Source organism: Pleomorphochaeta sp. DL1XJH-081 (assembly GCF_049310885.1).
In the GTDB taxonomy this organism is placed as follows: Bacteria; Spirochaetota; Spirochaetia; order Sphaerochaetales; family Sphaerochaetaceae; genus CAYZJV01.
The window spans coordinates 57,672-173,014 of the sequence record NZ_JBMDYO010000002.1 but is presented as its reverse complement, the minus strand read 5'-3'; the positions used below and the strand labels follow the sequence as shown (position 1 = coordinate 173,014).

At 45.4% G+C, this 115,343-nt stretch carries 106 protein-coding genes, 1 pseudogene and 1 riboswitch (1 of these 108 only partly in view); of the genes and pseudogenes, 78 read left to right on the top strand and 29 right to left on the bottom strand.

Going from position 1 to position 115,343, the window contains the following annotated elements; all coding sequences use genetic code 11:
• Positions 1–22: 22 nt before the first annotated feature.
• On the bottom strand, positions 23–1,300 hold the full coding sequence (locus ACODJP_RS05090) for an ATP-binding protein (protein WP_422479161.1): 1,278 nt from the start codon (positions 1,298–1,300) through the stop codon (positions 23–25).
• Between the two features lie 184 nt (positions 1,301–1,484).
• On the opposite strand from ACODJP_RS05090, the gene ACODJP_RS05085 reads away from it, so the two are divergent.
• The 7 genes from ACODJP_RS05085 to ACODJP_RS05055 all read left to right on the top strand — a co-directional run bounded on the left by ACODJP_RS05085 (position 1,485) and on the right by ACODJP_RS05055 (position 7,845).
• Complete coding sequence (locus ACODJP_RS05085) at positions 1,485–1,721, top strand: hypothetical protein (protein ID WP_422479159.1); 237 nt, start codon at positions 1,485–1,487, stop codon at positions 1,719–1,721.
• 140 nt (positions 1,722–1,861) lie between these two features.
• A complete protein-coding gene (locus tag ACODJP_RS05080; protein WP_422479157.1) occupies positions 1,862–3,370 on the top strand; it encodes a Fic family protein in 1,509 nt (502 codons plus the stop codon).
• Between the two features lie 383 nt (positions 3,371–3,753).
• A riboswitch (cobalamin riboswitch) is annotated at positions 3,754–3,923 on the top strand.
• A gap of 115 nt (positions 3,924–4,038) precedes the next feature.
• Positions 4,039–5,976, top strand: a complete 1,938-nt coding sequence (locus ACODJP_RS05075) for a TonB-dependent receptor plug domain-containing protein (protein ID WP_422479155.1) — start codon at positions 4,039–4,041, stop codon at positions 5,974–5,976.
• A 15-nt stretch (positions 5,977–5,991) separates the two neighbouring features.
• A complete protein-coding gene (locus ACODJP_RS05070) occupies positions 5,992–6,417 on the top strand; it encodes a MotA/TolQ/ExbB proton channel family protein (protein WP_422479153.1) in 426 nt (141 codons plus the stop codon).
• Positions 6,390–6,803, top strand: coding sequence for an ExbD/TolR family protein (locus tag ACODJP_RS05065; RefSeq protein WP_422479151.1), 414 nt, complete (start codon positions 6,390–6,392; stop codon positions 6,801–6,803). Before ACODJP_RS05070 ends, ACODJP_RS05065 begins: the two co-directional genes overlap by 28 nt.
• On the top strand, positions 6,800–7,150 hold the full coding sequence (locus ACODJP_RS05060) for a biopolymer transporter ExbD (RefSeq protein WP_422479149.1): 351 nt from the start codon (positions 6,800–6,802) through the stop codon (positions 7,148–7,150). Before ACODJP_RS05065 ends, ACODJP_RS05060 begins: the two co-directional genes overlap by 4 nt.
• Entirely contained in the window at positions 7,147–7,845 is a 699-nt protein-coding gene (locus ACODJP_RS05055) for a TonB family protein (RefSeq protein WP_422479147.1), read from the top strand. The genes ACODJP_RS05060 and ACODJP_RS05055 overlap by 4 nt, the downstream gene beginning before the upstream one ends.
• Before the next feature lie 181 nt (positions 7,846–8,026).
• On the opposite strand, the gene ACODJP_RS05050 is transcribed toward ACODJP_RS05055, so the two are convergent.
• The gene (locus tag ACODJP_RS05050) at positions 8,027–8,437 is read right to left on the bottom strand and encodes a DUF4143 domain-containing protein (RefSeq protein WP_422479754.1); all 411 of its coding nucleotides are present in this window, start codon (positions 8,435–8,437) and stop codon (positions 8,027–8,029) included.
• Positions 8,438–8,660: 223 nt separating this feature from the next.
• On the opposite strand from ACODJP_RS05050, the gene ACODJP_RS05045 reads away from it, so the two are divergent.
• Positions 8,661–9,809, top strand: a complete 1,149-nt coding sequence (locus ACODJP_RS05045; protein WP_422479145.1) for an aldo/keto reductase — start codon at positions 8,661–8,663, stop codon at positions 9,807–9,809.
• 121 nt (positions 9,810–9,930) lie between these two features.
• Here the strand turns inward: ACODJP_RS05045 and ACODJP_RS05040 are convergent, their stop codons facing one another.
• On the bottom strand, positions 9,931–11,328 hold the full coding sequence (locus tag ACODJP_RS05040) for an ATP-binding protein (RefSeq protein WP_422479143.1): 1,398 nt from the start codon (positions 11,326–11,328) through the stop codon (positions 9,931–9,933).
• A gap of 667 nt (positions 11,329–11,995) precedes the next feature.
• On the opposite strand from ACODJP_RS05040, the gene ACODJP_RS05035 reads away from it, so the two are divergent.
• The 17 genes and pseudogenes from ACODJP_RS05035 (at position 11,996) to ACODJP_RS04955 (ending at position 30,181) form a co-directional block, all read left to right on the top strand.
• The gene (locus ACODJP_RS05035; protein WP_422479141.1) at positions 11,996–12,361 is read left to right on the top strand and encodes a DUF2089 domain-containing protein; all 366 of its coding nucleotides are present in this window, start codon (positions 11,996–11,998) and stop codon (positions 12,359–12,361) included.
• Positions 12,361–12,633: a hypothetical protein gene (locus ACODJP_RS05030; protein ID WP_422479139.1), complete on the top strand. Its 273-nt coding sequence runs from the start codon at positions 12,361–12,363 to the stop codon at positions 12,631–12,633. The genes ACODJP_RS05035 and ACODJP_RS05030 overlap by 1 nt, the downstream gene beginning before the upstream one ends.
• A gap of 39 nt (positions 12,634–12,672) precedes the next feature.
• A complete protein-coding gene (locus ACODJP_RS05025) occupies positions 12,673–13,098 on the top strand; it encodes an SHOCT-like domain-containing protein (RefSeq protein ID WP_422479137.1) in 426 nt (141 codons plus the stop codon).
• 291 nt (positions 13,099–13,389) lie between these two features.
• Positions 13,390–14,505, top strand: a pseudogene (locus ACODJP_RS05020) (plasmid pRiA4b ORF-3 family protein).
• A gap of 411 nt (positions 14,506–14,916) precedes the next feature.
• A complete protein-coding gene (locus ACODJP_RS05015) occupies positions 14,917–15,672 on the top strand; it encodes a DeoR/GlpR family DNA-binding transcription regulator (protein ID WP_422479135.1) in 756 nt (251 codons plus the stop codon).
• Positions 15,669–16,595 (top strand): 1-phosphofructokinase, encoded by a 927-nt coding sequence (gene pfkB / locus ACODJP_RS05010; RefSeq protein WP_422479133.1) that lies wholly within the window; start codon positions 15,669–15,671, stop codon positions 16,593–16,595. Before ACODJP_RS05015 ends, pfkB begins: the two co-directional genes overlap by 4 nt.
• Before the next feature lie 117 nt (positions 16,596–16,712).
• On the top strand, positions 16,713–17,768 hold the full coding sequence (locus ACODJP_RS05005; protein WP_422479131.1) for an extracellular solute-binding protein: 1,056 nt from the start codon (positions 16,713–16,715) through the stop codon (positions 17,766–17,768).
• Between the two features lie 108 nt (positions 17,769–17,876).
• A complete protein-coding gene (locus ACODJP_RS05000) occupies positions 17,877–18,989 on the top strand; it encodes an ABC transporter ATP-binding protein (protein ID WP_422479129.1) in 1,113 nt (370 codons plus the stop codon).
• A gap of 9 nt (positions 18,990–18,998) precedes the next feature.
• Positions 18,999–20,669: an ABC transporter permease gene (locus ACODJP_RS04995; RefSeq protein WP_422479127.1), complete on the top strand. Its 1,671-nt coding sequence runs from the start codon at positions 18,999–19,001 to the stop codon at positions 20,667–20,669.
• A gap of 919 nt (positions 20,670–21,588) precedes the next feature.
• Positions 21,589–22,614, top strand: a complete 1,026-nt coding sequence (locus ACODJP_RS04990; protein ID WP_422479125.1) for a LacI family DNA-binding transcriptional regulator — start codon at positions 21,589–21,591, stop codon at positions 22,612–22,614.
• A gap of 82 nt (positions 22,615–22,696) precedes the next feature.
• A complete protein-coding gene (locus ACODJP_RS04985) occupies positions 22,697–24,061 on the top strand; it encodes an ABC transporter substrate-binding protein (protein ID WP_422479123.1) in 1,365 nt (454 codons plus the stop codon).
• Between the two features lie 84 nt (positions 24,062–24,145).
• Positions 24,146–25,036 (top strand): carbohydrate ABC transporter permease, encoded by an 891-nt coding sequence (locus ACODJP_RS04980; protein ID WP_422479121.1) that lies wholly within the window; start codon positions 24,146–24,148, stop codon positions 25,034–25,036.
• A gap of 10 nt (positions 25,037–25,046) precedes the next feature.
• Positions 25,047–25,913 (top strand): carbohydrate ABC transporter permease, encoded by an 867-nt coding sequence (locus tag ACODJP_RS04975; RefSeq protein ID WP_422479119.1) that lies wholly within the window; start codon positions 25,047–25,049, stop codon positions 25,911–25,913.
• Positions 25,910–27,448, top strand: a complete 1,539-nt coding sequence (locus ACODJP_RS04970; RefSeq protein WP_422479117.1) for a xylulokinase — start codon at positions 25,910–25,912, stop codon at positions 27,446–27,448. The genes ACODJP_RS04975 and ACODJP_RS04970 overlap by 4 nt, the downstream gene beginning before the upstream one ends.
• 22 nt (positions 27,449–27,470) lie before the next feature.
• A complete protein-coding gene (locus tag ACODJP_RS04965) occupies positions 27,471–28,478 on the top strand; it encodes a zinc-dependent alcohol dehydrogenase family protein (protein WP_422479115.1) in 1,008 nt (335 codons plus the stop codon).
• A 108-nt stretch (positions 28,479–28,586) separates the two neighbouring features.
• Complete coding sequence (locus ACODJP_RS04960) at positions 28,587–29,375, top strand: SDR family NAD(P)-dependent oxidoreductase (protein ID WP_422479113.1); 789 nt, start codon at positions 28,587–28,589, stop codon at positions 29,373–29,375.
• Positions 29,376–29,395: 20 nt separating this feature from the next.
• Positions 29,396–30,181 (top strand): SDR family NAD(P)-dependent oxidoreductase, encoded by a 786-nt coding sequence (locus ACODJP_RS04955; protein WP_422479111.1) that lies wholly within the window; start codon positions 29,396–29,398, stop codon positions 30,179–30,181.
• 254 nt (positions 30,182–30,435) lie between these two features.
• Here ACODJP_RS04955 and ACODJP_RS04950 read toward each other — a convergent pair whose 3' ends face one another.
• Complete coding sequence (locus ACODJP_RS04950) at positions 30,436–32,013, bottom strand: histidine kinase N-terminal 7TM domain-containing protein (protein ID WP_422479109.1); 1,578 nt, start codon at positions 32,011–32,013, stop codon at positions 30,436–30,438.
• A gap of 107 nt (positions 32,014–32,120) precedes the next feature.
• Positions 32,121–32,855, bottom strand: coding sequence for a phospholipase D-like domain-containing protein (locus ACODJP_RS04945; RefSeq protein ID WP_422479107.1), 735 nt, complete (start codon positions 32,853–32,855; stop codon positions 32,121–32,123).
• 404 nt (positions 32,856–33,259) lie between these two features.
• On the opposite strand from ACODJP_RS04945, the gene ACODJP_RS04940 reads away from it, so the two are divergent.
• The 5 genes from ACODJP_RS04940 (at position 33,260) to ACODJP_RS04920 (ending at position 37,512) form a co-directional block, all read left to right on the top strand.
• Complete coding sequence (locus ACODJP_RS04940) at positions 33,260–33,676, top strand: hypothetical protein (RefSeq protein ID WP_422479105.1); 417 nt, start codon at positions 33,260–33,262, stop codon at positions 33,674–33,676.
• Positions 33,677–34,490: 814 nt separating this feature from the next.
• Positions 34,491–35,393 carry a transposase gene (locus tag ACODJP_RS04935; RefSeq protein ID WP_422479103.1) on the top strand — a complete coding sequence of 301 codons (903 nt, stop codon included), beginning with the start codon at positions 34,491–34,493 and terminating at the stop codon, positions 35,391–35,393.
• Between the two features lie 68 nt (positions 35,394–35,461).
• The gene (locus ACODJP_RS04930) at positions 35,462–36,262 is read left to right on the top strand and encodes a hypothetical protein (protein ID WP_422479101.1); all 801 of its coding nucleotides are present in this window, start codon (positions 35,462–35,464) and stop codon (positions 36,260–36,262) included.
• A 114-nt stretch (positions 36,263–36,376) separates the two neighbouring features.
• On the top strand, positions 36,377–36,736 hold the full coding sequence (locus ACODJP_RS04925; RefSeq protein WP_422479099.1) for a VOC family protein: 360 nt from the start codon (positions 36,377–36,379) through the stop codon (positions 36,734–36,736).
• A gap of 20 nt (positions 36,737–36,756) precedes the next feature.
• On the top strand, positions 36,757–37,512 hold the full coding sequence (locus tag ACODJP_RS04920; RefSeq protein ID WP_422479097.1) for a glucosamine-6-phosphate deaminase: 756 nt from the start codon (positions 36,757–36,759) through the stop codon (positions 37,510–37,512).
• A gap of 91 nt (positions 37,513–37,603) precedes the next feature.
• Here ACODJP_RS04920 and ACODJP_RS04915 read toward each other — a convergent pair whose 3' ends face one another.
• Entirely contained in the window at positions 37,604–38,536 is a 933-nt protein-coding gene (locus ACODJP_RS04915) for a DMT family transporter (RefSeq protein WP_422479095.1), read from the bottom strand.
• 374 nt (positions 38,537–38,910) lie between these two features.
• Between ACODJP_RS04915 and mmsB the strand changes: the two genes are divergently transcribed.
• The 3 genes from mmsB to ACODJP_RS04900 all read left to right on the top strand — a co-directional run bounded on the left by mmsB (position 38,911) and on the right by ACODJP_RS04900 (position 42,789).
• Positions 38,911–40,074: a multiple monosaccharide ABC transporter permease gene (mmsB, locus tag ACODJP_RS04910; protein WP_422479093.1), complete on the top strand. Its 1,164-nt coding sequence runs from the start codon at positions 38,911–38,913 to the stop codon at positions 40,072–40,074.
• 49 nt (positions 40,075–40,123) lie between these two features.
• On the top strand, positions 40,124–41,191 hold the full coding sequence (locus ACODJP_RS04905; protein ID WP_422479091.1) for a substrate-binding domain-containing protein: 1,068 nt from the start codon (positions 40,124–40,126) through the stop codon (positions 41,189–41,191).
• Between the two features lie 80 nt (positions 41,192–41,271).
• On the top strand, positions 41,272–42,789 hold the full coding sequence (locus ACODJP_RS04900) for an ATP-binding cassette domain-containing protein (RefSeq protein WP_422479089.1): 1,518 nt from the start codon (positions 41,272–41,274) through the stop codon (positions 42,787–42,789).
• Between the two features lie 341 nt (positions 42,790–43,130).
• Here the strand turns inward: ACODJP_RS04900 and ACODJP_RS04895 are convergent, their stop codons facing one another.
• The 4 genes from ACODJP_RS04895 to ACODJP_RS04880 are packed head-to-tail and all read right to left on the bottom strand — an operon-like array spanning position 43,131 to position 46,964.
• Positions 43,131–44,462, bottom strand: a complete 1,332-nt coding sequence (locus ACODJP_RS04895; protein ID WP_422479087.1) for a hypothetical protein — start codon at positions 44,460–44,462, stop codon at positions 43,131–43,133.
• The gene (locus ACODJP_RS04890; protein ID WP_422479085.1) at positions 44,459–45,325 is read right to left on the bottom strand and encodes a hypothetical protein; all 867 of its coding nucleotides are present in this window, start codon (positions 45,323–45,325) and stop codon (positions 44,459–44,461) included. The genes ACODJP_RS04895 and ACODJP_RS04890 overlap by 4 nt, the downstream gene beginning before the upstream one ends.
• Positions 45,325–46,281, bottom strand: coding sequence for an ABC transporter ATP-binding protein (locus ACODJP_RS04885; protein ID WP_422479083.1), 957 nt, complete (start codon positions 46,279–46,281; stop codon positions 45,325–45,327). Before ACODJP_RS04885 ends, ACODJP_RS04890 begins: the two co-directional genes overlap by 1 nt.
• A complete protein-coding gene (locus ACODJP_RS04880) occupies positions 46,281–46,964 on the bottom strand; it encodes a hypothetical protein (RefSeq protein ID WP_422479081.1) in 684 nt (227 codons plus the stop codon). The genes ACODJP_RS04885 and ACODJP_RS04880 overlap by 1 nt, the downstream gene beginning before the upstream one ends.
• Positions 46,965–47,339: 375 nt before the next feature.
• Between ACODJP_RS04880 and ACODJP_RS04875 the strand changes: the two genes are divergently transcribed.
• Positions 47,340–48,575, top strand: coding sequence for a DegT/DnrJ/EryC1/StrS family aminotransferase (locus tag ACODJP_RS04875; protein WP_422479079.1), 1,236 nt, complete (start codon positions 47,340–47,342; stop codon positions 48,573–48,575).
• Between the two features lie 42 nt (positions 48,576–48,617).
• On the opposite strand, the gene ACODJP_RS04870 is transcribed toward ACODJP_RS04875, so the two are convergent.
• Positions 48,618–49,754: a hypothetical protein gene (locus ACODJP_RS04870; RefSeq protein ID WP_422479077.1), complete on the bottom strand. Its 1,137-nt coding sequence runs from the start codon at positions 49,752–49,754 to the stop codon at positions 48,618–48,620.
• Positions 49,720–50,952 carry an ROK family protein gene (locus ACODJP_RS04865; protein WP_422479075.1) on the bottom strand — a complete coding sequence of 411 codons (1,233 nt, stop codon included), beginning with the start codon at positions 50,950–50,952 and terminating at the stop codon, positions 49,720–49,722. Before ACODJP_RS04865 ends, ACODJP_RS04870 begins: the two co-directional genes overlap by 35 nt.
• 288 nt (positions 50,953–51,240) lie before the next feature.
• Here ACODJP_RS04865 and ACODJP_RS04860 point away from each other — a divergent pair, with 288 nt between their 5' ends.
• The 12 genes from ACODJP_RS04860 to ACODJP_RS04805 all read left to right on the top strand — a co-directional run bounded on the left by ACODJP_RS04860 (position 51,241) and on the right by ACODJP_RS04805 (position 64,205).
• Entirely contained in the window at positions 51,241–52,380 is a 1,140-nt protein-coding gene (locus tag ACODJP_RS04860; RefSeq protein ID WP_422479073.1) for a Gfo/Idh/MocA family protein, read from the top strand.
• Between the two features lie 28 nt (positions 52,381–52,408).
• Positions 52,409–53,443: a TIM barrel protein gene (locus tag ACODJP_RS04855; protein WP_422479071.1), complete on the top strand. Its 1,035-nt coding sequence runs from the start codon at positions 52,409–52,411 to the stop codon at positions 53,441–53,443.
• A 24-nt stretch (positions 53,444–53,467) separates the two neighbouring features.
• Entirely contained in the window at positions 53,468–54,205 is a 738-nt protein-coding gene (locus ACODJP_RS04850) for a PIG-L deacetylase family protein (RefSeq protein ID WP_422479069.1), read from the top strand.
• Positions 54,206–54,213: 8 nt separating this feature from the next.
• On the top strand, positions 54,214–55,596 hold the full coding sequence (locus ACODJP_RS04845; RefSeq protein ID WP_422479067.1) for a neutral/alkaline non-lysosomal ceramidase N-terminal domain-containing protein: 1,383 nt from the start codon (positions 54,214–54,216) through the stop codon (positions 55,594–55,596).
• 25 nt (positions 55,597–55,621) lie between these two features.
• A complete protein-coding gene (locus ACODJP_RS04840) occupies positions 55,622–56,326 on the top strand; it encodes a PIG-L deacetylase family protein (RefSeq protein WP_422479065.1) in 705 nt (234 codons plus the stop codon).
• 56 nt (positions 56,327–56,382) lie between these two features.
• Positions 56,383–57,660, top strand: a complete 1,278-nt coding sequence (locus ACODJP_RS04835; protein ID WP_422479063.1) for an ABC transporter substrate-binding protein — start codon at positions 56,383–56,385, stop codon at positions 57,658–57,660.
• 74 nt (positions 57,661–57,734) lie between these two features.
• Positions 57,735–58,625: a carbohydrate ABC transporter permease gene (locus ACODJP_RS04830; RefSeq protein ID WP_422479061.1), complete on the top strand. Its 891-nt coding sequence runs from the start codon at positions 57,735–57,737 to the stop codon at positions 58,623–58,625.
• A gap of 14 nt (positions 58,626–58,639) precedes the next feature.
• The gene (locus ACODJP_RS04825) at positions 58,640–59,485 is read left to right on the top strand and encodes a carbohydrate ABC transporter permease (RefSeq protein ID WP_422479059.1); all 846 of its coding nucleotides are present in this window, start codon (positions 58,640–58,642) and stop codon (positions 59,483–59,485) included.
• A 36-nt stretch (positions 59,486–59,521) separates the two neighbouring features.
• Positions 59,522–60,223, top strand: coding sequence for a PIG-L deacetylase family protein (locus ACODJP_RS04820; protein WP_422479057.1), 702 nt, complete (start codon positions 59,522–59,524; stop codon positions 60,221–60,223).
• Between the two features lie 594 nt (positions 60,224–60,817).
• The gene (locus ACODJP_RS04815) at positions 60,818–62,098 is read left to right on the top strand and encodes a DegT/DnrJ/EryC1/StrS family aminotransferase (protein ID WP_422479055.1); all 1,281 of its coding nucleotides are present in this window, start codon (positions 60,818–60,820) and stop codon (positions 62,096–62,098) included.
• A 13-nt stretch (positions 62,099–62,111) separates the two neighbouring features.
• Complete coding sequence (locus ACODJP_RS04810) at positions 62,112–62,936, top strand: TIM barrel protein (protein WP_422479053.1); 825 nt, start codon at positions 62,112–62,114, stop codon at positions 62,934–62,936.
• A 9-nt stretch (positions 62,937–62,945) separates the two neighbouring features.
• A complete protein-coding gene (locus tag ACODJP_RS04805) occupies positions 62,946–64,205 on the top strand; it encodes a DegT/DnrJ/EryC1/StrS family aminotransferase (RefSeq protein ID WP_422479051.1) in 1,260 nt (419 codons plus the stop codon).
• 178 nt (positions 64,206–64,383) lie between these two features.
• On the opposite strand, the gene ACODJP_RS04800 is transcribed toward ACODJP_RS04805, so the two are convergent.
• Positions 64,384–65,556: a Gfo/Idh/MocA family protein gene (locus ACODJP_RS04800; protein WP_422479049.1), complete on the bottom strand. Its 1,173-nt coding sequence runs from the start codon at positions 65,554–65,556 to the stop codon at positions 64,384–64,386.
• A 712-nt stretch (positions 65,557–66,268) separates the two neighbouring features.
• Between ACODJP_RS04800 and ACODJP_RS04795 the strand changes: the two genes are divergently transcribed.
• On the top strand, positions 66,269–66,787 hold the full coding sequence (locus ACODJP_RS04795) for a DUF1566 domain-containing protein (RefSeq protein ID WP_422479047.1): 519 nt from the start codon (positions 66,269–66,271) through the stop codon (positions 66,785–66,787).
• 152 nt (positions 66,788–66,939) lie between these two features.
• On the opposite strand, the gene ACODJP_RS04790 is transcribed toward ACODJP_RS04795, so the two are convergent.
• The gene (locus tag ACODJP_RS04790; protein WP_422479045.1) at positions 66,940–68,064 is read right to left on the bottom strand and encodes an NAD(P)/FAD-dependent oxidoreductase; all 1,125 of its coding nucleotides are present in this window, start codon (positions 68,062–68,064) and stop codon (positions 66,940–66,942) included.
• 199 nt (positions 68,065–68,263) lie between these two features.
• Here ACODJP_RS04790 and ACODJP_RS04785 point away from each other — a divergent pair, with 199 nt between their 5' ends.
• Positions 68,264–69,025 (top strand): glycosyltransferase family 2 protein, encoded by a 762-nt coding sequence (locus ACODJP_RS04785; RefSeq protein ID WP_422479043.1) that lies wholly within the window; start codon positions 68,264–68,266, stop codon positions 69,023–69,025.
• A gap of 6 nt (positions 69,026–69,031) precedes the next feature.
• Here the strand turns inward: ACODJP_RS04785 and ACODJP_RS04780 are convergent, their stop codons facing one another.
• Both ACODJP_RS04780 and ACODJP_RS04775 read right to left on the bottom strand, forming a co-directional pair.
• The gene (locus tag ACODJP_RS04780) at positions 69,032–69,727 is read right to left on the bottom strand and encodes an SAM-dependent methyltransferase (protein ID WP_422479041.1); all 696 of its coding nucleotides are present in this window, start codon (positions 69,725–69,727) and stop codon (positions 69,032–69,034) included.
• A gap of 260 nt (positions 69,728–69,987) precedes the next feature.
• On the bottom strand, positions 69,988–70,611 hold the full coding sequence (locus ACODJP_RS04775) for a hypothetical protein (protein ID WP_422479039.1): 624 nt from the start codon (positions 70,609–70,611) through the stop codon (positions 69,988–69,990).
• Between the two features lie 142 nt (positions 70,612–70,753).
• On the opposite strand from ACODJP_RS04775, the gene ACODJP_RS04770 reads away from it, so the two are divergent.
• A complete protein-coding gene (locus ACODJP_RS04770; RefSeq protein ID WP_422479037.1) occupies positions 70,754–70,894 on the top strand; it encodes a hypothetical protein in 141 nt (46 codons plus the stop codon).
• Between the two features lie 239 nt (positions 70,895–71,133).
• Here ACODJP_RS04770 and ACODJP_RS04765 read toward each other — a convergent pair whose 3' ends face one another.
• Positions 71,134–72,222, bottom strand: a complete 1,089-nt coding sequence (locus ACODJP_RS04765) for a LacI family DNA-binding transcriptional regulator (protein WP_422479035.1) — start codon at positions 72,220–72,222, stop codon at positions 71,134–71,136.
• 266 nt (positions 72,223–72,488) lie between these two features.
• Here ACODJP_RS04765 and ACODJP_RS04760 point away from each other — a divergent pair, with 266 nt between their 5' ends.
• The 4 genes from ACODJP_RS04760 to ACODJP_RS04745 all read left to right on the top strand — a co-directional run bounded on the left by ACODJP_RS04760 (position 72,489) and on the right by ACODJP_RS04745 (position 76,147).
• Complete coding sequence (locus ACODJP_RS04760; protein ID WP_422479033.1) at positions 72,489–73,502, top strand: C4-dicarboxylate TRAP transporter substrate-binding protein; 1,014 nt, start codon at positions 72,489–72,491, stop codon at positions 73,500–73,502.
• Positions 73,503–73,613: 111 nt separating this feature from the next.
• Positions 73,614–74,102 carry a TRAP transporter small permease gene (locus ACODJP_RS04755; RefSeq protein WP_422479031.1) on the top strand — a complete coding sequence of 163 codons (489 nt, stop codon included), beginning with the start codon at positions 73,614–73,616 and terminating at the stop codon, positions 74,100–74,102.
• Positions 74,102–75,394 carry a TRAP transporter large permease gene (locus ACODJP_RS04750; RefSeq protein ID WP_422479029.1) on the top strand — a complete coding sequence of 431 codons (1,293 nt, stop codon included), beginning with the start codon at positions 74,102–74,104 and terminating at the stop codon, positions 75,392–75,394. The genes ACODJP_RS04755 and ACODJP_RS04750 overlap by 1 nt, the downstream gene beginning before the upstream one ends.
• A 21-nt stretch (positions 75,395–75,415) precedes the next feature.
• Positions 75,416–76,147, top strand: coding sequence for a glycerophosphodiester phosphodiesterase (locus ACODJP_RS04745; RefSeq protein WP_422479027.1), 732 nt, complete (start codon positions 75,416–75,418; stop codon positions 76,145–76,147).
• 180 nt (positions 76,148–76,327) lie between these two features.
• Here ACODJP_RS04745 and ACODJP_RS04740 read toward each other — a convergent pair whose 3' ends face one another.
• A complete protein-coding gene (locus tag ACODJP_RS04740; protein WP_422479025.1) occupies positions 76,328–76,657 on the bottom strand; it encodes a ferredoxin-thioredoxin reductase catalytic domain-containing protein in 330 nt (109 codons plus the stop codon).
• A complete protein-coding gene (locus ACODJP_RS04735; RefSeq protein ID WP_422479023.1) occupies positions 76,650–76,988 on the bottom strand; it encodes a glutaredoxin family protein in 339 nt (112 codons plus the stop codon). The genes ACODJP_RS04740 and ACODJP_RS04735 overlap by 8 nt, the downstream gene beginning before the upstream one ends.
• A 147-nt stretch (positions 76,989–77,135) precedes the next feature.
• On the opposite strand from ACODJP_RS04735, the gene ACODJP_RS04730 reads away from it, so the two are divergent.
• Positions 77,136–78,239 (top strand): DNA-processing protein DprA, encoded by a 1,104-nt coding sequence (locus tag ACODJP_RS04730; RefSeq protein WP_422479021.1) that lies wholly within the window; start codon positions 77,136–77,138, stop codon positions 78,237–78,239.
• On the opposite strand, the gene ACODJP_RS04725 is transcribed toward ACODJP_RS04730, so the two are convergent.
• Positions 78,215–79,732 (bottom strand): glycerophosphodiester phosphodiesterase family protein, encoded by a 1,518-nt coding sequence (locus ACODJP_RS04725; RefSeq protein ID WP_422479019.1) that lies wholly within the window; start codon positions 79,730–79,732, stop codon positions 78,215–78,217. The genes ACODJP_RS04730 and ACODJP_RS04725 overlap by 25 nt on opposite strands.
• Before the next feature lie 200 nt (positions 79,733–79,932).
• On the opposite strand from ACODJP_RS04725, the gene tkt reads away from it, so the two are divergent.
• Positions 79,933–81,927, top strand: coding sequence for a transketolase (gene tkt, locus ACODJP_RS04720; protein ID WP_422479017.1), 1,995 nt, complete (start codon positions 79,933–79,935; stop codon positions 81,925–81,927).
• Between the two features lie 153 nt (positions 81,928–82,080).
• On the top strand, positions 82,081–82,854 hold the full coding sequence (locus ACODJP_RS04715) for a nitrilase-related carbon-nitrogen hydrolase (RefSeq protein WP_422479015.1): 774 nt from the start codon (positions 82,081–82,083) through the stop codon (positions 82,852–82,854).
• Between the two features lie 195 nt (positions 82,855–83,049).
• Here ACODJP_RS04715 and ACODJP_RS04710 read toward each other — a convergent pair whose 3' ends face one another.
• Entirely contained in the window at positions 83,050–84,285 is a 1,236-nt protein-coding gene (locus tag ACODJP_RS04710; RefSeq protein WP_422479013.1) for a dienelactone hydrolase family protein, read from the bottom strand.
• Between the two features lie 89 nt (positions 84,286–84,374).
• Here ACODJP_RS04710 and ACODJP_RS04705 point away from each other — a divergent pair, with 89 nt between their 5' ends.
• Positions 84,375–84,959, top strand: a complete 585-nt coding sequence (locus ACODJP_RS04705; protein ID WP_422479011.1) for a hypothetical protein — start codon at positions 84,375–84,377, stop codon at positions 84,957–84,959.
• A 19-nt stretch (positions 84,960–84,978) separates the two neighbouring features.
• Here the strand turns inward: ACODJP_RS04705 and ACODJP_RS04700 are convergent, their stop codons facing one another.
• Positions 84,979–85,203: a hypothetical protein gene (locus tag ACODJP_RS04700; RefSeq protein ID WP_422479009.1), complete on the bottom strand. Its 225-nt coding sequence runs from the start codon at positions 85,201–85,203 to the stop codon at positions 84,979–84,981.
• Between the two features lie 169 nt (positions 85,204–85,372).
• On the opposite strand from ACODJP_RS04700, the gene ACODJP_RS04695 reads away from it, so the two are divergent.
• On the top strand, positions 85,373–85,930 hold the full coding sequence (locus ACODJP_RS04695) for a DOMON domain-containing protein (RefSeq protein WP_422479007.1): 558 nt from the start codon (positions 85,373–85,375) through the stop codon (positions 85,928–85,930).
• A gap of 86 nt (positions 85,931–86,016) precedes the next feature.
• Here the strand turns inward: ACODJP_RS04695 and ACODJP_RS04690 are convergent, their stop codons facing one another.
• Both ACODJP_RS04690 and ACODJP_RS04685 read right to left on the bottom strand, forming a co-directional pair.
• Complete coding sequence (locus ACODJP_RS04690; protein WP_422479005.1) at positions 86,017–86,379, bottom strand: hypothetical protein; 363 nt, start codon at positions 86,377–86,379, stop codon at positions 86,017–86,019.
• Between the two features lie 256 nt (positions 86,380–86,635).
• Positions 86,636–87,544, bottom strand: a complete 909-nt coding sequence (locus ACODJP_RS04685) for a DMT family transporter (protein ID WP_422479003.1) — start codon at positions 87,542–87,544, stop codon at positions 86,636–86,638.
• Positions 87,545–87,632: 88 nt separating this feature from the next.
• Here ACODJP_RS04685 and ACODJP_RS04680 point away from each other — a divergent pair, with 88 nt between their 5' ends.
• Together ACODJP_RS04680 and ACODJP_RS04675 are read left to right on the top strand one after the other, a co-directional pair.
• Positions 87,633–88,064 carry an ACT domain-containing protein gene (locus tag ACODJP_RS04680; protein WP_422479001.1) on the top strand — a complete coding sequence of 144 codons (432 nt, stop codon included), beginning with the start codon at positions 87,633–87,635 and terminating at the stop codon, positions 88,062–88,064.
• Positions 88,065–88,066: 2 nt separating this feature from the next.
• Complete coding sequence (locus tag ACODJP_RS04675; RefSeq protein ID WP_422478999.1) at positions 88,067–89,548, top strand: alpha-amylase; 1,482 nt, start codon at positions 88,067–88,069, stop codon at positions 89,546–89,548.
• An 18-nt stretch (positions 89,549–89,566) separates the two neighbouring features.
• On the opposite strand, the gene thpR is transcribed toward ACODJP_RS04675, so the two are convergent.
• From thpR to ACODJP_RS04655, 4 genes are read right to left on the bottom strand one after another with little or no spacing between them, the layout of a single operon-like run.
• Positions 89,567–90,109 (bottom strand): RNA 2',3'-cyclic phosphodiesterase, encoded by a 543-nt coding sequence (thpR, locus tag ACODJP_RS04670; RefSeq protein WP_422478997.1) that lies wholly within the window; start codon positions 90,107–90,109, stop codon positions 89,567–89,569.
• A gap of 27 nt (positions 90,110–90,136) precedes the next feature.
• Positions 90,137–91,162, bottom strand: a complete 1,026-nt coding sequence (locus ACODJP_RS04665; protein WP_422478995.1) for a hydroxyacid dehydrogenase — start codon at positions 91,160–91,162, stop codon at positions 90,137–90,139.
• 35 nt (positions 91,163–91,197) lie between these two features.
• Positions 91,198–92,709, bottom strand: coding sequence for an FGGY-family carbohydrate kinase (locus ACODJP_RS04660; RefSeq protein WP_422478993.1), 1,512 nt, complete (start codon positions 92,707–92,709; stop codon positions 91,198–91,200).
• Position 92,710: 1 nt separating this feature from the next.
• Complete coding sequence (locus tag ACODJP_RS04655; RefSeq protein ID WP_422478991.1) at positions 92,711–93,901, bottom strand: M24 family metallopeptidase; 1,191 nt, start codon at positions 93,899–93,901, stop codon at positions 92,711–92,713.
• Between the two features lie 149 nt (positions 93,902–94,050).
• On the opposite strand from ACODJP_RS04655, the gene ACODJP_RS04650 reads away from it, so the two are divergent.
• The 6 genes from ACODJP_RS04650 to ACODJP_RS04625 all read left to right on the top strand — a co-directional run bounded on the left by ACODJP_RS04650 (position 94,051) and on the right by ACODJP_RS04625 (position 100,697).
• The gene (locus tag ACODJP_RS04650; protein ID WP_422478989.1) at positions 94,051–94,965 is read left to right on the top strand and encodes a substrate-binding domain-containing protein; all 915 of its coding nucleotides are present in this window, start codon (positions 94,051–94,053) and stop codon (positions 94,963–94,965) included.
• A 66-nt stretch (positions 94,966–95,031) separates the two neighbouring features.
• Positions 95,032–96,534: a sugar ABC transporter ATP-binding protein gene (locus tag ACODJP_RS04645; protein WP_422478987.1), complete on the top strand. Its 1,503-nt coding sequence runs from the start codon at positions 95,032–95,034 to the stop codon at positions 96,532–96,534.
• Positions 96,515–97,513: an ABC transporter permease gene (locus tag ACODJP_RS04640; RefSeq protein ID WP_422478986.1), complete on the top strand. Its 999-nt coding sequence runs from the start codon at positions 96,515–96,517 to the stop codon at positions 97,511–97,513. The genes ACODJP_RS04645 and ACODJP_RS04640 overlap by 20 nt, the downstream gene beginning before the upstream one ends.
• Positions 97,514–97,539: 26 nt before the next feature.
• Positions 97,540–98,751, top strand: coding sequence for a hypothetical protein (locus tag ACODJP_RS04635; protein ID WP_422478984.1), 1,212 nt, complete (start codon positions 97,540–97,542; stop codon positions 98,749–98,751).
• Positions 98,752–98,824: 73 nt separating this feature from the next.
• On the top strand, positions 98,825–99,826 hold the full coding sequence (locus ACODJP_RS04630) for a LacI family DNA-binding transcriptional regulator (protein WP_422478982.1): 1,002 nt from the start codon (positions 98,825–98,827) through the stop codon (positions 99,824–99,826).
• A gap of 1 nt (position 99,827) precedes the next feature.
• Positions 99,828–100,697, top strand: a complete 870-nt coding sequence (locus ACODJP_RS04625) for an L-ribulose-5-phosphate 3-epimerase (protein ID WP_422478980.1) — start codon at positions 99,828–99,830, stop codon at positions 100,695–100,697.
• Here the strand turns inward: ACODJP_RS04625 and ACODJP_RS04620 are convergent.
• Positions 100,694–101,149, bottom strand: coding sequence for a GyrI-like domain-containing protein (locus tag ACODJP_RS04620; protein ID WP_422478978.1), 456 nt, complete (start codon positions 101,147–101,149; stop codon positions 100,694–100,696). The genes ACODJP_RS04625 and ACODJP_RS04620 overlap by 4 nt on opposite strands.
• Before the next feature lie 229 nt (positions 101,150–101,378).
• On the opposite strand from ACODJP_RS04620, the gene ACODJP_RS04615 reads away from it, so the two are divergent.
• The 12 genes from ACODJP_RS04615 to ACODJP_RS04560 all read left to right on the top strand — a co-directional run.
• On the top strand, positions 101,379–102,776 hold the full coding sequence (locus ACODJP_RS04615; protein WP_422478976.1) for an L-fucose/L-arabinose isomerase family protein: 1,398 nt from the start codon (positions 101,379–101,381) through the stop codon (positions 102,774–102,776).
• Between the two features lie 141 nt (positions 102,777–102,917).
• Positions 102,918–103,850, top strand: a complete 933-nt coding sequence (locus ACODJP_RS04610) for a sugar ABC transporter substrate-binding protein (protein ID WP_422478974.1) — start codon at positions 102,918–102,920, stop codon at positions 103,848–103,850.
• 111 nt (positions 103,851–103,961) lie between these two features.
• Positions 103,962–104,915 (top strand): ABC transporter permease, encoded by a 954-nt coding sequence (locus ACODJP_RS04605; protein ID WP_422478972.1) that lies wholly within the window; start codon positions 103,962–103,964, stop codon positions 104,913–104,915.
• Positions 104,916–104,939: 24 nt separating this feature from the next.
• Positions 104,940–105,926 carry an ABC transporter permease gene (locus ACODJP_RS04600; protein ID WP_422478970.1) on the top strand — a complete coding sequence of 329 codons (987 nt, stop codon included), beginning with the start codon at positions 104,940–104,942 and terminating at the stop codon, positions 105,924–105,926.
• 11 nt (positions 105,927–105,937) lie between these two features.
• On the top strand, positions 105,938–107,452 hold the full coding sequence (locus ACODJP_RS04595; protein WP_422478968.1) for a sugar ABC transporter ATP-binding protein: 1,515 nt from the start codon (positions 105,938–105,940) through the stop codon (positions 107,450–107,452).
• Between the two features lie 12 nt (positions 107,453–107,464).
• On the top strand, positions 107,465–108,319 hold the full coding sequence (locus ACODJP_RS04590; RefSeq protein ID WP_422478966.1) for a glycyl-radical enzyme activating protein: 855 nt from the start codon (positions 107,465–107,467) through the stop codon (positions 108,317–108,319).
• A 16-nt stretch (positions 108,320–108,335) separates the two neighbouring features.
• Complete coding sequence (locus tag ACODJP_RS04585) at positions 108,336–110,408, top strand: pyruvate formate lyase family protein (RefSeq protein WP_422478964.1); 2,073 nt, start codon at positions 108,336–108,338, stop codon at positions 110,406–110,408.
• Between the two features lie 48 nt (positions 110,409–110,456).
• Positions 110,457–111,458, top strand: a complete 1,002-nt coding sequence (locus tag ACODJP_RS04580) for a LacI family DNA-binding transcriptional regulator (RefSeq protein ID WP_422478962.1) — start codon at positions 110,457–110,459, stop codon at positions 111,456–111,458.
• Between the two features lie 218 nt (positions 111,459–111,676).
• On the top strand, positions 111,677–112,612 hold the full coding sequence (locus ACODJP_RS04575) for a sugar ABC transporter substrate-binding protein (protein WP_422478960.1): 936 nt from the start codon (positions 111,677–111,679) through the stop codon (positions 112,610–112,612).
• Positions 112,613–112,705: 93 nt separating this feature from the next.
• The gene (locus ACODJP_RS04570) at positions 112,706–114,220 is read left to right on the top strand and encodes a sugar ABC transporter ATP-binding protein (RefSeq protein ID WP_422478958.1); all 1,515 of its coding nucleotides are present in this window, start codon (positions 112,706–112,708) and stop codon (positions 114,218–114,220) included.
• The gene (locus ACODJP_RS04565) at positions 114,217–115,188 is read left to right on the top strand and encodes an ABC transporter permease (RefSeq protein ID WP_422478956.1); all 972 of its coding nucleotides are present in this window, start codon (positions 114,217–114,219) and stop codon (positions 115,186–115,188) included. Before ACODJP_RS04570 ends, ACODJP_RS04565 begins: the two co-directional genes overlap by 4 nt.
• 10 nt (positions 115,189–115,198) lie before the next feature.
• On the top strand, positions 115,199–115,343 hold the 5' end (the start) of the coding sequence (locus tag ACODJP_RS04560; RefSeq protein WP_422478954.1) for a sensory rhodopsin transducer. It continues 230 nt past the right edge of the window; 145 of the gene's 375 nt are visible here — the first part of the coding sequence; it begins with the start codon at positions 115,199–115,201; the stop codon falls past the right edge of the window.

Here is a 115,343-nt window from a genome sequence, read left to right as displayed (position 1 = left end):
GGACTATCAGGAGTATATTGAATTAATCCCTCAAGCATCCGATTGGTACTACCAACACACCATCATCACGGCGATATGCGAATTCTGTACCTGTAAGTATCATAAGAAATGAGGGTTCTTTCATCTTCTTGGTATCTACCTTGGCCTTCAGCTCCAGCAGGTGATCGGCTGCTTCCTCAATCTGCTTTGCACCTAGCTTCACTTCGATCGGCGCCCACCTGCCATCGTTAAGACAGATTACGGTGTCCGATTCCAATCCACTTGCATCACGATAGTGGAAGACCTGCCCATCGATGGCTTCTGCGTAGACTCGCAGGTCCCTTGTGCATAGGGATTCAAAGAGAAATCCGAAATATTGGAAATCCTCTAGCAATCGGGAAGGAGTAAGCCGCATTAGTGCTGTCGCAATGGAAGGATCCACGAAATGCCGTTTGACAGAAGTCCTGACCGCCGTCTTGGAGCGCAGCACAGGGTTCCAAGCAGGAAGATTCTCCGTGACGAAGATTCGCTCCAATGCCGTCAGATACTGACTAATTGTTTTCTCTGAAACACTTGCATCGGCATCGCCTAGGGCAATATCGTCACGGATCGTCCTGATTGTGGCCATAGTCGCTATGTTTCTGGCATAGGAGCGCATCAGTGCCCGCACCCGTGCAGGATTCTTTTCCACGCCATCAACCCGGGAGATGTCAGCATTGATGACCGCTTCCACATAATCAATCGCATGGCGCATCGCGATATTCTCATCATCACCGATGGAAGCCGGCCATCCTCCCCGGACAATGGCAGAAGCTATGCTTTCTATGGATACATCTGAAAATCCCTCAGGATTGATCTTCCCATCAAACAACGATTTCAGCGAAACCATGCCGTTCGATTCCAAAGATTCGAACAGACTCATGGGACGCATCATCAGTCGTGAGATTCTCCCGGTCCCCGTATGTTGTACCGTATCATCCTGTGGTACCGCCGATCCTGTCAGAATGAACTGCCCTGGTTTTCCCCCTCTCTGATCAACCATGAAACGTACGGCATCCCATAATACGGGTGCGCTTTGCCACTCATCGAGTAATCGGGGGGTGTCTCCCTGTAATAGGAGGGAAGGTTTTGTATCAGCTGCCATGTGGTATGATGCAGACTTGTCAGGGTCCTGCATGAACAGCTGACTTCTTGATGCTCTCGTTGCAGTAGCCGTCTTCCCACACCATTTTGGACCTTCGACCAAAACAGCACCGTTGGAACGGAGTCTTTCCTGTAAGAGCCCGTCAGCAATACGCTTGAGATAGGTTTGTCGTTCCATGGGGGATTCCTCCTTTACTACGAATGTATAGTACTTCATGCTTCCGATAATATCAATGTTTTACTTCCGAAGATATAGTAATTATACTTCCGAAAATATTGCAAATGCACTTCTTACTGTGTAGCTGTCAATAAAAGTAGCCACGGTTGAGCCTCCCATAGTTCCAAAGTCTCATGATGATACTTTGGATGATACTTTGGGACTAAGGATACCCTCTCTGATAAACATGAATCCCGGTATCAACCAACGTAAGCATTCTCAGCAGCTTGAGGTCTTACTTCCCATTATGAAGCCTGCGATGTTCGCTATGGTGGAAAGGGGTGTGCTTGAACGCAAAGGGGGCAAGAGGGTGTGTATACTACGTTTTGAGCTTGAATGCCGCCAGGTAATCGAATTGGCAGGAATATACGTATTTTTGTAGGCAGTCTGCTCTATGTAAGCATCCTGCTTGCATATATAATGATAATTGCAAAAATATGCTGATAAATAATGATATTTGTTGACATGAACGAGGTTCATACCTATATTTGCACTATGATACTTTTTTTATGAGGCTTGTCCATGGGAATATACGTTTCTGATCTTCGACCGGCGGGATATGCATATCTTCTTGAAAAACTCGGAATCACAGGCATACCAAACTGGCACCGATCGATGGTTTCGACTACAGGAACACACTCTTCAAAGATACAGGACGGTTTTGTCGATGAAGTTTATCGACCTCAATACTGGCCCGGAGAAACGGTTGGTGACCATCTCGAGTTCGCTCTGAAATATGATGGGGTGAATCTTGCATTGCTGGCACGAATCTTTGAAAAGGTATCTTTCGAAGTACTCACCGAGTACATCATGTCCAAGCCGACCGGGAAATACGCCCGGAGGATCTGGTTTTTCTATGAGCTCTTGACAGAAAAGCATCTACCTGTCAGCGACATGACCACTGGCAACTATGTCAATGCGTTGGATAGCAAGGATTATTACACTCTCCACAGCGGAGAACGATCTCCCCGCCATCGTATAGTGAACAACCTTCTTGGTCCCCGGGCCTTTTGTCCTGTCGTCAGGAAGACCGACAAGCTCTTGGAATTGGACTCCACAGTCCTGAAAGAACGGTGTGAGGAAATCGTCACGGCCTATCCTCCACAGTTGCTTCGCCGGGCACTGAGTTACTTCTACAATAAAGAGACAAAATCCTCATTTGAGATTGAACATGCAAAAAGCAATGCTTCCCGCACAGAGAAGTTCATTGCATCCTTGGAACTTGCCGAACAAGAGGACTTTTGTGAAAAGGGCAGGCTTGTTGAACTGCAAAACCGTATTGTCGACCCGCGATTTGCCGATAGCGATTACCGGGTAAGTCAAAACTATGTTGGCCAGACAATGGCGTACCAAAAAGAGCTCATCCATTATATCTGCCCAAGACCTGAAGATCTGCCGGTTCTGATGGAGGGTTTGCTCACTTGTCATGACAGGATGAAAGTGGGTGGGGTTCCACCAGTCATCCACGCCGCGGTGATAGCCTATGGCTTTGTGTTCCTGCATCCGTTCGAGGATGGAAACGGACGAATCCATAGATTCCTCATCCATAATATCCTTTCCTTGCGGCAGATGGTACCTCGTGGACTCATGTTTCCCATATCAGCTGTCATGCTGAAGCATCCGGAAGATTATGATAGATCGTTGGAAGCTTTTTCTCGGCCCCTGCTACAGGTCATCGACTATCAGTTGGATGAAATGGGGATAATGACGGTAGAGGATGAAAGCGCACCCTGGTACTCCTATATGGATATGACAGCCCAGGCAGAAGCCTTGTCCGGATTTCTACGTAAAACAATCGAAGAAGAGCTTGTACAAGAACTCAACTTTCTTGCCAACTATGATGCAACCAAGAATGCGATTCAGGATATAATCGACATGCCCGACCGGCTGATCGATCTGTTCATACAGTTGTGCCTACAGGACAACGGCAACCTTTCTGCGAGAAAGAGGTCCTCCCATTTTGACTTCTTGAGCGATGAGGAGCTTGCTGCCATGGAACAGGCTGTCAAAGATTCTTATACACAGGTATAGATGTCTAGCATCCCAGACTATTTTTATGATTGGGAAACAGATGTCCTTCGTGGTTCAAAAACATCCGATAAACAGACTTGGATGAGTCAATGGGATATGTGCTGATCTGCTTATCGATCTATGATACCACACTCACCAGCTCGTGAAGAAAAAAGTTGAAGGCCTCAAGCGATCAGGTTTGGGGAACCGTCAAGATGTTAGTAGGTGTGCCCATTACCTCCTAAAGTTGCGAGGGCGGTATCTCCTGTTGTACACAAGTGGCGTTCACAACACAACTGTTACCCTTATATTCGGATTGGCTTTTCCGGAGAAGGACCCCTATCTGTAGACACATCCCTAGCTGGTTTTAAATCAATCGATGCTTGCGTTCTTCCCGCCAATCGGCTATGCTTTGCCTCGCTGGGTCTGGAAAAACGGAATGGGGTGTGATTCCCCAACGGTCCCGCCACTGTAATCGACGATGAATGCAGGTATACCATTGTCCAACGGATGAGAAGGTCTGCAGGAAGACGAGTCGTAAGTCAGGAGACGTTTCCAGATACATTATCTTCGTGGAGAAAGAGGCAGCATGAAACAGACATGTCATGACCGACTGTATACACTTAACATCAATCTCATTCCACCCTTGCACTTCATGAAGCCAGACACCACATCTCTGGAGGCACTTCATGAAGAAGTCGCACAGTTTACCCATCTCCCTCCTGACGGTCCTTTTGCTGGTGGTAGGCATTACACCGCTATTGGCACAAAGTTACACCGACTTGGGAACAGGAGCCGCATTGACGATCATCGAGGAATCGTTCGCCGAAGCGGAAACCAACACAGCTTCACGCGTGACAACCATCACACGTGAAGAAATCGCATCCTATCAAGCGGAAACGACAGCCCAACTCGTAGAGCGAGTGATCGGCACCACCTTCTCATCCTATGGAGCCCTTGGAGCCGCACAGAACGTGCAGATACGGGGAGCTACATCCGATAAGACATTGGTATTCCTCAACGGCGTACCATTGGGCTCAGCCCACGAAGGTTCGTATGACCTCTCTCGGATCCCAGTGAACATTATCGAGAGCATAGAGATTATTAAAAGTGGACCAGGGAACCTAGGAAGGACCAATGCCATAGGAGGGATGGTCAATATCATTACCAAATCCGGGACCTCGGATACCAGCGGGAAGCAAAGACCTTTGAACATTTCACTTGAGAACGGATCCTTCCTTCCACTTCCCTATGGGGACAGCGATTATCAGAATTGGCTTTCACTTGTCGATAGCCAGAAAGTTGACATCGAGTACTCCACTCGTCTTGGTAATATGGAAATGACTGCAACCACAGGGGGGCTACGGGCTTCCAATGCCTTCACCTATCCCGATGGGGACAGACGTGAGCAGCGCACCAATGCCCAAGTGATCTCTGCCCATGCAGGACTGTTCCTCGACGGCAGTGTTTCCGACCGAGTCCATCTAAAAGGTAACGCCCTAGCCAACTGGCAACGTGTCGGAGTCCCAGGAATGTTGAGTTGGCCAACTCCCGATGCACAACAAGAGGATTGGGAATTATCGGGAAATCAAACGGTTTCGATCGATACCCATCCAGAGAGTCCCATCGATACACACACCGTGGTGGCGAGTGCCGCATTTGCACGGACACACTACATTGATGAAGTATCGGCCACGGATGACACCCATGACAAACTTCGTCTCTTCTTCCAGTATCGACAAGATTGGCGGATGGATCAGCACCTCGCCTTGGAAACCGGTGTTGATGCTACAGTAGATTATGTCGACAGTACCAAAATCGGAGATGAGAGCCGTACGATTCCCTCTGTCTATGCCAATGGAGGTATCTATCTTGTAGAAGGGAAGATTTCGATCCACCCAAGTATACAACTCAAGTATGTGAGCGATACAGAAGCTTTCTCACCGAATGCCTCGATCGGCATGATCTACGCTCCTGATGGCATACACCGATTCCAGGCAACAGTCAGTTATGCTCAGCAGATTCCTACGTTCAGCCAACTCTACTGGCCACTCGAATGGGGATACCGCGGAAACCCCGATCTGAAAACAGAAAAAGGATTCAATGGCGATATCGGCTATACCTTGGAGACTAGTAAGGTACGGTATGAAGGAAGCCTTTTCGCACGGGATGTTAATGATGCGATCGTAGGCGATCCCGAAGACAATTACATTCCCCACAACATAGCACATGCGTTTTATCTCGGAACAGAACAGTCGGTAGTTTGGGATCCCTCGGAGAGCCTCTCTTTCTCGGTGAGTTACCAATACAACCGGAGTTTCGACCTATCGAATAACCAATCATTCTCCGATGACATTCCGGTATCGGCAGTACGGGAACATACACTCAAAACATCAGTGGGATTTACCCATGGCCCTTGGGATATCATCGTATTCGGTGAGTACCTAGGATCTTCCGAAGTAGCCGATGCTGTCGTACTCTTAGATTTGACAGCCACTTTAGCGATATCGGAAACAGTATCGACCTATGTAGCGATCGACAACCTGTTGGACAGCGCGTATCAGCTATATGACGGTTACCCCATGCCTGGAATGAAGATCAGAACCGGCGCTTCGCTACAGCTGTAATCAGGAGGACCGGCAATGGAGACACAACAGACACTGATGGACATGATACAACGGGGTGGGGTAGTGATGTGGCCACTGCTGATCCTCTTCGGAGCAGTATTGGTAGTGGCACTCGACGGAGCTCTGAACCTCTACCAGTGCAAACGAGGCGAAGGGATAGCTACCCAGCCCGCTGAATCGTTCGCCCTCTCACTGCTCGATTTCATTGCGACTACCGCCCCGGTTCTTGGCTTCCTCGGAACAGTTGCCGGAATGATCAGCGCATTCGGTGCAGTGGCAGAATCGACAACAGTCCAACTGCCGGTTGTAGCAGGGGGACTGTATGAAGCACTGTTTACCACGGCCTTCGGTTTGATTGTCTCACTGCTGGCAACACTGGTGAGTTTCCTTCTTGAATTCGCTATGGAGAGGATATGGGAAGAAAAAGACGCGAACAGGTAGGATACAGCAGCGATATCGCATTCTTGCTGATCATCTTCTTTTTAGTGATGGTCGGCTCGACTGCGAATCGCATGCTCGCCATCGATTCTTCAGACTCTCAGAATATTCGTGAAGATGGGACTAGTCTGTCTCACGTGGTCCACCTGGAGATTCTTTTAGACGGCACACTTCAGGTAGTTTCCACATCGGCGATCCTACCGTTGTCTACGATTGAACAAAAGGATGTCGTTTTACATGCCCATGCAAGGGTAGCATGGGGGCAAGTGGTCGATGCTTTGGATACCCTATCTACGTATGATGTAGGCTCCATTGGATTCGCCACCATGACAGGGGACTCTATCAGTGAATCATCTCCTGCCTCCTTAGAGAGAGAGGAGGAGCCATGAGACGCAAACGGAAAGTAGCCACAGCAGTTTTTACCGATGTTGCTTTCATTCTCCTTCTCTTCTTCCTCGTCTTCGCGATAACCAGCCAACGTACTCCTATACCAGTTGAATTACCGATAGCCCAGCATGCGCAAGAGGTTCAAAAAGCTGACCTACAGCTGTTCGTGGACAAGGATGGCACCTTATATAACCAAGAGCGAAAGATTGACTTGGACCAAATCGCCTATGCAGAGCGGATCTCGGTGTATGCCGATGAAGCAACCGAGTTTTCTCTGGTCCTCCCCATTTTACAAAGACTTGCAGAATTGGGAGTACCAATAGTGCAATGTGTGGTGGCTCTACCATGACCCGGGGGATGCGTATCGGTCTCATTACTGCGATAGTCACCCTCGGCATGTTCCTATTCCTGCGCATCCCCTTTGCTCTGTTGCCAACCGATAGCGTTGGAACACCAAGTAGAGAAGATTTACCAAGAGCAGCAACCATCACACTCGCACGAGCTCCAGAAGTCTCTCCTCAGTTGCTTACCGGGGTGGCAGAGGATCGTGAGGAGATGATTGCTGATACCATGATTGATGAAAGCCCATCTGAATCAACTAACTCTCCCCAACCAGATCGTCAAGCAGGGGACCATTTGAAAGCGATTGCCAGGGATACCTCGTTTGTCCCCGACATGGATATCGCTTCTGTAAAGGCCAGCTATAGGGAAAAACAGCTCGGAGAATCCCGACCCGTTCCACAGACCTATGTGTCGTTAGGCCAAGTGACCGAAGCTCCGCAGTTCGACCAACAGTTGCTCTCCAGTAGAATAGCGTATCCCCAGGGAGCAAAACGACAGGGTTTGGAGGCCAAAGTGGTATTAAGACTGTACATAGGAGAAGACGGTACTATCGACGATATAGTCGTGCAAGAGGATCCGGGGTTCGGTTTTGCTGCAGCTGCGATGGATGCATTTGCCGATTTGATGGCTAAACCGGCGAAGATCGATGAAAAACCAGTTGCAGTTACCATGTTCTTTCCGATCACTTTCTCTTTGCGGTGAGCTATGCCTTCGCTGTGTACCACTGAAGATTCTCTCCTACGGCAGTTTTTTCATCAATCGTCTACTTTGACCGACAAGATAGAGTGGCAAGGTACCTAGTGTATACGTATAATCGGATAGTGGCAGAGAAGATTTGATTCCCCAACGAAACGAGGGTAGCGGAACAATTACTATTGGTCCATTACCGAGTGAGTGCAGGGAACGTAAGGCGAGATACCCCGCCCCTTGGGGCGGCAGCGGAGGCGAAGCCTCCCGGGTCCAGGGCTTGCCCTGGGGGTGCGATACCATTCATTTCCTCGATTGCGGGTCTGTTCGTTGAAAACCGCAATGCTGTGTGCAGGTGTTTCGATTCCATATAAAGATGCAACGATTTCAAAGTGCCGGTCTTTCCCGACTTGACTTCAATGGGAAGTACTTTATTTCCCAACTGGATCAGGAAATCAACTTCAGCTTTTGATTGGGATTTTTCTCGTGTCCAATAGTAGAGCTCAGGATTCATATAATTCGGCTGATTATATAATAAGTGCTGTCCGATGAACTGTTCTGCCAATTCCCCTCTGTTTGAGAAGAGAAGATTATCATCTTGGGCAATATCACCTCAACACAGAATTGGTCCGTTTCCATGGACGTCACCCCTTGCCAAATTACAGACAATCGCTTTGCCTCTTTCTTGAACATCACCATCCTTTTTATCCTTTAAGCTTCATGATCTCTTGTAGGAAAAGGTACTGTAATCACTGAACAACCACAGTTGCGTTTGGACCGGTTCCCTTTTACACTAGAGGAACAACAAGATACATGATGGAGTCGATTATATGAATTATAGGATACTCGGACGTACGGGATTACAAGTTGGTGAAATAGGACTCGGTACGGAGCATGTGGTGCATGAAGAGCAGAGCATGGTGAACGATGTTACTGCCATGGCCATTGACCATGGTATGAACTATATAGACTTCTTTTGGCCACAGAGGGATTTTCGTACGAAGATGGGACTTGCTTTGCAAGGAAAGCGCGAGAACGTCGTTCTAGCTGGACACCTAGGGGTTATGGAAAAGGACGGGCAGTACAAACGTACCCGCGATGTGAAAGCCAGTGAGGAGAACTTCCATGATTTCCTACGCTGCTTCACTACCGACCATGTCGATGTCATGATGCTGCATTTCGTCGATGACATGACCGACCTCGATGAGGTCCTCAATGGGAAATTCATGCAATTGGCAGCCAGATTGCAAAAAGAGGGCAAAGCGCGATACCTTGGTATCAGCAGCCATGAACCCCTTGTTGCACAACGGGCAGTTGAGAGTGGTTTAATCGATGTAGTCATGTTTTCCATGAATCCCGCCTTCGATGTACTTGGCCACATACCCTCTGACGATGCCGAGCAGGAAGCCCATAAACGGATGCATGATCTGAGTAAGACCGATAACCGATCCGTCCTTGCCCAAAGAAAGGATTTCTATGCGTTATGTGAAAGGGAGAATATCGGACTGGTTGCCATGAAGGCATTCGCTGGCGGGTGGTTACTCTCATCTAGGAAACTGAAGTACCCACCGACATCGACCCAGTGCCTGTCCTTCCTTTTGGACCAGAAGGTCGTATCCACCGTAGTTCCCGGAACCAGGAATATCGGTGAACTGAAGGATGTTCTACGCTATTTCGAAGCCAGTGTTGAAGAACGGGATTTTACCAATATCATCAAGATGAACGATTGGGATCTCGGTGGCGCCTGCATGTATTGCAACCATTGCCTGCCCTGTCCGGTGCAGATCAATATCGGGGAGACGATCCGAATACTCGACCACGCTCTCGGTGGTATCACCGACGGAATACGGGATGCCTACCGAAAACTGGAAGTGAAGGCAGGTGCGTGCATCTCATGCGGAGCCTGTACGGAACGCTGTCCGTTCGGCGTAGACCCCATGCAGCGTATGTACGATGCCAAGGCTCTGTTTGGTATGTAAGTATACCGAGCAGCCGATAGGGCTGAGGGGTGAGAGGTTAGCTAGCGAAGCCTTCCCTTTCCCCAAAACCTCTTAAACCGTAGGCTCATTGGCATATCAGTATAGGTAATGGCCGATATCATCAATCACCAGAAAACAGGTCATTCAGTCCCACAAGTGTTGCTCCATCGTGAACTGCTTGGATTTTTACTTCTTCAGTGAACCCGGATTTACTGAAAAGGAAGTAGTAGCGATTCTCTGGTTTTGTGATGATTTCTGTGGCGTTGAAGAAATCACTATATTCGTCTATTCCTAGAAGCTTGTTACGGAACTTGCATTCACAGAAGATCGCGGACTGATGTTGTTTGTCGAGGGCAAGGATGTCTATGTCATCTTCTTTTCTGGTCTTTGGATTTGTTCCCCACCATCTTCCGATCGTGTGTGGGGTGAATGGAAGTTTCCGATTTTTCGCGAGGTGTTCGAGATATTCGGTGCATATCCTTTCGAACACCTGCCCCATATAGGTTGGTAGGTTCCTGTGTATCTCCTTGGCAGCATCTTCGTCTCCCAGCAGCTCATAATAGCTCTTGTTCGCGAATACGAAATGGTACCAGAATAGAAAGAAATTATCGGTGATCCGATAGATGCTTTTTTTGCTGGATTCCTTTTGGCCGGAAGGAGTCACCTTGTCTACAATTTTCATGTTCTTTAGTGTTTTGATATACTTGGAACACTTGGTTTGTTCTTCATGGATTTTCTGTGCAATATCATTCAGGCGGCTTGAACCTGTTGCGATTGCTTCTAGGATGCTGTTGTATACAGCCGGTTCCCGTAGTTCCATCTTCAATAGATTCTGCGGCTCATCCTTCAAAATAGATCCCATGCCAAGAATTTTTTTCGCTATGTTTTCTTCGATACTTGATTTGTCACTAAAAGTCTCCAGGTAGCTCGGGATCCCTCCAAGGATTCCGTAGCTTATGATTTTCTCGTCGTGGGTATACTCGGGAAAAAATGCGGCACTTTGCAGATAATCGAATCCAACTAGTTCCAAGTTGCTCGTGCTGCGTCCAAATAACGGGCTTTTTACTCCCATCACTTCATTTTCCATGAAGCTTACACTGGAGCCGCACAGTATCAATAGGAGGTTTTTATCTTTCCAATCATGATCTATGGCGTGTTGTAGGATGGATTTGATGGTTTGGTTCTCTTCTGCGATGAATGGGAATTCATCTATGATCAAGGTGGTTCTCTTATCCGACAATTGGGATGTCAGATAATTGATGGCTGCTTCCCAATCTGAGAATACACCGAAGTAAGTGCCGGAAAAATGCATTTGGAGGGCTTTGGAGAAATCGGATAGATTCAGGCTATCATTTTTTGCCTGGGCTGAATAGAATATCACTGGATGGTTCTTGGAGAACTCCTTGAGAAGTGATGTCTTGCCAATCCGTCTTCTCCCATACAGCACAAGATATTCGAACTTGTCCGACTCATACAGGCTTTCAAGTAATGCCAATTCCTTTTCTCTTCCGATAAACATGCCGTTCTCCTAATTGAAATATATACTTACGATTATTATACTCTCGAATATAAATAAATCAAGTAGTACCCTGGTGAAATGAAAGGTATCAAAATATCAAGGCAAGCCTTGATCTGGAAGTTTACACTTCCAAATTCGCCCCGGAGAGCTCAGTTTCGATACTTGCGTTTCCTACACTCGTTCGGCAAAGTATCCATGTATGGATACGCTGCCCTTACTTCGTTTGAAAATCGCCACGTCACCACGTTGGGCTGCACTATAGCCCCCTGCCGAGGGGTTTCCTGTGTTTCGCACATCCTCGTAGAACTGCATTCTAGAGGTGTTCTGAAATCCGGGCAGTCTCTTAAAAAGTGTCAGGGGAATGGGAGCTGTCGTGAAAAAAGTGTCCTAGAAATCCGGCACTGGAATTGAAAGTGTTGCTTACGTAAAGCAATCAATATGTATTGTGTTACTTCCCTGAAATATATAGTGTCATCCAAATCCACAGCACCTCAGACTACCAAGTCGGTCCAAGCGGGTAGTCTGGCTAGTTTTAGCCTTCTGTTTTGATGATTATTATATAAATTAAGAAAAAGAACGAAAAATATTAAAAAAATTAATAATCAATAAAAATTTAATTGACAAAAATGATAAGCATTATTATAGTGTGTGCGTAAGGGGAACGTATATGGAACACGGATGGCAAAAACTATTGGCTCTGACGGGTGGAAAGAAATTCTCCATCACACGAGTACACATACCTGAGGACGACATCACCATAGAGGGGGATTTTCAACTCCCTCCATTCGCTGGACTCAGCATGGAGGACCAGTTGTTCATTGCTGCCTTTATTAAGACCCACGGTTCGATCAAGCAGATGGAATCGATCTTCAATATCAGTTACCCGACGGTCAAGAATCGCCTTAACCAGATTGCTCGACAACTCGATATTGTTGATGTATCTATCCGAGTATCCAATCCGATTACCGATATTCTTGATCGGTTGGAACAGGGGGATATCAGCGTCGCTCAAGCCATAGAGGAGATCTCATAATGTTACCGATGTTGATGCGCTTTAGGATTCATGATGAGTCAAAGACGTTCGGTTTCTATTTACCTATGGTACTCATCTATCTTTTAGCACTCCCTGTTGTCGTGCTTGGGGCAATCGTTTTTGCAATCCTGCTTGCCGTGCCCGAAACTGCCAAGCAGGCAAGGGCATACCTTCGCTTGATCATGGCTTTGCCACAACTGCTCTCTGCGAGTATCGGTACGGAGATAGAGGTACAGTCGGAAACCAAGGATATAGTGATTCGGATTATCTAGGAATATACAAAACTTGTAATAGGAATTAGGAGTAGTCATATGAATGAAGAGAGAATGAGGATATTGAACATGCTAGCCGAAGGGAAGCTCAGTGCTGATGATGCTGAGAAGCTACTGCAGGCTTTGGATGGCAAGTCTAACGATGCCAACGCAACTGAAGGTAGTCGATCTATCGATGTCAAAGGAAAGTACCTGTATGTGCAAGTCGATCCCAAGGAGGGCAAATCTTCCGAGCGCGTATCGGTTAAAGTGCCTCTTGCCCTAGTTAAAGCTGGTTTGAATATTACCAAGTTGATACCGGCCGATGCGCAGGAGAAGATCCAATCTTCCATGCATGATAGTGGTATTCCCTTTAGCCTTAGCGATATTGATCCGCAGAACTTCCAGGAGATCATGGAGGCACTTGAACAGATGAGCATTGATGTGGATACCGATGAGTCGACGGTGAAGGTGTTTTGCCGTTAGTTACCCTGGTAAAAGTCCCACGTCACCACGTTGGGCTGCAAAATAGGGTGCTCCAGAGGTGATTTGTGTGTTTCGCTGTGTTTCGTAGTCCCACGTAGAGCTGTATGTGAGGGGTGTTTTGAAGGGGTAAGGCCGCATCGGTAGGCGCCGTCTTGCGGACAGTATGGGAGCAAGGAGAGAGGCGCCGAGTAGCCGATAGGGCTGAGGGGAAGGCCTTCCCCTGCATCACAAACTGCAGGGATTTCTTCTGATGACTCGTATGTTATACTTTCATCTATCAGGGGGAGCGATATGCAGATAGGGTGCACTAAGAAGTTATTGGACTATATTGGATGCAAGGCTACTGCTGCCGATGAGACTATCGATCCGGTCCTGAGGTGGAGTGCGAATCTTCTCACGATCGACCATCGTCGAGCTATTGTCGTTGCCAATGATTCTTCCCGTTATGGATTTGTGATTTATGGAATGAAGAAAAAGGATCTTAAGGATCTTGAGCGTCTTATCTTTGAAGGGGTGCGATCCTGCTTTGAGGCTGAACTCATGGATCCTGAAATTGTCGAACGTTATCTTTCGGATATCGGCTCGAGTGTTACCTACACAAAGACTGCAAGTCGTTCTCTTGTAGCCCATCTCAATCAGTTTTGTAATCGTGTCTATTGGGTTAGTGATGATCTTTCCACTGAATTCTTGCTGCAGCGTCACATACTTTTAGAGATCAATGATGATTTGGTTTCACGGAAAAATAATGCGGATCGGGACTATGAATCGGTCTATACGGTTTTTGGTGAGGATATGGCCAAGCGCTATGGTGGGCCTGTATATCGTTGTCGTGCCGCTCAGTTCGAGGTCGAGCTTCAGTTGGACGGTTTTCCCTGTCGGCGTACAATCATCGTACCTATGGATTATACTTTCTATCAGTTACACCGGGTATTGCAGCAGTTGTTTTGCTGGCGGGACTACCATTTGCACGATTTCTGGATAGAGCGACATCCCAACGGACGGCTCAAGTATACATTGATAGGGTCGGAACGTGAATTCGATTTGGAGGAGGAATTGGTTCGGGAGGATGTCTCGGTATTTCTCTCTGAAATATTCCCACAATATGACCATATCATCTACAACTACGATTTTGGGGACAATTAGACCCATCATATACGATTGTTGCGGATCATTGATGATTATGATCACAACCACGCTACCTGTATCGACTGGGAAGGGGAAGCTCCTCCTGAGGATTGCGGAGGTCCTGGTGGTTATGCCCGTTTACTCCAAATATTGGCTGATCAAGGTGATCCTGAGCACCGGGAGATGAAGTCTTGGTACGATTCGATGTACTGTCAGCCTTTCAATCTCATGTGGGTGAATCGGAGGTTGGAAGGATGTGCGCGACGTTTATCACCCTGGTGAAAACCCCACGTCACCACGTTGGGCTGCAAATTTGGGTGCTCCAGAGGTGATTAGTGTGTTTCGCTGTGTTTCGGAGTCCCACGTGGAGCTGCATCTGAAGGGTGTTTTAAAGGGGTAGGGCCGCATCGGTAGGCGCCGTCTTGCGGACAGTATGGGAGCAAGGGGAGAGGCGCCGAGTGGCCGATAGGACCGAGGGGAAGGCTTTCCCCTGAAATATCTCTATGAGTAGGGTGCTGAAGAGACAATACGTCTTATCATTACAATGGATGAATTCTAGAGAAACGAATTTTCATTATCGATTACTTAGATAGGTTGATTGAAAATACTTGAGTTTGACTGTTTTGTAATCAATTTTGAAGTTTTTTGATTATTTTGTTTGACATCGATTTTTGGTGGACGTATAATTTCTATATGCTGAGTGAAACAAGATACGCTAAGATTCTGTCAATCTTGAAGGATAATCAGAGTGCTACTGTCAAAGAGCTCGCAGAGATACTAGAAGCATCAGAGTCGACCATAAGACGAGACCTAAACACTCTACATAAAAGAAAAAAGCTCGAAAAAGTCTTTGGTGGTGCAGTAATTAATTCATCTACCTTCATCCATACCGAAGATAAGATTGAAGCCAAAAAAAAGAAAAATATCGATGAGAAGAATCTTATAGCTTCCTATGCTGCATCGTTGATAGAAGATGGCGACTGCGTATACATCGATGCTGGATCGACTACTGAACTCATAATCGATCATATTCAAGCAGACCAGGCCTTGTTTGTCACCAATTGTCCAGGTCATAACAGAAAATTATCTCTGCAAGGGTTCAATTGCATCCTCTTGGGAGGAGAACTCAGATTGCTTACTGATGCGCTTGTCGGATGCTATGCACTTGAGTCGTTACAAAGATTCAACTTCAATAAAGGTTTCTTCGGTACAAATGGTATTTCCATTGAATCGGGATTTACCACATCGTTTCCAACCGAGGCTTCCATCAAGAGTGCTGCGATCGAAAGGTGTAATAAAGCATTTGTCCTTGCGGACGCTTCAAAATTCGGCAGTATTGCGGCTATTACCTTCGCTGATATTTATTCGGTATCGATCATCACCAGACATTTGAAAGACAAACGCTATCTTGATCATGCTGATATTTTCCAAATTGAGGAAATGCCATGATCTACACCATCACCCTGAACCCGGCTTTGGACTACATCGTTCATGTTGATGATCTTCTGATCGGAAAGATCAACTGTAATGAATCCGAAGACTTGCGGGCAGGGGGGAAGGGAATCAATGTTTCTACCATGCTCCATACCCTAGGTATAAAGAATATAGCCATCGCAACAGTTGCAGGTGAGACTGGAAAATTTATCGAACGTATGGTCGAAGACCGAGGAGTGGAAACTCGGTTCATATATCTCAATGAGGGCTATACCAGGATTAATGTCAAAATCACTGCAAAAGAGAGTACAGCATTCAATGGCATAGGTCCTTCTATCGATACGACTATCATTTCAGAAATCATGGATAGGATTGGAACTCTTTCGCCATCCGATTATGTTGTTATCGCAGGAAGTCTTCCCAAAACTGCACCACGGACACTTTACAGCGAACTTGTAAGTACTCTGGAAGAACACGGTGTAGAGATAATCATCGACACCGCTGGACGGTTGTTGAAAGATCTCCTTGTCTACAACCCATTGTTGATCAAGCCTAATACAGAGGAACTTAGTGAATATTTCGGAAAGGTTGTCAATGATACTGAAGACATCATCCGATGTGCAAAACTGCTGCAAACAGCTGGAGCAAGGAATGTACTGGTATCCCAGGGAAGCGACGGATCGATCCTTCTTGATGAGAACAAACGGGTTTTTATCGGCAATAGTCCTGGAGGCCCTGTCGTGAATACTGTTGGTTGTGGTGATTCAATGGTTGCTGGTTTTATTGCAGGATATCTCCAACATAAGGATTCCCTTGAAGCTTATAAGTTCGCGATTGCCGCGAGTACAGCCAAAGCGGTTTGTGCAACCGAAATAAGCTCCCAGTTTGTGCAGGAGATGGCCAATCATGTCCTGATTACTGGTTTTGATGCGACTTGAGCAGATAGTACCAGAGTATCGTGCGCTCTGGGCGATAAAAATTGCAATACCTGGGGAAGGTAAATATAGAGGAAAAGGAGCGTACTTATGAAAAATTCAATAGTAAGGAGATTACCGATGAAAAAACTAGTATTTTTACTTGTCGTCCTTCTTTCGGTGTGTGCATTTGCATTCGCCGGCGGTGTAGAAGAAAAGGCTTCGGTGGCAGGCGAGCCTTCCGGGCAACTGGTCATTTACACATCTTACTCGAATGACCTCCAGCAAATTCTCATCGACACATTCAGGGATAAATATCCGAAGATCGATGTCCAACTGATCGAAGGTGGTGCTGGCGAGCTCAAGGCAAGAGTTAAGGCTGAGGCTGCAAATCCTCAGGGTGATGTAATTACCGGCATCACCTATTCGGACTTGAATGAAATGAAGCCCTATCTGCAACCCTATATCGCAGAGAATGATGCTGCATTGCCAGAAGATGCGCGAGGAGCGACAACGGATGGATATCTGACCTACCAGGTTGCCCAATGTGTAAACCTACTCGTAAACAGACAGCTTGCAAGTGATCTCGGAGTCGAGATCAAAGGTTACGATGATCTGCTCAATCCGAAACTGAAGGGTAAGATAATTTCTGCAAACCCCTCCAACTCGTCATCTGCCTGGGACCAACTCGTTACCATGCTTGTTGTGATGGGTGGACTCGGATCTGAAGAGAGCTGGGAATATGTAGAGAAGTTCACCCAGCAACTCGACGGGAAGATCAGCGGATCTTCTTCGGCAGTCTATAAGAACGTATTCAATGGGGAATATGTTGTCGGAGTTACCTATGAAGCTCCTTGTATCGAATACATCAAGGCTGGTCAAGGTGACAAGGTTGAACTCGTATACATGGAAGAGGGTACGACTGCTTCGTTCCACGGTAACGGGATCCTCAAAGACTGTTCGAACCTTGAGAATGCCAAGCTTTTCATGGACCATCTCATTGCGGATGAGACACAAAAGCATATGGAGAAGAATGGTACACACCGCCAGGCGAACCTGAATCTTCCTACAACCGTCGACTTCAGGATTCCGATGGATGAACTCAATCTCAAATATCGAGATGAACAGTACCTGTCGGAACATAGACCGGACATCGTAGCCCGTTGGGAAGCTATCTGGGCAAAATACAGTAAGTAGCTATGTCGAATCAGCATCCCTTGGCTTGCCTCGGGATGCTGGTCATTTGGTGTATCGTCACCTTCTTCTCGTGATTGAAGCTATGAGTACCATAACAGGAATGAAAAGATGAGCGTAAATATCCATATCAAACATGCTGTAAAAAGATTCGGCAAAAATACCATCATCCCCGACCTTAGTCTCGAAGTACAAGAGGGAGAGTTCTTCACTCTACTCGGACCTTCTGGCTGTGGGAAGACAACACTTCTCAGGATGATTGCCGGATTCAACACCATCGAAGGTGGGGATTTCCACTTTAATGATAGGAGAATCAATGATTTGGATCCTGCCAAGAGGAATATTGGCATGGTCTTCCAAAACTATGCAATCTTTCCTCATCTAACTGTAAGGAAGAATGTCGCATTCGGACTCAAGAATAAAAAATTTCCCAAGGAACAAATCGACGGACTTACTGAAGATTTCATGAAGTTGGTACATGTCGATGAATATGCTGACAGGATTCCCGAGCGTCTGTCTGGTGGCCAGCAACAGAGAGTCGCACTCGCTAGGGCTCTGGTGATCTCTCCCGATGTGCTACTTATGGATGAACCTCTTTCGAATCTCGATGCGAAACTCAGGGTTGAGATGAGGGGTGTGATCAAAAAGATCCATAGTGATGTAGGGATTACAACCATCTATGTCACACATGATCAGGAAGAGGCTATGGCCGTATCCGATAGGATCGCTGTGATGAATGCCGGTGTGATCCAACATATCGGGAAGCCGAAACATGTATATTTACGTCCAGCAAATGTATTCGTGGCAAATTTTATTGGAAGGACCAACATGCTTGAGGCGAGATTGGAGATGAAGGATGGCAAAGCCTTTCTCAGACTCGCAGATGGATTCGATATCCAAATGGACGGTATACGACCAGAATGTATGGAGACTCAGGATGTCCAGGTTTCGATAAGACCTGAAGAATTCGTCCTATATGAGGGAGAAGAGCCCGGATTGGATGGAACGGTGACAGACCATACCTTCCTTGGTTTGAACACGCACTACAATGTATTGCTTCCAACTGGAGATGAGGTCGAGATAATCCAGGAATCCTCGCTACAATCCAACATTGGGAAAGAGATGAAAGTTTCACTCCAAGTAAAGAGGGAGAAGATCAACATTTTCACAGCAGATGGTTCCGAGAACATCCTTCTCGGTGTAGAGAACGATAAGAAAGACTAAGAGGTGCATATGAATCAGCTAGGAAGAAAAAGAAGCCGGCTTGAGATATGGAACCTTATAGCCTATCTTATCGTTGCCTTATATCTAGTCTTTCTCATTTTCCCTCTCTTCAAGATTCTCCGCTCTTCTTTCGATCTGTCTGACGGGACAAGAGGTTTGGGTAATTTCGAACGGTTTTTCAGCGATCCCTACTATTTCAGAACATTGGTCAACAGCTTTGAAGTATCGATCGTAGTTACCATTTTCTCTCTTCTTCTCGGTGTCCCATTGGCATACTTCTACAACCTGTATGAAATGAAAGGAAAGCAATTTCTACAGATTGTCATTATCCTCAGCTCCATGTCAGCTCCGTTTATCGGTGCCTATGCATGGATACTCGTGCTCGGAAGAAATGGGGTGATAACGAGATTCCTAGAGAGTATATTCCAATTCACGATGCCGAATATCTACGGATTCAAAGGTATCGTGATTTCATTGACAACAAGGTTGTTCCCCATGGTATTCCTGTATACTTCCGGGGCACTTAAAAGTATCGACAATTCTCTCATAGAAGCCAGCCAGAACCTTGGAGTCAAAGGTGTAAAGATGTTCTTCAAGGTCATCGTGCCTCTTTGCATGCCCTCCCTCATGGCAGCCTCACTCATCGTTTTCATGAGGGCGATGGCAGACTTCGGTACTCCTCTCATGATCGGTGAAGGTTTCAGGACCTTCCCGGTTGAAATCTACAATGCATATGTGGGAGAGGTAGGGCAAAACTTCGGTTTCGCGGCAGCAATCAGTATCGTTGCGATCTTGATCACTGCATTGGTTTTTCTTGCGCAGAAGTGGGTAACCAGTAAATTCAGTTTCACTATAAATTCCATGCATTCCATCGAATCGAAGAAGGCGAAGCCTGGCTTCAATATCTTCATCCATGGATATGCATACATTCTGGTCGGCATTGCGATGTTGCCTCAAGTATATCTATGGTTCACTTCATTCAAGAATACCAGTTCAAGTGGGAATGTATTCCTTGATGGATACTCTTTGATGAGTTACAAGGAAGTAGCGAGAAGAGGGCTATTGAGAACACTCAAGAATACAACTATCATCGGATTCCTATCGGTTTTGATCATTCTGGTACTTGCAGTCTTCGTTTCTTATCTTGTTGTCCGAAGAAAGAGCGTCAAGAGTCAGGTTATCGATACCATGTCTATGATTCCGTATGTCTTGCCTGGATCTGTTGTAGGTATCGCTTTGATCTCTTCGTTCAATACAAAACCATTGGTCCTTACTGGTACGGTTGCGATCATTATCATTTCCATGGTCATAAGAAGGATTCCGTACACTATCCGTTCCTCGGTCGCGATTCTCGGGCAGATTCCCATCTCTATGGAAGAGGCTGCGATAAGTCTAGGAAGTAGTAAGATCAAGACGTTCTTTGGAATTACGGTTCCGATGATGGGAAATGGGATCATCTCTGGTGCCCTGCTTAGTTGGGTCACGATTATCACCGAGCTGTCGACTTCGATTATCCTCTATACGGTGAATAGCCAGACCCTGACTGTCTTCACCTATGTATTCGTTACCCGTGGTTCGGATGGGCAAGCTGCGGCTGTGGCAACGATTCTTTCCTTGTTCACGATTGTTTCGCTCACTGTTTTCATGCTGATTTCGAAGGATAAGGATGTTACGATGTAATTTAACCTGGTAAAATCGCCACTTCACCACGCTGGTCTGCACTATAGACCCCTCTAAAGGGGTTTCCTGTGTTTCGTGAGTTTCACCCCTCCTCGTTGAGGGGCATTCTGAGTACATTCCGAAGGGGTAGGGCCGCATCGGTAGGCGCCCTCTTGCGGACAGTATGGGAGCAAGGAGAGAGGCGCCGAGTAGCCGATAGGACCGAGGGGAGGGAGGTTAGCTAGCGAAACCTTCCCTTTCCCCTCAATTATGATGTGGGTTGGAAGCTGCTACTGCCTCGGATTTGAAGGGATTTTGGTAGAACCTTTGTTACTCATTCATGCATGACGGATTAATGGTTGTGATGTGCGAGCGTGCAGGGGGAGTAAGGACGTTGCTACCGAATAACCGATGGGTCCGAATTGGAGGTTTTCCCTCATTCATTCCTCCTCCAGTGATAGTGGTTGGGAATTATTGCTCTCCATGTGCCGGTGTTTCACTCTGCGAACACTTGCCTTTGCCTAACATGTGACGAACTCTCAGATAGGGGAATCCACCCCGCTTAAACTATCCAAATTTGCAGCTCTACGTGGGATTATGTTGATTTATGTTTTAAGCAGATGGTCTCTGAAGTGGCTTGTTTTTAAGGGTAACGTGGTGACGTGGGAATTTTCCCAGGGAAGCGTAACGTTGATTTATAAAGTCAGGTAAATGATATGCTGTTTATAATTTTTCTTCGCCACGTTTAAACGATTAACTTATATATAATGAAATTATAGCAGTAAAAAAATGCCATTGACAGTTATGTTAACCGTTTATTAATTATTGTATTAATAGGAATTGGTTAAAATTTAACCAAAAAAATTTCTTGACTGGGGCTTCTAGGGGGCCTAGGATGCTAGTGGGATGATAACCGATTAACCAAAAGGGGGTGTGTCTGGTGAAGTCGTCGATCAAGGAGGTTGCCCACCTAGCTGGGGTCTCTGTTGCGACAGTCTCATATGTTCTCAATGGAACCAAACACGTACGTCCAGAGACCGAAAAGCGAGTCATGGATGCTGTGAAGAAGCTCAACTACCAGATCAATCCCCTTGCTAGGAATTTTCGCAAAGGTGAATCCAAGCTTATCGGTTTTGTCGTATGCGATCTATCGAACTATTTTTTCCAGGATGTCGCCTTGGGGTTGGAAAAGCGTTTAGCTCGTTATGGTTACCGGCCGATCCTCATTGATTCCAAAGAGGATAAGAATATTGAGATGGAGAATGTGCGCAATCTTTTGGCGAGTAGTGTGGATGGGCTCATCATTGCCCCTACTACCGAAGATTGTTCGTATCTGAATCTCCTCTTGGCAAACCATAGCATCCCGGTCGCATTCGTTGATAGAAAGCCTACCGGCTATGACAGCGATTTGGTCCTTTCGGCCAATGTCGACGGTGCCTATGAGGCGGTCAAGTATCTCATAGCCAAGGGGCATAGGAAGATTGCATTTGTCGGTTCTCGTCTCGATTCGACGATGGATGAGCGGGCTGAAGGGTTTAGGAAGGCTTTGCGGGAGGCAGGTATTCCGGTGAATGCAAACTTCATTCGCTTCGGGGACAATTTATCGTTATCACCTAAGGAGTTGCGTCATGGGGCGATTTATCGCCATACGTTGGATCTGGTGACCAACCATGGGATAACCGCACTCTTGTCTGGAAACAATCTGGCTACAACTGGTGCTTTCAGTTGTCTGATGGAGATGAAGGTCAAGATTCCCCAAGAGTTGGCCTTTATCACGTTTGATGATTCATTCTGGCTTACGATGACCACACCAAGTCTCTCGGCGGTAGCACAGGATCCTGACAATATCGGGGAGATAGCCGGAAGGATGATTTACGAACGGTTGATGGCTGCTCGGAACAATGTCCAGCGACCGAACCAGATGGTTAGGGTGCAAACCCAGCTAATCATCCGAGGTTCTTGTTAATCGCTTACTGGAAAGAGAATTTTTGGAATTTGGAGGGAAAAACCAGCCCGTATGGGTTGGATAACGATAAGGAGGAATTTGTATGAAAAGGAACGCAATTGTTCTGGTCATGATTGTCGCATTGCTAATGACGACTGCCATGGCATTCGCTGGAGGAGCCCAGGAGGCTGCATCCGGACCGGTCACAGTCAATATTGCACTAGCGAACAATCCGATCTCACAGGCCATGGCCAAATTGGTACAGGAGGAGTACAAGGCTGAGGGTGTGACGGTCAATGTATCGGTGCTACCTGAGAACGACCTTCGCCAGAGACTGACCACAGAAGCATCTACTGGTGGAACCACCTATGATATCTTCTACATCGGTCCTTACGAAGCACAGACATGGGCAAAGAATGGTTGGCTCGAGAATTTGGAGCCCTACTTTGACAAGTTGTCTGCTGACAAGGCTTCATGGTATGACCGCAATGACCTGATTCAGGGTATGGTTGACTCACTCTCCCTCGATGGTGAGGCCTTTGGTCTTCCATTCTACGGAGAGAGCTCCTTTATCATGTACAACAAGGAATTGTTCGCTGCCAAGGGTCTTACCATGCCGATGGAACCGACATGGGACGAAATCTACGAATTGGCCAAGAAGATCCACGATCCCTCCAAGGGCATTGTTGGTATGACCATGCGTGGAGCACCTGGTTGGGGCATGAGTGGAGCACCATTTGTAACCATGGTAAACGCATTCGGTGGAAGATTCTACGATATGGATTGGAATGCTACAGTCGATACTCCGCAGCAGCGTGCCGCATGGCAGATGTACAAGAAGATTCTGCGCGAAGCAGGTCAAGCTGACATTCTTGCCTACACCTACAACGAATGTATCGCCCTTATGGCCAGCGGAAAGTGTGGTATCTACTACGATGCTACTTCGATCGCTCCTCCTCTCGAAGCTGACGACAGCAAGGTTCAGGGAAAGCTCGGTTATGTGATGGCTCCCCACCAGGTTCTCAACAAGAACACTGCATGGTTGTGGAACTGGTCAATGGGAATCAACCCGAAGTCCTCGGCTGCTAAGAAGCAGGCTGCTTTTGATTTCATGCTCTGGGCAACCAGCAAAGACTATATCAAGATGACTGTCGACATGGATCCTTCAGGTGCAAGTACACCTCCAGCTTCCCGTTCATCGACGTATGAGCTTGAAGTCTATGCTAAGGCTCCTTATGCAGAGATGACACTCAAGACTCTCGAGGGAATGGACTTCACCAATCCTACTAAGGATCCAGTTCCTTACGTTGGTTTGCAGTACATCGCTATTCCTGAGTTTGCTGATGCTGGTACCAAAATGACCGAGTATCTTGCAGACTATGTTGTCGACAAAATCAGCTTGGATGAAGCTATCGCAAAGACACAGGAAGTGTTCGAGCAAGTCGCCATTGACGGCAACTACAAGTAGTAGACGGAAGTTCCCGTAAGGGATCGAATCAGGCATCCGGAGCTCTCAAAAGGCTTCGGATGCCCATCCTAGTGGTAAGGCCTTATGAAAAAAAGAAAGACCGAATATCGATATCTCCTACCTGCTGTGGTGGTGGTCGCAGTGATGACGCAGGTGCCATTCCTTCTTACGATCATCTTCTCCACGCTGAGATGGAATCTCTCGCGGCCCGACCTTCCACGACAATTCAACGGCTTTGAGAATTACCTCTATTTTCTGAAGATCGAGTCTTTGGGAGATCTTCCCGAATTCTATAGTATCCTGTGGCAGACTATCCTGATCACGGGTGTGACGTTGGCTCTGTGTTCTGTGGTGGGTTTTTTGCTCGCGCTCCTGCTCGACCACGACATTCCTGGAGTGAACATAGCTCGGACGCTCATGTTGGGGCCGTTCTTCGTCATGTCCACGGCTAGTGGAGTCATCTGGAAGACTACGATTTTCAATACAACCTTCGGTTGGTATGGTGTTATTGCCAAAGCTCTCGGATTTACCCCGGTGGATTTGCTCAGTTACCATCCTATAGGGGTGATTATCGTTCTCTTCACCTGGCAGTGGATGCCATTTTTCATCCTTGTGCTCCTTGCAGGTCTGCAAGGGATTCCCCAGGATCTGGTCGATAGTATGAGGATCGATGGAGTGAATTGGTTTCAGGGGGTTTTCAAGATCAAGCTACCTCTGATTATGAACCATATGCGTGTTGCGGTGATGCTGGGTCTGGTATTCCTGATAAAGGAGTTCGGACTCATTCTGGTTACTACAGCTGGTGGTCCGGGTACCCGATCCTATACGCTGCCCTACAGCGTATACATGCAGGTATTCAGTGCCAACAATGTCGGAAGGGCTGGAGCTTTAGCAGCAATGACGGTACTGCTTACCCTCATTCTCGTAAACCTGTTGTACCGATCGATCGTCAAGCGCAGTGCGCAATACTCATAGGGGGATGAACATGGCAGAAAAACAGATCGACAATGTGATGCGCTCCATGCATCGAAAACGTTTGGGCAAGAAGCTGCTTTTGACTATCGTCATCTATGCAATAGCATTCCTCTATTTCTTTCCCATTCTCTATATGTTCCTCTCGGGGTTCAAGACAGAACAGCAGGCGGTGATGCCCTCTCTGTTGTTCACTCCCACGCTAAGCACCTATAAAAGGGTTTTAGGTGATCCCACCATGTACCAGTATTTGCGGAATTCACTGTTCCAAGTCATTGTGGGTACGGGTATAAGTATGCTCTTGGGTATTCCTGCAGCGTTCGCTTTGGTATTCGGGCATCTGAAACATCCCAATAGCAATGGCAAGTTCTACTTATGGTTTATTACCACTATTTTGTTGCCTCCGGTAGCAGTTCTGATTCCGCTATTCATCTGGTATCAGCAGCTGAATCTTATTAATACTCCTTGGGGCTTGATGATGGCCTATATCGGTTTTCATACGCCGATCGTTGTGTGGATGGTCCATTCATTCTTCAGCGATCTGCCGGCTGAGATCTTCGAAGCTGCTGAGCTCGATGGTTGTACCAAAATGCAGCAACTTACCAAGATTGCTGTGCCACTGGCTCGAACGGGTATTATCTCGGCAGCCTTGTTGGTTGCGGTATTCATCTGGAATGAGTTCTTCCTGGGTTTCAATCTGACAGGAAATCCGACAGCTACCTTACCGGTCTATATGTCCCGTTTCCGTGAGCAACAGGGTATGTTTGTTGCCCAGTTGTCGGCATCGTCGACCATAGCTGTACTTCCCGCTATCATTCTTGGTTGGATGACCCAAAAAGCTCTAGTTAAGGGGCTTACCATGGGAGCAGTCAAGGGATGAAATCGCTTCTTCTGGTGATTGATATTGGTACTACCAGTGTAAAAGCTGTCCTCTTTACTACTACGGGTACGTTGGTCCGTTCTTCTACGGCAGCGTACCGTACGCAGTACCCACAATCGGGGTGGGCACAGCAGGATCCCGAAAATTATTGGAAGGCGACTGTCGAGGCTGTTTCGACCTTAGTGAATGCCGGTGTGGATGCAACAGCTATCGAGGCTATTGGACTTTCGGGACACATGAATGGTTGTCTCTTGGTCGATTCCAGCGGTAAACCGACCTATCCCCATATTATTCATGCCGATTCCCGAAGTAGCCGTCAATGTTCCCATATCGATGAGATCTGGGGACAAAAGCAAATCTACGAGAGGACAGGAAACCGGATCGATGAGCATCTATCGTTACCGAAATTGCTGTGGATCCAGGAAAACCGTCCCGAAGCAGTCTCTTCGAGTGCTTACTTCATCAACGCAAAGGACTACATCCGCTTCAAACTGACCGGAATTCTAGGGACGACCGATTTCTCCGATTCCTCATTGACCGGGATTTTCAATCCTGTCGGACGAACCTGGGATTATGAGATCGCCGATTCGCTGGGATTGCAAAGGAACATTTTCTGTGATGTCCATACTTCGACTGAGGTAGCTGGTCCCCTTGTAGGTGAGGTTGCCAGACTCTTGGGTCTCCGTGAGGGAATTCCCATCTCCTACGGAGGAGGCGATGCGGCCTGTGCCACCCGCGGTGCAGGAGTCTCAACACCTGGACAAGGGTATGCGGCTCTTGGCAGTAGCGCATGGGTATCGACCCTCGCACAACAACCTCAATTCGACGATAAGATGCGGATGCAGCATTTTCTGGATTTGGAAGGAGAACTCTGTAATGTCTGCGGAACGGTCCAAAGTGCTTCCATTGCGTTGGATTGGATTCGTCATCTACTCAAGCGCCATGGATCAGGTAGGGAAGACCTCAATGTCATTGAAGGCCGACTCGAAAAACTGCCTGTGGGAAGTTCGGGCGTATTGTTTCTGCCCTATCTGATGGGAGAGCGCACTCCTCATTGGGATGCCCGAGCACGCGGTGCCTATATCGGGCTATCGTTATCGACCGATACTGACACGCTCATCCGTGCAACCTATGAAGGCGTTGCCTATGCTCTTGCCGACTGCATGGATGTCTATGATGATCTGGCTCTTCCAATCCGTCAATTCACGCTACTTGGTGGCGCTGCAAGAAGTACCTTCTGGCAACGTATGATAGCAGAGGTTCTTGGAAGACAAGTCTCTATCCATCCCTACCCGAGTCAGGCTACGGCCTTGGGAGCTGCCTATGCAGCCGGTGTATCAGTAGGTATGTGGAAGGATATCGGGGAAGCGATTGCAGTTTCGGCGGAGCGACAGGACACACAAGCGGAAATCGTCATCCCAGATCGGCAAAGGAGTGATCTGTACCGACAGATCCATGCGATCTATCGCCAACTTTATCCGGCGATGGATGCTATTCACCGTCAATTGGAACGTATACGAGATACCCATGTTTAAGGCATGGGAGGAGGTGTAGATTATGAGTACGGCAAAGAACATGCGAGCGTTGATCATTGAGAAACCGGGTACTGCGGTGGTCAAGGAGGTTCCCATTCCACAAGTGGGAGACCACGATGTCCTCATACGGGTGATGGCTTCGGGAATCTGCGGTACCGATATCCATATATACCGAGGTGAGTATTTAGGCTCTTATCCCGTCATACCGGGTCACGAATTCGCTGGAACGGTAGAGAAGGTCGGTTCCAAGGTGAGTCGTTTCAAGGTTGGCGACCGTGTTGCTATAGAGCCGAATATCAGCTGTGACAACTGCGAAAGCTGTCTCAACAATCGTCAGAATTTCTGCCTTAATTGGAATGGTGTCGGTGTGACGCTCCCCGGGGGGATGGCTGAATATGCTGTAGTTCCCGAGAAGGCCACTTTCTCGATAGGCGATCTTCCCTTCGAAGTCGGGGCCTTTGTCGAACCTCTCTCCTGTGTCCTCTATGGCGTAGAACGAACCAGGATCGAACTTGCCGACAAGGTACTCATCCTCGGTGCAGGTCCGATCGGGCTCTTGCTAGCCCAGAGCATCATGCTTCAGGGAGCTAAGGAGATTACCCAGGTTGACCGAAATACTAAGCGTCTTGAGAAAGCAAAGGCCAATGGTGCTGCGAGGGTCGAAAGTTCACTCGATGCGCTTCCTCTCGACTACTATGATGTGGTTGTCGATGCCTCTGGAGCAATTTTCCTTATGGAACAAACTATCCGTTTCGTCCGTAAGGGTGGTACCATACTGCTCTTTGGAGTTCCCCCAAAAGAGGCTAAGGTCAGTTTTCCCGCCTTCACCGTCTTCGAGAAGGGGCTCTACATTGTCAGTAGCTATACCTCGGTACGTAACAGTATCCAAGCTGTCGGTCTTCTAGAGACTGGACGGTTGGATGTTGCTCCTCTGATCTCCCATCGTCTGCCGCTTGAGCAGTTTACCCAAGGGATTGATTTCTTAGAGCAGGGGACCGATGATGTCATGAAAGTCTTGATCACACCCTAGGATGAGAATCAAGTCGTGTGCGTCGGTGTACCCGGTGACTGTGTGTACTGGACGCACTGGGGGTTCGATGTTGGTTTAAGAACAATGCTTGAAGAACAAGGAGGGACTATGGAAACTAAGAGATTCCAACACAAGAGCATCATGATCACCGGGGGTGCTGGTGATATCGGACTTGCCACTGCTATCCGTTTCGGAAAAGAGGGGGCCTCTGTTGCCCTTGTCGATGTGAAGGATATGGCCAAGGCTGCCGAGCAGGTAGCTGCGACTGGAGCTTTGGTGCGCACCTACCGATGCGATGTGACTGACTATGATGATGTTGAACGCACGGTCGAGAATATTGTAGCCGACTTCGGAAAGATCGATCTCTTGTTCAACAATGCTGGTATCCAAGGTGAGTTCAAGCAATTGCACCAGTATCCTGTAGATGATTTTGCCAAAGTAATCCAGGTAAATCTCATTGGTGCATTCCACGTACTGCGCTCAGTATCGGCGAGGATGGTGGAGCAAAAGGGTGGTGTTATTGTCAATACGGCGAGTATGGCTGGGGTCGATGGTCCGGTCAATATGGCTGCCTACGGAGCATCCAAGTTCGCCATGGTCGGTCTTACCCAGACCGCGGCGAAAGACCTTGCGCCTTTTGACATCCGGGTAAATTCCATTTCTCCCGGATTCATGGGACCTGGGTTCATGTGGGACCGTCAGGTTGATCTGCAGGCAGCTGTCGGTTCGCAGTACTACGATACCGATCGCAATGTCGTGGTAAAACAGATGATCGGGGCTGTTCCTCTGCGTCGCTATGGGAATATCGAGGAGATTCCCGGTACGGTCGTCTATCTTATGAGTGACGATTCCAGCTATGTTACCGGTGTGAATGTAAAACTATCTGGTGGTATTTAATCAACTTTGGGAGGTTTAGGATGAAAGATATGATGCAACGTTTCAGTTTGGAAGGTAGGACAGCCTTGGTCACCGGTGGTGCCCAGGGTATTGGAAAAGCATTTTGCGAGGCACTTGTGTCGGCAGGTGCAAAGGTGGCTGTGGTCGATCTCAATCTTCCTCTTGCCGAGGAGACTGCCCACGCATTGACCAAAGATGGTGGGGAGGCGATCGCCATTCGGACCGATGTCACCGATTTGGCTGATGTCCAGAAGATGGTGAAGCAGGTTGTCGACAAGTGGGGAATGCTCACTATTGGTGTTAATAATGCAGGGATGGGGATGTGGCGCGATGCGCTCACCATGGATTTTTCCGAGTGGCGTAAGATTCTCGCCCTCAATCTCGATGCTGTTTTCCTCTGTGCCCAAGCCGAAGCACAACATATGAAGCAGCATTCCTATGGGAAGATTATCAATACGGCTTCTATGTCTGCCCATATTTCCAACACGCCCCAGAATCAGTGTGCATACAATGCCTCCAAGGCCGGAGTCTTGCACCTTACCCGCAGTCTGGCGGCTGAATGGGCGCCGTTGCACATCAATGTGAACAGTATAAGTCCCGGATACACCAAGACCGATCTCGTGGACAAGCTCCTTGCTTCTCCTGAGGGGAAGTCGGTATTGCCACTCTGGCTGGAGCGTATTCCCATGGGTCGCATGGCGTCGGTCGAAGATCTCCAAGGAGCAGTCGTCTATCTTGCTTCCGAGGCGAGCGATTATATGACTGGCAGTGATATCCTGATCGATGGTGGATATTGCGCTTGGTAAAGTTACCCTGGGAAAATTGCCACGTCACCACGTAGACCTGCACGGGAAACCCTTCTAGAGGGGTTTCCTGTGTTTCGCTGTGTTTCGTAGTCCCACGTGAGTATGCAATTTTGGTAGTTTGTAGTGGGGTCCTCTCGTTACTATGTTTTGGAGTGGATTTGATAGTGGACGGAGCAGGGGAGAAGGCTGTTGGTTACTCTAGGTAGAGTGATGTGGCAATTTTTCAACGAAAGCTTGCTTGTATTCTCCCTGCTTTAGCGGGGTGTGAAAACCTTTACGCAGTTACGTCCTGCTTTCTTAGCTTCATAGAGGGCTGTGTCGGCCTGGTTCAGGCTAACTTCCCAGGTGTACTTGGCTGATGGAGTGTAGTTGCTGATGCCGAAACTGGCACTCATGCTCATATCCTCTTGCTCATGGTCGAACTTGGCCGATTCGATTTCCTGTCGGAGTCGATCTGCGATCTCATAAGCTTTTTCGGTAGATATGTTCCATAAAAGCATAACGAATTCTTCACCACCATAACGGGCACACAGGTCCTCTTTACTTGCATATGAGGCTATCATCTTGCCGATACGTTCAAGAACTGTATCTCCCGTCGTATGGCCATAGGTGTCGTTAATTGTCTTGAAATGGTCTAGGTCGAACATGATCAGACTGAATTGTCCTGAGGCCTTTTTCTTGAGCATGCGGGCTTTCTCGGAGGCAGATTTCATAAATTGGCGGTGATTCAGCAGGTTGGTTAGGCCATCGTAGGCTGCAAGGAATTCGAGTTCGGAGATATAGGTGTGGATTTCGGTTACATCGTGCATGAGGAACAGGGTGCCACGGGTGCGGCTACGTTTATCGGTTATGGTTGACCGGGAAATTGCATAACGGCGAATGTTTGATGTTGTGGGGACAGTGATTTCTGCCTCTTTAGAGGTGTTGATTTGTGAAAATATCTGGTCCAGTGCCGGATTCAATTGCTTAATCGGTGCTCCAATGTGGTGAGTTTGATCGTCACTTGGAGGGAAGAATATCCGTGCTTGTCTGTTGCTATCGATCAAATGGCCTTTGGAATCCAGAACGATCATGGCATCTCCCATGGCATTAATCACCATGCTTTGGGCGATGGTAGCGATATCAAAAAGGTTTAGATTCACCATTCCCCAGAATAGCAACAATCCGCTTAAGGCAAATGCGATCGGATTCAGATCCAATCCATGAGGGACAGCTTGTTTGAGGACTAACATGTAGCTTATGAAGGGTGGGATAGAGGAAAGGGTGAGCAACAGATACTGGCTACGATGGTCACTTTTTCGTGCTTTGATCAGGTTGTAAACCATGCGTAGGGTACCTGCAAGATACAATGCTACGATCATACCGTTCACAACCCAAAACCCTGGGGCACGATCTACATCGAGAAGAGAGATGGGAAGGTTTCGGTCGATACGTATGTCATGGTAAACGAATTGATGTCGGTCATTTGTCCAAACTAGTATATTCGCAAGGATGGGTATGGCATATAGGATGCGAAGTTTTTTCACTAGGGTCTGGTTGTAAGTGGGATTTTCGGGGTGATATGACCATGCGATCAATACCCAAAAGACTGGTATGAATAGTATTCCCACATATTCCATATTGAGGAAGAATGTTATTTCCTCAAGGTTAATGGCTGATATCTCGAACAGGTAGCTTGTCGCATATACCATGTTCGCTATCGCTAATCCCGATAGGAATTGTAGTGACTTGCAGCGGGATGCATCCCTCTTGTTGTACAGGTAGATCGCCAGCACGGTCGATATGAACGCCGCTGCGAATGTCGCTATCCTAAAGACTGTTATCCTGTCCATATGTATCGGTACTTTAGCCTTATAGGGGACGAAAGGTCAATAATTGGCAAAAGGATTGACCTTGGGAAAGGAAAAATTTGTTTGAAGATGTAGAGTATTTTATTAACCTAAATATCAGAATGCCTATAGCAACTGAAGCAGAGAGGTTTGCGAAAATTCACATCAGATTCTTCACCGCAAACGTGACAAAAGTTTTCTTCATAATCAAAATTATAAAATATCGACCATGTTTCGTAACAATCATCACATAAAGGTCGACTTGGTTCCAATGGGATTTCATCCCCGCAGCGTATACAAAATCCGTCTAAAGCAAACTTTATTGATTTTCTTTTAGTGCTTGAAGATTTATCTCTTTTTCTGGTTGTTTCTAAGTCACTAAAAAAGTGATTAATTCCACTCTGCCTAGGTATGAAATTGATATTTTTTGAAATTCGTATAAGTGATCGTATCTCAATAAATATCTTACTAAAAATTTCTGAATCTTCCTTCCTAAAAATTGAAATGCCCATTTCTCTGTTATTTCGCTCAGAAAAATCATATAAATTCATAGAAGATACTATCGCGAAGGATTCATTCATATAGCATTTCGAATGCAGGTGCTCATAATATTTGACAGTAATATTACCTAAACCTTCTAAGGCTTTCCTAGTATTCTCTTCAATATCTTTTTGCTTTCCGTAAATTATAACAATATCAACGTCCCTCTCTACTGCTTCTTCTAGCCATTCGATATATTCTTTTGATAATTTGATATAAGGAGAAATTAGAAAAATTCGAGTGTTTGCATTTTTGATGATGTCTTCTATGCCCGCTGCTATTTTTTTTGTTGTCAAAAACTCCACTAGATCTACTCCGAATTACATATTCCGTTTATAATATCATACTTCTTCGCTAGTATGCATAAATATTGTCAAAAATGATCGGCAATATTCTTTGATTGGTCATCATATGAGAATAGGATCTCCTATACTTTCTGTGTTTTTAACATTTCGTCGGAATATAATTACGAGGTTATTTGAAGGGGCAGGGCTGCATCGGCAGGCGCCGGCTTGCGTACAGTATGGGAGCAAGGGGGATAGGCGACGAGTAGCCGATAGGACCGAGGGGAAGACTTTCCCCTTGCAATATAAGAACTACATGCTTTAAGCATACTATGTGATATACTACGCAAAATATTACTTATAAAGGTTCCCAATCGGATTAATCCATCATATTATGAACTATCTATACAACAAAGAGGTTCCTTATGAAAAAGAATGTGGTTTTGGCGTTTCTATGCATTTTCTTACTCATTGGTTTGATCAGTTGCCGGGAAGCCAATGAATTTGAAGAGACTACCTTGACTGTGGTCAACGCAACTGATTCACCGATAAATGAGTTAGATTTTTGGGGATATTATATTGCTGATCCTCGTGGAGAAATTGTTGAACCTACGGTTTCAGAGGACGCTATTCTCCCTGGTGAAGAGAGGATGTTTGGATTACCACCAGTTTTGTCTGAGGGTTCATCCCTTAGAATTTCAGCATCTGATAACGTAATGTTAAACGCAACCGCGGACATTATTTACGAGGAGGGAGCGGAAGTGACTCTTATCTTAAACCCCGCTGATTCCGATAGAATAGAACCGTATTTCACCATTGAAGGTGGTACTTTCGTTAAATAATATCCATACGTATGTCAATTATCACAACAGCTCGTCCTACTTACGACGGGCTGTTGCTGTCATAGGATTGCTTCGACCGTTGTGTCTCTTCCTGCAAGCATGTCGGCAACTGTTGGTTCTACCAGAAGATCAGGTTGTAATGATCCGCCTGGATGATGGGGATCCATGGTAAAGAATTTCGTGGAGTAGGCTACTGGTATGCCACTATGGGGGATTGTGAAGCTTTTAACTTCGCCATAGTGATTTACACTGCCGCCACTTGGTGTACCGACTAGGCGTGCATTGGTACGGTTTTTTATGAGTTACCCTGGGGAAAACCCCACGTCACCACGTAGAGCTGCAAAATAAGACACTCCAGAAGGGGTTCATGTGTTTCACTGTGTTTCGTAGTCCCACGTGGACCTGCAATTCAGGGGTTATTTTAAGGAGTAGGGCTGCTTCGGTAGGCATCGGCTTGCGCACCGTATGGGAGCAAGGTGAAAGGCGTCGAGGTACCGATAGGGCTTGAAAGATAACACCATTATTGAAATGCTCAAAATCGCAGGGTTCCGTGGGATCTTGTTGTCTTTTCCTTACAGCCAATAGCCTCTGTAGTACCTAAAATTCAAGGGTAACGTGGTGAGGTGGATATTTCCCCAGGGTAATACATAACAGAAGTTATATAACAAAAAGTATATTATTATTTCATGTAGAAATTCCGGACAAGTGCAGAAAACGAAAGCTTGCTGGCATGTCTTTCATGTGAAGCAAATCACCTTTTGGGGAGGTGATAGTAATAAGGATAGATAAAGATGAGATTTAGGAGGTGAAGACCATGCCAAGACGGATAGGGTTGGACGAGATAGGTAGCATCCACCATATTACGCAGAGAGGAAACAATCGTAACCGCATTTTCTTGCATCCTCATGATAAGGAGTGCTTTATCAGGATACTTAAATCACATGTAGAAGGAATGGGTATTATCTTGCTACATTACGTGGTGATGGATAACCATTACCATCTGCTGGTGGAAGTAAGTTCTGTTGCACTCGATCGGTTCATGATGCGTTTAAATAGAGCGTATACCTGGTACTACAACAAACGATATCGTCGTACGGGGACTATCTATGAAGATCGGTACCATAACTTCGTGGTAAGAGGAATGTCTTATTATAAGGCAGTTGTTAGATACATCGTCCAAAATCCCGTTAAAGCAAATCTGGTCGAGAATCCGGGAAATTATCTCTGGGGTGCTCATGCGGCGATTTCACGAAACCTACCTACGTGTATAGCTAGAGAGAAAATGCTCTCTTATTTTTCAGACAATCCAGAAGAAGCGTTATCTCGTTATTTTTCCTGCTGTGAAAGTGACATCCACAAAGATGTAGGAGAAAATGAAGCCCTACAGGAAATCGGTGTAGATTCAGATGATGTGAGTCTGGTTATGGGAATCTTTCCTACGATTGATCAGCCAATCGATAATCCTGAGCATCTGTGGGACATCTTTCAATCGGTTATTGCCTCTTCGGATTGGGTGTTGAGAAAGGCGATGCGTTATGATCGGGTAGTCGACGCTTTGCTCATAGGAAAAACTGGTAACAAGATCAAGGTTATATTTAAACCTCTGAGGGACCAGTTTATCTTGCTTGCCAATTATGAAGGCCATTCTAATAGTGATATCGCTGCCTTCTTAGGGATTCATTACGAAACAGTCCGTCGTATTATTCGGAATTCCTAAACATTCTTCGATAGGGGTAACCTAAAGAGGCGATGGTTAGCATAGTGAATATCAGGTAGGGTTGTGCCATGATACTGGAAATTAAAGACGAAACCACCTGGGAACAGTACGATGATACATACAAATCATTCGCCGAACCTTCCATTGCCTATCCTCTGACCGATATCGATATTGAGAACTTTGATCCGTTCGGGTTTGCTCGAAAAAAGAGACGAAGACCACCACCTCCTTTCAGTATTGCCCAATTCAAGGAGTTGGTTTCGCATCTTCCGGTAGAACTAGAGAGCGTGGATACAGGAATCAACCGATGGAAACGCTACTTCAAAGAGCATGATAAGCTAGCCTCGATTTTTTCCAAGCAGAAAACGATAACAATTTCCAGAGCAGATATCTTTTCAGCTGCAAAGAGCGGCGATTTGGAGAAGGTTCTCTTTCTCACTGTTTTATGGGGTTATCCCGTGGGAATGCTCGGATCTTTCCATGAAAATATTTTCAAGAACAAGCACATGCTCATCAAATACTTGGAGGAGGCTGTAGCGAGTTCTACTCTTTCTTTTTGGGAAGATTATTGGTTTGCCGTCACACAGGTCAGTGGACTGGGAATATCGCTACTGTCAAAACTCCTCTATTTTTGCGGTGTCCATGTGGAAACCTTGCCTGCGCTCATCCTCGATAAACGAGTTATTGGTGCTATCAGCAGCAACAGGTTCAAGGAATTCGAGGAGTTCGGTTATATCTCGTACCCTAAGGCTATGTACCGCTATGTAGAATACTTGGAGGCGATCTGCGATATTGCAAAAAATTTGGATGTGGCGCCACCGCAAGTTGAGATGTTTTTGCGAGTCTTTGGGCAGCATGTGAAAGCTTAGTACGATTTTCCTGAACGGTTTTAACAACCAAATGGCACGTATCGGTAGATTTGGCTCCTACATCTTTTAGCGTTTTGTGCTACTATGAAGACAGTTTTTCGATTGGAGGTTCGGATGAAATATTGTTGGACAACTATCATGGTAACAGATTTGGAAAGGTCTATTGCCTTCTATCGGGATATTGTTGGATTGCCAGTCAATCGTCGGTTCTCTGCAGGCCCGGGAAGTGAAATCGTATTCCTCGGGGATGGTGAGACGGAAGTTGAATTGATAAAGCGTATTGGTCCAGCGTCATCGGTAGGAAATGCAATCTCTCTTGGATTCGCCGTAGAATCTCTAGATGATGCCATGACATTCGTAAAAGAGCATGGAATCGAGATTGAAAGTGGTCCTTTCCAACCGAACGATCATATAAAGTTTTTCTACGTACTCGATCCGGATGGTGTACGGGTGCAATTCTCACAGTCGTTCTGAGACATCCAAAAGGATATCGTGTGACCATTACCATTAGTAGTGATAAACGAACCAGTGGCGCCCTTGCCGCTAGAAAGGGTGCCTCGCTGATCAATGAAGCAATTGCGTATAAAGGCTTTGCAACAATAATCGTGGCAACTGGAGCTAGTCAATTCGATATGCTGGAATATTTAGTCCGAGAGGACATCGATTGGTCAAAGGTGGAAGCCTTCCATCTGGATGAGTACATCGGTATTTCTGTGTTCCACTCAGCGAGTTTTCGCAAGTACCTGAAAGAGCGGTTTGTCGATAAGGTAGGTACCCTGAAGCGATTCAATTACATCAAAGGCGATGCGCAGGATATTGAAGCTGAAATCAATCGTTTGTCTAAAATGATCCAAGGAAAACAGGTGGATGTGGCTTTCGTTGGAGTAGGGGAAAATGGACATCTTGCCTTTAACGATCCTCCAGCTGACTTTGAAAATGAGCAACCATACTTGCTGGTAGAATTGGATGACGCATGTAGGAGGCAACAGCTGGGAGAAGGATGGTTTTCCACGCTCGACGATGTGCCCAAACAGGCTGTCTCCATGGGTGTTAAGCAAATAATGAAGTCAAATCATATCATAAATACCGTCCCTGATAGGAGGAAAGCCAAAGCGGTTTCCTGTGCATTAATCGGGCCTGTCTCGGGCCTATGCCCAGCATCCATCCTACAACAGCATGAGAGTTGCCATTGGTACTTGGATAGGGCTAGCGCATCATTACTTCCTCAGGATTTTGTTATACCAACATAATGACCTCGCTCAGAGTTGATCTAGGTTGAGAGTTCCGGTACCACGTTCACTTTGAGTGAGAGAAAGGCAATTGTGCCAGTTTAGATATTTGTTATCCAACAGTGTTTTGTACGGTAGGTGTGATGCTTGGCTTGGTTGATCGTGTCTGGGCAAGGATGACACCTGTTAGGATGATCAGAGAACCAAGCATCTGTACAATGTTAAGTAGATCTTGGAAGATCAATGCGCTAAGTATTAACACTACCACCGGTGGCAGGTTGCCATAGACTGCAACCTGTGTGCTGCCGATCCTCTTTACCGAAAGATTCCACATGACATTGGCAAGCAGGAATGCGATCAGGCCAGAGTAGATGGTGGTAAGCCATGCGACTGGAGGAAGAGTCGTAAAGTCTAGAGCGCGCATCTCAGATAGATAGACCAACTCATACATGATTACCGATGTCGCCATAGCTAGACCGGTTACCTGTAGCGGAGGATAGCGACGCATGTAAGGGCGTAGGAAAGTGGTGTTTATTCCGTATCCCAATTCAGCAAGGACGACAAAGAGGATACCACGGATAGTAGTATCTTCGTGGCTACTCGATTCACCCGCTGCTATGGTGATGATAGCGAGCCCGACGATAGTCAGTAGGATGCCTGCGATAGCTTTCCAGGTGGGTTTCTCCAAACGGAATAAAAGAGATATGATAACAACCTGGATAGGCATGGTCGCCATGAGGATGCCACCTAATGGGGTACTGGTTTCATCGATTCCGATAGGAAAGAGGGTTTGGAATACTCCCAGACCGGCTATACCAACTGCCATGATGCCAACAAAATCTTTCTTGCTGAATCGAATCCGTCCTGGTAAAAAGAAAGCCAGGTAGATCATGAGGGGGAACGCGAAGAGCATGCGGATTCCACCGAACTGGCCGGCAGATACATGGTTAAATCCAATTTTCATAATGATATTGTTCGTTCCCCAACTGAAGGCAACCAGAGCCAAAATGAGGTGTGTACCTAAGGTGTGTCGTTCGTTATCCATTTGTGAATCCTAGCTCTCCTATAATGTATGTCACCTCATTCTATGGGTGAACAGTTTTAGTATCAAGTCAAGACTATCGTAGTCATCAGACATATCGGTACTTAAGTATACGCACAAAAATGCTTGAAAATCTGAATATTTGTACTGCAAAATGTGTTCAATAATATAATTATTCTCTTTCTGTAATATAACGGTAAGGTGGGAAAATAGTATAAATAAAATCAACAGATAATAATAAAAAAAAATTAATTGACAAGTGAACTAATCTAAACATAGAATAAAACATATAAAATATATTTAAGTGACAATATTAATGTGACCTGGCTTTTTCAGATTTATCTGGATTCTTTCAAATAACAAAAAGGGGATGCAATGTGAAACGGATAGCGAATATGTTCAGGGGAAACGTAAGACAATATGGAATGGTCATCGCTCTTGGCATGATTATCATTCTCTTTCAGATACTAACCAATGGTGTTCTGTTAAAGCCGCTTAATATTACCAACTTGGTATTGCAGAATGGATACATCCTGATCCTGGCAATCGGGATGTTGCCGGTAATAATTACTGGAAGAATTGATCTTTCAGTTGGTTCGATCGTAGCATTTACCGGCGCCATAGCAGCCATCATGATTGTCAATCTTGAAGCTCCATTCATAGTCACATTATTCGTGTGCTTGCTTATTGGCGCATTGATAGGCGCTTGGCAAGGCTTTTGGACTGCATTTATTGGTATTCCAGCCTTTATAACGACTTTAGCCGGTATGTTGATCTTCCGAGGGTTGACTATCGCTATTTTGGAAGGTCGTTCCATAGGTCCTTTCACTTCAACATTTCGTGCGATAAGTACGAATTTTATTCCAGATTATTTTGGTGGCGGAGCTCTGAATATCACTTCGCTGGTATTTGGTTTGGTTATTGGTATTGTTCTCATATGGAATAGTATCAGAACACGAAGGAATACGAGGAAATATGGATTCGAAGTAATACCGTTGTGGATGTTCATCGTCAAACAAGCTTTTTTCTTCTCTGGGGTAATGATCCTTGCCTATTTCTTTGCTGCTTACAATGGTATCCCATTTCTTTTCATACTGCTCGTCGTATTGATAGTTATATATGCATTTATTACTGGGAATACGGTCATCGGAAGACGAATATATGCAATCGGAGGAAATGAACCAGCCTCCAAACTCTCTGGAATCAATACAAAGATGATCATTTTCATAACCAACGTGAATATGGGTTTTCTTGCAGCGATCGCAGGTATCGTATTTGCCGCAAGATTGAATGCTGGAACACCCAAAGCAGGAAACTCCTTTGAGTTGGATGCTATCGCAGCCTGTTTTATTGGAGGTGCTTCCGTCACTGGTGGAACCGGTACTATCGCAGGGGCTCTATTGGGTACATTGATCATGGGTGTAATGAATAACGGTATGTCAATAGTAGGTATCTCGGTTGATATACAACAGGCTATCAAAGGTCTGGTAATTCTATTCGCGGTTGCCATCGATTTTATTTTAAAGAATAGACGGGGGTAGTCAACAAGAACAAAGAGGAATGATTGGAATACCAAAAGGAGGAAATGGTATGAAAAAAATGATTTTAGTGTTATTGGTGTTGCTTATGGCAATGGTAACAGTGAGTGCTGCGGGAGCTGAAGAGAAGGCTGATGACAGTTCTTTGGTTACATTTCTGATGCCGACGAAAGAACAGCCCATCTGGACTGCTCAAGGAGATGAATTGGTAGCAAGATTCGAAGCTGCAGGATTTCAGACCCGACTTGAATTCGCTGAAGATGTAGTTGAAAGACAAGTATCCCAGATTGATACGGCAGTACTGCTCGGTTCTGATTATATTGTCATTGCGGCTGTGGATTCTTATGCACTTTCTGATGCTGTCGAAAAGGCTCGAGCCGATGGAGTCAAGATTATTGCGAATGACCGTTTGATCATGAACACAGAGGCTGTGGATTTTTATGTAACCTTCGACCTGTACAAATTGGGACAGATACAAGGAACATATATTGAACAAACTCTTGGTTTGGATACGGGCGCAAAAGGACCGTTCAATTTGGAAATCATTGGAGGCAGTCCTGACGATCCAAATGCACAAATCTTCTATAATGGTGCCATGAGTGTACTTCAGAAATATCTTGACTCCGGATCTCTGGTAGTTCCGAGCGGTCAGGTGGATTTCAATGTAATTGCGACTCTTGCTTGGGACAGCTCAAAAGCACAAGCAAGAATGGACAATCTCTTGGGAGCTTACTACACTGATAAGAATGTTGATGCCGTTTTGGCAGCAGCCGACTGTGTGGCGCTTGGAGCAATATCTTCTTTGGCTTCAATGGGCTATGGTACACCGGAACGACCATTTCCCATAGTTACCGGTCAAGATTGTGAGCTTACAGCTATTAAATCCATTATCAATGGTCAGCAATCAATGACCATGTTCTTGGATGCACAAGAGCTTGCGGAGAGAGTTTATCAAGTTATCAGAGCCTATGAGCGTGGTGAGCAACCGAAGGTAGACAAGACATTCTACAATGATATGATTGATGTACCAACTGCTATGTATGAACCGTTCTTGGTAGACAAGGACAACTGGAGAATAGTCATAGATCGTGGCTTGTACGCTGAAGATGACATTCTGTAATCGTTATTAAAGACTACATTGCTGAGGTTTGTAAGTAAATTCAAACCTCAGCAATTGTGATAAGCATGGGGAGTACTCTTTTGGAAAACAACTATATACTTGAGATGCACAATATCACCAAATTGTTTCCCGGTGTCCGTGCACTTGATGATGTCTCATTGAAAGTAAGACAAGGCGAGATACACGCAATTGTCGGCGAGAATGGTGCAGGAAAATCTACGCTCATGAATGTACTAAGTGGGGTGTATCCCCATGGTACTTTCGAAGGGGAGATTGTCTTCCGCCAAAATAGTTATCAAGTGAAGAGTATAAAACAAAGCGAGGAAGCGGGGATTGGTATAATTCATCAGGAATTCACCTTGATTCCAAAACTCTCGATTGCGGAGAATATTTTTTTAGGAAACGAAACAGCAAATCATGGTGTCGTACATTGGAATGAGACGTTAGTGAAGGCAAAAGCTCTAGCGAAATCCGTTGGATTGGATGTTGATGTTTCTACCCCCGTTGAAGCAATAGGTGTTGGACAACGGCAGTTGATAGAAATTGCAAAAGCTTTATCAAAAAATATTACTGTTCTAATCTTGGATGAACCGACTGCAGCGTTGAATGAAATAGAAAGTAAGAATCTTTTGGAATTGCTCAGGAAATTCAAGAAGGATGGACTCACTTCCGTACTTATTTCCCATAAATTGAACGAAGTTCTCGCTGTCGCTGATTCAATAACAATTTTACGTGATGGAAAGACTGTCAGTTACAAAGATCTCCACAAACAACCGATTGGAGAGAAAGAGATCGTAAAAGATATGGTCGGTAGGGAATTGATAAATAGATATCCTAGTCGGAGCGATTATATCGGAGAGCAAATATTCAAAGTGGAAAATTGGAGTGTCGACCATCCGAATCAAGAGAGAAAGGTTTCTGACAATATCAATCTAACGATTCATGCCGGAGAAGTTGTTGGATTAGCGGGGCTTATGGGGGCCGGAAGAACTGAATTCGCGATGAGTCTGTTCGGTAAGAGTTATGGAAAAAACATTCAGGGTGAAGTGTTTCTCAAAGGAGAACCGATAGATGTAAGTACCGTCCCAAAAGCTATAAAGAATGGTATTGCTTACATCTCTGAAGATCGCAAGGGACTTGGTCTAGTTTTGATTGGTAGTGTGAAAGACAATATTACCATGGCCAACATGGCTTCGGTTTCAAATGGATTTGTCATCAACAAGAATGAAGAAGTTGTGGTAACAGAAAAGGCAGTGGATGAGTTTAGTATCAAATGCCCAACCATCCTACAAAAGGTTCTCAATCTCAGTGGTGGGAATCAGCAGAAAGTAGTTTTGGCCAAATGGCTTAATTGTGATTCCGATATCTATGTCATGGATGAACCTACTCGAGGAATTGACGTAGGGGCAAAGTATGACGTGTATACTATAATCAACGATCTTGCGGCAAGGGGTAAGGGCATTCTATTGATTTCTTCTGAGCTGCCAGAATTGCTGGGTATGTGTGACCGTATCTATGTAATGAACAATGGGAAGATCATGGATGTACTTCCAGCGAAGGAGACTGATCAAGAATCGATCATGCATATGTTGATCTGAATCATTACCGATACTTTGTTGTCAACTCTTTAAAAGCAAAAAGAGCATCTAGAGCTACGATATCGGTAGTCTCGAATTACTCGAGCCTCCAGATAGCCATGGTCTTCGATACTCATACTTTTGGCTCATCCCAAGTGGATGGGGTTTTATTCTTTTCTAAGGTTCAATTCAAGCTGGGAAAATACGTATAGGTGCCGATTTGTTCCATCATGAGTCTTCGTGGGGAGTTTGTTTTATCTGCTAAGCACATGCAGTCTGGGCAGATTTCTTTTTACGGCGGTATTCATGTATAACAGTCATTTCCCTAGTGAATCAGTTTGTAGATTTATGATGATTCGAGTTTATTGATACGTCTTTCGTCTTACCGAGAATACAAGAAGTAGGGCTAGAATCGGAAGGATAATCAGCACTACGGTAATGGTTTCGTTTTGGATACCGGAGATAATCCGAATGACGCGTCCGCTGGTGGCGATGGCTTTTGGATCTTCAAGTCCTAACAGAGAAAATTCTAACTCATGCATCATTGGGTTCAGGGGAATATGTAACGCGGATATGCTTGGAGTTTTTCCCACATGCTCTCCGGTTGGATCATAAGGTGCAATGGTATATCCGAGTGCAGTTGTCTTTGATTGTTCAACAATATATGGTTCTTCATAGATTTCTATCGCTTGGTTTTCTGACGTTACAGATATACCACTATCAGGTACTTGTTGAATCTTTACCCAACGATACAGGTTTGGATTGCCCGACTCCTGGTTATTAATCATTTTATTATACTGAAGATCTTTATATTCGGTTTGGAAAAATGGACGGACATAAAGGTCGGAAGTTCCATCTACATAGAGCACGGATGCCGGTGTCGTACTGTTCGTCGGTTGAGTCCATCGTACAGCTGGGAAGATTTCATATCCTATGGAATTCGTCCTTCTTCCCTTGATAGATATCAATTTCTTTTCAGATCCTTCCAGTATGTTCCCTGACGGAGTTTTCAGTTGAATTGTGTATTCTCCTTCGGGTAAATTGATTGGATAACCTTTTTGCAGCCGTATTGGGGGAACTGTATATTTCTTGGGTGGTTCTGGTTCTGAAGGTTGTTTGATATTCTCCATCTCCTGAAGTAAATGTTCATAGGGTTTCCCTTCTGCCTTAATCTGCAATATCTGATTGAAAAGTTCGGAAGTTCGTTGTTGATATGCGGTGTATGCCCGATTGTAATTCGAGACAGCTTCCTGATAAGCTAAGACTAGTTCAATATAATCATTCCATTCTTCTTCAGCCTCAGTGCCTGTTTTTATATGCCAATTGTTATCGTACGTACCTCGCATGTTATAGAATGTATAGTTAACAGTTTCGATGGGAATTATGTTTCCATTCTTGTCCGTTATCTCAAGTGTACCCTTATATGTGATATCAAGAATTGAATCGTCTACCAGCCATTGGTCGGTTATCGGCCAGAAATAGATGAAGTTTTTCTTTAGACTAGCGAAATTGTCAACATCCGCATGTATGAAGATGGTTGAGGAGTCTTGTTTTGCGAATGTCAGTGCATAATCTTTTCCACTGTAGGCAGCTATTGAATAAATAGTTTCTTCGATACGATTCGGAACTTCAGCAAAAACTGGACTGAATAGTATTAGTAAGATTGCAATAGAGAGGATCATAATTTTCTTCATGATTTGCTCTCCTTTTGTGCTTGGATCCATATGGAGATAAATCCAATGATAACAGTCAATCCAAAGAAGCATGTTGCACCACCAAGGATATGTATCCATGATGACAATTCAAAACCTGTTTGGATCATAGCCATGTAGAAGAAAGGAGATATCCATTGTACTGCCAGCGAAACAAATGAAGCGATTGTAGAGACCTGTTCAGCGACAATAGAGTATGTGACAAGCTGTACAGAAAGAAATATGATAAGTATAGCAAGCAACAAAGAGATAGAGCCGATACTTGAATCGGTAGAGACTGCGCTAAGCAACGTGTAAGCACATAACAAGAACGATACCAAGAAAAGGGTAATCATCGAGCCTACGAAAGCAGGACCTAGAAGTAGATTGTTGAATCTGGATACTAGATAGAAAACTACTATCAGATAGATACAATATATAGCGAGGGCTATTAAATTGATTAGAAATAATGAAAAAAGATATGAACGGGATTTCAATGGCCCGTATCGAAGCAATTCCAAGACACCTTGGTCCTTGTATTGATGATAGGTGATGATTGAAGATATCAAGATATAAAGTAACATAGGAACTACAGCACAATAGGCTGCGAATAGAAATGGTCCCTCAGCAAAGAGCTTATCGACCATAATTGTGCTGAACAATTGTTCCAAAGCTTGGGTTATGTTTGCGAATAGTGGAGTCTGGGATGGATTGAATCCTTGTGGGCCTATTGATTGGATGAATGATCGTATCGGTAAATATCCCAATAGTGTGCTAATTGTCATAGCGATATAATAAGACGGATTCAGAAAGGTCTCTTTTGCGTTTATCTTTGTAAGGATGGTGATATTTCGCAATTCACTCATTATTTGGCCTCTTCATGTGTGTTTGCCTGGATTGAGGTGATGGACAGGAAGGCTTCTTCAAGTGTCTTTACTTGTTCTTGGATGAGTAAGGGTGAGATTCCATTATCGTAGAGGAAGCTGGAAATCGCTTTTCTATAATCCCCTTCTTTTTCGACGGATACAACAATAGCTGAAGCATCTATTTTGGCGTCAAGAATAAAAGGTAATTCAAGGAACTTTCCGATGAGACCATCGGAAATACTGTCAATCTCAATACGAAAATTTTTTGTAGGGATAATTGAATCGATGATTTTATTCGTTGCATTTTCAGTAATCATTTTTCCTTGATGGATAATTCCTATGCGCGTACAGAATTTTTCAACTTCAGAGAGTAGATGCGATGAGACGATGATAGTTTTCCCCTTACGGTGCTGTTCGATAATCAAATCACGCATTTGGTGAATTCCAAAAGGATCCAAGCCGGAGATCGGTTCATCGAGTAATAGGATTTCCGGATCATGGATCAATGCTCTGGCAAAACTTAGTTTTTGCATCATCCCTCGAGAAAATTTGCATATTGGTTTGTTCTTATGGGCTCGAAGATCCAAATGATCGAGCATTGAATTGATTTTTTGAGTGCTAGCGGTAACATCGAACAGATTACCAAACAATTGTAGATACTCGACTGCTGTCATCCATTTCCACATACCCGAAGGATGTTTTTCAGGGACAACACCGATATTAGCTCTATAGGAGGGGTCTGTACCGTTTACAAGATTCCCATGATAGTAGATCTCTCCGGAATCTGGTTTTGTCAGACCGAGAATCATCCGTAGAGTAGTAGTCTTCCCGGCTCCATTGGGGCCGAGAAACCCATATATTTCTCCTTTATCGATAGTGAGGGACAATGCATCGACAGCTTGTTGAGTACCGAATCTTTTAGATAGCCCAGCGGTTTGTATCAAATGTGTGTCCATTATTGGCTCCTCGTGACATCCCACGAGATGTCCGCATAGTAGGATACTCTTGTACCAAGTGATTCCAAATATGACTTTGCTGTAGAGGTGTCCATCGATGGGATTTCTTTTGTAAGGGCATGGAATTCTTCATAATCTATTTCCAGTAGATTGGGAACGAGAATCAGGTATTCTATTACATAGGTTTTTCCCGAATCCTCAGGTAAGACATCAAATGGAATAAAGGACGTATACCTAAATTGGGTCTCGGGATACGCATCCCACTTCCAAGGAATATTTCCGCTATATAGGATCGGTTGCTTATCGAGGTTACCAATCGTTCTTGCTAAAAGTGGATCCCACTTCGAGATTTTTGCTCCAATCCATATATCGATAGTCGGGTGCAGTGATATGGCACGATTATCTTCCGTCACTGGTCGAATAGTTAGGGACCATCCATCTGCTTCTTCATTTTCAAAGACATAGAATCCATCAAGTCCTGGAATTGTCAATCCTTTGAGTGAGATGGGCTTTTCAATTCGATTTACACCGCGTTCCAATTTCAGTGGAATTGTGATTGTCTCATAGTTCGGTGCAGAAATGATAAGCTGCGTATCTCCCGGGCGTAAATCTGTAAATTGATAATTGATCAGTGAGTCGTCAGATTGGAAATATCCATGAAGCTCCTTATTTTGGATCTTCACAAGTAAATCCCAAATCCAACTTTTACTTACCGAATCTTGTACTTGAAAGAGTAAGGATGTTTTTGAGTTCCGAAATAAGAGCCCGGCAATCAAGATGATACAAAGTAAAACTATGATTGCGGTGGCTTTCCATACCTGTTGTTTCTTCACTACATACCACCTGCCATATCTTCCAAATTATCATATGGGGACTTTGCACCTGTCAAGTAAATACGACAGAAAATCTCATCTCCTATATAAAAAGATTATATATGTAAATGGAAGCTAAAACAAGAAAAAAAAACAACTATAAAAATAAAATATACATAAATGATGTTGACGTGCGCAATTGGTGGTGATAATGTGTATGATATGATTAAATAGAGGAGGAGACCTATGCCAGGGCCAGGGTTTTACTTTATCGGAGAAGAGGAAGAGCGAGAGGTTTTGGATGTAATTCGTTCAGGACATCTCAATCGCTATGGAAGTGAAGACGATCCTAAGTTTAAAAAGAAAGTCTACACACTGGAAAATGAAGTTGCGCGAAAATTCGGGGCAAAATATGGTTTGGCTGTCACATCAGGAACGTCTGCATTGATTGTTGCATTGCAAGCATTGCGTATTGGACCTGGGGATGAGGTGATTTGTCCTGGTTATACATTTATTGCATCGATGTCTTCAATTATCACTGTGGGTGCGGTTCCTGTGCTTGCGGAGATTGATGATAGCTTGACTCTGGATCCCAATGATGTCGAAAGGCATATCACTCCGAAGACGAAAGCGATAATGGCTGTACATATGCTAGGAAATCCTTGCGCAATGGATGAATTGGTTGCGATTGCAAATAAGCACAAGTTATTGCTTATAGAAGATACCGCACAGGCTTTTGGAGGTATGTATAAAGGTAAATATCTTGGTCTATTCGGTGATATCGGTACATATTCATTCAATGTATATAAAACTATCAATGCCGGTGATGGTGGCTTGGTGTTGATGAATGATGAGTCAGTGTTCAAGTCTGCATTTGCTATTCATGATCAAGGGCATATGCCGCTAAGAACCGGGCTAGAAGTGGGTAATCGATCCATAATCGGTCAAAATTTCCGGATGAATGAATTGACTGGTGCCGTATTGCTCGCACAATTTAAAAAACTCGATCAACTACTGGAGAGGTTGCATAGTATCAAGAAAGACTTCAAGAAGATACTCAAAGATGAACTACCAAAACTCCAGTTTAGAAAACTCAATGATGAAGCGGGGGAGTTGGCAACATTGTTGACCGTACTGTTGCCTTCAAAGGAAGCTGCTGATGCTGTCGCCAAGAAGCTTGGCACAAAGACCATTTCCCATTCAGGGTGGCATGTGTATAACAATATGGAGCAAATACTTGGGAAAAAGCAAGTAGCTGAAGGTCCTCCGTTTAGAAGTACTGAATTCCCCACAGATGTAGTCTATGAAAAAGGTATGCTACCGAAAACTGATGACATTCTAAATCGAGCGATAAATATTTCGATTGGTGTCGTTGATGCAGGTCTGGGTTCTGGTTTCGGGGTCAATCCTCTTAGTTCTAAGGAAGAAATCAGGGAAAAGGCTATGGAATTTGTCCGAGCAGCTTCTTTCTGCTGTAAGTAGTGATTCTTAGCTCGTACGGTAGTGTCAATCATTCCGTGCGGGCTATTTTATTGTCTTTGTGCTGGGTTGGTATGACAGCAGTTGATGAGCAATCATTTCCAGCTGCATGTAATTTCCTTCAAAGAACCATGTTTCCAGTGTGAGACTCGAGGTGTCTTCTTCTGATGATCCACCCATTGCATTCCCATGGCACTCGATTTCCCCAAATCTTTCTTTGGGATTACCACTATTGTATAAGTGGCATGCATATCCGTTTTCTCCTGGGGAGGTAAATGGTTCTTCGCAGTACTCTGACGAAGGCGATACACGGTAATTCCGGATAATGAGATACGGTGGATTTGTACCATCGGCATTATGTAGGTATCCCGCTCGTCCAGTTAGGGAAGTGCTGTGGATGCCTATCTTGAATAGCTTTTGTTCACAGTGATGCACGAGCATTGGAGATTTTTCAAATTCGATCAAGCTTGTTGGTTCGGGATGGTAATACCAGCCGATTTGTGGTTTGCCAAAGGTGGGTAGGATGGATATCCCGCCCTGTCTTACTTGCATAATGCTCCATGCTTCGCTCAGGCATGGGTCGGGAGATTCTATCCGCAATTGTATGGAGTGCTTGTACCCTGAGTACTGGATCCCCTTCATGAGAAGATCCCTCTGATATAGGTTACGCAAAGGATTTTTGGCGGGTTCGACTTTTCGTCCAACAGATATTTGTTGGTCTGGAGGAGAGTAGTGTAGTGCCTTGAGTTTCATTTTTGCTTCAAGGTTTATTAGCGAAGCCCGAGGTCTGGTTATGTGGTATTCGCCAGGATCCATTTCGGCAGGAAGCTTGTATGACAAAGTAGGATTGAAGCGATCGGTGATGCAATACTGGATTTCTGGAGCAACCCAAAGTCTTTCACCACCGATATTCCATTCCTTTCTTATTATAGCTTCTTTCCAAGATTCGCTGGTATTCCACCAAGAAGGCATCCATAGGACGCTTCTTTTGTTGATGCCTGAGAAGGGTCCAAGTATTCTTCCTCCTAATTCGACTATAAGGATTGTGGAATCCTGGGAAATAGGTAACTCCGCAAAAGATAGGTTTGCTTCCCGTAGCCTCTGTTTGGCTAGGTCTAAAGTAATATTTGAGGCGCCATCGAAGAATTCATTCACAATCCTGCCCCATGAAATTGTCTTCATTTGTCAATAGATCGTTCCAATATTGGGAAACCGCAAATAGGGCAGCTCCATAAGCTTCGTTCTTAGCAGAGTAGGGGGTAAACTCGACTTTGGTGTTTTCGAGTATGCTCGGTACTACTTTCCTATCCAAGGATAACATGATCGCATCCATGAGATGGTTTTTTAGGATTTCAAGAGTTCCTGTAATGAATAGTTTTTCAGGATTGAACAAGTTGATCAGGATGGTACAGGCATCGCCAATGAATTGTCCGATTTCAAAAAGTGTGGTCCGTGCAAGTTTGTCACCTTCATTTGCGGCTTGAAGGATCGCTTCAAGGGTGAGGGTACCTGTATTGGCGTAAGGCTGCAATAATGAGTGGACTCCCTCTGAAAGACGATCTTTGAAGACTCTGATAACACCAGAATCAGATGTAACGGTCTCTAGGCATCCAACATTTCCACAACTACAACGGTAGTTATTCTTGGAGTGGATTATGTGACCGATTTCTCCAGCCGTTCCATTGGCTCCACGATAAATTGACTTGTCGATGATAATGCCAGCGCCAACTCCTATTCCAAGGTAGAGGACTACAAAATTATTCAGGTCTTTTCCGTGTCCCTCAACTTTCTCATAATATGATATGATACGCGAGTTGTCTTCGACATAAACAGGAATATCCATGCGCTTGCAGATTTCCTTATTGATATCCAGATGATTGATTCCCGGAAGTTGTAAACCGGATAGCCAAACCCTTCTAGCCGTATCGATCATCCCGGGTAACGAGATGCCGATTGAAACGGCGGTTCCACCTTCTTTTTCAATATCTGCCTTGGCTTTTTTCAAAGGATCGATGATTTCTTCAAGTATCTTTGTAGGATCATGGCTAACCAATGCTTCCTCAGAAAATTCCAAGGCACTGTTTTTGACAATCTCCTTAGTGGCATCGGTTACGACAAGTGAGATGCCATGATTACTAATCGCAGCTCCGATTGTATACATCTGCTTCGGATCCATCTCATAGATGTAAGAAGGTCGACCACTCGATGAAAAAGCTTTCCCAGCTTTTCTGATAATTCTTTTTGATTCGAGTGTTTTTAGGACTTGCGATACTTTTTGGACGCTCATACCTGCATTTTTGCTTATCAAGTGGCGAGTTGGGCTGTCAAGCATCTGTATACTCTTTAAAATTTCAAGTTCACTACTATTTAGATTTGTCATCAATTTGCTCCAGGGATATTGGTGGGAGGTTAAACCTCTTACAGGTAATGCAATATGGTTCAATAATTGTCAAGGGATGTAGTAGGGGCAACCATATTCAAAACTTTCAACGTTTTTTCTCCTTGTTAAATATATAATATATTAAACACATCATAAAAATCCAGTAAAATATTTATTTTATATATAAATCAAACAAAAAGGTGTAAAATATTCATTGACCTCAGCATATAAGCGTTATAGAATGTTTTTTAGTCAGGTTATGAAATCTTATCTTGGAGGGCTGTATAAATGATACGTGTTGGTTTGATTGGCGCTGGTTATATTGGAAATGTACATTTAGAGCAACTTGTCCGTATTGGTGGTGTGCAGGTAACTAAAATCGTTGATAATACTATTGAGCTGGCGAAGAAAGCCGCAACAAAATATGGAATTGAATCCTATTCAAGCGACTGGAAAGATGTCGTGGATGATCCGACGATCGATGTCATTCATAATTGCACGCCAAACAAATATCACTTTGAGATAAATAAGCGAGCCCTTCTTGCTGGAAAACAAATTCTTTCAGAGAAGCCACTGGCCATGACGTTGGAAGAAGCCCAGGAGCTGTGGGAACTTTCGGTGAAGAAGAACGCGGTGACAGGAGTGGATTTTTGTTATCGATACTACCCTGTTGTTCAAGAAGCTGCAGCAAGAATAAGAAATGGAGATTTGGGAATCGTTAGGATGGTCCATGGAACATGGTTTCAGGATTGGTTATCGATGGAAACCGATTATAGCTGGAGATTGGAAAAAGCTGAAAATGGTGATTCAAATGTAATGGCGGATTTGGGAAGTCATTGGTTTGATCTTATCCAGTATCTTACTGGTCAACGGATTACTGAGGTGATCGGTGATTTCGCAACTTTGATACCCACTAGGAAAAAACCAAAATCACAAGTTTTGGCATTCCAGCACATAGAAGAGGTGGATAGCGAGGAATTTCGATGTGAGTTGGAGGAGTATGCGGCTGTCCATTTCCGCCTGGAGGGAAATATCCCTGGCAGTTTTACCACGAGTCAAGTATGTAATGGAAGGAAATCGGAAACTGCTTTTGAAATTTATGGAACCAATTGTTCATATGCTTGGAATCACAAGGATGCAACTCGATTGTGGATTGGACATAGATTCAAGGCCAACGAAGAACTGATCGAAAACGCTAACTTGATGTATCCCGAGGCAGCGCAATATGCTGTGTTACCCGCAGGACACCCACTCGGGTACCATGATGCAGTCAAACATTTATTTGAAGATTTTTATTCAGCGATTGAGAATGGAGCAGGAGCTGAAGATACGATGCAGCGGCCTACTTTCTTTACTGGTTATGAAGAGATGAGAATCTTGGCAGCTGTTCTCAAGAGTGTAAGAAACAGAAGTTGGGAAACAATTTGAATCAAAATAACAAAAAGAGGAGTCAAGTATGTCAAAGTTTCGTTTTTCTGTAGGACCATGGAATGTACATGAAGGAGAAGATGCTTTTGGGCCAGCCGTCCGCAAATCCATTCCTTTCGAGGATAAAGTAAAGAAGTTCAAAGAGATTGGCATCAGCGCAGTCCAATTCCATGACGATGACGCTGTGCCCGATATGAACAATCTTTCTGAAGATCAGATCAAATCTCGGGCTAAAGATGTCAAGAGCCTTTTGGACGAGTACGGACTTGAAGCAGAATTCGTTGCACCTCGTCTATGGATGGATCCTCATACTTCTGATGGTGGATTTACCTCCAATAGTAAAGAAGATCGGGATTTCGCATTCTGGAGAGCTCAGCGTTCGGTAGATATAGCAAGGACTCTTGGATGTGACAGAATTGTATTATGGCTGGCTCGGGAAGGAACTCTTTGCCAAGAGAGCAAAGATCCTGTAGTTGGAATGGAGCGATTGGTTGCCGGAATTGATTCGATTTTGAATTACGATCCTACCATTAGGGTTTTGATCGAGCCTAAACCCAATGAGCCGATCGATAGAAGTTTTTGCCCGACGATTGGACATGTTATCGCTCTAGCTCGACTGACTGCCGCACCGGACCGTGTAGGAGGTTTGATTGAGAGTGCCCATGCTATCTTGGCTGGGCTTGATCCAGCGGTAGAAATGGGTTTTGCTTTGGCAAATAAAAAGCTCTGGGGTGTGCACCTGAATGACCAGAATGGTATGCGGTATGATCAGGATAAGAGTTTTGGAGCAGAAAATCTTCGTCAGGCATTCAACCAAGTTATGGTCCTTAAAAACCATGGGTATGGACACAATGGCGAATATATCGGGCTTGATGTCAAGACTATGAGAACGCAGAAAATTGAGGTTTGCTACAAGCATATAGAAAATAGTATGGCCGTATTCAAACTCCTCGAGAAGAAGGTCGAGACTTTCGATATCGCAAAACGTGATAAGTTGATCAAAGCTAGGGATTACGAAGCGCTTGATTATTACACGATTAGCCACTTGCTGGGTGTGGAATAGTTCGGGTACTTTGGAGGTGTTTGTATGAATGTGTTGTTTTTTGGGGCCCATCCGGATGATATTGAGTCCTTTTGCGGTGGTACTGCCCTGAGGTATGCACAGATGGGGGCAAAACTATATTTCTGCGTGGCTACAAATGGAAATGTTGGATCAACATCCCTTTCCAAAGAAGAAATTGCCAAGGTGAGGAAACGAGAAGCCCAAAGTGCTGCCGATTTTATTGGAGCCGAGTTGATCTGGCTTGGTTTTGACGATGAGTTTTTGATTGATTCCGTTGAGACCCGACATGCATTCATAAATGCCATGAGAATCGCAGATCCTGATGTTGTAATCAGTCCTTGCCGGACTGATTACAACCCCGATCATTCTATAACCGGTTATATCGTGGACGAGTGTCTGCATATGGCTGGAGTTCCAAATATCAAAACTGAAGCACCTCCGACAAAAAAAGCCATTCCACACTTGTATTTCATGGATACTCCCGCAGGGGTTGGTTTTGAACCGGAGCTATATGTAGAAATAACACATGTTTTTGAGAAGAAAGTTAAACTTCTTGGATATCATGAGAGTCAGAATACATGGATGAAGACTCTGTTCAACTATGAAATGGACGCGTTCCTTGAGATTCCTGCACGGTACAGAGGCCTTCAAGTCGGTGTTCCCATGGCAGAAGGTTTTAGACCTTCTTACCGATGGGGGCGAAATTTCTCGAGGCACTACCTACCGGATTGTCTTACGGGTGCGGGTTTGGAGAAATCTTAGGAGATAATATGATGCGCATGGGAATCGCCTGGCGAGATATCACACCTCAATCTCCAATGATGATGATGGGATATGGAGATCGGGACCATGCATCAGAAGGGATACATGATCAATTACGAGCATACGCTTTGTATGTAGATCCACAAGACTCAGCTCCTTTTTATTGGGTTAGTGCGGATTTGTGTCTATTTGGTCCGGATTGTGCTGTGGCTATAAAGCAAGCAATTTCCAGACAATTGGGAATCAGTGAAACAAATATTATCTTGCAAGGGACACATACTCATTCTGGGCCGGATGCGTACGCATTACATCTAGCGACGGATAAGAAAGAACGTTTTTATTATCATTACTTGCTTTCTCAAATCATCGAAGCCATACAAGAATCGATAAGAAACCAGAAACCGGGGAAATTGGTAATACGCCAAGGAACTGGCAGTATTGGTGTGAACAGAAGAGGACTGGAAAAGCCTGTCGATGATCGGATGTTCTTGTGTACCTTGGAAGATGAATACCGTAAATCATTTGGCGCTCTTCTTTATTATTCCTGTCATCTTACTTCACTCGGAGTTGATAATTATCTATTGAGTTCAGATTGGATTGGTCCAGTTCGTGATTGGTTTGAGAATTCCCAATCAATGCCCTTGATGTATATACAGGGAGCGGAAGGGAATGTCGATCCATGGACTCGTGGAGTGCTTGATATGTCTGACCCCAATCAAGCTTTGGGCGTATCTTTTGAAACTATGGAACAGATTTCCGCACGTTTTTCACGGGATCTTTCAACTGTTCTTGTGAAAGAAACGAATGGTGAATTGGAATCCATTAAAATGGCAAGGACTCAAGTCAAGGTTCCACTGAAATACGGTAAAATGACCGATGATGAATTTGAGGCGAGAATATCAACGATGAAATACAATTTCGCCCAGTTTCTTGGTATTGATGTCGATGATGTGCCAGAGGATCAAAGTATAAACGAACTGGTTAAGAAACATTGTGTGAAAAACAATATCTGTGCGGAATTGACTGAGAAATATGTAGCTGAACAATTTTCATATACGCAATTTCTCTGGGCCTATCGAAAAAATCGATCGTATATTGACATCAAATCAGGTTCCATTTCAATACCTATGGCTGTCATGGACGCAGGAAAGATCGCTTGGATCGCAATACCTGTTGAACCATTAATGGATGTGAATCTTGCAATCAAAAGAAGTGTGAAGGGCAAGACTTTACTTCTTTGCGGTCTATCTGATGGATATTTCGGATATTTGCCCCACGAGGAAAATTTTTACGAGGCTGATGCTGATTCATTATATGAGACAGTCAGCACAATATTCGCTCCCTCAGCTTCGGATGTTATCGTAAATAAAGCCTTGGAGTTGATCGGGTAATTTTAAAGCACGGGAGGATAATAAGATGAATATTTTAGCTTTTGGTTCGCATCCTGATGATGTGGAATTTCTCTGTGGTGGTACATTACTGAAGTATAGGAAAAAAGGTCATAGCATATTTATTGCTCTGACTACCAGTGGGAATATCGGGTCCAATGTCATCAATGGAAGGGATGTGATTGCCAAGACACGTGAAGAAGAGCAATTACAGGCAGCTAAATTCTATGATGCACAAGTTAGATTTCTTAGATACAACGATGAAGGGCTTGTCGATAGTGAACAATTGAGAAGGGATATTATCAATGCGATTCGATGGGCTTCTCCCGATGTCATTTTTACGAATCCGCCTTGTGATCTCAGCACTGACCATAACGTGACTGGTACAGTCGTCGGTCGGGTCATGCTTTCATTGGTGGGCAAGAACATACCCGCAGATGAACCTCCGATGAAGAGATTCCCCTCTCTTTTCTATTGGGATACGAGTGCAGGGGTCAACTTTGTCCCGGAAGTATATGTTGATATAACAGAGGAATATGATCAAAAGGTGAAAGCCCTACTATGTCACAAGAGCCAAATATCATGGATGAGCGAATATGAGGATCAAAGCTTTGTCGATTCGTGCCGGATTATGAGTGAATTTCGTGGATTGCAGGCCGGATATACATACGCAGAAGCATTCTCAGCATTTAGATTGCACGGGGTCATGCCCGATTTTTCATTGTTACCGTAACAAAATAAGAGGTTATTCGGACAGAATGGTCCGTAAAAATATCAAAGGAGGATATTATGAGTAGGAAAAAATGGCTACTGGTATTGCTGTTGCTTCTTATGGTGTCTATGGTCTTCGCTGCTGGGCGAACAGAGACCACGACAAAGAAGAAGATCGTGCATTATCACTGGACCGAGACATCGTACGATGTTATCAACAATAAAGCTGTACAGATGTTTCAAGAAAAGCATCCGGATGTTGAGATCGACTTGTTGTTGCTCGCTGACGGAGACCGTGCCAACCAAATTCGCATAGCATTAGCTTCAGAAGGTGATATCGATTCTTTCGCACTATCGAACATGGAATCTGCTGAATTCCATGAAGCTGGACAAATGCAGAAGATCGATCCTGCTGGATTTGGGAAAAATACTGTCGATGAAGTAGTTGACATGTGGGAACCTAATTCTATCGAAATTTCAGGTGGTTATTGGAATGGAGATTATTATGGAATTCCATTCGAATTGTCTAACTATGTCGGTTGGATCAACACAAAATTCATGAAAGAGGCAGGACTTGATCCAGTGAACGATATTCCTGAAACATGGGATGATTTCTTCAGTGTCGCGAAGAAAATGACTGTTGATCAAGGAGGAGTGCGGGTCCGGAATGGATTTGCAACAAACTCCAAAGTTGCCGCATTCCCATTCCTCATCATGTCAGCTCTTGCTGCCCAACAAGGGTTTGATTGGTTGACGGAAGAAGGATTCAAAGCAAGTATAAATGATCCAAAGATTTCCAACGTCATCTTGACTATGACAGATATGGTTACCAAATATGATATTTGGGATCCAGGATTGTTTGATGACGAAAGAGAAGGTTTTGGTACTGGTAAGACAGCAACCTTCTTGACCGGTGGATCTTGGTATTGGGGTGTTTTGGATAACTGGGGAACTCCGCGTGAAGATGTGACTCCTATGGCTTATCCAAGATATGCAGATGGTTTGGACTATGGTGGTATCGGTTATGGGTACTGTCTCTATGTTTCACAGCTAGCTGATGATCCCGTCTTGACATGGGAGTGGATTGACACCATGGCAAGCCAGCCAAATGAATTCATCAAGCTTGGTTATAACCAACCACGAAAAACGCTTGATAAATCTTTAGCAGTAGCGTCGATCCCAGACTATGACATTTTCAGTGCTGAAATGGCCAAGGCTTCACCAATTCTGATGTCTACGAAGATGGCTGAATTACAGGATGCTGTATGGGCTTCTGCAACGAGAGTTATCTTCCAAGGAATGGACATCAACAAGACAGTTGAGCAGTTGCGAACCGATGTCAACAGGATTCTCTAGTATCGTTCTATTTGGGCATTCCTATTTCGGAATGCCCAATCTATTTTTGATAAAAGAATTTTGAGTAGGGACTTATGTCTAAGAAAAATAAATATTCTACAGTAAATTTGGGATGGCACGGTTATGTCTTCATACTTCCAACATTGATCTTTTTTTCGATTTTCCTTATTTATCCGATGATCAATGCTTTTTGGTTGTCGATGCATAGTTGGAACTTGCTTTCTCCAAAAGTTTTTGTTGCTTTGGATAACTTCAAGGTATTGTTGCAGGACTCCAGGTTTCAAAATTCGTTTTTTACGACTTTGCATTTCAGTATAATCAGTGTTGCTTCTATCAATTTGCTTGCATTCATATTTGCATTGATGCTCTCAAGTAATCTATTGAGATTTGAGCATAAAGGCCCCCTGCAATCATGCATTTTCTTGCCAGTCGTTTTATCAGTAGTCGCGGTCGGTATTGTATGGAAATATATGTATCAATCCACAGGATTGATGTCTGTTCTTAGCGCCAAGTTTTTAGGTTCACCATTGCCATGGCTTACGGCCACACAAGTTGCTCCTTATAGTCTCATCATCATATATGTATGGAAATCAGTTGGCTATTATATGGTTATGTATATCGCTGGACTACTGGATATTCCAACCGAACTATATGAAGCAGCTACCATTGATGGTGCGAATTTCTGGCATAAACTTTTTTATGTGACTATCCCGTCATTAAGAAATACTTTTGCGCTCGCGATTGTCTCCTGTATGATTTTTACGTTCGGCTCATTCCCGCTTCAATTCGTAGTAACCGGAGGTGGCCCAAGTCGCTCTACAGAAGTGATGGCTTTACTTATTTATATGGAAGCTTTTCGTTTTAACAAATATGGTTATTCGGCAGCAATATCTGTGATCTTTTTCCTTATGTTGATGTTGTTTTCATTCTTTCAACTACGGATGTTCAAGTCTGGAAAAGTATAAGAGGAATTTTAGTTATGCAAATTGGTTATCGTTCCAGAAGAAGAATCGCAAGAATCGTACTCTATATAATCATGCTTTCAATAGGGTTTGTTTTTATTTTCCCTTTTATTATGATGGTTCTATCATCATTCAAGTTCAATAAGGATGTGTTGGCTGTTCCTGTCAAAATTTTTCCAGTTGCATGGAATTGGGGTAGTTATAAAAGCGCTTTCACATATGCTGATTATGATTTTGCACTCTATTTTATCAATAGTTTCATCGTAGTAATCTTCGCTGTTGGTATTTGTATTATTCTCTCTGCTACAGCTGGTTACGGCTTTGCTAAGTATAAATTTAGAGGGAATGGTATACTTTTCGCTGTTGTCTTATCTACTATCATGATTCCTTTCGAAGCGATCTTGGTCCCTTTGTTTCTATTGGTACGGTCCATGAGCCTGCAAAATACATATGCAGGACTCATTATTCCTCAAGCTTTAACTGCTTTCGGTGTTTTCATGATGCGACAATTCTTCTATTCCATGCCCGATGAACTCATAGAGTCCGCCCGGATGGATGGTGCTAACGAATACGTAGTGTTTATGAGGATTTCTTTTCCAATTGCCCGTACAGCAGTCTTGGCGTTGATAATATTCCATGCCCAATTCGTATGGAACATGCTTGTCTGGCCATTGATCGTGATCTCAAAACCAGATATGAGAACTCTTCCTCAAGCAATTGCGCTATTCTCTGGAGTTTATTATACGCCATATCCAGAACAATTGGCGATCAGCGTAGTCGCCTGTCTGCCTCTGTTGATCCTCTACCTCTTCCTTTCAAAGTACTTTGTGCAAGGAATTGCGATGACGGGTCTAAAAGGGTAGTGCTGAGAAGAAATTATGAAATAATTGGAGGTTTTTATGCGTGTGATGGCATTTTCGCCACATCCGGATGATGAAATTAGTTGTGCAGGCACTTTGGCAAAATATGTCGCTAACGGGGATGAAGTTGCTATTGTCTTTGTGACAAACGGGGAAGTAGGTTCCGCAACTATGGATAGGAAGCAGACTGCAGCCACGAGAAAAGAGGAAGCCCGTGCTTCTGCTGCGGTAATCGGAGCGAAATTTTTCTGGATGGGGTTGCAGGATGAGTTTCTCTATACCGGAGAAAAGGTCCGCTTGCAGATTCTCGAAGTCATTCGTGAGTTTGACCCCGATATTATTATTTGCCCGGATAAAGAGAATGATTATCATCCAGATCACATCAGTACTGGTCAACTCGTTTGGGATGTTCGAGTCATGACTACGGTTCCCAATATCCCGACAGCATCACCTCCTTGTACAAAGATTCCGAGAATCTACTATATGGATACGGTAATTGGGATTAATTTTATTCCGGAATTATATGTTGATGTTTCTCAATACTGGGAAATGAAGGCAAGGATGTTGGCTTGTCACAAGAGTCAGCAAGGATGGATGAAGGACCAATATGATGTGACGCACGAGGAGTTCGTGAAGATACATACCATGTTTCGAGGCTTTCAAGCAGGTTGCCGTTATGCTGAAGCTTTTAGAATCCCAAAATTCTTTCCGGAAAGACTCGAATCGGACGGATTACTCTAGGTGTTTGGATGTTAATTGATACGATAGAGTTATTCTTTGGTAAACATCCTTTTAAATTGCCTTGGAGAACGGCATACGGTTCTTACTCACATATTCGGATAATCCAAGGGTAATCCTATCGTAAAATCTGTCACCTGGATGGTCTATAGGTCACTTGAATTCTCGTAGCCGGAAATTCAATCGCATAGGCTTTTGAGGGAGATGATTCGAAATCGATGATGCATTCCATTAGATGAATTTTTACGTCACTGGTCCATATAAGGCATATATCGAAGGGCAGAAATCTTGGTGGCTATTGTGGCGGATTTCATGTAAAGGGAGATTCGGAATGTGAGTACATCATAGTGCGATATTACCCAAAAATGTTCCGTAATGAATATTCTATATGGGGGAAGAGGTTTTCTTAAAATCCTTCTTTATCCACCAAGGTGCAATGATTACTAATATATAAAATATATTTAAATTGGCTTAAAAGTTGAAGAAATATATTTTAAATATTGTTTTATATACTTAAATGTTGACAATATTGCACCGTGTGCTATTATTTAAGTCGTTAGTATGTTGAAAATGAAAATATTTTATGGAGGGGTTGTCATGGAAGATAAATTGGCACTGAACGGAGGTCCAAAAACCAAGATTTCGGCTGCATATCCGATGTATCCAGGAGGATTGGAGATAGGGGAAGAGGAGCGGAAAGAAGTCCTGGAGGTCCTGGACAACAAATATCTTTTTCGTTATTACGGTCCAGAAGGTGTTCCTTCAAAGGTCGCCCAATTGGAGAAGGATTTCGCCAAGAAAGTCAATTCTCCCTACGCTTTGGCTGTAACGAATTGTACTGGTGCTCTCATAACTTCCTTGATTGCTTGTGGTATCGGCCCTGGCCATGAGGTTCTTGTTCCTGGCTACACATTCTTTGCTTCCTGTGCTGCGATTGTCGCTGCGAAAGCTATTCCAGTTATTGTTGAGGTTGATGAGACTTTGACCATGGATCCTATCGACATTGAAAAGAAGATTACTCCGCAAACAAAAGCAATGGTGGTCGTCCACATGCGCGGAGTCCCCTGTGACATGGACAAGATAATGGCTTTGGCGAAAAAACACAACTTACGAGTGATCGAAGACGTTGCCCAGGCTGCCGGAGGGACCTACAAAGGTAAATATCTTGGTACGTTCGGAGATTGCGGGTGCTTCTCTTTCCAATACCATAAAACTATCACAGCAGGAGAAGGCGGAATGATTGTTACAGCCGATCCGCGATTATTGGATAGATGTAAGGGATATCATGATACAGCAGCTTGCTGGCGGCCAGATAGGTTTGCCGAACAGCGATATGAAGGTGAGTTGTTTGCTGGGACAAACTATCGGATGAGCGAACTTACTGGAGCGGTGATGTTGGCGCAACTCCGAAAATTGGACCGGTTGTTGGGATCAATGAGAGAGAATCAAAAGCGCATCATCAACCAAATTAAAGACACCAAAGGTATTAAGGTCCGACCTGTGCATGATGTCAAAGGTGATACGGGAATTTGCATCATGTTCTATTTGGATGACAAATCTCTGGTTCAACCATTTACTGAAGCCCTTTCTGCCGAAGGAGTTCCTGCGGCTGGTGTCTATAACTCTGGATTGCCTGATTGGCATATCTATGCCCACTGGTCGCATATCATCGAGAAAAAAACTCCAACATCTGAAGGTTGCCCGTGGACGTGTCCATACCACAAGGGACCTGAAGTTGAATACTCGGTCGATATGAATCCGAATACTTTGGAATATTTGTCTCGAGTCGTGCATCTAGATGTTCCTCCACAAATGAGTGAAGAAGATTGCGATTTGACCGCCCAGGCGATAAGAAAGGTAGCCAAAGCATTATTATAGGAAGGTGGTGCTCATGAGAGATATCGGTGTATGTATAGAGCCGTTCTATCAGGGAATGGCATTTGGACAAAAGCTTGAAAAAATCAAAGCTTTAGGATTCACTAGCTACGAATTCTGGTTTCATGACAAGATTTTTACGGGAGATACTCTCATCGATGAGATGAAGGATTTCTCTAAAATTGCAGAATTGAATGCGTCATTGGGATTGAGAACGAATGATTTTGTGCTCAATCATCCTGATGGTGGCATTATTGCAGCGTTGATAAATCGTAATGAAAAACAGAAAATTCTCGATAAATTGAAATACATGATTGATCTAGCCCATCAAATTGGATGTAAAAAATTTATTAGTGGAAGTGGAAATAAAATTACGGGCCTTTCGCAAAAGAATGCTATTGATGCTATGATCGATGCATTGGGGGATATAGGAGAGGTTTGTCAAAAACATGGGATGGAGATAATTCTCGAGCCATTCAATTCCCGTGTGGACCATCCCGATTACTTTCTAGACAATCCGCAAGTAGCAGTAGATGTGGTCAAAGCTGTAGGTAACGATCATGTGAAAATTCTGTATGATATCTATCATATGCAGATTATGTATGGAAATATTTTAGATTTTGTTCGTTCAAAACTTACATACATCGGACATTTCCATATCGCGGGAGTTCCTGGAAGGCACGAACCAATCCATAATGAACTCAATTATCCCTTTATTCTGGATTCTATCGATGCGATGGGATATCAGGGTAGTTATGGTTTGGAATATTGGCCTACCATGGATAGTGATGAATCATTAAAGAAAACAATGGAACATTTGGCACAAGGAATCAAACGATAAGGAGGACGTATGCTCGCTATACGAGGTGGCGTTCCAATTCGTGATACAAATAAAAATCCTTGGCCCGAATGGCCTGTTTGGAACCATGATGACCATACCCGATTATCCAGTATCCTTGATTCCGGTGTGTGGTCATATAGTGGGCCGGCTGAAAGTAAATGTCTCGAACTTTTACAGGATTATTTTGATGGCGCCATGCCTGTATTGGTTGCCAACGGTACAGTTTCTTTGCAACTTGCATTGGAAGCATTGGATATAGGGTATGGCGATGAAGTGATTGTTCCAGGTTTGACTTGGCAAGCCACTGCATCCGCAGTTGTTGATGTCAATGCGATACCCATACTGGTGGATGTTGATCCAGAGACTTGGTGTATCGACTTACATGCCTGTGAGAAAGCGATAACCAAAAACACCAAGGCGATCATTCCTGTGCATCTGTATGGGTGTATCGCCGATATGGATGCTTTGCGGACCCTGGCAAAGAAGCACCACCTTTATCTGATTGAAGATGCATCTCATATGCACGGGGCGATGTGGAAAAATCAGAAGGTGGGAACAATTGGTGATATCGGTAGTTTTAGCCTTCAGATGTCGAAGATACTAACTTGTGGAGAGGGAGGCATACTTCTCACCAAGAACCACAACTATTGGGACCGACTTGAAGCATTACGTAATTGCGGACGGAAAAGACAAAACCAGATAACGGATGCTACCGGTGGCTTATATGGTGAAGAGGGTAACTTCGTTCATTCTGGTAATTACCGAATTACTGAGTTCCAGGCAGGGCTTCTGGTAGGACAAATGACGAGACTTGATAATCAAAATGCTGTCAGGGAGAAAAATGCCCTCCACTTGGATAGTCTCCTCGAAACCTGTGATGGTTTGCAACCCATGCGAAGGGATGCTAGGGAGGTTAGGCGATCTTTCTTCAATTATGCGTTCAGATACGATAGTAAAGTGACAGGGATATCCACATCCATCTTCCGACAGGCTCTATCCGCAGAATTGGGAATGCCGTTCGAAGCTAGTTACCAACCATTGAATGACTGCTCCCTATATCGTCCGCTTACTAAAAAGCGGCACATGTTATCACTGGAATACATCAAGAAATTAAATCCACTCAGGTTCGAACTTCCTGTATGTAAAGATGTTTATAGTCATTCTTCAGTAGTATTTCATCATAAGTTTCTATTGGGAAGCATTGAAGATATGGACTTGATCTTTCAAGCATGTGAGAAAATCCTCGATCACAAGAATGAGCTGGACTAAACCAGTTCTTTCCCATACAAGGCTTTCAAACAAAAGGAAGGACTCCACGCTCCTTTGGGAATCAAAGGAGGTGAAGCCTCCTAATGTGCTTACTCGTACAAACTCAATTTCGGTATTTTTTTTTAAGGTATGACCGGGCAAGAATGGGCTGCATTTCCATAATGTTTCTATCAGAGCATTAGAATTTGATCCATGTAGAATCTTTATCGGAACTCTCTACACATGCGTTGATGAACTTGACCCCATCCACTCCCATATCTCCTGTGGGAAAGTCTAGATCCTCGGGTGTGAGTTTCTCACCATTCTTTTGTTTCATGAGAGCTGTGATATAGGTTTTGTAGATGTTCGCGAAGGCTTCGAAATACCCTTCGGGGTGGCCGCTCGGAATCCGTGAATAGCTTTGGGCGTGCGATGCGAATGCATCCCGACCTCGTGACAAGCGCATAGTCGGTTTGTCCAGATAACTCACGGTAAGATAATTCGGATCCTCTTGTGACCACTGGATGGTTCCCTTGGAGCCGAAGATCCTGATCCGGAGTGCATTGTCGAAGCCGATGGCTATCTGGCTTGCCCAGTAAAGACCTTTTGCTCCGCCCTCATACTCGACCATGATTGTGCTATTATCGTCTAGTTTGCGTCCTTCCACGATCTTATCCAAGCGTGCTGCAAGTTTCTTAATCCGCAGTCCGGTTATGTAGGAGACCAGGTTCTCGACATGGCTTCCTATATCGCCTGTACAATTGGTCTTGCCCGATTGGGAAGGATCCAAGCGCCAAGCCGCTTGCTTGTTTTCGTCGGATTCCGTAGCCGTAGCCAACCACTCTTGAGGGTACTCGGCATTGACAAAACGGATTTCACCGATATCGCCAGAGGCAACCAGCTCTCTTGCGTGTTTGACCGCGGGGTATCCTGTATAGGTATAGGTGACTGCTAAAAGAAGGTTTTTCCTTTTTGCCAATGCGGTAAGTTCGGCGGCTTCTTCCGTATTGAATGTGAATGGTTTGTCACACACTACGGCGATTCCATGGGAGAGGAGGGCTTTTACTGCACCATAGTGTGTTGCATTCGGTGTAACCACTACGGCAAAGTCGATGCAATCTTCCCGCTGGGATTCCTTTTTGGCCATCTCATCGTAGCTAGCATAGAGGCGATCTTCGGCGATTCCCAATGCTCTGCCGGTCTCTAGTGTTTTCTCTTTGTCACGGGAAAAACACCCTGCGGCTATGGATGCGAGTCCGTCTAGGTTGATTGCTTTGCGGTGGACGTCTCCGATAAAGGCTCCGGGGCCACCCCCCACCATGCCGTAGGTGAGTTTTCGTTGTTTATTGTCGTTTTTTAATCCTTCTATCATGTTTTGTCTCCTGATAATTATCCAATACTTTTTTCAAAACAGTCGTCAGTTCCATGGTATGGTACGTTTGGCGAGGAATCAAGCGAAAATAAAATCGAACCTGGTACCAAATATCAGTAATGGTACCAAGGGGATTTGGATGATGCTGTAAAAATATATCTAAAAAAATCTTCAAAATATATAAAATATGTAAATAAATTAACAGATGTGTCTTCTGTATCGTGTGATTCTCGTTGGTTTATGTGCCGCATGCCCTAATATTTAATGCATCTTCACATTATCAATCATGGCTTTTATTGCGTAATCATATACTGGATACTTCCTATGTAAGCTGATTTCCTTCGCTCCATGGTGCATTGGCACGATGAGCTCTGTACGCCCTATTGCTGGAAGTATGCATGGTAATGGGCTGTGTTCCGATACCTTTCTACCATGATTCACAGTTCCTTAATTGATATTTTCTTTATAGTAAATATTTTTCTTGATGCTACATTATTCCTGCCCTATTATAGGGATAGTCTTATACAATCACTAGGTTTTACCCCTTTTTATGGAGGTGGGAGTGGTGGTACGGAAATTTTCATGGTATACGATCGTCATGATACTGTTGGGGGCATTGTTATTAACAATGACTTCTTGTTCTGGTGAATTAGATGGATTACTGGGAAGTTCCGAATTCTCGGTCGGTGATATCGGACCCGCTGGAGGGTACGTGTTCTATGATAAGGGAAGATTTGATGACGGATGGCGCTATTTGGAGGCCGCCCCTGCTGGATGGTTCAAAGGACTTCATTATCCTTCTGATCCCATGTTTATATTTGGATATTATCGTTTCGGTGATGTGAGTTCCGACTTGGTAGTAGGAACAGAAACAGGTATAGGAAAGGGGAAGTCGAACACAGAAAAACTTTTGTCTTGGGTTTTGTTTTGGAATGAAGTATACATATATCCTACTGGAGACAATTTGAAGACCAAGCAATTTGCGGCGAGAATGTGTGCTGATTATGTTGGAGGTGGATATGATGATTGGTTTCTTCCGAGTAAAGATGAACTTAACCAAATGAGAGAAAAACTCTATGTAAATAATCTTGGTGGATTTTCAGATTGGCCATATTGGAGTTCATCAGAGTATGACGAAAACAAAGCATGGGCTCAATACTTTTTAAATGGGAATCAGGGAGGTATTGACCGGGACTTCCGTTACAGTTTAAGACCTATCCGAGCTTTCTGATAGCCTACCAGTTTTTACCATTTCAGCTATCTACTTCTAACCTAATTGTTTGATAGTGACAGGCTTTCTGATTCACTACTTCTCTTTGGAGTCTCGTGCGATCCAGGCATGGGCATTCCTGCAATTTCAATCATGAAAGAAACCTTCGTTTCTCAGGACGGTAACGATAGCTTTTTTCGTCCCTTCATATAGGACGGGAGAATTCGGGAGAAATTCTGGTTTTTCTCCAATACAATCTCTTCACAGAGGTATGTGAGGAAATGCGGATGGCTGAATCCCTTCTTGACCAGGAAATCTTTGATATTCTTGTCTGCCATAAGCTTGCTCAGCAATCGAGCAGATTGACATATACCTGTGAGCTCCTTCAACTCCTTTCGATATATTCTCTCCGTGAATCCTGCTCCGACCTTGCTCCCGATAATCCGACCTGCCAGTAGCGCAGGATAGATACCTTCGCCCAAGACACTATCGACAAGCCCTGTAGCATCCCCAACAAGGAATATATTCTTTGAGGCAAGTTTTTTGGCAGGTCGCCCATTTGGAATGATCGCTCCCTCCACATGTGGCTCATCCACGCCCAGTTGGGCAAAGAGTTGCTTTGCCGCATCCATTACTCTACCACCATCCTTTTTCGTGCCTCCAACACCTACGGAGGCGTACCGATCGGCATGAGCGAAACACCATCCGTATCCCTCGTCAATCAGATCCATATACAGATGGAAACCTTGCGGGAGTGAAGATGGAATGGGCAGGGAGTAATTCTTACCGATACATAATCCATCAGAGCGTCGGGCGTCTCTGTTTAAATATTTCCTCACCATGCTATTGGCACCGTCGGCTCCTATGAGCACGTTGAAACGAAGCGTGCTGCCATTGTCGAGGAGGATTGTGGTGTCGTCGGCGATACGGTTTGCCCGGACTCCCTCGATTACGGATCCTCCCATTTCCTTGAATTTCTTATAGAGAAGGTAGTCAAATTCAAACCGGTTTACCAAAAAGGCACTCTGGGTGAGTTGCAGTTGCAGTTCTTTTCCCTGGTAATGGATGAATACGTCTGAAGATGGGAAGAATACCGAGGTATCCGTACAATCAAGTCCCAATTCTGCAATTTCCCGGATGGCTGGATATGTAAGAAACCCTCCACAGAGTTTCTTGCGAGGGAACACTGCTTTCTCGATGATCAGGACATTGAGATCTCGCTTTCGGAAGTGAATGCCAGCAGTTAGTCCTGCTATGCCTGCGCCAATTATCACAATATCGAATTTCTGCGTATCCATCACATTATTCTCCCTGTTGCTGTCAAGAAGGGATCTTCTTCCACATGCCCTTGGGAGACTATACCATGAGTATATTCTACGGGGAATAATTCTTTCTGCCTCTGGTGATGATTTTAAAGCAGAACCCTGCTTGTATGGTGTGTCCATATGTTCACGGCACTTGTTTTCCCTCCGATGGTTTTTTTGTATCTTTTCACATATGGATACCAATGATACCAAACCAAGATTTTCCATAATCATTACCGTCGGGGAAGATACCAGCAGTCTCGAAGGGGCTGTGCGTTCCTGCCTAGATCAGGATTTTACCGATTTCGAGATCATCATTGTCGATACCGGAGAACGTTTGGGGACTGTGCCGCTTGATATGACCTGGGACGATTCTCGCATTCATGTTATTTCTGCTCCGGGAGCGCTCTCCAGTGAGGCTCGAAATATTGCTTTAGAGCGGGGACGAGGTGACTATGTGCTCTTTCTCGACCAAAGCGATGAGATCCAACAGATGTGGCTTGCTAAAGCGGCAGAAAGGTTATCCCTCTCAAAAGCCGACGCTATCCAATGCGCTACCGTCTATGAGAAGGATGGCCTTACCGGAGGTGTGCACTTGCCCAATGATGCGCTCTTGGGCTTCCATCAACGACTCTTATTCGAACATACCATCCCCACAGCATCCATGATCGTCAGACGTGAGATATGTGGACGGTTCCCTTCCGACAAGAATTTCTGCGGTGATTGGCAGTTTTGGATCGAGACCCTGCGCGGTCGCTCAGTGGACGTCCTTCCCGAATACTATGGCCATATTGCCCAACTCCAGATCGATGAGGCGAAGAAGAGCCAAATTGGATACCAGAGGGAAAAGCTGCAGATCATGAAGCACTATTATCCTCAGTTGCGGTTTTCAATCCGCAAGCTCAGGCAATGGTTGAGAATCCGCTCTGCACAAAAGAAACTGGAGAAAAACTGACTTCGTTCAAGCCTTTTTCCGATATATCAATCCAATGGTATCGAAGTATTTTCCATTCTCCACACGTATCATGTCGATATCATGCTTGGCATAAGGGTTGTCGCAGGATAACCACTCGTCCCATGCCTGTTTATGGCATGTATGGCTGAATGTCTTTACTTTTTCCATCTGTTCGGACTTTGTCCAAAGGTCTTCCCACCACTGTAGGGCATAGAAATCGATATCCTCATCTCCCCAGAACGTAGTAAGTTCTTGCGGGAGCATCGCTTGGGTCAAGCCTTTTTGCAGGCCTGGCATCGATACTGCCAATATTCCCCCGCTCTTGAGCAGGGGGGCGATATGGTCATCGAGGAATTTCGCATCCGTTCCGAAATACTGGTAGGAGTCTACGCTTACCACGGCATCGAAGTACCCTTGTGCGTAGGGGAGGGTGTGTGCTTCTGCGTGGATGGGGATGATGCGATTTTCAAGTTTTTGACTCTTGATTCGCTCAAGGTTTTCGGTTGCCTCTATCCACAAGTCGGTAGCAAACACCGTCGCGCCTTCGTACTGCTCTGCCAAGAAGATCGATGTGAGTCCGGTCCCACAACCAAGGTCGAGTATCCTGGCCTTGGCTGGGAGGTCGATTGTCCCGGTAAGTTCTTCGATGATCCGTAGGGCGCTCGGCCCCATCAAGTTTTGTCTTACGAATTCGTTATCCATCTTTTCCTACTTTCCAGGTTTTATCTCCCTGGACCTGGTTGCCTGCATCCAAAGAGTTTGGGACGCAGGCGGCCTTTTTCATTTCCCAACGAAACGAGGGTAGCCAAACAATTATTGGTAATCCTCTACCGATTGAGAACAGGGAACGTAAGGTGGGACACTGTGCCCGTTGAGCGGTGACCCCTTCCATTGTAGTCTGAATTTTAGAAAACGCAATCTGTTTCCATGGGGATCGGTACTGTCTGTCGGTATGGATACGTTCAGTCTACAAAGACTTTTACCGCGACCGAGTTGTACACGCCGCTCAACTTCTGTGCCCCGATATCTTCAATCGCCTCGTTTGGCACATAGCGGTATCCGTGCAGACCGACTATTGAGAGGGTTCCGCATAGGGTTATCTCGAATCCTGTGCCAACAGAGGCATAGAATGAATTGCCCATGAATACCGGTTCGGCATTGTCTCCATTGTTTGGTTCGCTCATATGGGCTACGCTCATATGCCCCACTTCAAGATGCGCCATTGGGTTGATCCAACTATCCCTAAACAGTCGTACGTCCATCTCTGCGCCCACGGTGAAGTTGAACGATGAGGGTGTAGCGGTGATCTGCAAATCCAGGTCGGAGGAGGGGAAGTCGCTCAGTGCCTGAACCATTGCGAATGCACCTACGGTTGTTCGTTCGGATACTTCGCTTCCGAGAGATATTCCGACAAAGGGAGCCTCTTCGCCAGTTATTTCGCTGGTTCCATGGCTGAATCCGAAATAACTGTCCCGGTGTTGGTGTGTTCTGTCATCATAGTCATCGGCATATAAGAATGCCATGCTGCTTATGATGAGCACGATTGCAGCGATGAGACGGTTGGTGAGCTTCTTTTTCTGTTTCATTGTGATCCTCTATCTTATAGGTTTCGATGCACAAGCATCCTCATTTAAACATGCACGTTCCGTGCCAATTCTAATGTTTTCATGTTGAATTGAAAAACCAATGTGCATTATTGTGGTTTTCACTCTGAAGGAGCTTGGCAATATGACAAGATCCGGTCATTCTTGCCATCGACAGAAGGGGAGGATGGTAATTCTTACCATCTCCCTGGGAAAAAAGCCACTTCGCCACGTACAGATTGCAATAGAGGTACTGCGAATGAGGGCTGCGTTGCTGACAAAGTAACTTGTTCCCACGTACCCCTGCAAATCCAGACGTTCGCAAGGGGGTGGGGTGGGATTGTTTGCTTATGATTCATGGGTGCGTCGGTTTTTTTTACCGTCACAAAACCCCATGGTTTTTACGAAACCGACGATCACAGGTAGCCGTAGCCCGACCACCCCCGCAAAACAGGTCCTAAATGCATGCCGACGTGGAAACGCGAAACACACGAAACACACAAAACTGCGCTACAGTGGTCTGGATTACAGGGTAACGTGGTGAGGTGGCATTTTTCCCAGGGTACCAGAACTGCCTCTGACGATCAGTCGACTCTGATACTCGACACGGGTAACCGGCGCATCGTCGGATTCGAGCACGAGCGGCCGCTGGTGGTCGATCTTGTTCTTAATCAAACGGACCGCACTCTTACCACGCTGGATAATCGAATGTTCTACCGTAGTCAGACCGACACCGGAGAAGTGAGATGGGTAGATATTGTCGAAACCGCAGACACTGTAGTCCTCGGGGATACGGTGCCCCGCATCCTTGATAGCATCGATCACCCCATAGGCGACCATATCATTTATTGCCACGATTGCCGTAACCTGCGGTTTCTCGCTCAAACATTTCTTTGCCAGCTTGTAGCCCGTTCGATGCTCGATATCCACCGTATGTAACTCGGTGAGTGCAGAGATCTCCTCAGTGAAGAGACAGAGCCGTTTGCTGTCAGGAGCATGTTTGAGCGCCTCCTTGAGCCCCTCAAACCGTCTCACTCGCGCACTATGCTGAGAATTCAGACTCGTGGTGATATAGGCGATATTGCGATGGCCTAACTCGATCAGATGGCGACCGACCAACAGACCGGCATTGAAATTATTGACATCGACCGTATCGATCCCCAATTCATTCTGCTTATCGCCTACGGCTACCACTGGAATTGCTTTGTTCAGCTCTCTCACCAGATCCGGTTGCTGGGGAATCATGGCGAAAACGACACCAGCAACAAGAGGGTCCTTGGCGAATTCACAGATCCATTTCTCCTCATCGGTATCCCAGTAGGTCGTAACCAAGAGAGTCCGCAGACCACAGGCCTTGGCCTCCTGCTCCATTCCCTGGATGATCGTGGCATAGTATGGATTGATGACAGAGGGGCAGACAAGGACAATCACCTTCCCGGCCTCTTTATTACGTTTGGTCTCATACCCAAGCGTTCGTGCGATATTGTAGACAGTATCGACCGTCTCTGGTGAAAAGCGTGTCAGACTCTTTCCCGCTAAAATCATCGATACACTAGCTGTCGATAATCCAGCCTGCTCAGCGATATCCCGTAAGGTGACTCTCTTCTTCTCCATATGCAACCCCCTGTTCGGCTCTCTCTTTTTCTGCCTAACTTAAAGTTAAGCATTGTTAAGCAGATAATGCAACAAATATTATAAGAAAAGTCTAAGACTTCGCTTGTCAGTTGAAAATAATGGGCACTATTACGGTTAAAAAATTTGACAACTACCCATTTGTGGCTTACAATGAAAAAAAATTGGCATTGCGGGTAGTGAAAAACTGTTGAAAAATTGCTGAAAAGTTACCGTCGCAAACGCTGAAACACAAACAGGAGGACAGAATGAAGAAGTTGTTGTTTGCTCTCGTCATTCTCACTATGGTATTGGCACCGGTCATGGCCGGAGGAACTAACGAGGCCGCATCCGGGGACGATTACAAATTGGAGCTCAAAATGAGCCATGTGTTCGCTCCAAACGAACAACTGACCAAATCCCTGCAGATGGTCATAGACAAGATCGCAGAACGTACCGATGGTGCGATCGAGATCCAGCACTATCCCCAGGGTCAGTTGGCAACCTATAAGGATGGAGTTGAGCAGGTTGCACGCGGAGCACAGTTCATCTCCGTTGAGGATCCTTCCTATCTTGGCGACTACGTCCCCGATTTCAATGCACTGGTAGGACCCATGCTCTACAAGTCTTTCGACGAATACGAGTACATGATCCAGACCGAATTGGTGAAGGGCATGCTTGAGGAACTCGAAGAGGAGCACCGGATCAAGGTTCTCGCTTTGGATTATATCTTCGGTTTCCGTAATATGAAGACAAACAAGGTTATCACCACTCCTGCAGACCTCAAGGGTATGAAGATCCGAGTTCCCGGAAGCCAGCTCTTCATCGATACCCTTACTGCGATGGGTGCTACAGCAACACCATTGGCGTTCGGAGAGACCCTTAGTGCAGTACAGCAGGGTGTTGTCGATGGTCTTGAAGGAACCATGGACGCCTATGGATCCAACGGTAGTGCCGAAGTCGCCAAGAACATGGCTCTTACCCGCCACTTCCTCGGAACTTGTGGTGTTTATATCAACGCTGACCTGTTCGAGAGCATTCCTGCCGAATACCAGGCTATCATCCAGGAAGAGTTCACCGCAGGTGCCAAGCACATGATTGGCGAAATCACCAACAACTATGACAAGACACAGAAGATGTTGGAAGAGAAGGGCAACAAGTTCAATGAAGTCGACTACGAAGCATTCGCAGCGACTGTCGGTCCTGTCTACGAGAATATGAAGGGAGTCACACCCGGAATTCTCGCCAAGTTGCAATCTGAATTGGCCAATATGCCTAAGTAAGCACATCGATTCTTTTACAGGCCGACTGGTAGTGCAGGATTGCATTGGAGCCTTTCGGCCTGTATTGTGTGTAGGTGATAATCCGTATTGAGTCTAGGGAGGTAGGTGTCGATGGGTAGGACCCTTAAGAAATTCATGATCAATTTCGAAGAAATCTTCGCGAGTCTATTCATTGTGACCACCACAACGCTGGTCATGCTCAATGTTGTGTTGCGTTATTTCTTCAAGACCGGAATCTATTGGTCCGAAGAGGTCGCAACCGGCTGTTTCGTATGGAGTGTATTCCTTGGAGCTGCCGCAGGATACAAACGCAAAGCCCATGTCGGGGTAGACATGTTGGTAAGTCTTGCGAATGACAAGATCAAGGAGCTGGTCACGGTTATCGTCGATATCATCCTCTTGGTCATAAACGGCTATATCACCTACATAGCAGTAATCTATCTGAGATTGTCGTATACCAAACCTACGCCGGTATTAGGCATTTCCTCAGCAACCATAAGCTCTTCCATCCTTGTCAGCTTTTCCCTCATGAGCATCTATTCGATCCTCTTCCTGGTGCGGGATATCCGCCATCCTGAACGTTCCCAGGAGGTGTTGTGATGCTAGCATATCTACCGATCATCATGGTCTTTGTCCTCTATTTCTCGAGCATCCCGATCGCATTCGCTCTGTTCGGTTCGTCCCTCTTCTATTTCGCGGTCATCGATACGAGTAGTCCGGTCGATTTGATCTTACAGAAATTCGTCACCAGTACCCAATCGTTCCCTTTGTTGGCAATCCCATTCTTTGTGATGGCAGGTTCCATCATGAATTATGCTGGTATCAGCAAGAAGCTCATGCAATTCGCCGATGTGATCACCGGCCATATGGCAGGTGGGCTTGCCCAGGTCAATGTCCTGCTCAGTATGCTCATGGGAGGTGTTTCGGGTTCTGCCAATGCCGATGCAGCCATGCAGAGCAAGATGTTGGTTCCAGAGATGGAGAAGCGCGGCTACGACAAAGCCTTCTCCACCGCAATCACCGCTGCCTCTTCGGCTGTGACACCCGTTATTCCACCAGGAATCAACCTGATCATCTACGCCCTCATAGCCAATGCCTCGGTCGGTCGGATGTTCGCAGCCGGTTATATTCCCGGTCTGCTCATGACGGTTTCCCTCATGGTGACCGTTGCGATCATCAGCAAGAGACGTGGGTACGAGCCAACCAGGACCCATAAGGCAGGTGCAAAAGAGATAGCCCGTCAGACCTTCGATTCCATATGGGCACTATTGTTTCCCTTCGGCATCATCCTTGGATTGCGGGTTGGCATATTCACCCCATCCGAGGCAGGGGCTGTGGCGGTCTTCTACTGCATTGTGGTAGGTAAGTTCATCTACAAAGAGCTACGGAAAGAGCATATCATACCGGTACTCAAGGAGACCATATACGGTACGAGCTCTGTCGTATTGATTATCGTAGCGGCATCGGTCTTCGGTTATTATATGAACTGGGAGCGGATTCCACAGGCTATCACCAATGGACTGTTGGGTATCACCCAGAACAAGATCCTCATGCTCATGATTATCAATGTTCTCCTCTTGGTGATCGGCATGTTCTTGGAGGGCGGGGCTGCTATGATCATTCTCGCTCCCCTCTTGGTCCCCGTAGTCACCAGTTTGGGTGTCGATGTGGTCCATTTCGGTTTGATAGTAATCGTGAATATCATGATTGGTGGGTTGACGCCGCCTTTCGGTTCGATGATGTTCACCTGCTGTTCCATTACAAATTGCAAATTGCAGAATTTCGTGAAGGAGGTGATCCCGTTCATCGTAGCACTCGTCGTGTCGTTGCTCTTGGTGACCTACGTCCCTATCATCTCACTGATTCTGCCCAACATATTATACGGGGCATAGGCCTTGGTAGGGGGACCGGATATGGACACTATGAAAGTTTACGCACATCGGGGTTTCAGTGGACGGTACCCTGAGAATACGATGGTCGCCTTCGAAAAGGCTGCCGAGGCTGGTTGTGATGGCATCGAGTTGGATGTCCAACTTACCCGCGATGGGCAGTTGGTGGTAATCCACGATGAAACGGTCGATCGCACGACCGATGGCTCCGGTTTGGTGAGTGCCTATTCGATGGCAGAGCTGGGAAAGCTGAATGCTTCCAGCCCTTTGCCAGCTTATACGGCTATTACCCGTATTCCCTCCTTCGAAGAATATTGTGCCTGGGCTGCATCCACAGCTGGTGTAGTTACCAATGTGGAATTGAAGAGTTCGGTTATCTATTATCCCGATCTGGAGCGAAAGGCGCTCGATATGGTCATCCGCTACGGACTTGAAGGGCGGGTGTTCTTCTCGTCGTTCAACCATTTGTCGATCCTTGAGATCAAGCGTATGGCTCCCCACATTCCATGTGGTGCCCTGGTTGAACAGCAGGGTCTCAAGTATGCCGGTTACTACTGTGAGAAGTTTGGGTTCGATTATTTCCATCCCGGAAGACCTTCGGTCACGAAAGAGTCGGTCGCCGAGTGCCATGCCCATGGTATAGCGGTGAATGTATGGACGGTGAATACTGTCGATGATTACCGGATGATGGAGGCCATTGGAGTCGACGGCGTGTTCACCAATTACCCTGGGAAAAACTCCACCTCACCACGTTAACCTGCATTCTAGACCCCTCCCAATGGGATTCCTGTGTTTCGCTGTGTTTCGCTGTCCCACGTAGGCATGTATTTTTGGCCTATTCCAAGGGGGGGTGAGCACACGGAAATAGGAGCCCTGCAAAGACTCCCGTTTTCTAGGTGCAAGTAAAAGTGGCTATTTTCCTGATCCCGATAGATTTTAGGGGAAGAGGTTTTCCGGCCTTCGTTCGGGTATGCTCGTAGGTTCGTTCTTTGAGAAGTCGTATTCGCCATCGAAAAAAAGCGAACAGAAACAGTGTCCATACTCATCGATATCGGCTTGTGCATAGACGCAAGGACAGACAATGTCCTTATCCTTTTCCCGATCATCCCACGAAAGTCGACAGGGACATTGCAGATAGCCGAGTCGATCGTAATTAGCCTCTAGTCCTTCGACCAACATGGAGAGGAAATCCTGATCCTTGTTCAAAACCCATCTCCGACGGGAAGCGACATTCTCCACAAATTGGGACGCATTCATACTACTCATCGACCAACTCCTTCACCCATGAGGGCTTGATGAAACCGGTGAGGAAATCGTCATCCCCAAGACAGAGGAATGGAAATGAGATCGATACGCGATATTTTGCCTTCACGAAATTACGGATGGTGTCCTGCTGTTCCTTGGGGAGCTTGTCCATATGAACATAGCTGTAGGCAAATCCGTTGTCATCGAGAAAAGCCAAGGCTCTTCTACAGAAACCGCAGGTGCTCAACGCGAATACGGTCAATGGTTTTTTCGGTGGATTACCGGCGACCTCGGTGAAGGGAATTCCCTCCAGACTTGGTACGGCACTAGTTTTCCGTTTGATACCCAGCATGACGTAACCTCCCTGATAGTTGTTGGGAAACCGTTTATGACACTATGGCCAATTGGGAAGGCTTTGTCCAGCCACACCCTGGTTTTGACCATAAGTGAAGTGGTTCTCACTTGGTTGCGGTAATAGAGGCAAGGAGGTGCATACATCATGTCGTTGTATCTAACGGTTGGCTATCCCAAGGCCGAGCTGTCATCTTGTGATTCGGAGAGTAATTTGAAGTACTGGCTCTGGTTGCAAGGTCTGAAACATCTATCTTCACACAAAAAACGGGAGCTCTTGCAAGCGTATGGGAGTCCAGAGAAGATTTTCCAATTATCGCCAGAGCAGATGGGTATCGCTGCTGCCACATTATCGGAGGGGTATGGCAGGGGTTTTGATGCACTTCGCCAGAAACAACTGGTCCGCTCCGAGTGGATGGTCCAGGAATGTCTTGCTCAGGATATCGGGATACTGACTTGGTCAGACTATCGATATCGTTCTATGGTAAGAGGATATTCTCTTGCTCCATTGTTGTTATTCTACCGGGGAACTTTGGCAAATCCCATCCGTCCTGTGGTGAACCTAGTTGCCGATCCCCTAGAGCAGGAGCAGGCAATCTCTCAGATTCCACGGGTATGCTCATATTATAGAGAGCGGGGGTATGTGATCGCAACAGGTCTGACTTTCGGCTGTGGTTCACGCATGATCGAGAAGGTTATCGAACATGCCGACACCCTTATGACCTTCTGTAGTGGTGGACTGGACCGGTGTTATCCACTGGATAGTTACCGCGTACTCGAGCGTATTGTAGAAAAGGGTGCCCTGGTAAGTGCCCATGCCTTGAAGGTGGTTCCCTCTACGCAGCGCAATCTCGAGCGTGATCGCCTGTTGGGCAATTGGTGCGATGAAACGGTAGTTCTTGGTCGTCCGGATTCAATCAAGGCAAGCAGATCCATTCGATATGCATTCGAGGTAGGAAGGGGCGTCTATAAGGCAGAGGATTTGGAAAGGATAGATCAGAATTCGGCGGTTGCCGAGACTTCGCTGACAATAGGCAGCGCTCCAATCGGGAGTGACGATGCCGCCTTGGGTTCTTTCCTGTACGAGTTGTTGCGGCATGTGCCTATGACTACGAGCGATGTGGCCGATTCATTGCACATAGAAGAGGGGCATGCTTTAAGATTGCTTATGGATATGGAGTTGTGCGGTTCGATAGAAGGATTTTCCGATGGTCGATGGCAGGTCCGTCAGTCAGCTTCCACCGGGATGTAATCTTCCCTGATTGTAGGTCCGTGCTCTATAGTGGGCATACCGAGCGGGAATTGTTTTCTTGTCTTGGGAATGTAGCCGAATATCGTGTCATGAAAGTTCCAAAACATCACAGGAATATCGAATTGTTCGGCAAGTTCTTCGATCTCCTGCTGACGGTCGTATTTAGAGGAAAGGATAGTGAAAAAGTCTGCCTCCTTCAGATGATCATCAATCTCCTCATCAACCAATGGGAGCAAATGGTCACTGAGATAGAGCATACTCTTGACGGTATCCAATTGGAGACCGACCGGTCTTCCCGTAATACGCTTCATAAGGGGGAGCATGTCATGGCTCACTACATAGAACACCACGCGTTGGGGATAGGTGAAGGTAGCATCTATGATCGACAGAAATCGGTAGGCGTCGTCTTCGGTCCAATCGGTATCTTTGATCTCTAAAAGCCAGTATGTGGAGGGGTTGGCATTGGAGATCTTGGCCAACTCAGCCAGATCCAGTACTTTCTCACCGGAGAAGCGTGGATCGAACCATGTGCCCATATCCAAAGATTTGATCTGTGTTCCCGTCAATTCCGATACCTTCGCAAATCCGTGTTCGTATCGGGCGAGAGATGAGTCGTGTACAAGGACAAAGTTTCCATCGGCTGTTTGCCTTATATCGGTCTCTATACCCACATACTGTGGTTGAGAGAGGGCCCAGTCGAATGCTGGGATCGAGTTCTCAGGAGCATTCAGTAGTGATCCCCTATGGGCTATGAGCATATCCCACTGTTCATCGTAAAGAGAATGTGCCGGGTAATCTTTTCTGGAGATCCCTGCACCTACGGAGATCGATAGTGAACCATCGAAGTCCCATTCCAGTGAGGTGCCTACACTCCACGAATTTTCGGTGCGAAACGTCATGGTAGCCCCCATATTCTCTGAAGATGCGTATACGGAGAGAGCCCATTGTTCGAAGGATGCGCCTGCGTACCCTTGTAGCGTGTGTTCGTAGGGCTGCCATGCAAATCCACCAGAGAGTACTCCATGACGCCAGCCCCAGGTCGCGAACAATCCCTCTTGGGAAAAATCCTTGGACGAAAAGAGATTGTAGCGGTAACCGAGCGAAAGTATTGCCAATGGGGTGCTTATGCGGTAGGCATCCATATAACCCACCTGGTTGGTGCTTCCCAAAGAGACGAAGAGGGGAAAGAAGTAGGGACTCCCCGTATACAGTGAGGCCTCCTCCCTTGAGGCATGAAGAATGAGGGGGAAGTCTCCATTGAACAGAGAAAAGCCCCAGTCCAACCGGTCACTGGAGCTTTGCGGTGTACCTTGTGGTGACAACTTGGTGGTAAAAGTTGCCATCATATAGCGTTCCTGCAAGAGCAGTCCGAACGTAGTGCTGTATGCACCGAAGACCGATACGCTGATGGTTAGTAGGAGAACGAGGATGGTGAAGATTCTAGCTGATCGACTGGTTCTCATGGCGACGGGTCCCTTTACAGGATCTTTCATACTCCTTGGAGTTGAAGATTGCCACAATAGGGAGCTTTATGCAATCGAGATAGCTGAGCGTACATGAACAAGGAGAACTAAGAAAAGTTTAGATGAGGAAGGTGCAGATAACTCGGTTTGCCGTTCTAGCGAGTTGTTGACCTTTGGAGGCCTTGGAGATACACTTTGATTCATACCAATTATTGAATGGGAGACTATACATGGAAAATAGGACTATGGCGAATGCTCTGCGAATCCTGAGTATGGATGGTGTGCAGAAAGCGAACTCGGGTCACCCCGGGGCTCCAATGGGAATGGCCGATATCGCGCACGTCGTCTGGCGCAAGAATATGCGTCACAACCCCAAGAATCCACAGTGGGCGAATAGGGATCGGTTTGTTCTCTCGAATGGACATGGATCGATGCTTATCTATTCACTGTTGCATCTTAGTGGTTACGACCTTCCTTTGGAGGAGCTCAAGCGATTCAGACAGCTTCATTCAAAGACTGCCGGACACCCTGAATACAAATTAACCGTGGGTGTAGAGACCACTACAGGTCCTCTTGGGCAGGGGTTCACCAATGCTGTAGGTATGGCTACCGCTGAGAAGATTCTCGCTTCACAGTTCAACAAGCCCAATTTTCCCATTGTGGACCACTATACGTACACCTTCCTTGGTGATGGTTGTATGATGGAGGGTATCTCCCACGAAGCGGCCTCTCTTGCCGGTACCTGGAAACTCGGCAAGTTGATCGCCTTCTATGATGATAATGGTATCTCGATCGATGGTGAGGTGGAAAACTGGTTCACCGACGATACAGCGAAGCGTTTCGAAGCCTATGGTTGGCACGTTGTACGTGATGTCGATGGTCATGATGCCGATGCAGTACAGAAAGCCTTGGATGCAGCAAAGAAGGTTACTGATAAACCATCATTGCTCTGTTGTAAGACTAAGATAGGTTTTGGTTCTCCTAACAAGGAGGGCAAGGAATCTTGTCACGGTGCTCCTCTTGGAGGTGATGAAGTAGTTCTTACCCGTGAGTCCTTGGGTTGGAAATATGAAGAGCCTTTCTTTGTTCCCGAGGATATCTATCAGGCATGGGATTGCTCTACTGATGGTGCTACTTACGAGAAGCAGTGGAATGAGCTTTTTGCCTCCTACAAGAATGCTTATCCTGCAGAGGCTGCAGAGTTCGAAAGACGTCTTACCGGTAAGGTTCCCGCCGATTGGGAGTCGAAGTTCGATGCCTTCATCGCTCAGTGGCAGAAAGAAGGTGTGAAGGTAGCTTCGAGAAAGGCAAGCCAGATGGTTCTCGACCAACTGGGACCGGATCTTCCCGAATTACTTGGCGGTTCTGCCGACCTTGCTCCTTCGAATCTGACCATGTGGAAGGGTTCCAAAGCTATTTCCGGCGATGATGCCAGCGGTAACTATCTCCATTATGGTGTACGTGAGTTCGGTATGTCGGCGATCATGAATGGTATGGCTCTCCATGGAGGCTTCCTCCCTTACGGTGGTACGTTCCTTATCTTCATGGAATATGCTCGGAATGCGGTCCGTATGGCCTCTCTCATGGGTTTGCATGTGGTTTTCGTCTATACCCACGACTCGATCGGTCTGGGAGAAGACGGTCCTACCCACCAGCCGGTGGAACAGCCTGCCATGTTGCGTCTGACTCCGAATATGGAAGCTTGGAGACCTGCCGATGCTGTCGAGACTGCAGTTGCATGGAAGCGTGCGGTTAAGCGCTCTGACGGCCCTGTCGCTCTTCTGCTCAGCCGACAAAACCTTGTTCCCCAGGATCGCACAGCTGATCAGCTAAAGGCGATCGAAAAGGGTGCCTATGTCCTTTGGGAGAGTGCTAGTAAGCCTGAGGTTCTTTTGATCGGTACCGGTAGCGAAGTCGATCTTGCAGTACAGGCTGGTAAGCGTTTGGCTGCCGATGGCACTGCCGTACGGGTCGTATCAATGCCCTCATGTGAGATGTTTGAAAAGCAATCGGATGATTATCGCGAATCGGTCCTCCCTTCTGGTGTGACCAAGCGTGTCGCTGTAGAGGCTGCAATGGCCGATTACTGGTACAAGTATGTTGGCTTGCAGGGTAAGATTATTGGCATGCGCTCGTTTGGTGAATCCGCACCTGCAGATCAGTTGTACGATCTGTTCGGAATCACCGCAGATGCTGTCTACGAGGCTGCCAAGTCTTTGCTTTAGTCTCGAACGTTGTGTAATATTGGGGGGAGGGTTTGTCGTAACCTTCCCCTTTTTATCGGTTTTGAGGTTTTCATGGCGATTTGATATATGTTATAACAAAACAGTGCCTTGTAGGAGCTACAGGAGCATAATCTGGAGAAAAGGAGGTCTGCAATGCGTATCGCTTTGGTCTCGATGGACCAGAAATGGGAAGACAAGGTCGCCAACCGTCTCCAATGTACGCAATTCATCGAACGTGCGAAAGACGACCGTGCGGATCTCGTGGTGTTCCCTGAGATGACTCTCACCGGTTTTTCCATGGATGTGGAAAAGATCGGAGAGCCGGTAGGAGAGTCGGAGTCGTTGGCATGGTATCGCCAGATGGCTCGAGATGCAAACATAGCTATCGTTGCCGGGTATGTCCAGATCAACGATGATGGGCGAGGAAAGAACCGCTCTGTCTTCATTGCTCCCGATGGTTCCATCCTGTGTGATTATGCGAAGATACATCCATTCAGCCATTCCCGTGAGGATATGTACTATACTGCTGGTGATAGCATGGAAAGTTGTACGTATATGGGTGCAAAAGTAGGGTTGGCTATCTGCTACGATCTTCGTTTTGGTGAGCTCTACCAACGGCTGGGTGATCTGAGCGATCTGATCATTACCATAGCCAATTGGCCCTCTGCCCGGACGATGCACTGGAAGGTACTCCTGCAGGCAAGGGCGATCGAGAACCAGGTCTTTATGATTGGTGTGAATCGAACGGGAAGTGCCCCCGGTGGTCTCTATTATGAAAAGAGTTCAGCTGTCTTCTCACCCTTCGGGGAGCCGCTCATTCCCATTATCTCTAATGGAGTCTATGAGATGTACGAGATCGATCTTGCCGAAGTATCAATGGTAAGGGATGCCTTACCGGTAAGGAAGGACCGCCACCCTTTCAAGTAGCATTGTTGCCTGTATGCAGTCGAGAGGGGAGCAACGCATCGCCCGGAGCCGACCGGCATACCGTAGGGACGCCGGGAACAAGGCTCCGAAAAGGCGATAGAGGCGAGGGGAGAGTCTTCTCCCCACCTATAATGAACAATAATTCTAACGGACCGTCACTGTAACGGTCTCTTCCCGAGACCAACTGCCATTGTACTACAAGAAATTGTCGAAATAGGTGAACACCTGCTCCTGCATTGGAACATCAAAACGATGTCCTCCCGGGTAGTGTGTCATGGTAAAATTGTCAGGGTATCCCATTTTTGCGTAAGTCTTTTCCAATATTCGCTGACCCCTTTTCACTTCATCGAATGAGAAGAGAGGATCGTCGGTAGCATTGATCACCAGTGCCGGTTTCGGCGCATGCATCGCCAGGATATCGGCAAATTCCATATGCTGGGAAAGGTAGGGGATATAGAGCATCCAAGTGTGATCTACTGCCGTCTTCTGAATCAGATCCCGCCAAGTTGTCATGAAACCTATCGTGGCACTACATTGAATAGCTTCGGTACTACCTGCAAGATAATCACTGCGTAATCCACCAAGGCTCAAACCGCAACATCCAAGACGCATTGGATCGACTCCCGGGAGACTCCCAAGGACAGATAGTGCCGCACGGTCTTCTGCCAAGGTTAGACCCGGCCATGTATACCCAGCGGTAAAGATTACCTTTGCGATAGTAGATTCCAATTCTCGTGCGAAGGCGTTGTAGCGATCGATGTACTGTATCGTATCGAAGGTGTCTCCCATGGCTTCCAGAATCCTGCTCGAACGCGATGCATCGGTATCACCCGGTTCGGGTTCGTGGATTTCCTCGGGGTGGCTGAGCATCTGGTCGACCACCCGTCCGGGGACATCCGAAAATAGGATACGCCGACTTTCGAAGGGGAAGATGTCATGGACCAAAACAGCATACCCACGTTTTGCCAATTCGTTTGCCCATGGGCGACCACCATAATAGTCCTCCTGGTAGGAGAGGATACTCTCGTGAGTTTGAGCATCGGTTTGAACAATCTTACTCTTACCATGGAATTTGTTGTTTCCGTGATCGTGGAGGGCTAGGATCCCAGGTAGGTTTTCCTGAACTCCTGAGGGACGAAGATAGAGCGCCTCGGTAGCACGACCAAATGGAAGTTGCCACTGTAACAGAGAGATATCGAGTCCATCATACTGTTTTTCCCAGAGTATCTTCGGTGCTGGCTGGGGATACTGGGGAGAGCACACTAATTTATCAAATAGTGAACGAGCTTCAATCTTCCAAGAGTCCGCATCACTTGCACTGAAACGTACGTTCAAGAATGAGAGATCACCAGAGATTTCGCCTGCGTGGGTGCGAGACAGAAAATCGCTATATAGTCCGAGTAATGGACTCTTACCGGTTTGCTTGTCCACATGATCCTCCTTGGTCGGTATTCTTTTTGTAGGTACTACCTTACGATAAGAATATTGACGTGGGCATACCCAACCCCATATTATTACATATGTTTGGAAAAACCCATCAAAACATGCTTCGCATGTATCGCGTGAATCCGGAGAACCACCGTGTGGTGATCGATATAGCCTTGGATCGGTATCTGGATTACTTCCACGAGTGGGACAATTCGGTCTTCCGCAAGCGTGATCTGCACCCGGAACTTGCCGAATTTTTGGACCTCTGTTCAGAGGAGATCCCGCTACGTAAAAAATTGGAACTGAGCTTTTGGATCAAGAATCGCAAGGAGGAGGATATCGAGAAAGAGAATGTATTGATGGCTAGCTACCGGAACTACTACGAATCCCAGCTCCATATGGTGGGAAGGAACCTCAATCGTCACTTCAAATTCGCCCTTGTCCTCTTTTTGATCGCCATTGGATTTATTGCCCTCTACTTTGTGGTAAGCAAATTTGAAGAGGGGCATTTGCTATCGAAGATCATGGTGGAAGGTGTGCTCATCGGTGCCTGGGTCTTCACGTGGGAATCGTTCCATATGCTCTTTTTCGAGACCTTGGAACCCATGAAACGACGCAGAGAACTCAAGCGATTCTTGGATGCCAAGATCGGTTTTCGTTTCGATCGAAAGAGTTGACTATCACAGAAGACAATACCTACACATAGACTGCAATAGCCAACAGTCCATGCAGGGTAGCAACAATGAGGGTCGTGTACGCTAGTCGGAAATGGACTTTCGGTTTTATCCTGACAATCTTTCTTCGGGTAAGGATCATCACCATGGCAGTTGCCACCATGAGGAGATAACTGAGGATTCCCAGATAACCAATTACGGGAAAACCACCTATCATGGTGTACGCCAAATCCTGTAAGAATCCCATCGGAACCTCCCTCATGTGCCTTTTGTTTGCATTATACTGGCCAATTACGATAACTCAAGTGTTTTATCGCATATTCACTAGTCGCTCCATTATATATTCATTAATATAACGGTAAGGATACTAGTCATGGTAGAGGTCGGCAAGAAGGACCCTGCCGAAGGAGGATTTCATGCGTAAGCTTTCCCATACATGGTTTTTTATATTACTGGTACTGCTACTTGTACCATCTGTGGCATTCGCCGGAGGTGACAAGGAGGAGACTGTAGTAACACAGTCGGGAGATCGTTCGGTTCAGGTAGCCGAGAATTGGGGTTTTTCCTGGCGTTTTCTGGAGGATGAGATCGAATTCACCGTCAGTGCTCCCACCACTGGATGGGTAGGTATAGGATTCAATCCTAGTAGGATGATGAAGGATGCCGACTATATCCTCGCCTATGTGGATGGAGGACAGTTGTACGCAACTGATGAATATGGAACCGGTAATACCAAGCATGAAGCTGACGATACCATTGGAGGCCAGCAGAATGTCCGCGCAATTGAAGGTTCCGAATCGGATGGCACAACCCGTGTGGTATTTGCCGTTCCTCTCGACTCGGGAGACCAGTATGACAAGGTCTTTACCCAAGGAGAGACCTATACGGTATTGCTCGCTTACGGTGCTGACAATGCAGATAACTTCACCGGAATGCATAGGGGAAGAGAATCTGTTGAAGTAGTACTCGACTGACCGTTTGACTACCTAGAATATGCAAGAGGCGGGCAGGGGATTTGTATTCCCTTGACCGCCTCATCTCTGTTAGCGTTTGATTACCGTCAAGCTTCCCGCGGTACCCTGATACCCAGCACACTCTCCACGTGTTGCCACTTGCTGGTATCACTGGTAAGCAGTTCCTGGAATATCCTGTTCATCTGCTGACGCTTATGCATATCGTAGATATCGTGCTTGTACTCAACCTCGAGGATCTTGCCAGTCAATAGCCACTCAAGCGATACATTAAGTCGAAGGGCTAGCTTGGCAGCATCGAGAGCCTTAGGAATCCTATTGCAGCTACGCTGCACCTTCACCAAGTGATAGTTCAATTGTGCATCTTCAACAACTTGCTTGAGGGTTGTGTATTTGGGTCGAACCAAATCCACACGCTTCCAAAAGAAATATCCTTCATCAATATCAGTCATAGTACAATCTTACAACAATTATAGTATTTTGTACACGTAAAGTTGTTACCAAATACTAAAAAGTCCCCTAAGATTTATAATTAAAGCGTATGATAAAATAGTCCAGAAAATATATGCTTAACTTATTAAAATTAATCAAGAGAAGAAATTAATAATGTATATCATGAGGTTAACGTTCATTAACCTTACCTCTTTTAGTAAAACATGTAGGATACAAAATTGATTTCTACTTGTGCATCTTTTTTGTTGGAAAGAATTAGGCAACCACCCGATTGTTTCGTTTTCTGGCTTGGTACAACGAGTTGGCAGTAATGGAAATCATGACGATAGCGGCACCAACAATAAAATCGATAGTCGGTGCCTCACCAAGAATTATCCATACATAGGTGATACCCAGTACCGTTTCCAAGGAGTTTATCAGTGCCGATTCTGCTGCAGGAATATAGCGCGTTCCCGTGCTTATCATCGTCTGGCTGAAGGGAATTGCAAAAAGTCCAAGGATAAGCAGTGGCAGCAACGATTCGGTAGGAATGGCTACCTGGCCTCCGGTTACAACCAGTGAGATCAGCGCTCCGACATAGCCGCCAATCATACTCACCGCTACACGGCTCATAGCTTGGTGACGACGAAGGAATGCTAAATTTATTCCCAGCAAAGTAGGTGTGGAGATAGCGAACAGCATACCAGTTGGCGAAGCTCCTCCGAAACCATTGCGGTACATGTAGAAAATTCCTCCGAACGCTCCCAAGGTTGCAAGAAGCGTCACGAACGAGGGTTTTTGTCTATAGGCGACCAGTGAGAACGCAGCAGCGAATAGTGGAGCTAAGCCGAGCAGAACCAGTGTATTAGCAGCCCCTGCCGTTTGCACCCCCAAGGTAAAGCCGAGTCCACTGAGACCCCATAGGATTCCTGATGTCCACATGGTTCGCCCACCACTAGCTAGCATGGCTTTGGCTGACTTGCGGTTCTTGCCGAAAAAGACGATGGTGAGCGAAATTCCGGTGAACAGCGCACGCCAGAAGGAGGCTTGGAAGCCTCCTACACCCGATAGACGGATCAGAAGGGCATCGAAACTGAGTACGATCACGCCTATGGTTGCGATGGTAAGACCTTTGAAATAGGTCGCTCGTTCCGAATGTGCGTGCTCTTGCGGATGCGTACTCACGGTGGATCTCCTCATGGTTGTTTCGTTACACGATACAGGAGAGTCTTACAATTGGCAATATCGAATTCTGGTGATATGATCTTGCTCCATGGAAAGCAAAGAACGCACATCTTCTGCGAAAGAAGATCTTCACACGATACTTGCATCCTTGGAGCCGGTCCTAGATGCCCAATCCTATGTATTCTCTCTGCTTGGAGAATCCGATGATATTGCTGCGATGGTGCAGTCTATTCATGTGTGGGCGACTGTCCGTGAATACGAAGGTGTGACGTGTATTCTTGCCAAAGAAGAGGCCGATCGCAAGGGTTGGAGCTACCAAGGAGTATGGCGTCGGATCACCTGTATGGTCCATTCGAGTCTGGAGGCTGTTGGCTTGACTGCAATGCTCTCCAGTACGCTAGCAAGGCATGGAATCAGCGCTAACATTGTGGCTGCTTTTTACCACGACCATGTATTCGTTCCGGACGAGCGAGCGGATGAGGCGATGCAGTTGTTGCTTGATATACAAAAGGGAGTGTGACTATGGACGAGAAGCGGGGTGTCTTGCTGCAATATTTCCATTGGTATACAGAAGCCGATGGTAGCCTCTGGACTCGTCTTGCCAAAGAAGCGAAACGATTGGCTGAATCCGGCTTTACCGCAGTATGGCTTCCCCCTGCCTATAAAGGCGCAGCGGGGGGATACGATACCGGCTATGGGGTCTACGATCTCTATGATTTGGGTGAATTTGACCAGAAGGGATCGATCCGTACTAAGTACGGGACTAAAGATGAGTATGTGCAGGCAATTGAGGTTGCCCATACGGTAGGGCTGCAAATCTATGCCGATATCGTGCTGAACCATCGCATGGGAGCCGATGCTAAAGAGGTGGTGAAGGCTACTGCGTATCCCCGAAATGACCGCAATACTCCAAAAGGAGCTCTTGAAGAGATAGAGGCTTATACCCGATTCACGTTCGATAAAAGAGCAGGCCGTTACTCCGATTTTACCTGGAGTTGGCACCATTTCGATGCAGTGGACCACAATGCCCGTAATCCAGAGGACAACGATACTATCTTCGTTTTCGAAGGAAAACAATTCGACGACTATGTCTCCGGTGAGTTCGGCAACTACGATTATCTTATGGGGGCCGATCTCGATTTTGGATCACAGGATGTTACTGATGAACTGGCAAGATGGGGTAGGTGGTATCTGGATACCACTGGAGTAGATGGATTTCGCATCGATGCTGTCAAGCATATCCCCTCCTGGTTCTTTCCCCCATGGTTAACGGATATCGATAGTCATGCAGAACATACGATGTTCTTCGTTGCTGAATACTGGGACCCCGACGTGGATGCCCTCTCTGCGTATACCGGGCATACGGAGGGGAAGATGTCCCTTTTCGATGTTCCTCTTCACTTCAAGTTCCATCAGGCAGGAATAGAGCATTGCGATTTCGACCTCTCGACCATCTTCGAGGGAACCTATGTAGAGCGCGATCCGAACCATGCGGTCACCTTCGTAGCAAACCACGACTCACAAGCTCTTCAAGCTCTCGAATCGGTGGTAGAAAGTTGGTTCAAACCTCTCGCCTATGCACTGATCCTTCTACGGAGAGAGGGCTACCCCTGCGTCTTCATAGCAGACTATGAGGGAGCTACGTATAGAGATAGGGGTAACGATGGCAACGAGTATACCATTGAAATGCCATCATTCAAGAAGGACATCGACACAATGCTCAACTACCGGAAAACCCATACGTTCGGTGAACAATACGACTATTTCGACCACAGTAATACCATAGGGTGGTCCTTTTGTGGCGATAGTGGACATCCCGATACGATGGCAGTGATTATGTCCAATGGAGAAGCGGGTGAGAAACGGATGGCAACCGGGAAACCCAATTCGGTGTTTATCGATATGCTGGTTAACTGCGATGGTGAAGTGACTACCGATGCCGACGGGTTTGCCGTATTCAGATGCTGCGCCGAATCGGTATCCCTATGGGCAACCTCCCATTGAACAGATAGTCGATGCTGATCACTTTTTCGGCAAATCCTTCCCATATATCTCGATATAGGTAAGCCGTCCATCAATCCTTGTAGACTCCATCAGACTTACCCGCTTGGCCATTGTCTGTATTGCCTTGATTGGACCTGCAAGTAGATTGCGGTCTTCACTTCGCTTTAGTCGCGTTTCTCGGGCGAGGGTTATGTGGGCAGTAAAACGGCGACTTTCGACTGGAAATCCTGCCGACCGCAGTTTTACCGCAACAGTGTGTTGCAATGCTTCCAATACGGGATTCTTGGCTACCCCCACCCACCAGATATCACTGCCATTGCGGGAGAAGAATCCTACATGATCGAGTTCAAGCTGGAAGGCAGGGATCTCAAGCGCATCGATGATTTCTTTGAAGACAGCGACATCCTCAATGGGACGCTCCCCTATAAATGCCAACGTGAGATGGAGATTGTCCCTATGGCTGAAGTTGCCGCGCCTAGCCTTTTCCTTGATCGCTTTCTGCTGCCCCGCCAAACGGTCAATAGTCAGTGTATTGAAATTGATGGCTATGAATAGTCTCATACACCTTTGCCTCGTAAGGCCAGCCAATCATTTCACCGGTTTGCTGGCCAAACGTTGTACGATCTCCGGTTGCGCTGCTTGCATACGAACGGGTGCCAGGTTCTTCATGATCAATTCTAGATCATCGACTAACATTTCCCCAATCAGATGGAACGCCTGGGGTATACCGCCGGCACGATGAGCAGATAGGATCACATCATCTACAGTACGGATGCGATGATTTTTATCACAGGGTTCGGTGGGGAATACGTCGGTAGCTGCCTTGAATTTTCCCTTGGCAACCTGATCGGTAAACTCATCGAAATCGACAATTGCTGCCCGGCTCATCAACATGACGTTGGCATTCGGACGGATCATGTCAAACTCACGTTTGCCAAGGAAACCCTGGTTCTCGTTGGTTACTCCGGCAAGTATGAATATGAAGTCATTCGTAGACAACACATCATCGAGCGATGCCGGTATGCATCTATGTTCTTTTATGACACTTTCAGGCAGCCATGGATCGTATACTTTGACAGAACATCCGAACGGTTCGAGCAATGGTCTGAGACTTCTCCCGAGTAGCCCGAAACCAATCAGACCTACCGATGCTCCAGTAAGTAATTGAGCCTTACGGTTCCCCTCTAGGACATATCGCTCGTTTCCTTGTCGGAAGCGCATATGCTCCCATGTGATGCCACGTGCCAGATCGATCGCCATGCCGAGGGCCATTTCAGCAACCGGTCTTGCATACACGGCACCGCAGTTGAGTACCCGGATATTCCGACGGAAACACTCAGCATAGTCGATGTTCTGGTAGAAATTTCCTTCGACGTTGAATATGACTCGTAGGTTGGGAGCCTTGTCCAGACGTTCTTTGGGCATGGGACTTTGGCCGATGACGGCAACCGCTTGCGGAAGCAATGCATCGAATCGATCGGGATCCATGTGTTCCTCTTCCGGTGATTCTACACGTGCAATCCTTGACAGCCGTTCCCATGTCTCCTTGGTAAAAATCCTCTCCATCGTTTGTGGGAAAGGATCTGCGATGATCACATGCTTGGTGTTTTCCATATGTTCCTCCATCGGCAGCGCCGATTATATTCTTGTCAGAAGAGCCTCCATTGGCCTTCGAGTGATTTTGCAACTGATTCATACAGGGCGAACTTATCACAATATGTATTCTGGTGACGGCTATCCGGTTCATATGTCTTTCCTACGTGGACCATATGCTGGGCAGCCTCACGCAGATCCTTGTAGGTTCCTCCGGCTACTGCACCAGCCATGGCACAACCGAGCGCTCCTAATTCGCCTGTATCGATGGTCTGTACCGGAAGGCCGAACACATCACAGAAGATCTGTGTCCAAAGGTCGGAAGCCACGACTCCTCCTGCAAGACGAATGGCTTCGGTCTTCTCCCGGTTTGCCAACAATCTATTCAGGTGGACCTTGTGTCCGAATGCGATCCCTTCAAGTACCGCCCGGATCATATGTGCTCTTGTGTGATGGCTATCTATGCCAATAAGCGAGGCCTTCGCCTGAGCATCATAGTTGGATCCGTATAGGTAGGGGAGGAATATGATGTTCTGATCTGTCGGTCCTACACCTGCTGCCAGTTCGTCGCAATAGGCATAAGGGTGTTTACCTGCTTTGGCTGCAGCTTGTCGCTCTTCGGCAAGGAATGTGTCGACGAACCAGGCATGGTTGCTAGCAGATGTTGGTGAGCTTTCTTCAATAAGATAGTAATCATCCATACAGTAGAGAGAGTTCATCATTACACTCCGACCAAGTACCGGCTTTGTGCTGATATACTCATTAATACTCCATGTCCCGGCAATAACAGCGATATTCCTCTCATCGGTAATATCCATGGCGATTGCACAGGCATCGATATCGAACATGCCTCCCGCAACGGGAGTCCCTTTTGGGATGCCAGTTAACTCAGAAGCGGCCTTTGTGACTGTTCCACACAACTCTGCAGATCCCACAAGCGGGGGTAATGCATCCGAGAGGTGTCGGATTCCGAAATCGGCCAAAAGATCGTCATCAAAGCTCTTTGTGGCACAATTGAGCAGATTGCTTCCCGAATAATCGGTGATTTCGGCACTCGCGGTTCCAGTGAGACGGAAGCGGATGTAATCTTTCACCTCGAAAATCCATTTTACCTTGTCCAGTCGTCCGTCTTCATGATCCATAATCCAATTAAGCAGAGAGACGGGCTGGCATGCTAGGATGCTCTGATACGTCTTCTTGAAGACTTTGTCTGCAGTTCCATCCTGAGCCCACTTCTGTGGATACTCCCAGGCACGAGTGTCGGTGGATATGATACCATTGCCACACGGTTTGTCATCCTTTCCCCATAGGTAGAGTCCTTTACCATGTCCGGTACAGGCTACGGCGCCAATCTGCTCTGGCTTGATTCCGCTTTTTGCTATGGTTTTCGCAATCACCGAGGCGGTCACCTGCCATAACTCTTCCATATCTCGTTCAGTAAATCCTGCTTGCAATGTGATCATCCGCACGCCAGCGGAGGCTTGCGCGATCTGCTTGCCCGTCTCATCGAATAACGCAGCCTTGCTTACGGTTCCGCCGTTATCTACCCCAAGAAAGTATTTTTTCATGCTACTGGTCTCCATTTGTGATGATCGTCGGAAGTCTGAGTTTCCCATTATTCCATATCACTTCATCATAATATTGTTTTTGTTTGGGGTCATTCGCACACCAGGTGAACTCATCCAAGATGAGTGGTGATCCTTCGACCTGCACAATGCCTTGCAGTTCGAATTTCAGAAATTCGAGTATATCGACAGGATTGACCGAAAACTGTGTAAGGGGAAGAATTGGCCGATTGCCGTCTGGTCCAATGACGAAATCGCGGTTACCTAATGGACTCAGGGGGCCTCCAGCGTGATGTAGGTAGGCAGACTGTTCGAACCCCGGTAGTCCGTGTTTGTTTGCCGTCTCTGCGAATAGTGGTCCTAAGGATCTATGAAGATCTTTTTCGATTGCTCCACTACGGAATTGGTCTGCATAGGCTAGCGTAGCCTTCTGAAGAGCACTATGAACCTGCTGCTCCCTATCCGTTGGGGCACTTCCAATTTTCACGAGTTGTGTAGCTGAGTGGAATATATCGAAATACCGGGCGCCTATGGCAATCTTAATTATTGCTCCTTCTTGTACGACCGAATCGTCTTCAATGACTGGGTGAAGATGCTTTTTCATTGACGAGAGTCCGAGCATGACAAGGTTCAATTCGATATGTCGTTCGTGGTAGGCCTGGTAGACAAGAGTTCGCAATTCCCATCCAGTCATACCGGCACGAATAGACTTAGCGATCGATAGAAGTGCCTGACGTGATTCGCAAACCAACCATGAAAGCTTATCCATCTGGTTGCCTTCAAGCCCTTGTGCAAGGGGAGATACGACTGCCCGTTCGATCTCAGTATAATTTTCCCACTTCGGAGAGATGAGACTCTGATCTGAGAAGTCACATGATGAACCACCGTATGAGGCTTGGATTCCACAATCATTCCATGGTCCTGCTTCAATAATATCCTCTACACGGGCTGATTCCCATGGGTCACTGAAGAATTCGATCGATACCGGAGTACTCTTTGTATGCACGACAGCCTGGACGGTCGTTGAGGCATTCGCGTTGATATCTACGACTTGATGTCGTTTGCCGGTAAGCCAACGCATGGCACCCTCCGAGCAGAGGTACATCGCAGTACCGCGATACTTTTCTACCACTTTTCCCAAGTGTTCAATCTTGGCGCAAAATTCTACCTTTGTAATCGATGGGGGGCGGTTCATGGCTATCTCCTTCCTTCTCAACGTTAGGGCGGAAATCGGGATCTGTCAAGAAAAATGGAGACGAAATCGTTTGCGCAAACGATTTCATGCTTGACAACACGAAAAATTGTGGTAGGCTTTCAGTACATCAATAAAAGGAGAGGTGTAGTATGAAAAAAATTATTGTGCTTTTAATGGTTCTGGTTCTTCTCGGATCCTCGCTCTTTGCAGCAGGTCAAACCGAGGCTGCCGACGATGGCAAAATCACCATCGGTATGACAGTTCCCGGCTTGCAGTTCCCGTTCTTCGTAACCATGTTCGATGAGGCTGTGGCTTATGCTGAGGAACTCGGTATTGAGCTGATCACCCACGATGCACAGAACCAGTCATCGGTTCAGATGGCAGCGGTTGAAAACTTCATTGCCCAGAAGGTCGATGGAATTTTGATCTCCCCGCTGACAACCGATTCTCTCGTTCCCGCTATCGAGGCAGCAGTTGCCGCTGGTATCCCTGTCGCTACAGTCGATAGGAAAGCCAATACTGACAAGGTCATTGTCCATGTCGGTGCCGACAACGTAGAAGGTGGACGCGCAGCGGCCCGTTTCATCATTGAGGAGTTGGGCAACAAGGGTACGGTCATCCAGTTGGAAGGAACCCCGGGAGCTTCCGCAGCACTCGATCGTAAGGCCGGTTTTGACGAAGTAATCAACAAGTCGAATGTCAAGGTTCTCGTAAGCCAGGAAGCTGACTTTAACCGCGCGAAAGCCCAGACCGTTATGGAAAACCTTATGCAGGTCTATGCTAACTTCGACGCAGTTTTCGGAGCAAACGATGAGATGATCATTGGTGCTGTAGAAGCTATGCAGGCTGCAGGAATCGATCCTGCCTCCAAGGTCACCATTGGATTCGATGCAACAACCGATGCTTTCTCCTACATGGAAGAAGGCAAGCTCGATGCAACAATCGACCAGTTCCCCGGCCGTCAGGCAAGTAGAGCTCTCGATGTCTTGGTCGAGTACATCAAGACCGGTACAAAGCCTGCCAACGCAGTCGAGTACATCAATCCCCTTCCGGTCACCGAATAATTTTCGCCGATCGCATCCATGGAGCTGGGAAACCAGCTCCATGGACTATTGAATGAGGAGACCTCCATGGAACCACTACTGAAAATGACAGGCATCTCCAAATCGTTTCCGGGTGTACGTGCCCTTTCCGATGTAAGCTTCGATCTCATGAAAGGGGAGTTGCACGCACTGGTAGGGGAGAACGGCGCCGGTAAATCGACGTTGATGAAAATCCTTTCCGGGCTCTATAAAGCCGATGAAGGGGATCTTTATCTGCGGGGAGAAAAAATAACGAATACCGGGCTCAATGAGATGATCCATCATGGTATCGGTGTCATCTACCAGGAATTGAATCTTATTCCCTATCTTTCTGTTTCGGAGAATATTTTTCTCGGACGTGAACCGAGGACTGCTTTCGGCACCATAGACTGGCCTAAGATGCATGCTATGACGAAGGAAGTCCTGGCGCCCTTTAAGCTCAATATCAAACCACAACAGAAGGTAAAGGCGCTTGGAGCGGCTTATCAGCAGATTATTGAAATCGCAAAGGCATTGTCACTCAAGGCGGAGATCCTAGTTATGGATGAACCGACTGCCGCCCTTACCGGTAATGAAGTCGATCGCTTGTTCGATACGATAAAGGAACTGAAAGAGCAGGGTGTCTCAATTATCTATATTTCTCATCGCCTTGAAGAGGTTCACCTTTTGGCAGACCGTATCACGATCCTTCGTGACGGACAGCGTGTCATCACCAAGAACCGTGGAGATATGGACAATGATGAAATGATCAAATACATGGTCGGACGTGTATTGGAAGAACAGTATCCACAATATGACAGTCAACCAGGAGATGTCGTGTTGGAGGTAAAGAATCTTACGAAGCATGGCATATGTGAACAGGTATCGTTTCAGGCAAGGGCAGGGGAGATCCTGGGTTTTGTAGGATTGGTCGGTGCAGGACGCACCGAGATTATGCAAACGATCTACGGGTACCGGAAGAAGGATTCCGGGGAAATCCTTTTGGACGGTAAGCCGGTAACAATTAAAAATTGTCAGGACGCCGTGCTCAAGGGAATTGGTCTGATCCCCGAAGAACGTAAACAACAAGGTTTGGTACTTGGCATGTCGGTGTTCGACAATGCAGCATTGAGTGTGCTCGACCTCTATTCGACCTTAGGAGTCCTCCATCGGAAAAAGATAACCGAAGAGGTCAATACGATGATCGATGGCATGAATATCAAGACCCCGTCGGTTCGTCAGCTCGTGGTCAATCTATCGGGTGGAAACCAGCAGAAGGTGGTCTTGGCGAAATGGTTTATCAGACATTGTAAGGTCTATATCTTCGATGAGCCGACCAGAGGAATCGACGTCGGTGCGAAAGTAGAGATTTATCGTCTCATGCAGAACCTCGCAAAACGGGGTGCCGCTGTTATCATGATCTCATCGGAATTGCCCGAAGTCATGAATATTAGCGATAAGATTGCTGTCGTGTTCGAAGGTAAAGTCGTCAAGCAGTTCAATAAAGGTGAGTTGAATGAAGAGCAGGTGATGGAATACTCTCTCGGCCTGCATGAGAAACGCATGGCATGAGTGCAGGAGAAAAGGAGCATTGGGAATAATTATGGGAAATAAAATTGATTACAAGCAATTGTTGAAGAACAACGGCATACTCATCGTCTTCTTTCTGATCATTGTAGGATTGTCCATCTTGTCGCCCTACTTCATGACGATGAACAATATCCTGAACATTATCCGTCAGACATCGATTTATGGGATTATTGCTGTAGGTATGACGTTCGTTATTCTTACCGGAGGCATAGACCTTTCGGTAGGTTCCATCCTTGCCTTGTCTGGGGCTGTAGCTGCCGGGTTGATGAAAAACCAGGAGGTGGCTCCATTGGTCGCAGCATTGGCTGCCATCCTAGTCGGAGCGGGAATTGGATTGATAAATGGGCTTTTGGTGACCATGGGGAAAATCGCTCCATTCGTAGTGACTCTCGGTATGGTGACAATCGCGCGTGGTCTTACGCTGATCTATACTAAGGGATATCCTATTAGTGGGTTTGGTGAGGGATTCAGGCAGCTTGGTGGTGGCTATTTCCTCGGGATTCCTATACCGGTAATCGTGTTCATTGTAATGGTAGCGTTGGCTTGGTTTATCCTAAATCATACTCGATTGGGACGCTATACCTATGCCATCGGAGGCAATGAAGAGACGGTTAAGCTTTCCGGTATCAATGTAAAGTTCTACAAATCCATGGTCTATGTGATTGTAGGAATCATGTCCAGTCTGAGTGCCCTGATTTTAACTGCACGGTTGAATTCCGCCGAAGCTGTTGCTGGTCAAGGATACGAGTTAGACGTTATCGCTGCAGTTGTCATTGGTGGAACGAGTCTCTCTGGTGGACGAGGAAGTATCATCGGTACTCTTATCGGTGCACTTTTAATCGGCACGATAAATAATGGTATGAATCTTCTGGGCATTTCACCCTATTTCCAACAGGTGGTGAAGGGCGCATTAATAATCGGTGCGGTCATCTTAGACCGTATGCGCGATGAAACGAATTAAAAAATTCAATAATAATGGAGTTGAATATGAATAAGAATCTAATTCACGCAGCTTTCGAACAGGGCAAAGGTATCTTTCGATTGGCTCCCAACTGGGTTCCACGCTCATTCTGTGTACCCGGTAGACGGATAAAACTGCATCCGGACGACTATTATGCGTTGGGAATGAATCGTGGAGGAATTGACGAGCGTTGGTTCAGCTCCACCACTCCAGCGGACAATGGTCCCCTTACCGGCGAATTCGAGGGATTGAGCTTCTGTGTCTATGAGGACAAAGGAGAGACAAAGCAATTCCTTCTTAGAGATGCTGTCGATGAGCTAAAGGGTGCTTTGATTGGCGAGCGATTGTGGAATACCTATGGCAAGTGGCCTATGTTCTCCAAATTCTTCGACAATAAGGGTCCTTTGCCTCACCATATCCACCATAGAGACGAACATGCCTCGAAGATCGGTATGATGGGCAAGCCTGAGGCTTACTATTTTCCTCCCCAGTTGAATAATCATGGAGGAGATTTCCCCTATACGTTCTTCGGTTTGCAACCTGGTGTCACCAAGGAGCAGGTCAAGGAGACTTTGATGGCGTTCACCAAGGGTGATAACAAGATCACTGACCTCTCCACAGCCTATCGTCTCGTACCTGGTACTGGTTGGGATGTTCCTCCTGGTGTTCTCCATGCTCCGGGAAGTCTCTGCACCTACGAACCGCAGATGGCCTCCGATGTATTTGCCATGTACCAGTCCTTGGTTAACGATGCTGTTATAGAAGAGGATCTCTTGTGGAAGAATACCCCAAAGGACAAAGTCGGAGACTTCGACTACCTCGTAGATGTCATCGATTGGGAATTGAACGTCGATCCTCTCTTCGCGGAACATCATTTCATGGCTCCTAAACCTGTTCATCCTGTTGAAGAAATGCACGCAATGGGTTATGAAGAGAACTGGGTAGTCTATCGCTCGGCTGCTTTCAGTGCTAAGGAGCTTACCGTTTATCCAGGTTCCTCGGTCACCATTACCGACAACGCCGCTTATGGTATGTATGTCGTGCAGGGACATGGTACTTTCGGAACTTGGGATATTGAAAGTCCGGCATTGATTCGGTTCGGTCAATTGACCTACGATGAGTATTTTGTCAGTGAGGATGCTGCGAAGGCTGGCGTACGGATTGTTAATCCTTCGAAGTCTGATCCCATTGTCATACTCAAGCACTTCGGCGCAGGCAATCCGGATCTTAAACTGTAATGACAATTGGTCTTTCACGTGGGGAATGGGGTGTTATCTCCATCCTCATGAAGACCAAGGGTAGGTATTGTACATGACGTCACTTAAGGATGTTGCCGCTCTGGCTGGTGTTTCTCCTTCAACAGTATCACGGGTAATCAACGGTACGATGTACGTAACCGATGAGACCAGGAAGCGGGTTGAAGAGGCTATCGCTTCGGTAAATTACCGTCCGAATCTGCTGGCACAGGGACTACGTCTTAAGGCGACACGAAATATTGGGCTACTGGTTCCCGAAATTGCCCATCCATCGTTCAACCTCGTGATCAAATATATTGAGGAGAGCGCCTTCAAACGAGGGTTGAATCTCCTCATCTTCAATACTCACAACAATTATGGTCGCGAGGCCTTTGCCATGGATATGTTGCTTCGGCAAAGGATCAATGGAATTATCTTCTCCCGTGTTTCGGATGAGAGTCATGTGATTAATATGTCCCGATCGTCCAACACTCCTATGGTTGTTATTGACCGTTCATTGCACAATGAGAATATTCCCAATGTCATCTTGGACAATTATGAGGCAGGTGTCATTGCTGCTGAGCATCTGGTGGCATGCGGTTGCAAGAAATTTGCTACTATTACTGGTTCCTTTAAGATTGGACTCTCCCGTGAGCGATACCAGGGGTTCTGCGATACGTTGGAGAAGCACGGTCTTAGTTTGGATCGACGTCTGGTACATGAAGGAGATTTCGATTTTGAGAATGGGGTGCGGGGTGTCCAGCAGTTTTTGAAAGAGGGATTGGAATTTGATGCTTTGTGGGGACAAAACGATATGATAGCAGCTGGAGCTATATCTACACTGTTCCGTCATGGGATACGTGTCCCTGAGGATGTATCAGTAATGGGTATGGATGATGTGCAGTTCGCCCATATGTATTATCCTTCAATCTCTACCATAGCTCAGCCGTACAAAGAGATGTGTGAGAAGGCTGTAGAATTCATCGACAAGTTGACTACAGGCGAGGATATCGATCAATTCCATATGTCCTATGCACCGAAACTAATCATACGTGAATCTACAAGACAGGAGTTATGACGTGCACATTGCCGACTTGCGTTTGGGTATTTATGAGAAGGCTTTACCACACGACCTAAATTGGTCAGAGAGGCTCTCTTTAGCCAAAGATTTGGGATTCCAGTTTGTAGAAATCTCGGTTGATGAGACCGATGAACGTCTTTCGCGTCTTTCCTGGACTGCGCAACAACGATTACAGTTGGTGCGCGCAATCTCCGAAACCGGTATACAGGTACCGAGTATGTGTCTCAGTGGGCACCGTCGATATCCTCTGGGAAGCAAGGATCCAGTCGTCCGTGGGAAGGCTCTCCAGCTCATGGAGCAGGCAATCCTCTTTGCTGTAGATGTAGGAATCAGAGTAATTCAAGTCGCCGCTTACGATGAATACTACGCTCCTTCGGATGCTGAAACGGACGCACTGTTTCGCCAATCTTTTGCTCTGTGCGAACAGATGGCGAGAAAGTATCAGGTTATGTTGTCCTTCGAGATCATGGATACCCCATATTTCAATTCAATCGATACATTCATGGCGATGAAACGGGAATTCTCCTCCTGTTGGACGAGCGTCTATCCCGATGTGGGTAATCTCTCGGCTTGGGGCAATGATTTGGCTCAACAGCTACAGAGGGGTATTGATTGGATAACTGCTATCCATCTCAAGGATACGATTGCAGTACGTGATGATAAACCGGGAGTGTTTAAGGAGATTCCTTTCGGAGAGGGGTGTGTCGATTTCCAGCTCGTTTTCAAGACATTGGACACCTTAGATTACCGTGGTCCTTTCCTTATTGAGATGTGGACTGGAAAGGAAACGTATCCCGAGCAAGCGATCCGTGATGCACGATCTTTCATCCTTGAACACATGCTAAGTAGTGGTTTTCTGAAGAATTAGACGAGAAATGCTACTTGGGTAACCAATTCGGATTCTGGTACCTCGGCCGGATCATTCAGGTAAAACTCATAAACAATTCCAGTTGGATTGATTCCGTGTTCTTTCATCCACTGTGTTGCGGCTGTATAGCCATGGCCCATCTCTTTGTATGGACCTTTGTGCGTGAAGTGGACCCACTTGCCAGGGGGGATTTGCTCTGCATTGATGTCCCCATAGCCAGGATACTCGACATCGCAAGCGAATCCCATCTCTACATCGAGGTTATGCATATCCATGTTGTAATAGGCTACGTACGGTTTACCCGGTTCCTTGACACCCAGCTCTTTCAGGTAGGAAGCGATGGTTTCATAGGCTGCCTTGATTTCCAGGGGAAGGTGTTCCGCAGTTACCGTTTTCCGTATGGACAATGCCGGTAAAGAATCCCTTTCGACCAGTTCAATCTTGTATTCCATATTCTGCTCCTCCTACGTAATTGTACCATGGCACGGAGTGCAGTCAATTATTAGTTTAACAGTGGAAAAAAACTTAAAAATTTACATAATAGATAATTATATGTAAAGTGAAAGTATTGGATAAAATTTTCTTGACATATGGAGAAAGTAGTGTGATAGTTACATTAACGATAATGTAATAAGATTTGGTACATACCTAGATCGAAGGTAATGTGCGGGAGGTTGCTCCATGAGTGATAGATTGCGGCTTGCAGTTTTTTTCGGAAATCGAGGTTTTTTTCCAGGTGAAGTTGTTGCTTCAGCACGCAAAGAGATGAGTCTGGCGATTGAGAAGGCGGGATTCACTCCTTTGCTAATGGACGCATCACTCACTAGATTTGGAGCTATAGAGACTATTGAGGAAGCCAAAAAATTCGCTTTATTCTTGCAAGACGAGAAACCTGATGGAATCGTAATTTGTCTTCCAAACTTTGGGGATGAGAGTGCAGCAGCAATAGCCTGCCAAGATGCAGGAGTTCCTATTCTAATCCAAGCATATCCTGATGTTGTAGGGGAGATGGATTTTGCCCACAGAAGGGATGCTTTCTGTGGAAAGCTTTCGATAATGGATGTTTTTAGACAATATCAGATACCTTTCACTATTGATATTCCACATGTGGTGCATCCTTTAGATGCGCGCTTCATCCAACAATTGAAGGATTTTGGAGGTGTCTGTAGAGTAGTAAATGGGATGAAAAGGTGTACCCTAGGTGCCATTGGAGCAAGAACAAGTGCTTTCAAAACAGTGCGTTATGACGAAATTGCTTTACAGAAATATGGTATTACAGTTGAGACCATAGATATGAGTGACGTTCTTTTCCGTGTAGAAAAGATTACAGATAATTCAGCGATAGAGCAGGAGATCAAGGCCATAAAGAATTTTACTGATTGTTCTAATGTGCCTGAACAGTCTTTGGAAAAGATGGCTCGATTACGATTAGTGATAGATCAATATAGGTCAGAATTAAATCTTGATATGATGGCTATCCGTTGCTGGAATGAGCTGGAAGTCCTATACGGGTGTGCTCCTTGCGCAGTTGTTGGCATGTTTGGAGATATGGGGATTCCTGTGGCATGCGAAGTCGACGTTTGTAATGCAATCATGATGTATGCATTGAGATTAGCGACAGACACCCCTTCCACACTACTTGATTGGAATAATAATTCGAGTGAAGATCCAGATTCTTGCATCTTGTTCCATTGTGGACCCGTCCCTAGCCAAATGCTTACTGATAAAGGGAAGATGGTCGAACATCCCATGTTTGCAAAGAGCTATGGACCTGGTTGTGGATGGGGTCCTGTCGAAGGAAGATTGAAACCAGGACAGTTTACCTTTGGAAGTAGCAAGACTGAAGATGGCGAATTCGTGACATATTTCGGCAGTGGAGAAATGCTCGATGAAGAGATTGAGAAGGCATACTTCGGTGCGTGTGGGATTGTCACCATAGAGAATCTCCAACAAAAGCTGGTAGCAATCGGCCGAAATGGATTCAGACATCATGTGGCTATCTCCTATGGGAATGTTGCTCATGTACTGAAAGAGGCATTTGAGACCTATCTAGGATATACAATCGTTAATCTTGATTGAACATTTGGTATCTGCTAGATAGGGTAGTTATGACGAGGTTTGTTTGTTTTCTAACATTAACGATAATGTAATTAAACCATCCGGTTTAATCATAGAGAAGCACCCTGGGATTTTTTTTCTGGGGATGTAAAGGAGGAAATGATGAGAAAAATCATCACTGTCACATTGGTTCTGGTAATGAGCTTCTGTCTATTTGCCCAAGGTGGATCCGAAACTGCGGATCGTCCTGAGATTGCATTTAGCTTGAAGACAATCACAAACGATGCTTTCCAGAAAGCAATTGCCGACTCCGTCGAAGCGGCTGCAGAAGCTGCAGGAGCAAAATTCACTTTGGTCACCGCTGGACAGCAGACTGCAGTCTCGACTCAAGTGAGTCAGGTGGAAGACCTGATTGCGAAGGGTGTCGATGGTATTGTGCTCTCACCTATGGATTCGAAGGCAGTCATCCCTGTGTTGAAGAAAGCCAAGGAAGCAGGTATTCCCGTAGTTCTCGTAGACCAGACTATCGAAGCCGGTAATGAAGATCTCTATATCAGTTATATTGGAACAGATAACTTCAATGCTGGTAAGGTCGCGGGAGAAACCATGGCTGAAGTTCTCGGAGGAAAAGGAAATGTCTTGATTGTCCGGGGAGCAAATGGTAGTTCAGCTGGTGACGATCGTGTTGATGGTTTCAAAGCTGGTATCGAAGGGACAAGCATGGTCGTGGTCGGTGAACAACCAGGAAACTGGGCGAATGACAGAGCCATGCAGGTTACTGAAAACATGCTGCAGGGTAATAGTGACATCCAAGGATTATTCACAGCAAGTGATGTCATGCTCAATGGAATACTTACCGCTCTTGATAATGCAGGAAAGAAGAACGTGACTATCCTTTCGGTTGATGGTTCCGATGATGTCAAGGAAATGATCAAGGATGGAGAGGTCTATGGTTCCATGGCACAGTTCCCGGATGTGATGGGTTCAAAGGCAATCGAATTGCTCATGGGTTCTATCGAAGGAACTCTTGACATGGCATCGGTACCCAAATACATCGACAGCGGTACAATTTGTATCACTAAAGATCAACTTTAATTCCCTTGTAGGGTATTTATCCTAAACGTTAGGTCAGCCGGAAATTCGTGCCGACAGATGAGCCCAAACCGGCTGACCATGACAAATCTTGCTTTTTTGGAGAGAACCTGTATGAAACCCGTGAAAATCGGAAAGAAACATATCGTCTATGGTCTCATTGTACTGGCTTTTATTGTTATAAGTTCCTTTATCCCTGGGTTTCTATCTATCCGGAACATCATGAACATAATACGCCAGAGTTCGATTATCGCTATCTGTGCATGCGGAATGACAATGGTGATCATTATCAAAGGAATCGATTTGTCGGTTACCGGTGTTCTGAGTTTTTGTGCCATGGTCAACGGATTGCTGCTCATGCAAGGATGGCCTATTCCTCTCGCAATGCTAGCGGGACTTCTCGCTGGAACTACATTGGGAGTTTTCAATGGGTTCATGGTAGATAAGTTGGGAATTCCTGCCTTCATCACCACCCTTGTCGTAGGTAATGTCGGTGGGGGATTGGCTCTACTTCTCAACAGTGGTAGGTCGATCGGAGGGTTCCCGGATGCCTATGTATTCATGGGAAATGGTACGATCCTTGGAATCCCTGTTTCGAACTATATCATGGCGTTCTTTGTGATCGCGACTACAATCATAATGGCTAAGACCCGTCTTGGGATCTACATCTATGCGATGGGAGGCAATGAGACGGTTGTGAAGCAACAAGGTATAAGCACAACCGCAATCAATTTTTTTGTCTATGGTTTCTCTGGGTTCTGTATTGCAATGGCTGGAATTCTCTTGTCGGGACAGTTGGACACAGTCCATCCCACACAAGGAGAACCTTACCAATTGGACGCTATCGCTGCATGCGTAATTGGGGGAGTCAGTATGCTCGGAGGAGAAGGCAAAGTCTATCTTTCTCTCGTAGGAGCTCTCATTATCGGTGTACAGAGAAATATGCTGAATTTGTTGGGAATCCATCCATTCTATCAGAATATTTTTGTGGGTATCATTATCATTGCCATAGTTGCAGTGAATATCTATAAAAAGAATCGGACAATAGAATTAAGCAAAGTTTTTTAGACCAGAAGCAAAAGGACCATAGATATGAGCACTGTTGAAAAAAGTATAGCAGAAAATTCATTTAACGTTGTAGACAGCTTGAGGAAGTTCATCAAGACAAAAGGTAGTGTAGTTATCTTCCTAATATTATGGGTGTTGGCATCTTTATTCGTCGACAACTTTTTCTCCTTAGATAATATGCTGTTGATTGTCAAACAAGCCGCAATACCTACTATTGCATGTCTTGGAATCACTGTAGTGCTCATGACAGGCGGGATTGATCTCTCCCTTGGTTATACTTTGGGGCTATGTTCAATCTCAGTAGGCCTGTTTATCAAGTCAATGGGATTACCAATTTGGTTATCGATCGTGCTGACTCTTTGCATAGGTCTTGCTGTTGGTTTGTTTAATGGGGTATTGGTTCAATATGTCCGGGTTCCTGCTTTCATAACAACACTTGGAAGTGGATACATTATTTTTGGACTCGCACAGATCATAAGCAGTGGCTCAGATATCAATAGATTGCCTGATTCCTTCAGATGTATAGGAGTGACTGAGCTCGGAGGACTCAACACAACAGTTCTTATATCGTTCATTATTTGTCTGATTATGTATTACGTACTCCATCACTCAACATTTGGGCGAGCTCTGAGTGCTTTTGGTTACAATCATCAAGCAGCACGTATGAGTGGAATAAAAACCGAACGGATCAATGTTATGGTCTATATGATCAGTAGCTTCCTTGTTGCGATAGCAGCCATATTGTTGACTATTCGAGTCAACTGTGCCCAGCCGACGATGGGTGGAGGTGTCTATACCTTTGAGGTTATTACTGGAGCAATTATCGGTGGAGCGAGTCTTTTTGGTGGCGTAGGTACAGTGATTGGAAGTGTCTTCGGTATTCTTATTGTGAAGGTAATTGAGAATTGCATCAACTTGCTGAATGTATCTTATTATACCTACCAAGCATTCCAGGGAATCGTAATTCTGCTGGCAATCATCTTCGAGAATGTGAAGAACAGAAAGCTATAGTGGAGGGACGTATGAAGAAAAAGATTCTGGAAATGCAATCGATCACCAAATTTATATTTGATGCGTTTGGGCAGCCTGTCCGTGGTAGTAATGTACGAATACTCGACTCTGTGGATTTTGATGTCAACGAGGCTGAAGTGCATGTCTTGATAGGCGAAAATGGTGCGGGGAAATCGACACTCATGAAAATTTTGGGCGGTATTATTCCTCCAGATAACGGTACGATGAAATTGGACGGACAAGATGTCCATTTCTCTGGGCCTCGTGAGTCACTTCATCATGGTATTGGATTCATTCACCAAGAGCTGAATCTATGTCTCAATCTCGATGTTGCGGAAAATATTTTTCTCGGTAGAGAGAAAGGGGGGAGACTGTTCATAAACAAACCTGAGATGTATGAAAAGAGTAGCGAGATGCTTAAAAGATTAGGTTTTGACATTGATCCCCATACATTGGTACGAGATCTATCTACCGCACAACAGCAAATAGTTGAGATTGTAAAAGTCCTTTCCTACGAATGTCGGATCATCATAATGGATGAACCGACTGCCAGTTTAACTTCCAATGAAATCGACAAGTTGTTTGAAATCATAAGAGATCTGCAAAAACGAGGAATCAGTATCATTTACATCTCACACCGTTTTGAGGAATTGAAAGAAATCGGTGATCGTATCACAGTCCTTAGGGACGGGAAATATATTGGTACAATAGATATTGCAGACTTTAATTATGACAATATCATAAAAATGATGGTGGGTAGAAAACTGGGTGCAATGTTCCAAAGTTCCCATATACCCACCAATGAACCGATTCTCCAGATAGAGAATCTTAAAATAGCAGCACACACAGATCCCATAGATCTCCATGTAAATCGAGGCGAGGTGGTCGGATTGAGCGGTCTGGTAGGCTCTGGCAGGACCGAATTGGCAAAGTCGATTTTTGGAAGTCGAACATACTACGGTGGAAAAATCATATATGACGATGAGATTATCGAAAATGAGCATCCTTCGCGGCTTATTTCAAAAGGACTTGTATATCTTTCTGAAGATCGGAAACTTGAAGGATTGGTGTTGGAGATGTCCATCGCCAGTAATGTTACTTTAGCGTCACTTCCCCGTATGTACCCCAAGACAAGAATCAGTAAGACTAAGGAACGTCAGGTGACGGCAAGGAGTGTCAAAAGTTTGAATATTGTTTCGAACTCTCTTGATCAGCTTTGTAATACCCTTAGTGGGGGGAATCAACAGAAAGTAGTATTGGCAAAGTGGTTACTTACAGAACCAAAGGTCCTCATTCTCGATGAGCCAACTAGAGGTATTGATGTAAATGCAAAGAGTGAGATTTACCGGATTATCGATAGGCTGGCAAGTGAAGGAGTCGGAATTCTTATGATTAGTTCCGAATTGCCGGAGATTATTGGAATGAGTGATCGTGTCTATGTGATGCGAAATGGTGCAATTTCTGCTGAAATAACCGATAGAAGAGATTTTACTCAAGAAAAATTATTGTCTTTTACTCTAGGTTGAGAAGGAGCTTCTATGCGGGGTTTGCTGTTTGATATCAAAGAGATGGCAGTTTACGATGGACCTGGTATCCGCACAACGGTTTTCCTGAAAGGTTGTCCTCTTCGTTGCTCATGGTGCCATAACCCTGAAGGTATCTCTCCCCATCCGCAGCTAATGGTAAGTAAAGCTTCGTGTATCGATTGTGGAGCTTGTATTGAAATATGTCCCACTGATGCTGTTCCTTCATCGTGTATTGCTTGTGGTGCCTGTATAGATGTATGTCCATTACATATAAGAAAGATTGCAGGAGAGTGGTGGGAATCTAGTGATCTTGCGAAGGAATTGTTGAAGAATCGTTCGATTCTTGAGAGTAATGGCGGTGGTATAACCTTTTCTGGAGGTGAACCTCTTCTGCAATCTGAATTTGTCTTGGAAGTAGTAGCTCAGTTGGAAGGCTTGCACTGTGCGATAGAAACGAGTGGTTTTGCTTCCGAATCCATATTCAGGAAAGTCGTTGACGAAATGGATTATGTCATCATGGATATCAAAGTAGTTGATACAACCCTGCATACAATGTATTGTGGACAGGAAAATGAAATCATTTTAAAAAATCTGGAGTATCTTAAATGTGCTCAAGTTCCTTTCAGAATTAGGATCCCTGTGATTCCAGGAGTAAACGATAGTTCAGAGAATTTTAACGCAACAGCGGATCTATTGGAAAATGTAGAACATCTGGAGAAGGTTGAATTGTTGCCATACCAAAAGACCGCGGGTGCGAAGTATGAGATGTTATCAAGACCTTATGAACCTGGTTTTAATGTTGAAAAGAAACCTCATATGGATATTGAAATTTTTTTGGCGAGGGGAATTCCTTGCTCGATAGCTTGATTGAAAGGTGGTGGATATGAACGAATATATTGCGGATTTGAGAAAATTTTTTATAACTGACAAAACCCATCACAAATTACGACAATCTGGTGATCCCTCATCGAATTTCACCTTATCCATCAAAAATAAGGATCTATCGGACACCGTTAGAGCATATCACCGTTTTAAATGGATGCTCGAAAATGAGAAGCCAATTGTTTTTCCAAAAGAAAAGATAGCAATTATCAGAACGCTGAAAGCAGTTCCTGAAATATTTACGGAGAACGAATGGTCAGATATCAAGAAATCACACAGAATCCATGAACAAGGAAAAGTCTGTAATATCAATCCAAATTATATGTCTCTGATAAATATGGGGACAGATGCAAAACGTGCGGAGATCGTTCGTTCGATCGGAGAACATGAAAAAATCGGAGATATTGAGGGAGTAAAATATCTGAGGATCCTTGAAAAAGTTTTGGATACTCTGGACGCTTTTGCAGATCGTTATAAGCAAGAGGCTGAGAGGGTTGGAAATGGTATTGTTGCCGATTCATTTTCAATAATTCCTCGAAAAAAACCACAAACTTTTCTCCAGGCTTTGCAGTTTTTCAGACTCATCCATTTCGGGTTATGGGCAAGTTTCAATTATCACAACACAATTGGTCGATTTGATCAGTATATGTACCCATACTATGAGGAGGATGTCAAAACGGGGTTGTTGAATGAAGAAACTTCGTTGGAATTGTTGCAAGAGTTTTTCATCTCTTTCAACAAGGATAGTGATCTATATCCCGGTATGCAACAAGGTGATAATGGACAAAGCATCATGCTTGGAGGTGTCGATGTAGACGGAAATGATGTATTCAATCCACTGTCAAAGTTATGTATGCAGGCAAGTCTTGAATTGAAACTGATTGATCCTAAAATTAATCTTCGAGTACATAAGAAGACTCCTTTATCACTTTACGAATTGGGAACCCAGATGACCAAACAAGGGTTGGGATTTCCCCAATATTCCAATGATGATGTGGTGATCAAGGCGCTCGAACGGTGGGGATATGACCATGAAGATGCCGTCAACTATGTGGTTGCAGCCTGTTGGGAGTTCATAATTCCAAATGTAGCGATGGATATTGTGAATATTGATGCGTTGTCATTTCTCCATAGTGTTACGGAATCTCTGCCATCTCTTTTCAGTTGTGATACTTTTGAGGACTTCTTGGAACAAGTAAGAATAAAATTATTTGCACAAGCCTCGCAGATTTGTGCAAATACCAACGGTATCTACATGGAGCCAGCGCCACTAATGTCAATATTGATGGATGGGTGTATTGAAAGAGCGAAGGATATACGTGACGGCTCAAAGTATAATAACTATGGTGTGCATGGGACGGGGTTATCCTCTGCCGCCGATTCTCTTGCTGCGATTAAAAAATATGTTTTTGAAGATAAGAAAATCGATAAGGCTGATCTCTTACATGCTCTGGATGCAGATTTCAAAGGATATGAGAAAATGTTGTCTATGCTGAGATACGAATCCCCTAAGATGGGTAATGATGACGATTATGTTGATAGTCTTGCATCTATCCTGTTGGATTGGTTTGCAGACGCCATGGAGGGGCACCGAAATGATCGCGGTGGTATCTTCAGATCTGGTACCGGATCTGCCATGTATTATCTATGGCATGGATCAGAATTGGGAGCTACACCAGATGGACGAAGAAAAGGCGAAGAGTTTGCCTGTAATTTCTCACCGTCCTTGTTCGCCCGGACAAAAGGTCCCATCTCCCTTATTAAAAGTTTCTCGAAAGCGCACCTGGATCGAGTGGCGAATGGGGGACCGTTAACTATCGAGTTGCATGATACCATGTTCAGGAATGCCGACAGCATCCAAAAGGTTGCCGGGTTGGTTAAAACTTACATGGAGATCGGGGGAATTCAGATGCAGCTCAATGGTGTAAATAGGGAAACCATGTTGGAAGCCCAGAAGCATCCTGAGAAATATCGTAATCTCATTGTACGCGTTTGGGGATGGAGTGGCTATTTTGTGGAATTAGATAAAGCTTATCAAGATCACATCATAAAACGGATGGAACTGGACATGTGATTATCCGATAGGATACTCTTCTTATTGAAATCATTTTGGGAGATGACTTTGAGCAAATCGGGAAAGGCGCGACGCGTTACGATGAAGGATATCGCTGAAGCTACAGGCTACACAGTCAATACGGTTAGCCATGCGCTCAAAGATTTGCGGGATATTTCCGAAGAAACAAAGAAGATTATTCGTGAGAAAGCACAAGAGATGGGCTATTTAACCAATCTCGTTGCTGTGTCTATGAGGTCTGGAAAAACCAAGACCCTGGCGATCATTATACCAGATATTGCCAACCCCTATTTTGCTACCAAGGTCAAGGAAATGGACGCCTTGCTTAGGGAGAATGGCTACTCGTCAATTATCATCAATACCGATGAAAATAGTGAATTTGAGTTTGAAGCAGTGAGAACAGCGATTAGCAGGAAAGTAGATGGAATCATCATTTGTCCAACACAGAAAAGAACCGATGTTTTCGACTTGATTATCGCTAACTCAATTCCCTATGTTGTGCTGGGTAGAAAATTCCCTGGCCGTCTATTCTATTCTGTTGTTTGGGATGATGTGCGGGCTGGTTATCTAGCTACGGAACATTTGATTAGTCAAGGGAAAAGAAGGATTCTCTATTTGAATGGCCCGGCGCATATATCATCTTCTAATGATCGCTTGGCTGGGTACAAGTTGTGTCTTGAAAAACATGGAATACCTTACGATGAAGCTTTGGTCATTGAAGCGGATATCGTAGAGACTCTTGGATGCAATTGTATCTATTCTATTCTGGAGAAGCAGGTTGTCTTCGATGCGATTTTTGCATTTTCAGATTTTATCGCATTTGCGGCTATCGACACTCTTCAAATACTTAAAATGGATGTTCCTATAGTTGGAGTAGATGATATTCTCTCTGACTTAAACTTGCCTATTAGATTATCTTCGGTAGGCGTAAGAAAAGATATCGAAGCACATGCAATTATTAAAATGCTTTTCGAGCAAATGAAGTCAACTTCGACTTCAGCACCACATATTGTTGTAATCGAAACATTCCTTCTCGATCGAGATAACTGAAAAATCCTCCCATACATCACAATTTCACGACTATCTCGCAAAATTGAAAAATCTTCTTGCATTTCAAAAATGTAGTGTTATAATAACATATAAAACGAATCGATTCGTTTTAAGATAAATGTATATGATAGATAATGATGTATAAAAATATAAGTAGCGATACGTATTTAAAGTAAATTTTAGCGTATGCTAAAAGAACATAAAGGGAGGATTAGAAAATGAAAGTAAAAAGATTTTTCGTAGTTCTGTGTATCCTTGCAATGGTGACAGGGATGTTGTTTGCAAGTGGAGCAAAAGAGCAAACCAAGAAAATCGCATTGGTACCCCCTGCGATGATATCTCCGTACTATGCATCGGTGATCAGCGGTGCTCAAGAAGCTGTCGATCGTTTGGGTTATGAGTTGGTTACTTTGGCACCTGAGTCTGAGTCTGATTACATTGCACAAGTCCAGATTGTAGAGGATTTGATTATCCAAGGTGTAGATGGTTTGATTCTTTGTGCAATCAATAGCGATGCCATCGTATCTGCAGTAAAGAAAGCGAATGATGCAGACATACCAGTCGTGATGTTCAATACACAAAATGAATTGGCTGACGGAGTTGTAACATCCTACGTAAGGTATGACCAGTATGAAGGTGGAGCTAAGGTTTGTGATTTTGTGGCAGAATACTTTGATGGTACTGCAAAGGCAGCTATCATCGAAGGATTGCCCTCGGATCACACAACGGAAAGAAAAGGTGGATTCTCAGACCGCACTGCCGCAAAGTACCCCGGGATTACTATCGTAGCCTCTCAGCCTGGTGACTGGGAACGTGAAAAGGGTATGAATGCTGCCTCCAATATGTTACAGGCTAATCCTGCCATTGATGTATTCTTCGCTCTTTCCGATGAGATGGGATTGGGTGCTGTCAGAGCAATTGAAGAAGCTGGATCCGATGCAAAAGTCGTAAGTTTCGATGGAAATCCGAATGCTGTCGAAAGTGTTATTGCTGGGAAGATGCTCTCAACTTTATCAATTGGTGGAGTAGAGACTGGAGTGAAGACTATCGAAGCAATGGATAAGATCCTGAATGGTGAATCTGTGGACAAGATAATCAATGTAGAGACTACCGTTGTCACTAAGGAAAATGCTCAGCAGTTCTTGCCTAAGTAAACATTGTTGTACGTAATGACTCAGGAGGTCTCTAAGACCTCCTGAGTACGATTTATTTATAATGAATACTGCTATTAAAAAGGAATAGTTCTTGTGAGTAACAAAATAGCTCTCCAGATGTCCGGAATCAGCAAGCGCTTTGTTGGGGTTCAAGCCCTCGATAAAGTCGACCTGACTGTCAATGAGGCTGAGATTCATGCATTGCTCGGAGAAAACGGAGCTGGAAAATCTACATTGATGAAAATCTTGTCTGGAGCCTATACAAGAGATGAAGGAGTTATTCAACTATTTGGTTCTCCAGTAGAAATCCAGAACCCTAAACATGCTGAGACACTCGGAATTAGTATTATATATCAAGAATTGAACTTAATTCCCCATTTGACTGTCGCGGAAAATATTTTTCTCGGTCGTCATAAGATGAAGAATAAATTACATATTGATTGGAAGCGGATCCATGATGAGGCTGGGAAATTGCTTAGAGATCTTGAGGTAGACCTTGATCCACAGACCAAGGTCGGTACTTTGGGAATCGCCCGACAACAGATGGTAGAAGTGGCCAAGGCACTCTCACTCAGTGCCAAAATTATCATTATGGATGAACCAACTGCACCTTTGACCGATAGAGAGACCGATAATTTATTCAAGATGGTACGGAAACTCAAAGCAAATGGAGTAACTGTTATCTATATTTCCCATAGGCTTGAAGAAATTATCGCTCTGTGTGATCAAGCTACAATCATGAGAGACGGAAAGACTATAATAAAGGTTCCCGTTCATGAAACATCAATAGATGAGATCATAAAATATATGGTTGGTCGTGAATTAAAGGAAAAGTTTCCAAGAGTTACAAAATCTATCGGAGAAGAGGTTTTTTCTGTTACTAGTTTGACTTCTGAAAAGATTCGAGATGTCTCATTCTCTGTTAAAGAGGGAGAGATCTTAGGTTTTGGTGGACTTGTCGGTTCTGGGAGAACCGAAACTGCACGTGCGATTTTCGGATTGGATAAAAAGTTGTCTGGAACTATCAGAATCAGAGATAAACAACTTGAAATCAAGACTCCAAAAGATGCGATTTCTGCTGGTATTGGTTTTGTTACAGAAGATAGAAAGGCAGAAGGGTTAGTCTTATCTATGAATGTGCGTGAAAATGTATCCCTTGCTTCTCTGAAGCAACTGTCCAAAGGAATACAACTAATGTTACGAAAAGAACGGGATATCGCAGAAGACTATGTTGATAAACTCAATATTAAAACGCCTACGATTGAGCAGCTATCAAGAAATCTTTCTGGAGGGAATCAGCAAAAAGTCGTATTGGCAAAATGGTTGATGTCAAAGAGTGATGTCCTGATTTTCGATGAGCCGACAAGAGGAATTGATGTAGGCGCGAAGATCGAAGTCTACAATATCATCAATACTCTCGCTAAAGCAGGTAGAGCTATTATCGTTATCAGCTCTGAGATTCCTGAGTTGCTCGGTATTTGTGATCGAATTCTCGTTATGGCACGAGGAAAGAAAACCGGAGAGCTATCGATAAATGAAGCAACTCAGGAAAAGATTATGACTCTAGCGACAGATTCAGAAAAACATGTGAAGGGTTGGGCACAATGAAAAAGAACGTAAAAAATATCTTCCAATTAGGGCATTTCAACAATACCAGTAATATTTTTGGCATTCTGATTGCATTCATTATTATGAGTCTGGTCCTATCTATTGCGACCAGTAGCTTTCTAAGACCGGCAAATTTATTAAATGTTCTCCAACAGATCTCAATAAATTTTACCTTGGCGATTGGCATGTCTTTTATCATTTTGCTTGGTGGAATTGACTTATCAGTTGGATCAAATGTTGCTTTGAGTGGTCTTGTTATGGCAATTCTCATGAAACAGATGATGCTTCCTGTTTGGTTGAGTATTGTAGTAGGGATTCTTGTAGCTTGTTTTATCGGATTCTTGAATGGTTTTTTCATCACCTTCTTCAGTCTTCCACCATTTATTGCCACATTGGGCATGATGTCTATAGCAAGAGGATTGGCATATACAATCACTGCCGGTCAACCGGTATATACGTTTCCTCCAGCATTCACAGCAATTACAGGTCGAATTTGGGGAATACCGCTTGTGACGATTCTCATTATGTTGTTTCTATTTTTAATAGCCTCATATGTTCTCCGATATACACCATATGGGAGGTCTTTCTATGCTATAGGTGGAAACCGAAGTTGTGCAAACCTGTCGGGAATAAGTGTCAAAAAGATTGAAGCTTCGGCTTATGTCCTTAGCGGTTTCTGTTGTGGAGTCGCAGCGACTATCCTGACATCACGATTGGATTCTGCAGTTCCTACTAATGCGGAAGGTTCTGAATTGGACGCAATTGCTGCTGTTGTCATTGGTGGCATTTCGATGAGTGGAGGTGAAGGTTCAGTTTCTGGGACACTCATTGGTGCATTAATTATCGGTGTCATAGCAAATGGAATGAATCTTCTCTATGTTCCTCAAGGTGCCCAAAGAGTTGTGAAAGGTCTGATTATCTTACTCGCAGTAATAATCGATGTACTACGTCGCCGAAAGAAGGATTGAAGGATTTTATATGAAGGAATTAGGACATACATTTTGGGTGATACCCGATATGTACATGAAGAGTGATGTGCAGTCTGGAAAAGTACCTTCACATGAGAGTGTTAGTATCTTCAATTCAGGAGAAGTGACAGCTTTAGTAACAGTTACATTGGTAT

Coding starts and splice junctions, on each gene's coding strand:
- ACODJP_RS04585 (WP_422478964.1), top strand. CDS start 108,336: ATGAACGAATATATTGCGGATTTGAGAAAATTTTTTATAACTGACAAA.
- ACODJP_RS04960 (WP_422479113.1), top strand. CDS start 28,587: ATGGAAACTAAGAGATTCCAACACAAGAGCATCATGATCACCGGGGGT.
- ACODJP_RS05025 (WP_422479137.1), top strand. CDS start 12,673: ATGAATGAAGAGAGAATGAGGATATTGAACATGCTAGCCGAAGGGAAG.
- ACODJP_RS04940 (WP_422479105.1), top strand. CDS start 33,260: ATGAAAAAGAATGTGGTTTTGGCGTTTCTATGCATTTTCTTACTCATT.
- ACODJP_RS04975 (WP_422479119.1), top strand. CDS start 25,047: ATGGCAGAAAAACAGATCGACAATGTGATGCGCTCCATGCATCGAAAA.
- ACODJP_RS04595 (WP_422478968.1), top strand. CDS start 105,938: ATGAAGAAAAAGATTCTGGAAATGCAATCGATCACCAAATTTATATTT.
- ACODJP_RS05090 (WP_422479161.1), bottom strand. CDS start 1,300: ATGGAACGACAAACCTATCTCAAGCGTATTGCTGACGGGCTCTTACAG.
- ACODJP_RS04575 (WP_422478960.1), top strand. CDS start 111,677: ATGAAAGTAAAAAGATTTTTCGTAGTTCTGTGTATCCTTGCAATGGTG.
- ACODJP_RS04790 (WP_422479045.1), bottom strand. CDS start 68,064: ATGGATACGCAGAAATTCGATATTGTGATAATTGGCGCAGGCATAGCA.
- ACODJP_RS04565 (WP_422478956.1), top strand. CDS start 114,217: ATGAAAAAGAACGTAAAAAATATCTTCCAATTAGGGCATTTCAACAAT.
- pfkB (WP_422479133.1), top strand. CDS start 15,669: ATGATCTACACCATCACCCTGAACCCGGCTTTGGACTACATCGTTCAT.
- ACODJP_RS04875 (WP_422479079.1), top strand. CDS start 47,340: ATGCCAGGGCCAGGGTTTTACTTTATCGGAGAAGAGGAAGAGCGAGAG.
- ACODJP_RS04855 (WP_422479071.1), top strand. CDS start 52,409: ATGTCAAAGTTTCGTTTTTCTGTAGGACCATGGAATGTACATGAAGGA.
- ACODJP_RS04640 (WP_422478986.1), top strand. CDS start 96,515: ATGAGAAACGCATGGCATGAGTGCAGGAGAAAAGGAGCATTGGGAATA.
- ACODJP_RS04980 (WP_422479121.1), top strand. CDS start 24,146: ATGAAAAAAAGAAAGACCGAATATCGATATCTCCTACCTGCTGTGGTG.
- ACODJP_RS04740 (WP_422479025.1), bottom strand. CDS start 76,657: ATGAGTAGTATGAATGCGTCCCAATTTGTGGAGAATGTCGCTTCCCGT.
- ACODJP_RS04755 (WP_422479031.1), top strand. CDS start 73,614: ATGGGTAGGACCCTTAAGAAATTCATGATCAATTTCGAAGAAATCTTC.
- ACODJP_RS04745 (WP_422479027.1), top strand. CDS start 75,416: ATGGACACTATGAAAGTTTACGCACATCGGGGTTTCAGTGGACGGTAC.
- ACODJP_RS05000 (WP_422479129.1), top strand. CDS start 17,877: ATGAGCGTAAATATCCATATCAAACATGCTGTAAAAAGATTCGGCAAA.
- ACODJP_RS04645 (WP_422478987.1), top strand. CDS start 95,032: ATGGAACCACTACTGAAAATGACAGGCATCTCCAAATCGTTTCCGGGT.
- ACODJP_RS04630 (WP_422478982.1), top strand. CDS start 98,825: ATGACGTCACTTAAGGATGTTGCCGCTCTGGCTGGTGTTTCTCCTTCA.
- ACODJP_RS04800 (WP_422479049.1), bottom strand. CDS start 65,556: ATGATAGAAGGATTAAAAAACGACAATAAACAACGAAAACTCACCTAC.
- ACODJP_RS04825 (WP_422479059.1), top strand. CDS start 58,640: ATGCAAATTGGTTATCGTTCCAGAAGAAGAATCGCAAGAATCGTACTC.
- ACODJP_RS04705 (WP_422479011.1), top strand. CDS start 84,375: ATGTTTGGAAAAACCCATCAAAACATGCTTCGCATGTATCGCGTGAAT.
- ACODJP_RS04925 (WP_422479099.1), top strand. CDS start 36,377: ATGAAATATTGTTGGACAACTATCATGGTAACAGATTTGGAAAGGTCT.
- ACODJP_RS04655 (WP_422478991.1), bottom strand. CDS start 93,901: ATGAACCGCCCCCCATCGATTACAAAGGTAGAATTTTGCGCCAAGATT.
- ACODJP_RS04970 (WP_422479117.1), top strand. CDS start 25,910: ATGAAATCGCTTCTTCTGGTGATTGATATTGGTACTACCAGTGTAAAA.
- ACODJP_RS04600 (WP_422478970.1), top strand. CDS start 104,940: ATGAGCACTGTTGAAAAAAGTATAGCAGAAAATTCATTTAACGTTGTA.
- tkt (WP_422479017.1), top strand. CDS start 79,933: ATGGAAAATAGGACTATGGCGAATGCTCTGCGAATCCTGAGTATGGAT.
- ACODJP_RS04950 (WP_422479109.1), bottom strand. CDS start 32,013: ATGGACAGGATAACAGTCTTTAGGATAGCGACATTCGCAGCGGCGTTC.
- ACODJP_RS04775 (WP_422479039.1), bottom strand. CDS start 70,611: ATGAAACAGAAAAAGAAGCTCACCAACCGTCTCATCGCTGCAATCGTG.
- ACODJP_RS04820 (WP_422479057.1), top strand. CDS start 59,522: ATGCGTGTGATGGCATTTTCGCCACATCCGGATGATGAAATTAGTTGT.
- ACODJP_RS05035 (WP_422479141.1), top strand. CDS start 11,996: ATGGAACACGGATGGCAAAAACTATTGGCTCTGACGGGTGGAAAGAAA.
- ACODJP_RS04765 (WP_422479035.1), bottom strand. CDS start 72,222: ATGGAGAAGAAGAGAGTCACCTTACGGGATATCGCTGAGCAGGCTGGA.
- ACODJP_RS04615 (WP_422478976.1), top strand. CDS start 101,379: ATGAGTGATAGATTGCGGCTTGCAGTTTTTTTCGGAAATCGAGGTTTT.
- ACODJP_RS04750 (WP_422479029.1), top strand. CDS start 74,102: ATGCTAGCATATCTACCGATCATCATGGTCTTTGTCCTCTATTTCTCG.
- ACODJP_RS04840 (WP_422479065.1), top strand. CDS start 55,622: ATGAATATTTTAGCTTTTGGTTCGCATCCTGATGATGTGGAATTTCTC.
- ACODJP_RS04835 (WP_422479063.1), top strand. CDS start 56,383: ATGAGTAGGAAAAAATGGCTACTGGTATTGCTGTTGCTTCTTATGGTG.
- ACODJP_RS04695 (WP_422479007.1), top strand. CDS start 85,373: ATGCGTAAGCTTTCCCATACATGGTTTTTTATATTACTGGTACTGCTA.
- ACODJP_RS04860 (WP_422479073.1), top strand. CDS start 51,241: ATGATACGTGTTGGTTTGATTGGCGCTGGTTATATTGGAAATGTACAT.
- ACODJP_RS04965 (WP_422479115.1), top strand. CDS start 27,471: ATGAGTACGGCAAAGAACATGCGAGCGTTGATCATTGAGAAACCGGGT.
- ACODJP_RS04690 (WP_422479005.1), bottom strand. CDS start 86,379: ATGACTGATATTGATGAAGGATATTTCTTTTGGAAGCGTGTGGATTTG.
- ACODJP_RS04700 (WP_422479009.1), bottom strand. CDS start 85,203: ATGGGATTCTTACAGGATTTGGCGTACACCATGATAGGTGGTTTTCCC.
- ACODJP_RS04785 (WP_422479043.1), top strand. CDS start 68,264: ATGGATACCAATGATACCAAACCAAGATTTTCCATAATCATTACCGTC.
- ACODJP_RS05060 (WP_422479149.1), top strand. CDS start 6,800: ATGAGACGCAAACGGAAAGTAGCCACAGCAGTTTTTACCGATGTTGCT.
- ACODJP_RS04830 (WP_422479061.1), top strand. CDS start 57,735: ATGTCTAAGAAAAATAAATATTCTACAGTAAATTTGGGATGGCACGGT.
- ACODJP_RS04735 (WP_422479023.1), bottom strand. CDS start 76,988: ATGCTGGGTATCAAACGGAAAACTAGTGCCGTACCAAGTCTGGAGGGA.
- ACODJP_RS04870 (WP_422479077.1), bottom strand. CDS start 49,754: ATGAAGACAATTTCATGGGGCAGGATTGTGAATGAATTCTTCGATGGC.
- ACODJP_RS04730 (WP_422479021.1), top strand. CDS start 77,136: ATGTCGTTGTATCTAACGGTTGGCTATCCCAAGGCCGAGCTGTCATCT.
- ACODJP_RS04865 (WP_422479075.1), bottom strand. CDS start 50,952: ATGACAAATCTAAATAGTAGTGAACTTGAAATTTTAAAGAGTATACAG.
- ACODJP_RS04725 (WP_422479019.1), bottom strand. CDS start 79,732: ATGAAAGATCCTGTAAAGGGACCCGTCGCCATGAGAACCAGTCGATCA.
- ACODJP_RS04770 (WP_422479037.1), top strand. CDS start 70,754: ATGACAAGATCCGGTCATTCTTGCCATCGACAGAAGGGGAGGATGGTA.
- ACODJP_RS05030 (WP_422479139.1), top strand. CDS start 12,361: ATGTTACCGATGTTGATGCGCTTTAGGATTCATGATGAGTCAAAGACG.
- ACODJP_RS05070 (WP_422479153.1), top strand. CDS start 5,992: ATGGAGACACAACAGACACTGATGGACATGATACAACGGGGTGGGGTA.
- ACODJP_RS04810 (WP_422479053.1), top strand. CDS start 62,112: ATGAGAGATATCGGTGTATGTATAGAGCCGTTCTATCAGGGAATGGCA.
- thpR (WP_422478997.1), bottom strand. CDS start 90,109: ATGAGACTATTCATAGCCATCAATTTCAATACACTGACTATTGACCGT.
- ACODJP_RS04935 (WP_422479103.1), top strand. CDS start 34,491: ATGCCAAGACGGATAGGGTTGGACGAGATAGGTAGCATCCACCATATT.
- ACODJP_RS04890 (WP_422479085.1), bottom strand. CDS start 45,325: ATGAGTGAATTGCGAAATATCACCATCCTTACAAAGATAAACGCAAAA.
- ACODJP_RS05015 (WP_422479135.1), top strand. CDS start 14,917: ATGCTGAGTGAAACAAGATACGCTAAGATTCTGTCAATCTTGAAGGAT.
- ACODJP_RS04845 (WP_422479067.1), top strand. CDS start 54,214: ATGATGCGCATGGGAATCGCCTGGCGAGATATCACACCTCAATCTCCA.
- ACODJP_RS04930 (WP_422479101.1), top strand. CDS start 35,462: ATGATACTGGAAATTAAAGACGAAACCACCTGGGAACAGTACGATGAT.
- ACODJP_RS05080 (WP_422479157.1), top strand. CDS start 1,862: ATGGGAATATACGTTTCTGATCTTCGACCGGCGGGATATGCATATCTT.
- ACODJP_RS04995 (WP_422479127.1), top strand. CDS start 18,999: ATGAATCAGCTAGGAAGAAAAAGAAGCCGGCTTGAGATATGGAACCTT.
- ACODJP_RS05045 (WP_422479145.1), top strand. CDS start 8,661: ATGAATTATAGGATACTCGGACGTACGGGATTACAAGTTGGTGAAATA.
- ACODJP_RS04895 (WP_422479087.1), bottom strand. CDS start 44,462: ATGAAGAAAATTATGATCCTCTCTATTGCAATCTTACTAATACTATTC.
- ACODJP_RS04665 (WP_422478995.1), bottom strand. CDS start 91,162: ATGGAAAACACCAAGCATGTGATCATCGCAGATCCTTTCCCACAAACG.
- ACODJP_RS04620 (WP_422478978.1), bottom strand. CDS start 101,149: ATGGAATACAAGATTGAACTGGTCGAAAGGGATTCTTTACCGGCATTG.
- ACODJP_RS04715 (WP_422479015.1), top strand. CDS start 82,081: ATGCGTATCGCTTTGGTCTCGATGGACCAGAAATGGGAAGACAAGGTC.
- ACODJP_RS04915 (WP_422479095.1), bottom strand. CDS start 38,536: ATGGATAACGAACGACACACCTTAGGTACACACCTCATTTTGGCTCTG.
- ACODJP_RS04885 (WP_422479083.1), bottom strand. CDS start 46,281: ATGGACACACATTTGATACAAACCGCTGGGCTATCTAAAAGATTCGGT.
- ACODJP_RS04605 (WP_422478972.1), top strand. CDS start 103,962: ATGAAACCCGTGAAAATCGGAAAGAAACATATCGTCTATGGTCTCATT.
- ACODJP_RS04680 (WP_422479001.1), top strand. CDS start 87,633: ATGGAAAGCAAAGAACGCACATCTTCTGCGAAAGAAGATCTTCACACG.
- ACODJP_RS04955 (WP_422479111.1), top strand. CDS start 29,396: ATGAAAGATATGATGCAACGTTTCAGTTTGGAAGGTAGGACAGCCTTG.
- ACODJP_RS05055 (WP_422479147.1), top strand. CDS start 7,147: ATGACCCGGGGGATGCGTATCGGTCTCATTACTGCGATAGTCACCCTC.
- ACODJP_RS04760 (WP_422479033.1), top strand. CDS start 72,489: ATGAAGAAGTTGTTGTTTGCTCTCGTCATTCTCACTATGGTATTGGCA.
- ACODJP_RS04780 (WP_422479041.1), bottom strand. CDS start 69,727: ATGGATAACGAATTCGTAAGACAAAACTTGATGGGGCCGAGCGCCCTA.
- ACODJP_RS04985 (WP_422479123.1), top strand. CDS start 22,697: ATGAAAAGGAACGCAATTGTTCTGGTCATGATTGTCGCATTGCTAATG.
- ACODJP_RS04850 (WP_422479069.1), top strand. CDS start 53,468: ATGAATGTGTTGTTTTTTGGGGCCCATCCGGATGATATTGAGTCCTTT.
- ACODJP_RS04660 (WP_422478993.1), bottom strand. CDS start 92,709: ATGAAAAAATACTTTCTTGGGGTAGATAACGGCGGAACCGTAAGCAAG.
- ACODJP_RS04805 (WP_422479051.1), top strand. CDS start 62,946: ATGCTCGCTATACGAGGTGGCGTTCCAATTCGTGATACAAATAAAAAT.
- ACODJP_RS05040 (WP_422479143.1), bottom strand. CDS start 11,328: ATGTTTATCGGAAGAGAAAAGGAATTGGCATTACTTGAAAGCCTGTAT.
- ACODJP_RS04635 (WP_422478984.1), top strand. CDS start 97,540: ATGAATAAGAATCTAATTCACGCAGCTTTCGAACAGGGCAAAGGTATC.
- ACODJP_RS05005 (WP_422479131.1), top strand. CDS start 16,713: ATGAAAAAACTAGTATTTTTACTTGTCGTCCTTCTTTCGGTGTGTGCA.
- ACODJP_RS05065 (WP_422479151.1), top strand. CDS start 6,390: ATGGGAAGAAAAAGACGCGAACAGGTAGGATACAGCAGCGATATCGCA.
- ACODJP_RS05075 (WP_422479155.1), top strand. CDS start 4,039: ATGAAGAAGTCGCACAGTTTACCCATCTCCCTCCTGACGGTCCTTTTG.
- ACODJP_RS04815 (WP_422479055.1), top strand. CDS start 60,818: ATGGAAGATAAATTGGCACTGAACGGAGGTCCAAAAACCAAGATTTCG.
- ACODJP_RS04650 (WP_422478989.1), top strand. CDS start 94,051: ATGAAAAAAATTATTGTGCTTTTAATGGTTCTGGTTCTTCTCGGATCC.
- ACODJP_RS04610 (WP_422478974.1), top strand. CDS start 102,918: ATGAGAAAAATCATCACTGTCACATTGGTTCTGGTAATGAGCTTCTGT.
- ACODJP_RS04905 (WP_422479091.1), top strand. CDS start 40,124: ATGAAAAAAATGATTTTAGTGTTATTGGTGTTGCTTATGGCAATGGTA.
- ACODJP_RS04675 (WP_422478999.1), top strand. CDS start 88,067: ATGGACGAGAAGCGGGGTGTCTTGCTGCAATATTTCCATTGGTATACA.
- ACODJP_RS04590 (WP_422478966.1), top strand. CDS start 107,465: ATGCGGGGTTTGCTGTTTGATATCAAAGAGATGGCAGTTTACGATGGA.